Source organism: Massilia hydrophila, assembly GCF_020208145.1.
Taxonomy (GTDB): Bacteria; Pseudomonadota; Gammaproteobacteria; order Burkholderiales; family Burkholderiaceae_D; genus Telluria; species Telluria hydrophila.
On the sequence record NZ_JAHYBX010000001.1, the window covers coordinates 1,245,109 to 1,360,451 of the forward strand.

At 66.8% G+C, this 115,343-nt stretch carries 92 protein-coding genes and 3 riboswitches (2 of these 95 only partly in view); of the genes, 58 read left to right on the forward strand and 34 right to left on the reverse strand.

The features are described from left to right. The 3 genes from gcvP to gcvT all read right to left on the reverse strand — a co-directional run. Positions 1-624, reverse strand: partial view of an aminomethyl-transferring glycine dehydrogenase gene (gcvP, locus tag LE190_RS05725; protein WP_225237771.1) — the beginning only. It extends 2,256 nt beyond the left edge of the window; 624 of the gene's 2,880 nt are visible here — the first part of the coding sequence; it begins with the start codon at positions 622-624; its stop codon lies off the left edge, out of view. Positions 625-726: 102 nt separating this feature from the next. After that, positions 727-1,107 carry a glycine cleavage system protein GcvH gene (gene gcvH / locus LE190_RS05730; protein WP_225237772.1) on the reverse strand — a complete coding sequence of 127 codons (381 nt, stop codon included), beginning with the start codon at positions 1,105-1,107 and terminating at the stop codon, positions 727-729. Positions 1,108-1,165: 58 nt separating this feature from the next. Then, positions 1,166-2,284, reverse strand: a complete 1,119-nt coding sequence (gene gcvT / locus LE190_RS05735; RefSeq protein WP_225237773.1) for a glycine cleavage system aminomethyltransferase GcvT — start codon at positions 2,282-2,284, stop codon at positions 1,166-1,168. Between the two features lie 46 nt (positions 2,285-2,330). Further along, positions 2,331-2,430, reverse strand: a riboswitch (glycine riboswitch). Positions 2,431-2,449: 19 nt separating this feature from the next. Further along, a riboswitch (glycine riboswitch) is annotated at positions 2,450-2,535 on the reverse strand. Positions 2,536-2,694: 159 nt separating this feature from the next. Between gcvT and LE190_RS05740 the strand changes: the two genes are divergently transcribed. Beyond that, positions 2,695-3,255 (forward strand): ATP-dependent Clp protease proteolytic subunit, encoded by a 561-nt coding sequence (locus LE190_RS05740; protein ID WP_225237774.1) that lies wholly within the window; start codon positions 2,695-2,697, stop codon positions 3,253-3,255. An 88-nt stretch (positions 3,256-3,343) separates the two neighbouring features. Here the strand turns inward: LE190_RS05740 and LE190_RS05745 are convergent, their stop codons facing one another. Further along, positions 3,344-3,541, reverse strand: a complete 198-nt coding sequence (locus tag LE190_RS05745; protein ID WP_225237775.1) for a hypothetical protein — start codon at positions 3,539-3,541, stop codon at positions 3,344-3,346. Positions 3,542-3,834: 293 nt separating this feature from the next. On the opposite strand from LE190_RS05745, the gene LE190_RS05750 reads away from it, so the two are divergent. From LE190_RS05750 to LE190_RS05780, 7 genes are all read left to right on the forward strand, one after another. Continuing rightward, positions 3,835-6,198 (forward strand): DUF1631 family protein, encoded by a 2,364-nt coding sequence (locus tag LE190_RS05750; RefSeq protein ID WP_225237776.1) that lies wholly within the window; start codon positions 3,835-3,837, stop codon positions 6,196-6,198. Between the two features lie 97 nt (positions 6,199-6,295). After that, complete coding sequence (gene smc / locus LE190_RS05755) at positions 6,296-9,820, forward strand: chromosome segregation protein SMC (protein ID WP_225237777.1); 3,525 nt, start codon at positions 6,296-6,298, stop codon at positions 9,818-9,820. Continuing rightward, positions 9,817-10,986 (forward strand): cell division protein ZipA C-terminal FtsZ-binding domain-containing protein, encoded by a 1,170-nt coding sequence (locus tag LE190_RS05760; RefSeq protein WP_225237778.1) that lies wholly within the window; start codon positions 9,817-9,819, stop codon positions 10,984-10,986. Before smc ends, LE190_RS05760 begins: the two co-directional genes overlap by 4 nt. 9 nt (positions 10,987-10,995) lie before the next feature. Continuing rightward, positions 10,996-13,368, forward strand: a complete 2,373-nt coding sequence (gene ligA / locus LE190_RS05765) for an NAD-dependent DNA ligase LigA (RefSeq protein ID WP_501039612.1) — start codon at positions 10,996-10,998, stop codon at positions 13,366-13,368. 13 nt (positions 13,369-13,381) lie between these two features. After that, on the forward strand, positions 13,382-14,269 hold the full coding sequence (gene galU / locus LE190_RS05770) for a UTP--glucose-1-phosphate uridylyltransferase GalU (RefSeq protein WP_225237779.1): 888 nt from the start codon (positions 13,382-13,384) through the stop codon (positions 14,267-14,269). Further along, positions 14,266-14,802, forward strand: coding sequence for a peptide deformylase (def, locus tag LE190_RS05775; protein WP_225237780.1), 537 nt, complete (start codon positions 14,266-14,268; stop codon positions 14,800-14,802). Before galU ends, def begins: the two co-directional genes overlap by 4 nt. Then, on the forward strand, positions 14,802-15,296 hold the full coding sequence (locus LE190_RS05780) for a hypothetical protein (protein WP_225237781.1): 495 nt from the start codon (positions 14,802-14,804) through the stop codon (positions 15,294-15,296). The genes def and LE190_RS05780 overlap by 1 nt, the downstream gene beginning before the upstream one ends. A 6-nt stretch (positions 15,297-15,302) precedes the next feature. On the opposite strand, the gene LE190_RS05785 is transcribed toward LE190_RS05780, so the two are convergent. Beyond that, complete coding sequence (locus LE190_RS05785; protein ID WP_225237782.1) at positions 15,303-17,075, reverse strand: DUF885 domain-containing protein; 1,773 nt, start codon at positions 17,073-17,075, stop codon at positions 15,303-15,305. Positions 17,076-17,379: 304 nt separating this feature from the next. Here LE190_RS05785 and LE190_RS05790 point away from each other — a divergent pair, with 304 nt between their 5' ends. From LE190_RS05790 to LE190_RS05800, 3 genes are read left to right on the forward strand one after another with little or no spacing between them, the layout of a single operon-like run. Next, a complete protein-coding gene (locus LE190_RS05790) occupies positions 17,380-17,688 on the forward strand; it encodes a hypothetical protein (RefSeq protein ID WP_225237783.1) in 309 nt (102 codons plus the stop codon). Continuing rightward, a complete protein-coding gene (locus tag LE190_RS05795; RefSeq protein ID WP_225237784.1) occupies positions 17,689-19,158 on the forward strand; it encodes an ATPase domain-containing protein in 1,470 nt (489 codons plus the stop codon). An 8-nt stretch (positions 19,159-19,166) separates the two neighbouring features. After that, on the forward strand, positions 19,167-20,516 hold the full coding sequence (locus LE190_RS05800; RefSeq protein WP_225237785.1) for a hybrid sensor histidine kinase/response regulator: 1,350 nt from the start codon (positions 19,167-19,169) through the stop codon (positions 20,514-20,516). On the opposite strand, the gene LE190_RS05805 is transcribed toward LE190_RS05800, so the two are convergent. Both LE190_RS05805 and LE190_RS05810 read right to left on the reverse strand, forming a co-directional pair. Then, the gene (locus LE190_RS05805) at positions 20,513-21,733 is read right to left on the reverse strand and encodes a pyridoxal phosphate-dependent aminotransferase (protein WP_225237786.1); all 1,221 of its coding nucleotides are present in this window, start codon (positions 21,731-21,733) and stop codon (positions 20,513-20,515) included. The genes LE190_RS05800 and LE190_RS05805 overlap by 4 nt on opposite strands. 163 nt (positions 21,734-21,896) lie before the next feature. Continuing rightward, complete coding sequence (locus LE190_RS05810; protein ID WP_225237787.1) at positions 21,897-23,411, reverse strand: peptide MFS transporter; 1,515 nt, start codon at positions 23,409-23,411, stop codon at positions 21,897-21,899. Positions 23,412-23,590: 179 nt separating this feature from the next. Here LE190_RS05810 and LE190_RS05815 point away from each other — a divergent pair, with 179 nt between their 5' ends. Beyond that, positions 23,591-24,580 carry an amidohydrolase family protein gene (locus LE190_RS05815; RefSeq protein WP_225237788.1) on the forward strand — a complete coding sequence of 330 codons (990 nt, stop codon included), beginning with the start codon at positions 23,591-23,593 and terminating at the stop codon, positions 24,578-24,580. A 175-nt stretch (positions 24,581-24,755) separates the two neighbouring features. Then, positions 24,756-27,152, forward strand: coding sequence for a glycoside hydrolase family 31 protein (locus LE190_RS05820; protein WP_225237789.1), 2,397 nt, complete (start codon positions 24,756-24,758; stop codon positions 27,150-27,152). Positions 27,153-27,167: 15 nt separating this feature from the next. Here the strand turns inward: LE190_RS05820 and LE190_RS05825 are convergent, their stop codons facing one another. Then, the gene (locus LE190_RS05825) at positions 27,168-27,791 is read right to left on the reverse strand and encodes a LysE family translocator (RefSeq protein WP_225238063.1); all 624 of its coding nucleotides are present in this window, start codon (positions 27,789-27,791) and stop codon (positions 27,168-27,170) included. Between the two features lie 70 nt (positions 27,792-27,861). Continuing rightward, on the reverse strand, positions 27,862-28,665 hold the full coding sequence (gene xth / locus LE190_RS05830) for an exodeoxyribonuclease III (RefSeq protein WP_225237790.1): 804 nt from the start codon (positions 28,663-28,665) through the stop codon (positions 27,862-27,864). Positions 28,666-28,832: 167 nt separating this feature from the next. Here xth and LE190_RS05835 point away from each other — a divergent pair, with 167 nt between their 5' ends. Genes LE190_RS05835 through LE190_RS05850 form a run of 4 tightly spaced genes read left to right on the forward strand, consistent with a single transcriptional unit; the run spans position 28,833 to position 31,866 of the window. Beyond that, entirely contained in the window at positions 28,833-29,663 is an 831-nt protein-coding gene (locus LE190_RS05835) for an ABC transporter substrate-binding protein (protein ID WP_225237791.1), read from the forward strand. Between the two features lie 26 nt (positions 29,664-29,689). Next, a complete protein-coding gene (locus LE190_RS05840; protein WP_225237792.1) occupies positions 29,690-30,385 on the forward strand; it encodes an amino acid ABC transporter permease in 696 nt (231 codons plus the stop codon). A gap of 19 nt (positions 30,386-30,404) precedes the next feature. Beyond that, complete coding sequence (locus LE190_RS05845; RefSeq protein ID WP_225238064.1) at positions 30,405-31,097, forward strand: amino acid ABC transporter permease; 693 nt, start codon at positions 30,405-30,407, stop codon at positions 31,095-31,097. A 28-nt stretch (positions 31,098-31,125) separates the two neighbouring features. Next, positions 31,126-31,866, forward strand: coding sequence for an amino acid ABC transporter ATP-binding protein (locus LE190_RS05850; protein ID WP_225237793.1), 741 nt, complete (start codon positions 31,126-31,128; stop codon positions 31,864-31,866). Here the strand turns inward: LE190_RS05850 and LE190_RS05855 are convergent. Beyond that, positions 31,863-32,429, reverse strand: a complete 567-nt coding sequence (locus tag LE190_RS05855; protein ID WP_225237794.1) for a DUF488 domain-containing protein — start codon at positions 32,427-32,429, stop codon at positions 31,863-31,865. The genes LE190_RS05850 and LE190_RS05855 overlap by 4 nt on opposite strands. 244 nt (positions 32,430-32,673) lie before the next feature. Then, positions 32,674-32,761, forward strand: a riboswitch (cyclic di-GMP riboswitch). Between the two features lie 80 nt (positions 32,762-32,841). On the opposite strand from LE190_RS05855, the gene LE190_RS05860 reads away from it, so the two are divergent. Beyond that, positions 32,842-34,623, forward strand: coding sequence for a S8 family serine peptidase (locus tag LE190_RS05860; protein ID WP_225237795.1), 1,782 nt, complete (start codon positions 32,842-32,844; stop codon positions 34,621-34,623). Between the two features lie 61 nt (positions 34,624-34,684). On the opposite strand, the gene LE190_RS05865 is transcribed toward LE190_RS05860, so the two are convergent. From LE190_RS05865 to map, 4 genes are all read right to left on the reverse strand, one after another. After that, entirely contained in the window at positions 34,685-35,431 is a 747-nt protein-coding gene (locus LE190_RS05865) for a PEP-CTERM sorting domain-containing protein (RefSeq protein WP_225237796.1), read from the reverse strand. Positions 35,432-35,698: 267 nt separating this feature from the next. Continuing rightward, the gene (locus LE190_RS05870; RefSeq protein ID WP_225237797.1) at positions 35,699-36,445 is read right to left on the reverse strand and encodes a pseudouridine synthase; all 747 of its coding nucleotides are present in this window, start codon (positions 36,443-36,445) and stop codon (positions 35,699-35,701) included. 7 nt (positions 36,446-36,452) lie between these two features. Continuing rightward, positions 36,453-39,035 (reverse strand): [protein-PII] uridylyltransferase, encoded by a 2,583-nt coding sequence (locus LE190_RS05875; protein WP_225237798.1) that lies wholly within the window; start codon positions 39,033-39,035, stop codon positions 36,453-36,455. A 5-nt stretch (positions 39,036-39,040) separates the two neighbouring features. Beyond that, positions 39,041-39,877, reverse strand: coding sequence for a type I methionyl aminopeptidase (gene map / locus LE190_RS05880; RefSeq protein ID WP_225237799.1), 837 nt, complete (start codon positions 39,875-39,877; stop codon positions 39,041-39,043). 352 nt (positions 39,878-40,229) lie between these two features. Between map and rpsB the strand changes: the two genes are divergently transcribed. The 17 genes from rpsB to LE190_RS05965 all read left to right on the forward strand — a co-directional run bounded on the left by rpsB (position 40,230) and on the right by LE190_RS05965 (position 57,064). Then, a complete protein-coding gene (gene rpsB, locus LE190_RS05885; RefSeq protein ID WP_036207002.1) occupies positions 40,230-40,979 on the forward strand; it encodes a 30S ribosomal protein S2 in 750 nt (249 codons plus the stop codon). Between the two features lie 153 nt (positions 40,980-41,132). Then, positions 41,133-42,038, forward strand: a complete 906-nt coding sequence (tsf, locus tag LE190_RS05890) for a translation elongation factor Ts (RefSeq protein WP_224947617.1) — start codon at positions 41,133-41,135, stop codon at positions 42,036-42,038. Between the two features lie 165 nt (positions 42,039-42,203). After that, positions 42,204-42,920: a UMP kinase gene (gene pyrH / locus LE190_RS05895; protein ID WP_027865306.1), complete on the forward strand. Its 717-nt coding sequence runs from the start codon at positions 42,204-42,206 to the stop codon at positions 42,918-42,920. A 35-nt stretch (positions 42,921-42,955) separates the two neighbouring features. Further along, the gene (gene frr, locus LE190_RS05900; protein WP_225237800.1) at positions 42,956-43,516 is read left to right on the forward strand and encodes a ribosome recycling factor; all 561 of its coding nucleotides are present in this window, start codon (positions 42,956-42,958) and stop codon (positions 43,514-43,516) included. 133 nt (positions 43,517-43,649) lie between these two features. Continuing rightward, entirely contained in the window at positions 43,650-44,405 is a 756-nt protein-coding gene (gene uppS / locus LE190_RS05905; protein ID WP_225237801.1) for a polyprenyl diphosphate synthase, read from the forward strand. 31 nt (positions 44,406-44,436) lie between these two features. Continuing rightward, positions 44,437-45,267 carry a phosphatidate cytidylyltransferase gene (locus LE190_RS05910; RefSeq protein WP_225237802.1) on the forward strand — a complete coding sequence of 277 codons (831 nt, stop codon included), beginning with the start codon at positions 44,437-44,439 and terminating at the stop codon, positions 45,265-45,267. A 21-nt stretch (positions 45,268-45,288) separates the two neighbouring features. Further along, entirely contained in the window at positions 45,289-46,464 is a 1,176-nt protein-coding gene (gene ispC, locus LE190_RS05915) for a 1-deoxy-D-xylulose-5-phosphate reductoisomerase (RefSeq protein ID WP_225237803.1), read from the forward strand. Between the two features lie 3 nt (positions 46,465-46,467). Continuing rightward, positions 46,468-47,808, forward strand: coding sequence for an RIP metalloprotease RseP (gene rseP, locus LE190_RS05920; RefSeq protein WP_225237804.1), 1,341 nt, complete (start codon positions 46,468-46,470; stop codon positions 47,806-47,808). Positions 47,809-47,899: 91 nt separating this feature from the next. After that, entirely contained in the window at positions 47,900-50,236 is a 2,337-nt protein-coding gene (gene bamA / locus LE190_RS05925) for an outer membrane protein assembly factor BamA (RefSeq protein WP_225237805.1), read from the forward strand. A gap of 56 nt (positions 50,237-50,292) precedes the next feature. Continuing rightward, entirely contained in the window at positions 50,293-50,817 is a 525-nt protein-coding gene (locus LE190_RS05930; RefSeq protein ID WP_307734678.1) for an OmpH/Skp family outer membrane protein, read from the forward strand. Positions 50,818-50,860: 43 nt separating this feature from the next. Beyond that, positions 50,861-51,910 carry a UDP-3-O-(3-hydroxymyristoyl)glucosamine N-acyltransferase gene (lpxD, locus tag LE190_RS05935; protein ID WP_225237807.1) on the forward strand — a complete coding sequence of 350 codons (1,050 nt, stop codon included), beginning with the start codon at positions 50,861-50,863 and terminating at the stop codon, positions 51,908-51,910. Next, positions 51,907-52,404, forward strand: coding sequence for a 3-hydroxyacyl-ACP dehydratase FabZ (fabZ, locus tag LE190_RS05940; protein WP_225237808.1), 498 nt, complete (start codon positions 51,907-51,909; stop codon positions 52,402-52,404). The genes lpxD and fabZ overlap by 4 nt, the downstream gene beginning before the upstream one ends. 1 nt (position 52,405) lies before the next feature. Next, positions 52,406-53,194, forward strand: a complete 789-nt coding sequence (gene lpxA / locus LE190_RS05945; protein WP_225237809.1) for an acyl-ACP--UDP-N-acetylglucosamine O-acyltransferase — start codon at positions 52,406-52,408, stop codon at positions 53,192-53,194. Positions 53,195-53,210: 16 nt separating this feature from the next. After that, complete coding sequence (gene lpxB, locus LE190_RS05950) at positions 53,211-54,353, forward strand: lipid-A-disaccharide synthase (RefSeq protein ID WP_225237810.1); 1,143 nt, start codon at positions 53,211-53,213, stop codon at positions 54,351-54,353. After that, positions 54,350-55,006 (forward strand): ribonuclease HII, encoded by a 657-nt coding sequence (gene rnhB / locus LE190_RS05955; protein ID WP_225237811.1) that lies wholly within the window; start codon positions 54,350-54,352, stop codon positions 55,004-55,006. Before lpxB ends, rnhB begins: the two co-directional genes overlap by 4 nt. 10 nt (positions 55,007-55,016) lie before the next feature. Continuing rightward, positions 55,017-55,802: a TrmH family RNA methyltransferase gene (locus LE190_RS05960; RefSeq protein WP_225237812.1), complete on the forward strand. Its 786-nt coding sequence runs from the start codon at positions 55,017-55,019 to the stop codon at positions 55,800-55,802. Positions 55,803-55,867: 65 nt separating this feature from the next. Continuing rightward, positions 55,868-57,064, forward strand: a complete 1,197-nt coding sequence (locus LE190_RS05965; protein WP_225237813.1) for an EAL domain-containing response regulator — start codon at positions 55,868-55,870, stop codon at positions 57,062-57,064. Between the two features lie 161 nt (positions 57,065-57,225). Here LE190_RS05965 and ppsR read toward each other — a convergent pair whose 3' ends face one another. Further along, positions 57,226-58,074, reverse strand: coding sequence for a posphoenolpyruvate synthetase regulatory kinase/phosphorylase PpsR (ppsR, locus tag LE190_RS05970; RefSeq protein ID WP_225237814.1), 849 nt, complete (start codon positions 58,072-58,074; stop codon positions 57,226-57,228). A 177-nt stretch (positions 58,075-58,251) separates the two neighbouring features. On the opposite strand from ppsR, the gene ppsA reads away from it, so the two are divergent. The 4 genes from ppsA to LE190_RS05990 all read left to right on the forward strand — a co-directional run bounded on the left by ppsA (position 58,252) and on the right by LE190_RS05990 (position 64,217). After that, entirely contained in the window at positions 58,252-60,702 is a 2,451-nt protein-coding gene (ppsA, locus tag LE190_RS05975; protein WP_225237815.1) for a phosphoenolpyruvate synthase, read from the forward strand. Positions 60,703-60,884: 182 nt separating this feature from the next. After that, positions 60,885-62,243: an MBL fold metallo-hydrolase RNA specificity domain-containing protein gene (locus LE190_RS05980; protein WP_225237816.1), complete on the forward strand. Its 1,359-nt coding sequence runs from the start codon at positions 60,885-60,887 to the stop codon at positions 62,241-62,243. A 69-nt stretch (positions 62,244-62,312) separates the two neighbouring features. Further along, entirely contained in the window at positions 62,313-63,065 is a 753-nt protein-coding gene (locus LE190_RS05985) for an SDR family NAD(P)-dependent oxidoreductase (RefSeq protein WP_225237817.1), read from the forward strand. Positions 63,066-63,098: 33 nt separating this feature from the next. Next, the gene (locus tag LE190_RS05990; RefSeq protein ID WP_225237818.1) at positions 63,099-64,217 is read left to right on the forward strand and encodes a 6-phosphofructokinase; all 1,119 of its coding nucleotides are present in this window, start codon (positions 63,099-63,101) and stop codon (positions 64,215-64,217) included. A gap of 11 nt (positions 64,218-64,228) precedes the next feature. Here the strand turns inward: LE190_RS05990 and LE190_RS05995 are convergent, their stop codons facing one another. From LE190_RS05995 to LE190_RS06010, 4 genes are all read right to left on the reverse strand, one after another. After that, positions 64,229-65,845: a L,D-transpeptidase family protein gene (locus LE190_RS05995; protein WP_225237819.1), complete on the reverse strand. Its 1,617-nt coding sequence runs from the start codon at positions 65,843-65,845 to the stop codon at positions 64,229-64,231. A gap of 101 nt (positions 65,846-65,946) precedes the next feature. Beyond that, complete coding sequence (locus LE190_RS06000; protein ID WP_225237820.1) at positions 65,947-67,596, reverse strand: GGDEF domain-containing protein; 1,650 nt, start codon at positions 67,594-67,596, stop codon at positions 65,947-65,949. Continuing rightward, a complete protein-coding gene (locus LE190_RS06005; protein ID WP_307734679.1) occupies positions 67,580-70,234 on the reverse strand; it encodes a putative bifunctional diguanylate cyclase/phosphodiesterase in 2,655 nt (884 codons plus the stop codon). Before LE190_RS06005 ends, LE190_RS06000 begins: the two co-directional genes overlap by 17 nt. A 102-nt stretch (positions 70,235-70,336) precedes the next feature. After that, positions 70,337-70,630: a hypothetical protein gene (locus tag LE190_RS06010; RefSeq protein WP_225237822.1), complete on the reverse strand. Its 294-nt coding sequence runs from the start codon at positions 70,628-70,630 to the stop codon at positions 70,337-70,339. Between the two features lie 341 nt (positions 70,631-70,971). On the opposite strand from LE190_RS06010, the gene LE190_RS06015 reads away from it, so the two are divergent. The 5 genes from LE190_RS06015 (at position 70,972) to LE190_RS06035 (ending at position 75,233) form a co-directional block, all read left to right on the forward strand. Next, entirely contained in the window at positions 70,972-71,394 is a 423-nt protein-coding gene (locus LE190_RS06015) for an NfeD family protein (protein WP_225237823.1), read from the forward strand. 39 nt (positions 71,395-71,433) lie between these two features. Beyond that, the gene (locus LE190_RS06020; protein ID WP_225237824.1) at positions 71,434-72,369 is read left to right on the forward strand and encodes an SPFH domain-containing protein; all 936 of its coding nucleotides are present in this window, start codon (positions 71,434-71,436) and stop codon (positions 72,367-72,369) included. 8 nt (positions 72,370-72,377) lie between these two features. Then, positions 72,378-73,193, forward strand: a complete 816-nt coding sequence (locus LE190_RS06025) for an SDR family oxidoreductase (protein ID WP_225238065.1) — start codon at positions 72,378-72,380, stop codon at positions 73,191-73,193. A 75-nt stretch (positions 73,194-73,268) separates the two neighbouring features. Beyond that, positions 73,269-73,934 (forward strand): signal peptidase I, encoded by a 666-nt coding sequence (gene lepB, locus LE190_RS06030; protein WP_225237825.1) that lies wholly within the window; start codon positions 73,269-73,271, stop codon positions 73,932-73,934. A 117-nt stretch (positions 73,935-74,051) separates the two neighbouring features. Beyond that, a complete protein-coding gene (locus LE190_RS06035; protein ID WP_225237826.1) occupies positions 74,052-75,233 on the forward strand; it encodes a multidrug effflux MFS transporter in 1,182 nt (393 codons plus the stop codon). 9 nt (positions 75,234-75,242) lie between these two features. Here LE190_RS06035 and smpB read toward each other — a convergent pair whose 3' ends face one another. Further along, a complete protein-coding gene (gene smpB / locus LE190_RS06040) occupies positions 75,243-75,692 on the reverse strand; it encodes an SsrA-binding protein SmpB (RefSeq protein WP_225237827.1) in 450 nt (149 codons plus the stop codon). 118 nt (positions 75,693-75,810) lie between these two features. On the opposite strand from smpB, the gene LE190_RS06045 reads away from it, so the two are divergent. The 3 genes from LE190_RS06045 to LE190_RS06055 all read left to right on the forward strand — a co-directional run bounded on the left by LE190_RS06045 (position 75,811) and on the right by LE190_RS06055 (position 77,877). Further along, the gene (locus LE190_RS06045) at positions 75,811-76,242 is read left to right on the forward strand and encodes a type II toxin-antitoxin system RatA family toxin (protein WP_225237828.1); all 432 of its coding nucleotides are present in this window, start codon (positions 75,811-75,813) and stop codon (positions 76,240-76,242) included. Between the two features lie 13 nt (positions 76,243-76,255). After that, positions 76,256-76,555, forward strand: a complete 300-nt coding sequence (locus LE190_RS06050) for an RnfH family protein (protein ID WP_229516872.1) — start codon at positions 76,256-76,258, stop codon at positions 76,553-76,555. Between the two features lie 131 nt (positions 76,556-76,686). After that, the gene (locus LE190_RS06055) at positions 76,687-77,877 is read left to right on the forward strand and encodes a GGDEF domain-containing protein (protein WP_225237830.1); all 1,191 of its coding nucleotides are present in this window, start codon (positions 76,687-76,689) and stop codon (positions 77,875-77,877) included. Positions 77,878-77,883: 6 nt separating this feature from the next. Here the strand turns inward: LE190_RS06055 and LE190_RS06060 are convergent, their stop codons facing one another. Continuing rightward, complete coding sequence (locus LE190_RS06060; protein WP_225237831.1) at positions 77,884-78,375, reverse strand: DUF4124 domain-containing protein; 492 nt, start codon at positions 78,373-78,375, stop codon at positions 77,884-77,886. Positions 78,376-78,542: 167 nt separating this feature from the next. Between LE190_RS06060 and guaB the strand changes: the two genes are divergently transcribed. Together guaB and guaA are read left to right on the forward strand one after the other, a co-directional pair. Further along, positions 78,543-80,003 (forward strand): IMP dehydrogenase, encoded by a 1,461-nt coding sequence (guaB, locus tag LE190_RS06065; RefSeq protein ID WP_225237832.1) that lies wholly within the window; start codon positions 78,543-78,545, stop codon positions 80,001-80,003. Positions 80,004-80,075: 72 nt separating this feature from the next. Then, complete coding sequence (gene guaA, locus LE190_RS06070) at positions 80,076-81,686, forward strand: glutamine-hydrolyzing GMP synthase (protein ID WP_225237833.1); 1,611 nt, start codon at positions 80,076-80,078, stop codon at positions 81,684-81,686. A 66-nt stretch (positions 81,687-81,752) separates the two neighbouring features. Here guaA and LE190_RS06075 read toward each other — a convergent pair whose 3' ends face one another. The 7 genes from LE190_RS06075 to LE190_RS06105 all read right to left on the reverse strand — a co-directional run bounded on the left by LE190_RS06075 (position 81,753) and on the right by LE190_RS06105 (position 91,676). Beyond that, on the reverse strand, positions 81,753-82,505 hold the full coding sequence (locus LE190_RS06075; protein ID WP_225237834.1) for an MBL fold metallo-hydrolase: 753 nt from the start codon (positions 82,503-82,505) through the stop codon (positions 81,753-81,755). Positions 82,506-82,519: 14 nt separating this feature from the next. Next, positions 82,520-83,314, reverse strand: a complete 795-nt coding sequence (locus LE190_RS06080) for a sulfite exporter TauE/SafE family protein (RefSeq protein WP_225237835.1) — start codon at positions 83,312-83,314, stop codon at positions 82,520-82,522. Positions 83,315-83,320: 6 nt separating this feature from the next. After that, positions 83,321-86,203 carry an insulinase family protein gene (locus LE190_RS06085; RefSeq protein ID WP_225237836.1) on the reverse strand — a complete coding sequence of 961 codons (2,883 nt, stop codon included), beginning with the start codon at positions 86,201-86,203 and terminating at the stop codon, positions 83,321-83,323. A 53-nt stretch (positions 86,204-86,256) separates the two neighbouring features. Then, a complete protein-coding gene (locus LE190_RS06090; protein ID WP_225237837.1) occupies positions 86,257-87,126 on the reverse strand; it encodes a hypothetical protein in 870 nt (289 codons plus the stop codon). A 2-nt stretch (positions 87,127-87,128) separates the two neighbouring features. Then, complete coding sequence (gene trxA / locus LE190_RS06095) at positions 87,129-87,458, reverse strand: thioredoxin (protein ID WP_225237838.1); 330 nt, start codon at positions 87,456-87,458, stop codon at positions 87,129-87,131. Positions 87,459-87,547: 89 nt separating this feature from the next. After that, a complete protein-coding gene (locus tag LE190_RS06100) occupies positions 87,548-89,275 on the reverse strand; it encodes an ABC transporter ATP-binding protein/permease (protein ID WP_225237839.1) in 1,728 nt (575 codons plus the stop codon). 25 nt (positions 89,276-89,300) lie between these two features. Next, positions 89,301-91,676 (reverse strand): TonB-dependent siderophore receptor, encoded by a 2,376-nt coding sequence (locus LE190_RS06105; protein ID WP_225237840.1) that lies wholly within the window; start codon positions 91,674-91,676, stop codon positions 89,301-89,303. 167 nt (positions 91,677-91,843) lie between these two features. On the opposite strand from LE190_RS06105, the gene LE190_RS06110 reads away from it, so the two are divergent. After that, on the forward strand, positions 91,844-93,322 hold the full coding sequence (locus LE190_RS06110; protein ID WP_225237841.1) for an aminotransferase-like domain-containing protein: 1,479 nt from the start codon (positions 91,844-91,846) through the stop codon (positions 93,320-93,322). 19 nt (positions 93,323-93,341) lie between these two features. On the opposite strand, the gene LE190_RS06115 is transcribed toward LE190_RS06110, so the two are convergent. Both LE190_RS06115 and LE190_RS06120 read right to left on the reverse strand, forming a co-directional pair. After that, the gene (locus LE190_RS06115) at positions 93,342-94,604 is read right to left on the reverse strand and encodes an MFS transporter (RefSeq protein ID WP_225237842.1); all 1,263 of its coding nucleotides are present in this window, start codon (positions 94,602-94,604) and stop codon (positions 93,342-93,344) included. Next, a complete protein-coding gene (locus LE190_RS06120) occupies positions 94,601-96,613 on the reverse strand; it encodes a M3 family metallopeptidase (RefSeq protein ID WP_225237843.1) in 2,013 nt (670 codons plus the stop codon). Before LE190_RS06120 ends, LE190_RS06115 begins: the two co-directional genes overlap by 4 nt. Before the next feature lie 237 nt (positions 96,614-96,850). Here LE190_RS06120 and LE190_RS06125 point away from each other — a divergent pair, with 237 nt between their 5' ends. The 5 genes from LE190_RS06125 to LE190_RS06145 all read left to right on the forward strand — a co-directional run bounded on the left by LE190_RS06125 (position 96,851) and on the right by LE190_RS06145 (position 106,851). After that, on the forward strand, positions 96,851-98,368 hold the full coding sequence (locus tag LE190_RS06125) for a leucyl aminopeptidase (RefSeq protein WP_225237844.1): 1,518 nt from the start codon (positions 96,851-96,853) through the stop codon (positions 98,366-98,368). A gap of 26 nt (positions 98,369-98,394) precedes the next feature. After that, positions 98,395-99,372: a thioredoxin-disulfide reductase gene (trxB, locus tag LE190_RS06130; protein ID WP_225237845.1), complete on the forward strand. Its 978-nt coding sequence runs from the start codon at positions 98,395-98,397 to the stop codon at positions 99,370-99,372. A 48-nt stretch (positions 99,373-99,420) separates the two neighbouring features. Beyond that, entirely contained in the window at positions 99,421-101,379 is a 1,959-nt protein-coding gene (locus tag LE190_RS06135) for an aminotransferase class V-fold PLP-dependent enzyme (protein WP_225237846.1), read from the forward strand. A 1,416-nt stretch (positions 101,380-102,795) separates the two neighbouring features. Further along, positions 102,796-105,606, forward strand: a complete 2,811-nt coding sequence (locus LE190_RS06140) for a PAS domain S-box protein (protein WP_225237847.1) — start codon at positions 102,796-102,798, stop codon at positions 105,604-105,606. A 183-nt stretch (positions 105,607-105,789) separates the two neighbouring features. Continuing rightward, positions 105,790-106,851, forward strand: a complete 1,062-nt coding sequence (locus tag LE190_RS06145) for a hypothetical protein (protein ID WP_225237848.1) — start codon at positions 105,790-105,792, stop codon at positions 106,849-106,851. Positions 106,852-106,855: 4 nt separating this feature from the next. Here the strand turns inward: LE190_RS06145 and sbcB are convergent, their stop codons facing one another. From sbcB to LE190_RS06160, 3 genes are all read right to left on the reverse strand, one after another. Further along, positions 106,856-108,457, reverse strand: coding sequence for an exodeoxyribonuclease I (gene sbcB / locus LE190_RS06150; protein ID WP_225237849.1), 1,602 nt, complete (start codon positions 108,455-108,457; stop codon positions 106,856-106,858). Positions 108,458-108,628: 171 nt separating this feature from the next. After that, entirely contained in the window at positions 108,629-108,823 is a 195-nt protein-coding gene (locus LE190_RS06155) for a TMEM175 family protein (RefSeq protein ID WP_225238066.1), read from the reverse strand. Between the two features lie 15 nt (positions 108,824-108,838). After that, on the reverse strand, positions 108,839-110,038 hold the full coding sequence (locus LE190_RS06160; protein WP_225237850.1) for an MFS transporter: 1,200 nt from the start codon (positions 110,036-110,038) through the stop codon (positions 108,839-108,841). A 151-nt stretch (positions 110,039-110,189) separates the two neighbouring features. On the opposite strand from LE190_RS06160, the gene LE190_RS06165 reads away from it, so the two are divergent. From LE190_RS06165 to LE190_RS06175, 3 genes are all read left to right on the forward strand, one after another. Then, complete coding sequence (locus tag LE190_RS06165) at positions 110,190-111,125, forward strand: LysR family transcriptional regulator (protein ID WP_225237851.1); 936 nt, start codon at positions 110,190-110,192, stop codon at positions 111,123-111,125. Positions 111,126-111,453: 328 nt separating this feature from the next. Further along, a complete protein-coding gene (locus LE190_RS06170) occupies positions 111,454-113,661 on the forward strand; it encodes an NADP-dependent malic enzyme (RefSeq protein ID WP_225237852.1) in 2,208 nt (735 codons plus the stop codon). 54 nt (positions 113,662-113,715) lie between these two features. After that, complete coding sequence (locus tag LE190_RS06175; protein ID WP_225237853.1) at positions 113,716-114,819, forward strand: D-alanine--D-alanine ligase family protein; 1,104 nt, start codon at positions 113,716-113,718, stop codon at positions 114,817-114,819. Here the strand turns inward: LE190_RS06175 and LE190_RS06180 are convergent. Continuing rightward, positions 114,816-115,343, reverse strand: partial view of a LysR substrate-binding domain-containing protein gene (locus LE190_RS06180; protein WP_225237854.1) — the 3' portion only. It continues 324 nt past the right edge of the window; only the last 528 of its 852 coding nucleotides appear in the window; the start codon falls outside the window, past its right edge — the gene reads right to left on this strand; it ends in the stop codon at positions 114,816-114,818. The two genes, LE190_RS06175 and LE190_RS06180, sit on opposite strands and share 4 nt — an antisense overlap.

A 115,343-nucleotide genomic window follows, 5' to 3' on the forward strand; every position in this document is an offset into this window, starting at 1 on the left:
CTCGCCGGCGGCGATCACGCGCACTTCGACGCCGATCGGCTCGGCGCGGGTGCGCACCACTTCCAGGGTCTGGGGCAGCACGTCGTCGGCCACGTAGAACACCTTCGAGGCCGACTTGCCGACGCGCTGCAGCAGGGTCATGGCCTCGGCGGCGGCGGTGCCTTCGTCCAGCATCGACGAGTTGGCGATGCCCATGCCGGTGAGGTCGGTGATCATCTGCTGGAAGTTCAGGATCGCTTCCAGGCGGCCCTGCGAGATCTCCGGCTGGTACGGGGTGTAGGCGGTGTACCAGGCCGGGTTCTCGAAGATGTTGCGCAGGATGACCTTCGGGGTGTGGGTGCCGTAGTAGCCCTGGCCGATCATCGACTTCATGACCTTGTTCTTCGACGCCAGCGCTTTCAGGGTCGCCAGCGCGTCCTCTTCGCTGCGCGGTTCGACGAACGGACCGAGGTCCATCGTGTCCTGGCGGCGGATGTTCGCGGGCACGACCGCGTCGATCAGGGCGGCGCGCGTGGCGTAGCCCAGGGTCGACAGCATGGCTGCCTGTTCGGATTCGGACGGGCCGATGTGGCGCGGGATGAAGGAGTCGCGCGCTTCGAGTTGAGTGAGGCTGGAGCGGGTCATGGTCAGTTCAGGAGAAGATCGGGGAGGGGAGCATGCGCCAGATCGGGGCGCAACCGCGAGACAACCGGTGCGCCCGCAGGCGCACCGTGATGCATTGCCGGCTTAGTTGCCAGTCGTTTTGCCGTACGCGTCCGCGTCCAGCAGCTTGTCGACCGCGCCGGCGTCGCTTGGTGCCAGCTTGAACAGCCAGGCGCCGTAGGCGTCGCTGTTGATCGAGTCCGGGGAGTCGGCCACCGACTGGTTGACGGCGGTGACGGTGCCCGACACCGGGGCATAGATGTCGCTGGCGGCCTTGACCGACTCGACCACGGCGGCGTCGTCGCCGGCGGTGAATTCCTTGCCGACCTGCGGCAGTTCGACGAACACGATGTCGCCCAGCGCGTCCTGCGCGTATTCGGTGATGCCGACGGTCAGGCTGCCGTCAGCCTCGCGGCGCACCCACTCGTGGGACTCGGTGTATTTCAGGTCGGTTGGAATGTTCATGGTAAGGCTCCAGTGTGGTGAGGCGGATAGTATAAACGGTTGTTCTGGTTATTCTGTTTCAGCTCGCGAGGACTTTGCCGTTGCGCACGAACGGCAGTTTCACCACGGAGGCTGCCAGCTTCTTGTCGCGGATCTCGACGTGGACGGTGTCGCCGACGGCCACGTCCAGCGGCACGCGCGCCAGCGCGATCGCCTGCTGCATGCTGGGGCTGAAGGTGCCGCTGGTGATTTCGCCGCTGTTGCCGGATGCGGCAATGACCTTCTGGTGGGCGCGCAGGATGCCGCCTTTCTCGCGCAGGATCAGGCCGACGAAGTTGGCCTGCTGGCCCTTGGCCTGCAGCGCGCTCTTGCCGATGAAGTCGCGTTCCGAGACCAGGTCGACGGTCCAGCCCATGCCGGCGTCGAGCGGATTGACGCTCTCGTCCATGTCCTGGCCGTACAGGTTCATGCCGGCTTCCAGGCGCAGGGTGTCGCGCGCCCCCAGGCCGGCCGGCTTGATGCCGGCGGCGGCGAAGGCGTTCCACAGCGCCTCGACCTGCGATGCCGGGACGCCGACCTCGAAACCGTCTTCCCCGGTGTAGCCGGTGCGGGCCACCATCACTTCGCCGAACGGAGTGTCGGGCACGATCACGACGTTGAAGGGCTTCAGGGGTTCGGTAGCGGCCTGGGTGCCCGGCAGCACCTGCCAGACCTTGGCGCGGGCGTTCGGGCCCTGCACCGCGATCAGGGCGATCGGATCATTGCCGTCACGGCGCTGGGTGATGCCGACCCCGGCGCCGCTGGCTTCGTTCTGCTGCGTCATCCAGGCCACGTCCTTCTCGGCGGTACCGGCGTTGACGACCAGGCGGAACCAGTCTTCGCTGAAATAATAGACGATCAGGTCGTCGATCACGCCGCCGTCCGGATTCAGCATGGCCGAATACAGGGCCTTGCCCGGTACCTGCAGCTTGTCGACGTTGTTGGCCAGCAGGCCGCGCAGGAAAGCGCGCACGTTGGCGCCCTTCAGGTCCACCACGCACATGTGCGAGACGTCGAACATGCCGGCGTCGTTGCGCACGGCGTTGTGCTCCTCGATCTGGGAGCCGTAGTTGACCGGCATGTCCCAGCCGCCGAAGTCGACCATCTTGGCTCCCAGGGAGCGGTGTGCGGAATTGAGCGGGGTCGCTTTGAGCGTCATGGAATCCTCGGGCAGTGAATTGGGGGCGCGCACCCGCGCGGGTGCCTGTATCCCCTCTGTCCTTGGTACCTGAGAGATAGCGGCATGCGCCGCCTGCCCCTTCGGTGGGCCCCGTGTGTGCGGGGCCGCTCTCCAGAGTGTGAGCGGGCCGCGCCTTGCGCTGCCGCCCCCTGACCAGTCCTTTTGCCTGAGAGTTTGTGGGTAGTGCCCCTTCGGCGGCAGGCATGCCTGCGCTCTCCCGGTCAAGACTGCGGAGAATATGCCAGCCTCCGCCTGGTGTCAACCAGATACGCTCGCGGCGGCAGGGAAAAGCCCGCAATTTATTGCCGCGCACTATTGGGCCGGCGTCGGCAAGGATGGCTGGCAGGTTTTGCTACACTTGTCGGACACACTTTGCAGTGGGAAAAACTATGAGCGAAGACAAAGACCAGCAGGTCAAGGAGGCGTGGTTCACGCTGTCGGGCGACGTCAACAGCGATATGGTGCACCGCATGTTCGAAGCGGTCGCCATCATGACCGAAGATGGCATCGAGACCGCCCATGTGCTGGTGCAGTCGAACGGCGGCTATGTCAGCGATGGCCTGTGCCTGTACAACTTCCTCGCGAACTCGCCGATCAAGTTCATCATGTACAACGGCGGTGCGGTGGCCTCGATCGCGGTGACCCTGTTCCTGGCGGGCAGCGAGCGCTATTGCAGCGAGACGGCGCGCTTCATGGTGCACAAGTCGCATGCCACGGCTTCGCCCGGCTCCCGTCCGGACGCCCTGAACATCATTGTCGAGGGCCTGCGCGCGGACGACGCCCGCACCGAATCGATCCTGCGCAAGAGCATCGAACTGACGCCGGAACAGTGGGCCATCCACCAGTACTCCGACCTGCACCTGAACTCGCGCGATGCCAAGATCGCCGGCCTGGTCAACGAGGTCCGCGACTTCCGCCCGCCCAAGGGCGCGGTACTGCGCAATATCTGAGCCGGGCTCGCTTCGAGCGGCGCAAAAAAGCCCACCGCAAGCGGTGGGCTTCGACTGGACGATGAACGGCGCCGGGAATGCCGGGCGCTCAGCGGTTCTTGTCGTTCTTGTGGCTCTGGCGGCCAGCCTCGGCATGCTGCTCCGGCGTGCCGCCACGGGTACCGCCGCCGCCACCGGAGCGCGAGCCCGAGCCGGAGCCCGACTGCTTGCTGCCGCCCTGGCGGCCTGCTTCGGCATGCTGCTGCGAGCTGCCGCCCTGTTTCGACTTACCTTGATTCGAGGCCATGGTATTTCCTTTCAGAGTGGATTGTTTCCTACTTGCCGAGCTGCGTATCGTTAGCGCAGCATTTCCGGTCGACCCATCATGCTGCTCGTGTTGCTGAATCGGTATCGGACCACGGCGTGATCCAGTGTAGGATAGCCACCGACATACTCAAGGAATATTTCGGGCCTGGCAGGGTGGATGTGTCCGCCCGCCCCGGTCCGGCGCTGGATCAAGCCGGATCGGCAACTTTGCTATTGCCATATGGCAATAATGTGGCACAATAGAGCGATCGATCTTCCCTACCGTCCAAGGCCGTGAACACTGCCCAGACTCCTGCCGTCCGCAAGGCCGCCGCCACCCAGCAGGCGACGCTGGAGGCGCTCGTCGCGCTGGCGATGCAGCACGTCGGCGATGGCCTGATGGAGACGGTCAGGCGCATGAGCGCGGCCCTGCTGGACATGACCGACGCCACGCTGGCCCCGCAGGAGGCAGCGCACCGCATCCGCTCCGGCAACCTGCTGCGTGACAATGCCTACGCCTTTGTGCACCTGGCCTCGACCGGGATCGAGCTCGCCCTGCGCCGCGAAATCGCGCTGCTTGCGCCCGGACCCAGGCCGGCGCAAGCAGCGCCGCAGGCCCTGAGCCTGGTGCCAATGGAGGAAATCGACAGCCAGCTGGCCTTCGCGGCGATCAGCCGGCCCTTCGATCTCCAGCAGTCCGAGCGCCTGGCCGGCCTGGGCGTGCGGCTTGGCCTGCTGCTCGGACGCGAGCTGGTGCGTGCTGGTCAGAATCCCTTCCGCCCCGACGTGTTCCTGCGCGCCCTGCGCGAAGCCTGGCAGGAATTCGAGCCCGACCCGCACGCGCACGCGCTGGTGCTGCCGCTGCTGCGGCCCGGCATCGTGTTCGAGCTAGGGCCGATGCTCGACGCCCTCGGGGAGCGGCTCAAGCCCGTCCGTGGCCGCGACGGCGAAGCGCGTTTTGCCAAGACCGATGACAGCGCGGCCGCGCGCGCGGCCCGCGCACGGCGCGACGCCGCCGTCTCGCGCCAGCTGCGCCAGCTGTTCGGCGCCGACGATGGCAGCCATGGGGGAGCGGGCGATGAACTTGCCATCCCCCTGATTCCCGACTTGCCACAGGGTAGCGGCGGCTGGCGCCCGAGCGCGGCGCCCGGCTTCGCCGGCACGCTGCAGGCGCCCATCCAGCCGGCGGCACCTGCCCACACGGTGGGTGCTGGCGCCGGGCCCGTGCCCGGACAAGCGGGACACCGCCCGGCCTCGGCGCGCGCTCCGGCTTCGGCCACGGCTTCGGACGCAGCGCCCTTCGGACATCCGGATGCCACCTCGGCCGCCGCGCGCTCCGTCCCGCTGGCCGAGGCCCTCGAGTCCCTGGCGGCAGACTTGCCCGCCGCCCAGGGCACTGGCGCATCCACCGCGCACGAGGTGTTCTACCTGCCGCGCTTGAAGCAGAGCCTGCCACAGGGCAGCCTGTCGCGCGGCGACGAGACCACGCTCGACCTGCTGTCACGGATTTTCGAGGCGGTGCTGCTGGACGACGGCATCCCGCAGGAGACGCGCGAGCTGATCGCCTTCCTGCAGGTGCCGGTGCTGCGCGCGGCGCTCAAGGACCGCAGTTTCTTCTTCGAAGAGACGCACCCGGCGCGGCGCATGCTCGACCTGCTGTCCCAGGCCGGCTGGGGCCAGGGCGCCAGCCCGGAAGACCCCCTCTACCACGCCATGCGGCGCGGCGTCGACAAGGTGCGCGGGGCCGCCCGCCCAGGGGACAGCGTGCAGGCCTTCGCCGCGGCCGTGGCCGAGCTGGAAGCGGGCATCGCCGAGCGCGAGCAGGCCGAGCAGGCTGCCATCGCCGGGCCGATCGCGCGCGCCACGCGCCAGGAAAAGGCCGCGGCCGCGGCCCGCTCGGCGCACAAGGCGGTCGCGCTACGACTGGCCCTGGCCGGCGAGCAGGTAGTGGCCCTGGTGAGCAGCTTCCTGGAACAGCGCTGGACCCCGGTCCTGACCCTGGCCTACACCATCGAGGATGGCAAGCCGGGCGCGGTCGACAACGCCACTCGTGCCATGGACGACCTGATCTGGAGCGTGAAGCCGAAAGCCACCCAGGAACAGCGCCAGGCCCTCATCAAGCGCCTGCCGGCGCTGCTGGCCGCCCTCAACCGGTGGCTGGATGCGGTCAAGTGGCAGGACGCCGAGCGCCTCCAGTTCTTTGCCGAACTGGCCGAGTACCACGCCTCGATCGTGCGCGCGCCGCTCGAGGTCTCGCCCGAGCGCCAGCTGGAACTGGCGGTCGAGGCCGCCCAGCAGGACGCGCTGCGCCGCATCGCGCTGGAGCAGGCCGGCGTGGCCGACGAGGACGCGGCGCGTGACCCGGTGGCGGCCCAGCTGGCAGCGCTCGAGCGTGGCATGCGCTTCGAGCTGCAGGGCGAGACCGGCGTGCGCAAGCTGCGCCTGGCCTGGGTCAGTCCGCTGCGCACGCTGTTCATTTTCGCCGGCAGCAGCCGCCAGGAAGCCTTTTCGCTGCCCGCCGAGCGCCTGCTGGACGCCTTCCGCAGCGGCAGCATCCGGGTGCTGGCGCCGGAGGGCGTGGTCGGCCGCGTGCTGACCCAGGCGGTGGGCGAGGCCGCGATGAACGATCCCTCGCACGGCCTGGCGCGCGCCGGCTGAGATCCCCGCGCGGCGGGTCGGCGCATTCTTGGCCGAAATGCAAGCAACAGATGGTATGATGGGGCCTTTGACGATTCCCTAGCCCAGCCGAAGCAACGTGCGCCTTTCATCCATTAAATTGTCGGGATTCAAGTCTTTCGTCGATCCCACCAATTTCCAGGTGCCCGGCCAACTGGTCGGCGTGGTCGGCCCGAATGGTTGCGGCAAGTCGAACATCATCGATGCCGTGCGCTGGGTGCTGGGCGAATCCAAGGCCTCCGAACTGCGCGGCGAGTCGATGCAGGACGTGATCTTCAATGGCTCGACGCTGCGCAAGCCGGCCGGGCGCGCCTCGGTCGAGCTGGTATTCGACAACAGCCTGGGCAAGGCGGCAGGGCAGTGGGGCCAGTTCGCCGAGATCGCCGTCAAGCGCACCCTCACGCGCGACGGCACTTCCACCTATTACATCAACGGCCAGCCAGTGCGCCGGCGCGACATCCAGGACATCTTCCTCGGTACCGGCCTCGGACCGCGCGCCTACGCCATCATCGGCCAGGGCATGATCGCGCGCATCATCGAGTCGCGCCCGGAAGAGCTGCGCGTGTTCCTCGAAGAGGCCGCCGGCGTGTCCAAGTACAAGGAGCGCCGCCGCGAGACCGAGAACCGGCTGTCGGACACGCGCGAGAACCTGCTGCGCGTGGAAGATATCCTGCGCGAGCTGAATGCCAACCTGGAAAAGCTCGAAGCCCAGGCCGCGGTGGCGACCCGCTTCCACGCTCTGCAGGCCGAGCAGGAAGAAAAGCAGAAGCTGCTCTGGCTGCTGCGCAAGAACGAGGCGCAGGCCGAGCAGCTGCGCTACTTCCGCGAAGTCGAGGAAGCCCAGACCGCGCTCGAAGCGCAGACCGCCAAGCTGCGCAACGTGGAGCTGGAACTCGAGCAGATGCGCCAGTCGCACTTCGCGACCGGCGACCGGCTGCATGCGGCCCAGGGCGCGCTGTACCAGACCAATGCCGAAATCGGCAGCCTGGAAGCGCAGATCAAGTTCGTGGTCGAGTCGCGCACGCGCCTGCAGAACCAGCTCGGCACGCTCACGGCCCAGCGCGACACCTGGCTGGCCCAGCGTGCCGACTACGAGGAGCAGCTGGCCGAGGCCGAGTTCACGCTGGAAGAACTCGGTGCGCGCGCCGAGGGCGCCCAGATCGCCGTCGAAGCCCAGGCCGAGCGGGTGCCCGAACTGGAAGCCGCCTGGCGCCTGGCCCAGGAACGCTCCAACGAAGCGCGCGCCCGGATCATGGGCGTGCAGCAGCGCATCGAACTGGCCAGCGCCCACCAGCGCAATGCCGCCGGCATCCTGAGCGGCCTGGCGGCGCGGCGCGAACGCCTGCAGCACGAGCGCAACAGCCTGAACCTGCCCGACAGCGCCACCCTCGACGAACTGCGCATGCAGGCCGAGGAAAAGCAGCTCGCGCTGGAAGAGCAGGGCATGCTGCTGGAAGAAGCCACGGCGCGCCAGGAAGCGGTGGAACAGGAGCGCCGCGAGGCCCACGCCCAGGTGCAGCACGAATCCGCGGCCAGCGCGCGGCTGGAAGCGCACCTGGCGGCGCTGCGCCAGGTGCAGGAGCGTGTGCAAACCCAGGGCAAGGTCCAGCCCTGGCTCGACAAGCATGAACTGGCGGGCCTGCCGCGCCTGTGGCAGAAGCTCGACATCGAAGCGGGCTGGGAGACCGCGCTGGAAGCCGTGCTGCGCGAGCGCGCGGGCGCGCTCGAACTGTCGAACCTCGACTGGGCCAAGGCCTTCGTCGGCGACGCGCCGCCGGCGCGCCTGGCGATGTATGCGCCCGCACCCGCTGCGCCCGCCCAGGCGGAGACCGCTGGCCTGAAGCCCTTCGCCAGCCTGCTGCGCCTGAACGACCCGGGCCTGCGCGGCGTGCTGAACGACTGGCTGCACGGGGTCTACGTGGCCGAGGATGCCCAGGGAGCCTTTGCCGATCGCGCGCGGCTGCCGCAGGGCGGCGCGTTCGTGACGCGCCAGGGCCACCTGGTGACCCGGTCGAGCGTGCGCTTCCACGCCCCCGATGCGGAGCAGGACGGCATGCTGGCGCGCCAACACGATATCGACAACACGGCCAGGCAGCTGCGCGCCCAGGCCCTGCTGCTGGACGACGCGAAGAGCCGCGCCACCCGCGCCGATGCCGCGCAGGGTGAACTGGCCAGGCGCGTGCAGGATGCGCGCCAGCGCGTCGCCGGCCTGCAGCGCGAAGTGCATGCGCTGCAGATCGAGGTGCTCAAGCAGAGCGAGATCGAGGCCCGTTTCAACCAGCGCAGCGGCCAGATCGCGGCCGACCTGACCGAGATCGCGGCCCAGGAAGCCGAGCAGCGCCAGGCCGCTCACGAGGCGGAACAGGAGTTCGAGCAGCTCGACATGGAACTGGCCGAACTGCAGGGCAGCCACGAGGATGGCCAGGGCGCCTTCCTGGAAAAGGAAGGGATGCTGGCCGAGGCGCGCCAGAAGCTGCGCGACCTGGAACGCGGCGCCCAGGAAGCGCAGTTCGCCGAGCGCGCCCAGCGCAGCCGGATCGAGGAACTGCGGCGCAACATCGCCACCGCCGCCAGCCAGGCCGACCAGGTTGCGGCCAGCCTCGGCGCGGGGCGCCTGGAACTGGAAGCGCTGGAAGCCGGCACCGCCCACGAGGGCCTGCAGGACTTGCTGGAGCGCCGCAGCACGCAGGAGCGCGCGCTGGCCGACGCGCGCCATGAACTCGACCAGATCACCCAGCAGCTGCGCCAGTTCGAGGAGCTGCGCATGGGGAACGAGCGCAGCCTGCAGCCACAGCGCGACCGTATCACCGAACTGCAGCTGAAGGAGCAGGCCGCGCGCCTGAACCAGGAACAGTTTGCCGAGGCGCTGGCCGCCACCGGCGCGATGGAATCCGAACTGCGCGACAAGCTCACGCCCGACATGAAGCCGCAGGCCCTGCAGGCCGAGGTGACGCGCCTGGGCAATGCCATCGCCGGGCTCGGTGCGGTCAACCTGGCTGCCGTCGATGAACTGGCGCAGGCGGCCGAACGCAAGGGTTACCTCGATGCGCAGAACAACGACCTGCAGGAAGCGATCGCCACGCTGGAAGACGCGATCCACCGCATCGACCGTGAGACGCGCGACCTGCTGCAGGACACCTTCGACCAGGTCAACACCCATTTCTCGGAGCTGTTCCCGATCCTGTTCGGCGGCGGGAACGCGAAGCTGGTGATGACCGGCGACGAAATCCTCGACGCCGGGGTGCAGGTGATGGCCCAGCCGCCGGGCAAGAAGAACGCCACCATCCACCTGCTGTCGGGCGGAGAAAAGGCACTGACGGCGACCGCGCTGGTGTTCTCGATGTTCCGCCTGAACCCGGCCCCCTTCTGCCTGCTGGACGAGGTCGACGCGCCGCTGGACGACGCGAACACCGAGCGCTTCTGCCGCATGGTCAAGCGCATGTCGGACCATACCCAATTCCTCTTCATCTCGCACAACAAGATCGCGATGGAGATGGCCAATCAACTGATCGGTGTGACGATGCAGGAGCAGGGCGTATCGCGCATCGTGGCGGTGGACATGGAGTCCGCCGCGCATTTCGCTACTGAGGCACAAGCAGCATGACTGATTTCCAGATGAGCCTGATCGTGGGCGCCGGCGTGTTCGTCGCCGGTGTCTTCTCGTACAACAAATGGCAGGAATACAAGGCCCGCAAGAGCGTCGAGCGCGCCTTCGCCTCCGACCACGACGACGTGCTGATGCGCAGCGAGGATGCGCCGGCCGAACCCGACCTGGGCGAGGGCAGCCCGGTCCTGCGCCAGGAGCCGGTGCTCGACCTCGATGCGCCCACGGCGGACGCCACGGCGGGCGGGGCGGCCGCGGGCGCTGCGCCGCGCGAGGCGGCGGCTCCGGCACCGGTGGCCGGTGCGGCGCGCGCGCCCACCAGTATCGCCTCGCTGCCGGGCGCCCGTCCCGACATGCCGCCGGCCGAAGTGGCCGAGAGCCTGGTCGATCCGCTGATCGACTGCATCATCCCGCTCAACTTCGAGGGCGCGCTGCGCGGCGACCGTATCCTGCCGGCGCTGCAGAAGCTGCGCCGGGTCGGCAACAAGCCGATCCACTACATCGGCTTCGCGGTCAACGGCGACTGGGAACCGATCGTGCACGGCGGCGTGTACACCAAGCTGCAGGCCGGCGTGCAGCTCGCTACCCGTACCACGGCCCTGAACGAGATCGAATATTCGGAACTGGTGACGCGCCTGCGCAGCGTGGCCGACGAGATCGGCGCCGAAGCCGAGGTGCCGGACATGATCGACGTGATGAGCGAGGCGCGCACCCTGCACCGATTCGTGGCCGGACATGACGCGCAGCTGGGCGTGAACCTGGCCGCCAACGGCGCCCCGTGGGCGATCTCGACCCTGATCGGCGCGCTGGAAAACCAGGGCTTCGACGTGCGCCCGGACGGCCGCTTCTCGATGCCCGACGGGGCAGGGGGCGTGCTGTTCACGCTCAGCACCAACGTCACGCTGGGCGCCGATACCACCGCGCGCCTGACCCTGCTGCTCGACGTGCCCTGCGTGGCCCCCGAGCGCGACGGCTTCGGCGCCATGGTCAAGTGCGCGCACGCGCTCACCCAGCGCCTGGACGCGACCGTGGTCGACGACTTCGACCAGCCGCTGTCGGACGCAGCGCTGGACGAGATCAAGGGCCAGGTGGCCGAGTTCTACCAGGAGATGGAAGCGGCCGACATCCCGGCCGGATCGACCCGCGCGCTGCGCCTGTTCGTCTGAGGCCGGAAAGTGACTGTCCCGCACGACGTCCAGCAGCGCATGGCCTGGCTGGTCGAGGAGCTCAACCGCCACATCTACAACTACCACGTGCTGGACGCGCCGACGATTCCGGACGCCGAGTACGACCGCCTGTTCCGTGAACTCCAGGCGCTGGAAAGCGCCTGGCCGCAAGCGGTGAAGAACGATTCGCCCACCTCGCGCGTGGGCGCCGCGCCGATCCCCGAGTTCAAGGGCGTGACGCACGCGCTGCCGATGCTCTCGCTGAACAACGGCTTCGCCGACGAGGACGTGGAAAACTTCGACCGCCGCGTGCGCGAGGGCCTGGAAGCGCGCCAGGTTGCGTACTCGGCCGAGCTGAAGTTCGACGGCCTGGCGATCAGCCTGCGCTACGAGAACGGCGTGTTCGTGCAGGCCGCCACCCGTGGCGACGGCTATACCGGCGAGGACGTGACGGCGAACATCCGCACGGTGCGCGTGATTCCGCTGCGCCTGCATGGCGCCAGGGTGCCGTCCGTGCTCGAAGTGCGCGGCGAAGTGCTGATGTTCAAGGACGACTTCGCGCGCCTGAACGCGCGCCAGCGCGAGGCCGGCCAGAAGGAATTCGCGAACCCGCGCAACGCGGCCGCCGGCAGCCTGCGCCAGCTCGACGCGCGCATCACGGCCCAGCGCAAGCTGCGCTTCTTTGCCTATGGCATCGGGGTGCTGGAAGGCGCCACGGCGCCGGACACCCATTCCGGTGTGCTGGACTGGTTCGAACGCCTCGGCCTGCCGGTATCGAAGGAGCGCGCCGTGGTGACTGGCTGCGAAGGCCTGCTCGGCTACTACCGCAGCATCGGGGAGAAGCGCAGCGCGCTGCCCTACGAGATCGACGGCGTGGTGTACAAGGTGGACCGCGTGGCCGACCAGGCGCTGCTTGGCTTCGTCTCGCGCGCGCCGCGCTTCGCGCTGGCCCACAAGTTCCCGGCCGAGGAAGCGCTGACCACGGTGGCGGCGATCGACGTGCAGGTGGGCCGTACCGGCGCCATCACGCCGGTGGCGCGCCTGCAGCCGGTGTCCGTGGGCGGGGTCACGGTCACCAACGCCACCCTGCACAACGAAGACGAAGTGCTGCGCAAGGATGTGCGGGTGGGCGATACGGTGGTCGTGCGCCGCGCCGGCGACGTGATTCCCGAAGTGTTGTCGGTGGTGCTGGAGCGCCGCCCGGCGCCGGAGCCGCCGCGCTACCGGCTGCCCCAGACCTGCCCGGTATGCGGCTCGCATGTGGTGCGCGAAGAGGGCGAGGCGGTGGCGCGCTGTTCCGGCGGGCTGAGCTGCGCGGCCCAGCGCAAGGAAGCGATCCGGCATTTTGCTGGCCGGCGCATGATGGACATCGAAGGCCTGGGCGACCGCTACATCGACAGCCTGGTCGAGTGCGACCTGATCCACGGCGTGGCCGACCTGTACCGCCTCACGCTCGAGGACCTGCTGGCCATGAAGCGCCTGGCGGACGAGCGCGACGCCGCCACCAACGAACTGGCCAACCCTGCCAATCCCGTGCTCAAGCCTGGTGCCAGGCCGGGAAAGGTAGCCACCAAGTGGGCCGAAAACCTGCTGGCGGCGATCGCGGCCAGCCGGCATCCGCCGCTCGAGCGCCTGCTGTTCGCGCTCGGCATCCGCCACGTGGGCGAGTCCACCGCCAAGACCCTGGCCGACTGGCTGGGCCGCTTCGAGCTGGTGCGGCGCGCCCCGAGCGCGCTGCTGCGCGTGCTGCCCGACATCGGCGGCACCGTGGCCGATGCCATCGCCGACTTCTTCGCCGAGGAACGGAACCAGCGCGCGATCGATGCGCTGCTGGCGGCCGGCGTGGCGCCGCAGGGCGAGCACGCGCCACGCGCCGGGCTGCGCGAAAAACTGGACGAAGCGAACCTGCTGGCGGCGCTCGGCATTCCCAAGCTGACCGAGCCGCGTGCGCGCCAGCTGCTGGGCGCCGGCCAGAGCCTGGCGTCGCTGGCCCACCTGAACGTATTCGGTGTGTTCGGCCTGCCGGCCGGCGTCGCTGGCGCGCTGGAGGAATGGATGCAGCAGCCCGGCAACCGGGAGGAGGTGGCGGCGCTGGCCGCATTGCGCGCCGAGCTGCTGGACCAGCTGCCGGAGGACGCGGCACCGGTCCAGGGACCGCTGAGCGGCAAGACCTTCGTGCTGACCGGGACCCTGCCGACCATGAGCCGCGACGCCGCGGGCGCGCTGATCGAAGCGGCCGGCGGCAAGGTGTCCGGCTCGGTCTCGAAAAAAACCTCCTACGTGGTGGCGGGCGCGGAAGCGGGCAGCAAGCTGGCCAAGGCCGAGGAGCTGGGCGTCACCGTGCTCGACGAAACGGGCCTGCTCGCCCTGTTAGGACAATGAACTGGAAAACCGTATGACACTCATTCGCAAAGCCGTCTTCCCCGTTGCCGGCCTCGGCAGCCGCTTCCTGCCTGCCACCAAGGCGCAGCCCAAGGAAATGCTGCCGATCGTGGACAAGCCCCTGATCCAGTATGCCGTCGAGGAAGCGGTGGCGGCCGGCATCACCGAGCTGGTCTTCATCACGGGCCGCAACAAGCGTGCCATCGAAGACCATTTCGACAAGGCCTACGAACTCGAAGCCGAGCTGGAAGCGCACGGCAAGCAGGCCCTGCTCGACGTGGTGCGCGGCGTGATCCCGAAGAACGTCAACTGCATCTACATCCGCCAGCCGGCCGCGCTAGGCCTCGGCCACGCCGTGCTGTGCGCGCGTCCCGTGATCGGCAACGAGCCCTTCGCGGTGCTGCTGGCGGACGACTTCATGGATACCGATGCGGGCACCAAACCGGTCCTGGCGCAGATGACCGAGCTGTATGCCTATGAGCGTTCGAGCATCCTGGCGGTGCAGGACGTGCCGCGCGAGCACACCCGCCAGTACGGCGTGGTCAGCGCCTCGCGCTACCGTGAGGGGCTGGAGCTGGTCTCGGGCATCGTCGAGAAACCGGCGCCCGAGGTGGCGCCGTCGACGCTGGCCGTGGTCGGGCGCTACGTGCTGTCCGGCTCGATCTTCGATCACCTGGAAAACCTCGGCACCGGCGCCGGCGGCGAGATCCAGCTGACCGACGGCATCGCCTCGCTGATGCGCGCCGAGCGCGTGCTGGCCTACCGCTATGCCGGCCGGCGCTACGACTGCGGCTCCAAGCTGGGCTACCTGCAGGCGACCCTGGCCATGGGCTTGAAGCACCCGGAAACGGCCGAGGGGCTGCGCGCCAGCCTCGACGAACTGCTGGCGGCGGCGCCATGAGCGTGCGCGAGATCCTGCGCATGGGCGACCCGCGCCTGCTGCGGGTGGCCGAGCCGGTGCGCGCCTTCGATACGCCCGAGCTGCACGCCCTGGTGCAGGACATGTTCGACACCATGCACGCGGCCAACGGCGCCGGGCTGGCGGCGCCGCAGATCGGTGTCAACCTGCAGCTCGTGATCTACGGTTTCGCCAGGAACGGCCGCTATCCGGATGCGCCGCCGGTGCCCGAGACGGTCCTGATCAACCCGGTGCTCACGCCGCTGTCGGACGACATGGAAGAGGGCTTCGAGGGCTGCCTGTCGGTGCCCGGGCTGCGCGGCAGCGTGCCGCGCTACACCATGCTGCACTACGAGGGCGCCGACCAGTACGGCCGGCCGGTGGTGCGCGACGCCGACGGCTTCCATGCGCGCGTGGTGCAGCACGAGGTGGACCACCTGCACGGCATCCTGTATCCGATGCGCATCCGCGATTTTTCCCGCTTCGGTTTCACCGAAGTGATGTTCCCCGATCTCGACCCGAAAGCCGACGACTGATGCGCCTTTCCCCCATTGCGCTGCTGCTGGCCTGCTGCGCGCCGCTGGTCCAGGCCCAGACCCAGGACGGCGGGCTGTTCACGAAGATCGAGGCCGCCCCGGCCAGCGAACTCTGGCTCGACAGCGGCTTCGCCACCGCCCATTTCGACAGCGACAAGGACCTGAACGGCGCCAACAAGGGCCTGGGCGCGGAATACCGCTTCAGCGGCACCATGGCGGCCACCGCCGGCCGCTTCCACAACAGCGACCGGCGCTGGTCGAACTATGCAGGCCTGATCTGGCAGCCCTACGCGCTGGGACCGGTGCGCCTGGGTCTGGCGCTGGCGGCCTTCGACGGCTATCCGAACATGCGCAACGGCGGCTGGTTCCCGGCGGCGATCCCGACCCTTACCTACGAGTACGGGCGGGTCGGCCTGAACCTTGGCATCATTCCGAGCTACCGCGACCGCCTGTACGGCGGCATCTCGTTCCAGCTGAAGTTCAGGCTGCGCTGAGCACGTTCACGGCGCCGCCGGATACGGACTCGGTCCACCGTCCGCGATGAAGGCGTCGATCCGCTGCTGCAGTACCGGCAGCGGCACCGACCCCAGCTGCAGCACGGTGTCGTGGAAGTGGCGGATGTCGAATCTCGGGCCCAGTGCCTGTTCCGCGCGCGCACGCGCTTCCTGGATCGCCATCTGCCCCAGGTAGTAGGACAGGGCCTGGCCCGGCCAGGAAATATAACGGTCCACTTCCGTTTCCACCTCGTGCCTGGCGAGCGCCGTGTTCTCCATCAGGTAGGCCTGCGCCTGCTCGCGGGTCCAGCCCTTGGCGTGGATGCCGGTGTCGACCACCAGGCGCGCTGCGCGCCAGGCCTGGTAGCTGAGCATGCCGAAGTGCTCGTAGGGCGTCTCGTAGATGCCCATCTCCACGCCCAGGCGCTCGGCATACAGGGCCCAGCCTTCGCCGAAGGCCGAGATGTAGGCGCGGCGGAAGGGCGGCACGCCCTTCTGTTCCTGTGCCACCGGCATCTGGAAGGCATGTCCCGGGGCCGATTCGTGGAGCGTCAATGCCGGCAGGCTGTACAGGGGACGCGCGGGCAGGTTGTAGGTGTTGACCCAATAGGCGCCGGGTCCGCCGCGGCCGGCCGTATAGAAGGGCGCCTGGTCGTCCGCCACCGGCAGGATCGCGAAGCGGCGCCGCGGCAGGTAGCCGAAGTACTGGCCGGCCTTGGCGTCGAACTTCTTCGCGGTCCAGGCCGCGTGCATCAGCAGTTCCTTCGGCGTCTTGGCGTAGAACTGCGGGTCGGTGCGCAGGAACTGCAGGAAGGCCGGCAGCTCGCCCTTGAATCCCGCCTGCGCCATGGTCGCGTGCATCTCGGCGCGGATCTTCGCCATTTCGGCCAGGCCGATGGCATGGATCTGTTCGGCGCTCAAGCGGGTGGTCGTGTATTCGAGGATCTTCGACTGGTAATAGGCTTTACCGCCGGGCATGCTCTGGGCGGCCAGGCTGGTGCGCGCCCGCGGCAGGTATTCGTTGCGGAAGAAGGCCAGCACCCTCGCGTAGGCCGGCTGCACCGCCTCGCGGATCAGGGTCGCCGCGCGCGCCTTCAGGGCATCCTGTTCGGCCGCCGGCAGCGAGGACGGCATGTTCCTGAATGGCGTGAAGAACACCGTGTCCTCGGGCTGGCGGGCCTCGGCCACCGACACCAGCGCGACGTCGCGCCCGGCCAGCGTCACCCGCGGCGGCGTGAAACCGCGCGCCAGGCCCGCGCGCATGTTCGCGGTCTGCTGGGCGAAGTGATCGGGCAGCGCTTCCAGCAGGCGCAGGTAGTTGCGGTAGTCGTCCAGGCTGCGCAGCGGGCGCCGCGCGGCGTAGCTGGCGTCGGTCCAGAATGCGCTGTCGGCGTTGACCGGCTGCTCGTATTCGCGGAAGCGCTGGGCATCGAGCAGGGCGGCGACCTGGGCGTGGTAGACGGCATAGTTGAGCCGCTCGGCGGGCGACAGGGCGTCCGGCTGGAGCGCATCGAGTTCGGCCAGGATGCCTTCCCAGTAGGCGCGCCGCGCCTCCTGGGCCGCCGCGTCGACCCGCGCCAGCGCGGGGCTGACGCCGCCATCGTTCGGCTCGCGCGCAAGGCGCTGGGCGAGGCGCCACTGCCACTCCTTCGTATGGATCGCCTGGAAACGAAGATCGGCAGCGGACGCGTCCGCACCGGCAGCCGCGGCCGGCTCCAGCGCAATGCAAAACAGGATGCACACCGCCGGCAGGGCGGAAACCAGCTTCTTGATGTTCATGGTAACCCGACGTTGATGAGCGCAAAGGCTCGGCGATATGTATCTTAGCGGGAATATTTGTATGGCGCCGCAAAAGAGATGGGAAGAAAATTGCAAACGAGTCAGCGTGCCAGGGCCCCCAAGCTATAATGTGGCCTGTACGGTCGACCCTGTCGATGCCCCGTGTCGGGACATCGGCCACGCACATTGGCATGAATTGTTCCTCAATACAACCACGATGACTAGCAATGGCATGCCGGCACAGCTTACCGCTAGCTCCGCCTGGCTCTCGCCATGGCGGCGTATCGCGCAGCATTTGTGCCCCTTGATCGGCGAAAGCGGCTTTTGCGCCTTGTTCGGCCGTGCCTGCCATGTGGTGGGCCCCGAGCATGCATGGATGATCCCGCCGCAGCCTTGCCGCTCGCCCGAGCAGCTCTTTACCGCGCTGCAGGAGCGCCTGGCCTCGGTAGACGCCGCGCGCGCGACCGCAGCCAATGAGGTCTTGCTGAGCACCTTCACCCAATTGCTTGCCACGCTGATCGGGGAGGGGCTGACCGAGCGCCTGCTCGCCTCGGCAACGACCGCTGCGGAATGTGCCGCAGGCCGGCAGACGCATGCACAGGAGCAGAAATAGATGAGCGACAAAGTAAGCTTGGGGAAATTGAAAACTGGTGTACCCGGGCTCGATATCCTGCTGGGTGGCGGCCTGAACGAGTTTTCGTTCAACCTGATCACCGGTTCTCCGGGCTGCGGCAAGACGACCATGGCGCACCAGATCATGTTTGCGCTTGCCAGTGAGCAGCGGCGCGCGCTGTTCTTCACCGTGCTGGGCGAGCCGCCGCTGAAGATGCTGCGCTACCAGCAGCAGTATTGCTTCTTCGACATGGACAAGGTCGGCAGCGTGATCCGCTACGTGAACCTGGCGGGTGACCTGCGCGCCGGCGACTTCAACGGCGTGCTCGAGCGCATCACGCGGGAAGTCGAGGACTTCGCGCCGGGCCTGGTGTTTGTCGATTCCTTCCGTTCCGTGATCCAGACCGCGCGCAACGGCAACGAGGGCATGAGCGACCTGCAGCACTTCGTGCAGGAACTCGGCACCCGCATGACCAGCTGGATGGCGACCACCTTCCTGATCGGCGAATACCAGCACGACGACACCGAAACCAATCCGATCATGACGGTGGCCGACGGCATGATCGCGCTGAGCCAGCAGGCCGAACGCGATGCCAGCGTGCGCAAGATCCGCATCGTCAAGATGCGCGGCCAGGCCCACATGAGCGGTGCGCACAGCTTCCGCATCACCGATGACGGCCTGCGTGTCTACCCGCGCCTGCTGCCGCCGCTGGCTGCGGACCGGTTGCCGGGCACGGCGGTCGATGCCAATCCGCGCCGCATCCCGACCGGCACCCCCGGCCTGGACGAACTGCTGCACGGCGGCCTGCCGCAAGGCCATTCGCTGCTCGTCATCGGCCCGACCGGTTCCGGCAAGACCATCCTCGGCACCCGCTTCCTGCAAGTCGGCGTCACGTGTGGCGAGACGGGGGTGCTGATGTGCTTTGAAAAAGGCACCTCGCGCCTGCGCAACGCCGAACTGGCGGCCATGGTCCAGTCCGGGCAGGTCAGCGTGGTCGAGAGCCGCCTGGTGGACCTGACCCTCGAGGAACTGGAAGACGAGCTGATGCAGGCTATTGCGCGCAGCGGCGCCAGCCGGGTGGTCATCGATTCGCTGTCGGAACTGTCGCTCTACCTGGCGCCCGAGAGCAGGCGCGACCTGCGCGACGGCGTGTTCCGCCTGCTTTGCAGCCTGGCCAAGCGCGGGGTGTCGGCCATGGTCACCATCGGCCTTGACGAACACGTGTCCAACATGAACTACACCCGTCCCGACATGGCGTATATCACGGATGCCATGGTTGGCATGCGCTACGCCGAGGTCGATGGCCAGGTGCGCAGGTACATGGCAGTGGTCAAGGTGCGTGGCAGCAGCCATAGCCATGACGTGCGCGAATACCGGATCACGGAGGACGGACTCGAGATCGATCCCATTGCGGCGCCCGTCAACGGGGTGCTGTTCGGATCCGCCTACCGCGCCAGTCCGGACGAGTGAGGGCGGGCATGGGAACGTTTGACGACGCGCACGGCGGATCCGGCCAACGTTCCCAGGCAGACGGGGAGGCGCTGCAGGCGCGCATCGCCGCGCTCGAGGCCGAGCTGTCGCATGCGCGCATCCTGGCGCGCGAACGCGAACGGCTGGAACTCCAGGTCGAGCAGCTGCGCGAGGCCAACGAGCACCTGGTGATGGCGACCGTCAGCGCGCAATCGCTGCGCGACCTGGCCGAAGCGACCAACCGCCGCCAGACCGAATTCCTCGCCATGCTGGCGCACGAGCTGCGCAATCCGCTGGCGCCGCTCAGCATGTCCGCCAGCCTGCTTGGCAGCCTGGGCGGGGGCTCGCCCCAGCTGACCCAGGTGGCGGGCGTGGTGCGGCGCCAGGTCGACCACATGGCGCGCCTGCTGGACGACCTGCTCGATGCCGCGCGCATCAGCAGCGGCAAGATTACCCTCGCCCTGCGCCCGCTTGTGCTGGCCGAGGTGCTCGACCAGGCGCTCGAAACGGTCGCGCCACGCATCCGCGAGCGTGGCCAGCGCCTGGAGCTGGAACTGCCCGACGAGTCGCTCGCCATCGACGGCGATCCGGTGCGCCTGACCCAGGTATTCGCCAACCTGCTCGGCAACGCCTCCAAGTACACGGGCGATGGCGGCCGCATCGCGCTGCGTGCCTGGCGCGAGGAGGAGCAGGCGGCCGTCCGGCTGAGCGACGACGGCGCCGGCATCGCCCTCGACATGCTGCCGCAGATCTTCGACCTGTTCATCCAGGGGCCGCGTTCGCTGGCCCGCTCCGAGGGCGGCCTCGGAATCGGACTGAACGTGGTGCGCAACCTGGTCGGCATGCACGGCGGAACGGTGGTCGCCGAAAGCGAAGGGGAGGGGCGCGGCAGCAGCTTCACGGTGCGCCTGCCGTTGCGGCGCGGCGCGCCGCCTGCGCTTGAGATCAGCGATGCGCCGGAGGCGGCGCCGCGCGCCTGCCGCATCCTCCTGATCGAGGACAACCGCGACGCCTGCGATACCTTGCGCATCCTGCTCGAACTGGCCGGGCACGAGGTGACGGTCGCCTACGATGGACATGCGGGACTGGCGGCGGCGCAGGCGCAGCCGGTCGAGGTCCTGATCTGCGATATCGGCTTGCCCGGCCTGGACGGCATGGAGGTCATCGGGCGCCTGCGCGCCGGCCTTGCCTGCAGCACGCCGTTCGCGATCGCGCTGTCCGGCTACGGGCAGGGCGAGGACCGGGAACGCGCGCTGGCGGCCGGTTTCGACCAGTACCTGGTCAAGCCGGCGGCGCCGGATGCCCTGCTGGCGCTGGTGGCGGGCAGTACGGACCGCTGGCCCGCGACATCGCGCTAGCCGAGGAAACGTTCCAGGCGCGCCAGCGCCTCTTCGATCCGTTCCAGCCGTGTGGCGTAGGAAAAGCGCACATGCCGCTGCGGCGCCGCCACGCCGAAGTCGTCACCCGGCACGATCGCCACGCCCGCCTCGCGCAGCAGCGACCAGGCGAAGGCACTGCTGTCGCCGCAGTGCGGATGCGCGACCGATGCGATGTCGGCATACACGTAGAAGGCGCCGTCGGGCATCACCGGGACCGTGAAGCCGAGCGCGCGCAGGGCCGGCACCAGCAGGTCGCGGCGGCGCTGGAAGGCCAGCCGGCGTTCCTCGTAGATGGCAAGCGCCTCGGGTGTGAAACAGGCCAGCGCGGCTTGCTGGGCGATGGTGGGCGCGCAGATGAACAGGTTCTGCGCCAGTTTCTCGAACACCGGCACCAGCGCCTGCGGCACCACCAGCCAGCCGAGGCGCCAGCCAGTCATGCTGAAGTATTTCGAGAAGCTGTTGACGGTGATCGCGTCGGGGTCGAGCGCCAGTGCGCTCAGCGGCTTGTGGTCGTAGCTCAGGCCCTGGTAGATCTCGTCGATGATGGCAAAGCCGCCACGGGCGCGCACCGCGGCCAGCATCGCGCGCAGCTGCTGCGGCGTCATCGAGGTGCCGGTCGGGTTCGAGGGAGAAGCGACCAGCACGCCGCGCGTGCGCGGGCCCCAGTGCGCTTCCACGTGGGCGGCGCCGAGCTGGTAGCGGTCGTCGCTCGACGCCGGCACCAGCACCGGCGTGCCGCCGAAGCTCGCGACGAAATGCCGGTTGCAGGGGTAGCAGGGATCGGGCATCAGGACTTCGTCGCCCTCGTCCACCAGCGCCGCGCAGGCCAGCAGCAGGCCGGCCGAGGCCCCGGCGGTGACCACGATGCGGCCCGGATCGATGTCCAGCCCATGGACCGCGGCGTAGTGGCCGGAGATCGCCTCGCGCAGCTCGCGCAGGCCGAGCGAGTCGGTGTATTGGGTAGCGCCGGCCTGGATCGCCCGCATGGCGGCATGGGCGACGATCTCGGGCGCGCCGAAATCCGGCTCGCCCACGCTCATGCTGATGACGTCGGTGCCGCTGCGTTTCATGTCGCCTGCGGCCTTCACCATTTCCATGACGCGGAAAGGTTCGATGGCGTGCACGCGCTGCGCGAGCTGGAGGGCGCGCAGCGAACGGGGATCGATCGGGGGATCGGTCGGGGAGGTGGTAGGCATGCTGGAATCCGTCAATCTGGTCCGCCATGATACCGTAGGGTGGGCGGATTTTCCGCCCACGCGTTCAGGCCCGGCTTGGATCGGCCGGCGCGCTTGCTCGGCCCCTGAGCATCACCGCGTGGGCAGGAGACCTGCCCACCCTACGGTGCGAGCTGCCGCCACCTTACTGATGTGCGTGGTGGGTCGCCGTCAGGCGCCGCATCAGCGGCAGTGCGGCCAGCGCGATCAGGGTGCAGGCGATCGCCGCCAGCCCCAGCTTGTTGAACAGGCTGGTGTACACCGGCAGGGTCTGCAGCGGATCGCTCATCCCTTCCGGCACCGCGGCCAGGTTGGCCACCACGCCGCCCAGGTATTGCGAGATGCCGACCGCGACGAAATAGGCGCCCATCATGAAGCCGCCCATGCGCGCCGGCACGTAGCGCGCGATCATCGCCAGGCCCAGGCCACTGACCAGCAGTTCGCCCAGCGAGTACAGGCCGTAGCCGGCGATCATGATCCAGGACGAGGTCAGGCCGCCCACCGCGAAGCTGCCGGCCACGCCATAGGTGAAGAAGCCGGCCGCCACCACCGCGAAGCCGAGCGCGAACTTGGCGGCGATCGAGATGTCCTTGCCGCTGCTGCCGGCGCGGGTGTAGATCCAGGCCAGCACCGGGCTCAGGACCATGATCCAGATCGCGTTCAGGGCCTGGAACTGGGCCGGCGACCAGGTCCAGAGGTGGGCGCCGAACAGGGAGAACTCGAGGTCGACGTTACGCAGGGCGAACAGCGACAGCGAGGTCGACATCTGCTGGTAGAAGATGAAGAAGAACACCGTCTGCAAGGTCAATACCAGGGCTGCGATCAGGCCCGCGCGCTCGCTCGGCTGGCTGGTGCGGATCAGGTGGGCAAAGATGCCGAGCACCACGATGCCGGCCACGTAGACGAAGGCGCGCGCCAGGCCCTGGTCCTCCAGGATGACGGCCGAACCGGCCACCGCCAGCACACCGCCGGCCAGCACGGCCAGCAGGCGGCCCATCTTCAGCGGCTCGGCGTCCGGCGGCGAACCGATGTGGCCGATGGTCTTGCGCAGCAGGCCGACCGTCAGCAGCCCGACGAACAGGCCGACGCTGCACACGGCGAAGGCCACGTGCCAGCCGAGTTCGCCGCCGTAGCTGGCGTTGACGTAGTCCTTGATGGCGGGCGTGGCCAGCATCGAGAAGGTCGAGCCGACGTTGACCGCCATGTAGTAGATGGTGAAGGCGCTGTCGATCTTGGAATCGTCGCCCTCGTAGATCTTGCGCACCAGGTTGGCGGTGTTCGGCTTGAACAGGCCGTTGCCGACCACGATCACGCCCAGCGCCGAGAAGGTCATCCAGGTATTGGTGGTAGGGATCGACATCAGGCCGTAGCCGAGGGTCAGGATCAGGGCGCCCAGGATCATGCAGCGTCGGGTGCCGAGCACCTTGTCGCCGATCCAGCCGCCGATCGCCGGCGCCACGTAGATCAGTGCGGCCGCCGCGCCCCACACCAGGTTGGCGCGGCTGTCCGCGAAGCCGAGGCGCTGCACCATGAAATACACGATCAGGGCCTGCATGCCGTAATAGCCGAAGCGTTCCCACAGTTCGATCAGCGCCACCGTCATGAACGAGCGGGTCTGGCTCACGGGATGGGCCGCCAGTGGCGGAATATCGTTCTTCATCTGTCTCCTTGTCGATGCTGGTGTGGCGCCTGGGCCGGCGGCCTGGAACGTGCGCAGGGGGCGATGCTACGCCAGGCGCATGGAACATGCAATCTTGACAGGCGTTCGTGCCGGTGCGATAACATGTCGCTTTGGCCGTTCGCATGCGCCCGGCCAGCCATTACCTGCGAGGTGTATGTATGAGGCATCTATCCGTTTTGCTCACGGCCACCCTGGCGCTGCTGCCGGGCGTCGGCGCCGCCGCCACGGTCGCCGGCCAGGCTGGCGCATCCGCAGCGGCCGTGCAGGCGCGGGCGGGCGCCGCGATGCCGCTGGCCGATCACCACCAGTACGTGTACAGCCCGGCCGCGGCGGCCTTCATGTCGACCACCGGCGCGCTGCACCCGGTCTCGGCGCGCGACCTCATCCCGCAGCTCGACGCGGCCGGCATCGGGCGCGCCGCGGTGCTGTCGGTGGCCTATGTGTACGGCCAGGCCGAGTACGCCCAGGATGCCGAGTACCGCCGCGTGCGCGCCGAGAACGACTGGGCGGCGCGCCAGGCAGCGGAATATCCGGAACGCCTGGTTGCACTGTGCAGCGTCGATCCGCTCAAGGACTATGCGCTGGCCGAGCTGGCGCGCTGCGCCGCCAGTGCGGAGTTCGGGCGCGCGATCCGGCTGCAGCCGGCCGCGGGCGGCGTCCAGCTGGACGATCCCGAGCAGATCGAGCGCCTGCGCCGGGTGTTCCGCTCGGCCAACGCGCGCGGCATCGCGATCGTGCTGCAGCTGTCCGAGACCGGCACGCGCGAGGCGCGCCTGCTGATCGAGCAGCTGCTGCCGCATGCGCCCGACGTGCCGGTGCAGGTGGCATATGCGGGCGAACGCGAGGCCGGGCCGCAGCTGGCCGCGCTGGCGGTGCTGGCCGATGCCGCCGCCCGCCAGGATCCGCGCGTGCGCCACGTCTGGATCGATGTCAGTGCCTTTGCCCGTCCCGGCCTGTCGCCGGCCGACGCGCGGCGCCTGGTGCGGCGCCTGCGCCAGGTCGGCATGGAGCGCGTGCTGGTGGGGTCCGACGCCGCGATTGGCAGCGCCGCCCGTCCGCGCGACGCCTGGGCCGCCTTCCGCCGCCTGCCCCTGAGCGAGGCCGAGACGGCGCGCGTCGCCAACAACGTGATGCCGTATCTGCGCTGAGTCGCGCTGGAAGTCTGACTACAGGGGTGGCAAGAAGCGCACCCTGTCGTCTACTACCGGGAATGCGCGTACCGGCGCGCTCGGTCCGGCTCGATGTAATTAAATTACATTGGCACTTTTTCATCCGGCCGAATTCTGTCATGCTCACGCTTGTCCGCAACTCCATCCGAGACCCATGACGAACATCACGACCGCGCGGCTGCTTCTTGGCCTGCTCTGCAGCCCGCTTGCCTTCGCCCAGAACGCAGGACGCGAACTACACTCCTATACCCGCCACCAGGACACCCTGGAACTGCGCACGGGCGACGGGCGCTACCTGATCAAGCCGTATTCGGCACAGGTGGTCGAGACCACCTTCATCCCGAACGGCGAGCAATACGACCCGGCCTCGCACGCGGTGGTGCTCGCGCCGGTGGATGTGGGCGCCACGCTCACGGCCGGCGAGCGCCAGATCAGCTTTGCCACGCCGGGCCTGTCGGTCGTGGTCGAGCGCAAGCCCTTCCGCATCAGCTACCTGTACAAGGGCAAGCCGCTGGTGGCGGAGAAGGGCGGCTATGCGCGGGTCGACAAGCTCGAGAGTATTGAATTCGCGCTCGACGGGGACGAGGCCCTGTACGGCGCCGGCGCGCGCGCGGCCGGCATGAACCGGCGCGGCCAGCGCTTCCAGCTGTATAACCGGGCCGACTACGGCTACGGCAAGCGCTCGATGCTGCTGAACACCACGATGCCGCTCGCGCTGTCCTCGAAAAAATATGCGCTGCACTTCGATAATCCGCAGGCCGGCTGGCTCGACTTCGACAGCCGCCGCGACGGCACCCTGCGCTACGAGGCGATCGGCGGACGCAAGACCTACCAGGTGGTGGCCGGCGACAGCTGGGCCGATGTCATGGCCAACTACACGGCCCTGACCGGGCGCCAGCCGCTGCCGCCGCGCTGGGCCTTCGGCAACTTCGCCAGCCGCTTCGGCTACAAGACGGAACAGGAAACGCGCGCCGTGGTCGAGCGCTTCGCGCAGGAGAAGATCCCGCTGGACGCGGTCGTGCTCGACCTGTTCTGGTTCGGCAAGGAGGTCAAGGGTACGATGGGCAACCTGGCCTGGGACCGCGACAGCTTCCCGAACGCCGAGCGGATGATGGCCGACTTCCGCAAGCGGGGCGTGAAGACGGTATTGATCACCGAGCCCTTCGTGTTGACCACCTCGCAGCGCTGGCAGGAAGCGGTGCGGCGCCAGGCCCTGGCCACCGACGGCGCCGGCAAGCCGGCCACCTACGATTTCTACTTCGGGAACACCGGCCTGGTGGACCTGTACCGCCCCGAGGGCCGGGACTGGTTCTGGAACATCTACAAGGAGCTGAAGGCGGGCGGCGTGGCCGGCTGGTGGGGCGACCTGGGCGAGCCCGAAGTGCATCCGTCCTGGGTGCAGCACGGTCCGGATGGCGCCAAGCGCGGTGCCGACCAGGTGCACAACATCTACGGCCACGACTGGGCGCGCCTGATCGCCGAGGGCTACCGCAAGGACTTTCCGGACGAGCGCCCCTTCATCCTGATGCGGGCCGGCTATTCCGGTTCGCAGCGCTTCGGCATGATCCCGTGGTCGGGCGACGTCGGCCGCAGCTGGGGCGGACTGCAGTCGCAAGTCGAGATCGCGCTCCAGATGGGCATGCAGGGCCTGGCCTACATGCATTCGGACCTGGGCGGCTTCGCCGGCCCGATGCTGGACGACGAACTGTACGTGCGCTGGCTGCAGTATGGCGTGTTCCAGCCGATCTTCCGCCCGCATGCGCAGTCCGATGTGGCGCCGGAGCCGGTGTTCCGGTCCGAGCGCGCCAAGGTGCTGGCGCGCGAGGCGGTGTGGCTGCGCTACGCGATGCTGCCGTATAACTACACGCTTGCCTTCGACAACAGCCAGACCGGCATGCCCCTGATGCGTCCCATCCTGTTCGAGGAGGACGAGGCCACCGCCATGGCCACCACCTACCTGTGGGGACGCGACTTCCTGGTCTCGCCCGTGGTGGAGCCCGGCGCGACACGCCAGGAAGTGCACTTCCCGGTGAAGGACAGCGTCTGGTTCGACTTCCATACGGGCGCGCAGCACCGCGGCGGCATCACGGAAGTGGTCAAGCCGGTGGACGCGCACATTCCGGTGTACGTGCGGGCCGGCGCCTTCGTGCCGATGGCGAAGGTGGTGCAGAGCACGCGCGACTATTCGGCGCGCCAGATCGACCTGCACTATTACCACCACCCAAGCGTGGCGGCGGGAGAGGGCCGGATGTACGACGACGACGGCGAGACCGCCGACGCCTACGCGAAAGGACGCTACGAGATCGTACGCTTCGCCAGCCGCCATGCCGCCGGCAGGCTCGAGATCTCGCTGCACACCGAGACCGGCAAGGCCCAGTCGCCCCAGGAGCGCGGTTTCGCGCTGAAGGTGCACAACGTCGCGGCCCGGCCGCGCGCGGTGACGGTCGACGGGCGGGCCGTGCGCTTCAGCTGGAACGGCAGGCAGGGCATGCTCGAAGTGGCGCTCGCGCCGCGCAGGCAGCCGTCTGCGCAGGTGGTCGTCACGCTATAAGGGAATGCGTGCGGGTCAGCGCGCCACCATCAGGCGCAGGCCCAGCCCGACGAAGATCGCGCCCGCGATCCGGTCCAGCCACAGGCCGGCGCGCGGCGTGCGGTTCAGCCACTGGCCGACTGCGCCCGAGAAGTAGCCGAGCAGCCCGAACAGCAGGGCGGCCTGCAGCGTGAACACCCCTCCGAGCCAGGCGATCTGCCAGTTGGCGTCGCCGCGCGCGGGGACCACGAACTGCGGCAGGAAGGACAGGAAGAACAGCACCACCTTCGGATTGATCGCGTTTGCCAGCAGGCCCTTGAAGAACAGGCGGCGCGCCGGTTCGTCCGGCACGTCCAGCGCGGTGCGCGCGCCGCCATGGCTGCGCAGGGCCTGCACGCCCATCCAGACCAGGTACAGGCCGCCCACGATCTTGAGCGCCGTGAAGGCGGTGGGCGAGGCCGCGACCAGGGCGCTCACGCCGATCACGGCCAGCAGCGTGTGGTTCAGGCAGCCGAGGGCGCAGCCAAGGCCGAAGGCGATGCCGCGCACCCGGCCCTTGGCGATGCCGACTCCCAGCACCATCATGTTGTCGGGTCCGGGCGAAAGGGTGATCAGGATGGCGGCGGTGAGGAAGCCGAGGAACTGTTCAGGACTGAGCATGGGCGCGCTGGCAGGGTTGGCGGAAACGACCGCCATGGTAGCGCAAAGCGCACGCCCGGCACACTGGAGCTCAGCGTGGATGCTTCGGCTGGACGATGGCGCCGGGGTCGATTTCGATCCAGGTCGGGGCATGGTCGCTCGGCTTTTCCTTGGCGCGCTGGAAGCGGTCGACGCCGGCGCCGCGCAGGGCCGGGGCGACGGCAGGGCTGAGCAGCAGGTGATCGATGCGGATGCCGGCATCGCGCCCGAACGCGTTGCGGAAGTAATCCCAGAAGGTGTACACGACCTGGTCCGGATACATGCTGCGCAGGGCATCGAGCCAGCCCTGCGACATCAGGCGCTCGAACGCGGCGCGGGTCTCCGGCCGGAACAGGGCGTCGTCCACCCAGCGCTCCGGCTTGTAGGCGTCGAGGCCGGTCGGGATCACATTGAAGTCGCCGCACAGTACCACCGGCGCCCCGGTCTCGATCAGCGCCGCGCCGCGCGCGATCAGGCGCTCCATCCACGCGAGCTTGTAGTCGAACTTCGGCCCCGGCGCCGGGTTCCCGTTGGGCAGGTAGAGGCCGCACACGAGCAGGCCCTGGTAGACCGCCTCGATGTAGCGGCTCTGTTCGTCCGCCGGGTCGCCCGGCAGGCCGCGCTGCAGTTCCTGGGCCGGACCGTCGCGCGTAAGGATGGCGACCCCGTTCCAGCTTTTCTGGCCGTGCCAGATCGCGTGGTAGCCCGCCTCGCGGATCGCGCTTTCCGGGAATTTTTCCTGCGGCGCCTTGAGCTCCTGCAGGCAGACCACGTCGGGCTTGCGCTGTTCGAGGTAGTCGAGCAGCGCGTCGAGGCGGGCGCCGATGCCATTCACGTTGTAGGTAACGACGAGCATGCTTTCTCCGGTCAAGGCTGTATCCTGGCGCGTACTCTAGCATGGGTGCGGGCACGGACCTGTCCTTATAGTCGAATCGGTATGTTCTTATGGCGAATGATTCGTTCGCGCGCGCAGGATGAAGGCCTATACTCGCCCAGATTACGGTTTTGTAGTCTGGAGCAAGCATGTTTACCCGTCGTCACCTCATCCTGGGCGCACTCGCCCTGTCCACCAGCCTGGCCGCGGGCGCCGCCCAGGCCGACCAGCTGGCCGATATCAAGAAGAAGGGCACGATGGTCTTCGGCGTCCTCGGCACCGACGAGCCGAACAGTTTCATCGATCCGAAGTCGCGCCAGCTGGTCGGCTATGAAATCGACATCGCCACCGCGGTGGCCCGCAAGATCGGCGTCAAGCCGGTGTTCAAGCAGATGTCGGTATCGAGCCGCATCCCCGAGCTGCAGGGGGGCCACGTCGATGCGCTGGCCGCCACGCTCACCCACAACAGGGAGCGCGAATCCCAGGTCGACTTCGCGCTGACCCACTTCGTCACTGGTTCCAAGGTCATGGTGCGCGCCGGCAGCGGCATCACCGCGCTGCCCCAGCTGGCTGGCAAGAAGGTCGTCACCGTGCGCGGCGGCACCCAGGAAACGAATATCCGCGCCGCCGTCCCGGGCGTCGAGGTGGTGACCTTCGAGAACACCCAGCAGGCCTTCCAGGCCATGCGCCAGGGAAAGGGCGTCGCCTACGTCAACGACGAATCCTCGCTGCTGGCCGACTACGGCAAGCTGGGTCCGGCCGCGAAGGGCTTCACCATCCTGCCGACCTCGATCGGCAAGGAATCGATCGCGCTCGGCCTGCGCAAGGGCGAGAAGGGCCTGAAGGCGGTGGTCGACCAGACCCTGCGCGAACTCGAGGCCAGCGGCGCGGCCGCGCAGCTGTTCAACAAGTGGTACGGCCCGGGCACCCGCGCCAACATCGCCAAGCGCGACTTCACCATCAGCACCGACAAGATCTGATCCACCGCCCCCCATCGAGCAGCGCCTTGCCCGTCTTCGATCCCGGCATCCTGCAGTCCGGCCAGTACCACGACTGGCTGGTGCAGGGCCTCGTGCTGTCGCTCCAGCTGACCGCCGCCAGCTTCGTCCTGGCGCTGCCGCTGGGCGCGGTGCTGGCCCTGATGCGCAGTGCCCAGGCTGCGCCGCTGCGCGCGGCTGGCGCGAGCGTGGTCGAGGCGGTCCGCAACGTGCCGCTGCTGGCCCACCTGCTGTTCTGGTACTTCGCCTTTCCGGAACTGCTGCCGGAGGCCGCACGGGAATTCCTGTACGCGCACAATCCCGAAGCCGTGTGCGCCGTGATCGCGCTGTCGCTGTACAGCGGGGTGCACATGGCGGAGGACATCCGCAGCGGCATCCGCGCCGTGCCGCCGTCGCAGCTGGAGGCGGCGCGTTCGCTCGGGCTGGGGCGCCTGGCCACGGTGCGCCTGGTGCTGCTGCCCCAGGCCCTGCGCGCCGCGGTCCCGCCGCTGCTGTCGCAGACCGTCAACCTGTGGAAGGACACCAGCGTGGCCACCGTGATCGGCGCCGCCGAGATGATGTACCAGGCCGCGCGCGTGGAAACCGCAAGCTTTCGCAGCGCCGAGGCGTTCACGTTCGCGACCCTGGCTTACCTCACGGTGTCGCTGCTGATCTCGCTGGCCGCCCACCTGTACCAGCGGCGCTACCCGGTGCGTCCGGCATGAGGACGCTCCGATGAGCGCCATGATCGAACTGGTCGATACCTACTGGCTGTACTTCCTGGTCGGCCAGTATCCGGACGGGCCGCTCGGCGGCCTGGCCCTGACGGTGCTGCTCTCGCTCGGTGCGCTGCTGCTGGCCATGCCTTTCGGCCTGCTGCTGGGCGTGGCGCGCGTCAGCGCGCGCCGCGCCATCCGCTGGCCGGTCGCGGCCCTGGTGCATCTGGTGCGCGCGCTGCCCTTGCTGCTGGTGGTGTTCTGGGTCTACTTCTTCCTGCCGGCCGTGACCGGTGTGAAGACGGGGCAGGCCACGACGATGCTGATGGTGCTGGTGCTGTTCGACGGCGTGTACCTGGCCGAGATCGTGGCGGCGGGCATGCGCGCGCTGCCCAAAGGCCAGCTGGAAGCGGCCCGCACGCTCGGCCTCGGCTACGGACAGGCGCTGCTGCTGGTGGTGCTGCCCCAGACCCTGCGCCGGGGCCTGCCCTCGATCGTCAGCCAGCTGGTCTCGACCATCAAGGCCACCTCGCTCGGCTACATCATCGGCCTGTCCGAAGTGTCCTTCATCGCCACCCAGATCAACACCCTGGTGTTCACCCAGGCGGTCGAGGTCTACCTGGTCCTGGCACTGAGCTATTTTGTCCTCTGTTTCGGCCTGTCGCGCCTGGCCTTCCTGCTCGAGCGCCGCCTGCAGCGCGGCGCCGCGCAGGTGCATTGACACTCATTATTCAGCGAGAAAGCGGAGCATGATCGAACTCGACAAAGTCAACAAGTGGTATGGCGCCGGCGCCAGCCGCTACCACGCGCTGGTCGATGTCAGCGAGCGCATCGCGAAGAATGAGGTGGTGGTGGTCTGCGGCCCGTCCGGCTCGGGCAAGTCGACCCTGATCCGCACCCTCAACCGGCTCGAGGAAATCGATGGCGGCCGCATTGCCATCGATGGGCGCGACATCCATGGCAAGGGCGTGAACGTGGACGTGCTGCGCGCCGGGATCGGTTTCGTGTTCCAGCACTTCAACCTGTTCCCGCACCTGACCGTGCTGCAGAACTGCACGCTGGCGCCGGTGAGCCTGAAGCGTGCCACTGCCCGCGAAGCCGAAGCCACCGCCATGGCGCTCTTGGGGCAGGTTGGCCTGGCCCACAAGCGCGATGCCTATCCCTCCGCGTTGTCGGGCGGCCAGCAGCAACGGGTGGCGATCGCGCGTGCGCTGGCGATGCGCCCGCCCGTCATGCTGTTCGACGAACCCACCAGTGCGCTTGATCCGGAAATGGTGGGCGAAGTGCTGGGCGTGATGCGCGGCCTGGCACGGCAAGGCATGACCATGGTCTGCGTCACCCACGAAATGGGCTTCGCGCGCGAGGTGGCGGACCGCATCCTCTTCATGAGCGAAGGGCGCATCCTCGAGCGCGCCACGCCGGAGGAATTCTTCACCCATCCACAGCACCCGCGCGCGCGCCAGTTCCTGTCCGACCGCCGCCGCGGCTAGCCGTCCGGTTCGGCCGGCGTTGCCGCCACCGCGCCTGCCGCCGCCTCTTGCGGCGGGTAGAGGATACGCGTGCCGCTGGCCACGGCGAAAGGCGTCAGCACGTGCGGCCGGGTCTTGCCACGGCCGATGATGTGCTCCACCGGCACCCCGCGCACGATGAGCGCATCGGCCACCAGCGAACGGTGGCAGCGCCAGGGTACGGCTTCGGCGCACATCAGCGCGCAGCGCGCGCCATCATCCATGCTGGCCAGCTGGTCGACCTGTTCCTGGAATGCCTCGGTCTGCATGTGGTCGGCGTAGCCGCGGAAGGACGCGTTGCGCCAGGCGCCGTTCGGACTGTCCTTGCGCGCCTTGCGCAGTCCGCCCAGGACGGAAAGGTAGTCGTAGCCGATGCCGGCCTGGCCGAGCGCGGCGGATAGCGCTTCCTGCCCGAACTGCGGATTGTGGCGCGACTTCGGTACGGTACGGATGTCGATTACCGTCGCGATCGCATGTTCCCGCAACAGGTCCAGGAATTCGTCGATCGGACGGTTCGAGTGGCCGATCGTGTAGATGGTTTGCATGGGTCGCCGACGGTCGTTCACGAAGTGACATTCTCGCCCATCGCCAGCCCGGCGGGCGCCGGATTGCCATGGTCAATGTAACCAGAAGTAGATCCCGAAAGGGAAGCTTGTCTAAAATACAGCAACCCTGATCAGGATGACAAGCAGTGTTCATGCGGGTTCTCCGCGCATCGTGTCCATACGCAACACGATTGATTGAAACCGGTTGTCACGTGGAAATTCACCCGATATACTCGGGTCAGCTTCTGAACAAAGGCAAACTCCGCGAAAGCGGAGGACGCAAAGTCAACGGTCTAACGGGCTTCGTTCCCAACGACGGCAGGACTGCCAGAATCAATGCTTGCCGGCGCGGCATCCGCGCCGCCTGCGATTGCTGTGCTCGCCTGCCGTGTCAACACAGGATACACAAGGCATGCACACTTTCCCTTTCGCCCTCCCCAGGACGGCCATCGCTCTCGCAGCAGCCACCCTTTCCTTCGCCAGTGCCGCAGCCCACGCCGCGCCTCCGGGTGACTTCGTGCGCGGCCGCGTCATCGTCGAAGCCCGCGCCGGCCTGTCCGATGCCGACCTCGACAAGGTCGTCAAGGAACATGGCGCCAAGGGCAAGCGCATTGGCCAGAGCCGCCTGCACGTGGTGCAGCTGCCGCCGGGCCTGTCGGAAGAAGCGGCGGTCGCCAAGCTGTCGCGCCGCCCGGAATTCAAGTTCGCGGAACTCGACCGCGAGGTGACGGTGGCGCTCGCGGTCAATGACCCCTATATCGGCAGCGCCTGGCACCTGAACAAGATCGGCGCCCCGGCCGCCTGGGACAGCGGCCAGGGCGCGGGCGTGACCATCGCCGTGCTCGACACCGGCGTGAACGTGGCCCACCCCGACCTGAAGGACCGCATGGTCCCCGGCTACAACGCCTATAACAACAACACCGACGTCAGCGACCTGTGCGGCCATGGCACGGCAGTGGCGGGCGCTGCTGCCGCCAGCACGAATAACGCCCTGGGCGTGGCCGGCGTGGCCGGCGCGGCCAAGATCATGCCGATTCGCATCGCCTACAAGGACTCGACCGGCAGCTGCAGGGCCTCGTTCAGCACCATCGCCACCGGCATCACCTACGCGGCCGACCATGGCGCCCGCATCGCCAACGTCAGCTTCGTCGGCATCGCCGGCAGCTCGGCAGTGAAGAGCGCGTCGCGCTACATGAAGAGCAAGGGCGGCCTGGTGTTCATCTCGGCCGGCAACAACAACATCGACGAGAACGTGACGCCGGATGACGCCTTCATCATCGTGTCGTCCACCGACAGCTACGACAAGAAGTCCAGCTTCTCGAGCTGGGGCAGCTTCGTGTCGCTGGCGGCGCCGGGTTCGGGCATCTGGAGCACCACCAGTTCGCTCGGCTACTCGGCCTGGAACGGCACGTCCTTCGCCAGCCCGGTCGGCGCCGGCGTCGCTGCCCTGATGATGGCCGCCCGTCCGGACCTGGATTCGACGCGCATCGAATCGCTGCTGTTCTCGACCTCGGTCGACCTTGGTACCGCGGGCCGCGACAAGGTGTTCGGCTACGGCCGCGTGAATGCTTCCGCTGCCGTGAGCGCGGCGCGCGCCTATGCGGCCGTGGCCGATACCACGGTGCCGAGCGTGTCGATTGCCGCGCCGCTGGCAAGCAGTTCGGTATCGGGCCTGGTGCCGGTCAACGTCAACGCCAGCGACAACGTGGGCGTGGCGCGCGTCGACCTCAAGGTCAACGGCACCGTGGTCAGCACCGACAACGTCGCGCCGTACAGCTTCAGCTGGAATTCGGCCGGGGTGGCGAATGGCATGAACAGCCTGGTGGCGGTGGCCTATGACGCTGCCGGCAATAGCCGCAGCTCCACGGCGGTCTCGGTGAACGTGGCCAACAGCACGGTTTCGGTGGCCAGCGATACGACCGCCCCGGCTGTCAAGATCAGCAATCCGGTCGGCGGCGGCAGCGTCAGCGGCACCGTGTCGGTGAGCGCGAGCGCGTCGGACAACGCGGGCGCGGCAGGCATCAGCACCAGCCTGGCGATCGATGGCGTGACCAAGGCCAGCGGCAAGGGCGGTTCGCTTGCCTATAGCTGGAACACCAGGAAGATCAGCAAGGGCACGCACAGCATCCGCTTCAGCGCGCGCGATGCAGCCGGCAACACGGCGACCCAGACCATCAGTGTGACCGTGCGCTAATGGTAAAAGGGCAGGATCCCGTGTGAGCGGGATGCCTGCCCCTGTTGTCGCAGCGCCGGGTTTATGCGCGACGGCGGCGGCGTGCCAGCATGCCGGCCAGGCCCGCGCCCATCAGGGCCAGGATGCCAGGTTCCGGTACCGGATTGCCGCCAGGACCACCATCGCCATCGCGGTCGAAGGCGCCCACGTACATGGTTTCCCCGCCAGCCTCGGTGCTGCCGGCAGCAAATTGCATGCCGCCATCCAACACGCAGTCAGCCAGGGTGGTGCAATGCGCTGCCGCGATGGCAGCCTGAGCATCATCGAGGATGAAGCGGTGGATTCCCGAGTTGCCCACGCCGTTGTCGTTGGTGAGAAGGACAGGGTCGCCTTCATAGAAGAAGTACAGCCGCTCGTTGGTGCCCGTGTTTAGCAGGCTGAAGTAGATGTCGGTCAAGGTGGCGTCGCCGCTCGGACCTTCGTTGAGGTTGACGACCAGGCCAAGTTCCCCGGCGCTGGTCAGCCCTTCGATGTCGCTCAGGCGCCAAGCATTGTTGCCCGCGTTGCCGGCGGTGTTGTCGCCGCCCGCAAGGCCGGACTCGGCTGGGCAGGTTTCTGCGGGGGTGCCAGGAGCGCCGGCAGTGTAATACACGCAGCCCGACTGGGGGTTGTTGGCGCGGTTATCTTGGATGGTGACCACGGTGCTCACGTTGCCAAGGCCGGTGCCGGTCTGGTTGGTTCCCGTCACACGGATGAGTTCCGCCGACGCAGGCAGGGCCGCTCCCAACAAGGCTGCAGTTGCAGCCACTTTCAGGATAGTTGCTTTCATATTTCTCTCCGAACAGTCACTTCGATATGGATGGCACGTATGCGTAGTGCATCAGGAGAGTGAGCAAGTTCCGGGCCAGCGTAAATACTTTGAGCGAAATCAAAGGTCTGTAGGAATCAACGCTGGCGCGACCGAGAATGTGTAAAGAAAACTGACAAGCTATCTCGCTGTATTATTGTTGGTTTCAGGATTGCAATCATGCGCGACGGCGCTGCAATTACCGTATCCGGCCTTCTGTTCCGAGCAACAGGCGCGCAAGAGCGGGCCTTAAAACTGCTCGTCGGGAAGCAAGTAGCGCCACTGCCCCGGCGGAAGGTCACCCAGCTTGACGCGCCCGATCCGTACCCGTTTCAGGCCGATGACTTTCAGTCCCACCATTTCGCACATCCGGCGGATCTGGCGCTTGCGGCCTTCGCGCAGCGTAAAGCTGAGCTGGTCGTCATTCTGCCAGCGCACCTTGGCCGGCAACAGGGGCTTGCCATCCATCCACAAGCCGTGGTTGAGCTTTCTCAGGTCGGCCTCGGGCAGGCTGCCCGGCCTGGTGTACTGCACCCGCACCAGGTATTCCTTGTCGATCGACGAGTTCTCGCCGATCAGCTGCTTGGCGATGCGTCCGTCCTGGGTCAGTACCAGCAGGCCCACCGAGTCGATGTCGAGGCGGCCGGCCGGCACCAGGCTGCGCAGCTGGGTCGGGTGGAACTGTTCGGGAGACGGGTCGTCCGCCCAGCGGTTTTCCGGCTTGACCAGGGTCACGGCCGGCTTGTAGCCATCCTCGGCCTGGCCGCTGACGTAGCCGACCGGCTTGTTGACCAGCACCGTGACGCGCTTGGACTGCTCGGCAGCCGCCTGGCGCTCGACCGTGATCTTCTGGTGCGGCAGCACCTTGCTGCCGAGTTCGGAGACCACCTTGCCATCTACCCGGACCCAGCCTTTGGCGATCCAGTCATCGGCTTCGCGGCGCGAGGACAGCCCGAGTTCGGACATGCGTTTGGAGAGGCGGACAGGTTCGGTCATCGGCAATTCAGAAAGTAGGTGAGATCTTGAGCGCATCCAGCAGCTCGGTCTCGAGCTGGACCTGGGTGCGCGGGTTGTTCAGGGTGGCGCCGTCGACCAGGAACACGTCCTCGACGCGCTCGCCCAGCGTCATGATCTTGGCGGTGTGCACGTTCACCCGGTAGCGCGCCAGAACGCTGGCGATCGCGTACAGCAGGCCGGGACGGTCGTTGGCCGCCACCGACAGCACGTGGAACTGGCCGCGCTCGTCCGGGCGCAGGTCCACCGTGGGCGTGACCGGGAAGGTGCGCGACAGGCGCGACAGGCGGGCCCGGGTGGGTGGCGGCAGCGTCTCGCTGGATTCCAGCAGCGCGCACAGTTCGTGTTCGATCAGGCTGATGATGTCGCGGTAGCTGCCGGCGAAACTGGCCTCGGTGACGAGGAAGGAGTCGAGTGCGTAGCCGTGGCGCGTGGTATGGATCTTGGCATCCAGGATGCTGAAATTCTTGCGCTCGAAGTAGCTGCAGATGCGCGCGAACAGGTCGGGCTGGTCGCGCACGTACACCGCCACCTGCAGGCCTTCGCCGATCGGTGCCAGGCGCGCCTTGACCACCGGGCGCGGGCTGTCGGCCTTGCCGTGCAGGGCGCGCGTCTGCCAGGCGATGTCGGAGGCGTCGTGGCGCAGGAAGTAGGCGACGTCGAGCTGCTGCCACAGGGCTTCGTGGGCGTCGGCCGGCAGGCCGTACAGGCGCAGGGTGGCCAGCGCCTCGCGCTGGCGCGCGCGCAGTTCGCGGTCGGCGCTGTGCGGTTCGCCGCCCAGCACGCGCAGCGTGATCCGGTACAGGTCTTCCAGCAGCTTGGCCTTCCAGGCGTTCCACACCTTGGGGCTGGTGCCGCGGATGTCGGCCACGGTGAGCAGGTAGAGGGCGCTCAGGTGGCGCTCGTCCTTGACCAGGCTGGCGAAGGCCTGGATCACGTCCGGGTCGGACAGGTCCTGCTTCTGCGCCACCGTCGACATGCTCAGGTGCTGTTCGACCAGGAACACCACCAGTTCGGTGTCCTCGGCGGACAAGCCATGATTGCGGCAGAAGTCGGCCGCATCGTGCTTGCCGAGTTCGGAATGGTCGCCGCCGCGGCCCTTGGCGATGTCGTGGAACAGGGCGGCCACGTAGAGCAGCCAGCGGTCGCGGAAGTTCGCGATCAGCTGGCTGCAGAACGGGTATTCGTGCGCGTGCTCGGGCATCGTGAAGCGGCGCAGGTTGCGCACCACCATCATGATGTGCTGGTCCACCGTGTACACGTGGAACAGGTCGTGCTGCATCTGGCCAATGATGCTGCGGAAAGCCGGCAGGTAGCGGCCCAGGATGCCCATGTCGTTCATGCGCCGCAGCGCGTGCACCAGGCCGCTCGGGGCCTGCAGCACGCGCAGGAATTGCGCCTTGTTGTGCGGGTCGGCGCGGAAGGCGTCGTCGATGCAGTTGCGTGCGTGCCAGAGCGCGCGCATGGTGCGCGCCGTCATGCCCTTCAGGTCGGGGCGCTCGGTCATCGCCACGAAGACGCCGAGCACGGCCTCCGGATGGCGCTCGAAGGTGTCGGGCTGGGCGATGTCGATGAAGCCGTTGACTTCGTTGAAATGGGCATTCACCGGCACCGGCGCGGCCGGGTGCGGGAACAGCTGGGCCTCGATGTTCTGCAACATGATGGTGTTGAGCTGGGTGACGGTCTTGGCCGCCCAGTAGTAGCGCTGCATCAGCAGTTCGCTGGCGCGCCGTCCTTTCGCGTTCTCCAGGCCGAAGGTCTTGGCAATCGGGGTCTGGACGTCGAACACCAGCCGGTCCTCGCGGCGCCGGGTCTGCAGGTGCAGGCGCACCCGGATGTCCTTGAACGCGTATTCCTTTTCCATCAGCTGGCGCGCCTCGGCGCGGGTGATCAGCTTGGCGCGCGCCATCTGGCTCCAGGACTCGGCCAGGCCGGCCGCCTTGGCCACCCACATGATCACCTGCAGGTCGCGCAGCGCGCCCGGGCTTTCCTTGACGTTGGGCTCGAGGGCGAAGGCGGTGTACTCGTACTTGGCGTGGCGTAGCCGCATCTCGGCGGTCTTGGCCTGGAAAAACGCTTGCGGATCGAGGGCCTCGCGGTGGCGCCGGCGCAATTGCTCGAACAGCCCGGCAGCGCCCGCCACCAGGCGCGCTTCCAGCAGGCTGGTCTGCACCGTGATGTCGGCGCGCGACTCGACCAGGCATTCGTCCACGGTGCGGATGCTGTGGCCCACCTCCAGGCCCAGGTCCCAGAACAGCTGCACCAGGGCTTCCAGGCGCGCCTGGGTAAGGGCATCGGCCGGCTGGCCGAGCAGGACCAGCAGGTCGACGTCGGAGTAGGGGAAGAGTTCGCCGCGCCCGTAGCCGCCCACGCCCACCAGGGCCGTATTCGGCGGCAGGCCGGCCGCGTTCCAGGCATCGGTCAGCACCCCGTCCACGCAGGTGCGCAGGCCGCGCAGCAGCTTTTCGGGCTTGCCGTCGTGGTGGAAGGCCTCGATCAGGGCCTCGCGCTCGGCCTTCAGGCGCGGGCGCAATGCGCTGCGCGCGCTGTCGAGGAGCGCAGGCTGGCCCATGGCGTTCAGGCGGCGATGGCGGCCTGCTGGTTCAGCAGCGGCAGCACGATCGCTGGCGGCGGCGGGCTGCCGGCCGACATGGTCAGAACCTCGACCCCGGTCTCGGTGACCAGGACCGTATGCTCCCACTGGGCCGACAGGCTGCGGTCCTTGGTCTTGATGGTCCAGCCGTCCGGCATTTCGCGGATCTCGCGGCGCCCGGCGTTGATCATCGGCTCGATGGTGAAGATCATGCCCGGCACCAGTTCCTCGCCGGTGCCCGGGCGTCCATAGTGCAGCACCTGCGGCTCCTCGTGGAACACGCGGCCGACGCCGTGGCCGCAGAACTCGCGCACCACGCTGTAGCCGTGCTTCTCGGCATGCTGCTGGATCGCGTGGCCGATGTCGCCCAGGCGGTTGCCCGGCTTGACCTGGGCGATGCCCAGCCACATGCATTCGAAGGTGACCTCGGACAGGCGGCGCGCCAGGATCGAGGGTTCGCCGACCAGGAACATGCGGCTGTTGTCGCCGTGAAAACCTTCCTTGGTGATCGGGGTGATGTCGATGTTCAGCGCGTCGCCGCTCTTGAGCACCCGCGCGCCCGGGATGCCGTGGCAGATGACGTCGTTCAGCGAGGCGCACAGCGAACCGGGGAAGGGCGGATAGCCGGGCGGGGCGTAGTTCAGCGTGGCCGGCACCGTGCCCTGCACCTGGACCATGTACTCGTGCGCCAGGCGGTCGAGTTCCCCGGTGGTGACGCCGGGCTTGATGAAGGGCGTGATGTAGTCGAGCACTTCGGAGCCGAGGCGGCAGGCGACGCGCATGCCTTCGATTTCTTCCGGGGTCTTGGGGATGGAGGCCATGTTCTGTTCCTGCGAATGTAAGTTATTGCGCCATTATAAGTGATGGAGGCTTGCCGTAGGGTGGGCGGCTTGTGGGTTGGTCCACCGGACTAACCCACCCCACGCGGTGATAGATAGCAGCAAGATCATCCGGCACGGGAGCGGAGCCTGTAACGATCACCGCGTGGGCGGGAGACCCGCCCACCCTACAGAACCCTTGAAACATAGTTCAAATCCCGCTAGAATCTCGGGTTGCTCGTATTCGTATCGAGCAATGTTGTAAAAATCACTTTTAATGAAATCGCGAACGCCGCCGCCAAAGGGTGCCTGATCGGTGACTGGCTGCGTTCAAGACCCAACCCTGGAGAATTACATGTCCGTTACTATGCGCGAAATGCTGGAAGCCGGTATCCACTTCGGCCACCAGACCCGTTTCTGGAACCCGAAGATGGCACCGTTCATCTTTGGTCATCGCAACAAGATCCACATCATCAACCTGGAAAAGACCATGGCGATGTACCAGGATGCGATGAAGACCATCAAGCAGATCTCGGCCAACCGCGGCACCATCCTGATGGTCGGCACCAAGCGCCAGGCCCGCGACATCATCGCCGCCGAAGCGCAGCGCGCCGGCGTGCCTTACGTCGACCAGCGCTGGCTGGGCGGCATGCTGACCAACTTCAAGACCATCAAGACCTCGATCAAGCGCCTGAAGGACATGGAAGCCCTGGTCGAGTCGGGTGAAGTCGAGAAGCTGTCGAAGAAAGAAGCGCTGATGTTCTCGCGCGAAATGGTCAAGCTGCAGAAGTCGATCGGCGGCATCAAGGAGCTGGGCGGCGTGCCGGACGCGATCTTCGTCGTCGACGTCGGCTACCACAAGGGCGCCATCACCGAAGCCGGCAAGCTGGGCATCCCGGTCATCGGCGTGGTCGATACCAACCACTCGCCGGAAGGCGTCACCCACGTGATCCCGGGTAACGACGACTCGTCGAAGGCAATCACCCTGTACGCACGCGGCGTCGCCGATGCGATCCTGGAAGGCCGCGCCAACGCCACCAACGAAGTCGTCGAGATGGTCAAGGCCGCTGGCGACGACTTCGTCGAAGTGTCCGAGCAGGCATAATGCAGGGCAGGTGAGACCTGCCTGAGTAGCGAAGGGGCGCCGAGCCATAGCACGAGCGCCCCTTTTTTTAAGCACGACGCTTAGCAATAAATTATCGTCCGGATGTCCGTGGGACATGCGGGCCTCTACATCAAATATTTGGGAGAATTCAACATGGCAGCTATTACCGCAGCGATGGTTGGTGAACTGCGCGCGAAGACCGACGCGCCGATGATGGAATGCAAGAAGGCACTGACCGAAGCCGAAGGCGACATGGCACGTGCCGAAGAGATCCTGCGCGTCAAGCTGGGCGGCAAGGCATCGAAGGCCGCATCGCGCATCACCGCCGAAGGCGTGGTCGCCGCCTACATCGCCGGCAACGTCGGCGCGCTGGTGGAAATCAACAGCGAAACCGATTTCGTTGCCAAGAACGACGACTTCCTGGCCATGGCCAACCTGGCAGCCAAGCTGGTCGCTGAAAACAACCCGGCCGACGTCGCCGCCCTGGCAGCCCTGCCGCACGACGGCAAGACCTTCGACGACGTGCGTACGGCACTGATCGGCAAAATCGGCGAGAATATGACCGTTCGCCGCTTCCAGCGCTTCGAAACCACCGCCAAGCTGGCTTCCTACCTGCACGGCGCCCGCATCGGTGTCATGGTCGAGTTCGAGGGCGACGACCAGGTCGGCAAGGACGTGGCGATGCACATCGCTGCCATGAAGCCGGTCTCCCTGTCGGCAGAGCAGGTGCCTGCTGAACTGATCGAGAAAGAGCGTTCGGTTGCTCAGCTGAAAGCCCAGGAAGACGCCGACAAGGCCGTCGCCGAAGGCAAGCAGCCGCAGTCGGCCGAGATCGTCGCCAAGCGTATCGACGGTTCGGTGCAGAAGTACCTGAAGGAAGTGTCGCTGCTGAACCAGGCATTCGTGAAGAACGACAAGCAGTCGATCGAGCAGATGCTGAAGGCCTCGAACGCCAGCGTGAAGGCATTCACGATGTACGTCGTCGGCGAAGGCATCGAGAAGAAGGTGGACGACTTCGCAGCAGAAGTCGCAGCCCAGATGGCTGCCAACAAGCAGTAATCAAACAAAGCGGGCCGTAAGGCCCGTTTTTGTAGGGTGCTGCCGCATGCGTCGGTAGGTGCGCGCGGCAGTCCCGGACAGCCATCTGTCGTTGCAGATGAGAGCGCCGGCAGGTCGCCAGCGCTCGGACCCGAATTCGAAACACAACTTAGGAGCCGCTTCATCATGACAAAACCAGCCTACCAACGAGTCCTCCTCAAACTGTCTGGCGAAGCGCTGATGGGTGACGACCAGTTCGGCATCAACCGCGCCACCATCGACCGCATGGTTGCCGACGTGGCGGAAGTGGCGAAGCTGGGCGTGCAGGTGGCGGTCGTGATCGGCGGCGGCAACATCTTCCGCGGCGTCGCCCCGGGCGCCCAGGGCATGGACCGCGCCACCGCCGACTACATGGGCATGCTCGCCACCGTCATGAACGCCCTGGCCCTGGCCGATTCGATGCGCCACGTGGGCATCACCGCGCGCGTGATGTCGGCCATCAGCATCGAGCAGGTGGTCGAGCCCTACGTGCGCCCGAAGGCCCTGCAGTACCTGGAAGAGGGCAAGGTCGTCGTGTTCGCCGCCGGCACCGGCAACCCCTTCTTCACCACCGATACCGCCGCCGCCCTGCGCGGCGCCGAGATCTCGGCCGAGATCGTGCTCAAGGCCACCAAGGTCGACGGCGTCTACACCGCCGATCCGAAGAAGGACCCGAGCGCCACCCGCTACAATTCGATCTCCTTCGACGAAGCGATCGCCAAGAACCTGCAGGTGATGGACGCCACCGCGTTCGCGCTGTGCCGTGACCAGAAGCTGCCGATCAAGGTGTTTTCCATCGTCAAGCCCGGCGCCATGAAAGCCGTGATCATGGGCGAAGACGAAGGTACACTGGTACACGTTTGAATTTTGTTTTAAAAAACCAAGAATAGGAGTGCAGCATGTCCCTCGCTGACGTCAAAAAGAATGCCCAGGACCGCATGGCCAAGTCCATCGAGACCCTGCGGGCCAACCTGGCCAAGGTCCGTACCGGCCGCGCCCACGCCGGCATCCTCGATTCCGTGATGGTCGAGTACTACGGTTCGCCGGTGCCGCTGTCGCAGGTCGCCAACCTGACCCTGATCGACGCCCGCACCATCGGCGTGGCGCCTTTCGAAAAGAAGATGGCAAACACCATCGAAAAGGCGATCCGCGACTCCGACCTGGGCCTGAACCCGTCGTCGCAGGGCGACACCATCCGCGTGCCGACCCCGCCGCTGACCGAAGAGCGCCGCAAGGAAATGGTCAAGCTGACCAAGTCGGAAGGCGAGGACGCCAAGATCGCCGTGCGTAACATCCGCCGCGACGCCAACGAGGCCGTCAAGAAGATGGTCAAGGACAAGACCGCGTCGGAAGACGACGAGCGCCGCTCGAGCGACGAGATCCAGAAGCTGACCGACAAGTTCGTCGCCGAGATCGACAAGCTGCTGGCCGAAAAAGAAAAAGACATCATGACCGTGTAAGATCCGGCGCGGGGTGCATGTGCCCCGCCCACGCGGACCGGTCCCGGCATGCCTGCCGCGGCCGGTCCGACTCCCTTTAAGACCGGCTGCCGTCGCATCCGCCGCCGATGCGACGGCAGCCCTGCTGGAAACAATGATGTTCAAAAGTTCGACCACTGCCATACCCGAAGCGCTTCGCGTGCCGCGCCATATCGCCATCATCATGGATGGCAATGGGCGCTGGGCCACCAAGCGCCTGCTGCCGCGCGTGGCTGGCCACGTCAAGGGCGTGGAAGCGGTGCGCGGCGTCGTCGAGGCCTGCGTGGAACGCGGCGTCGAATACCTGACGCTGTTCGCCTTTTCGTCGGAAAACTGGCGCCGTCCGGCCGAGGAAGTCTCGCTGCTGATGCGCCTGTTCGTCACCGCCCTCGAGCGCGAAGTGGCGAAGATGCATGCCAATAACATCCGCCTCAAGGTCGTGGGCGACCTGAGCCGCTTCGACCCCAAGCTGCAGGAAATGATCGTCGCCGCCGAGCGCCGCACGGCCAACAATACCCGCCTCACGGTCAGCGTGTGCGCCAACTACGGCGGCCGTTGGGATATCATGCAGGCAACAAGCAAGATGGTGGCGGCCAACCCGGGCGTCAGCGAGTTCACCGAGGAGATGCTGGCGCCGCACCTGGCGATGGCCTATGCCCCCGAGCCCGACCTGTTCATCCGTACCGGGGGCGAGGAGCGCATTTCGAACTTCCTGCTGTGGCAGCTGGCTTACTCGGAACTGTACTTCACCAGGACCTTCTGGCCCGATTTTTCCAAGGCCGCGCTGGACGAGGCGATCGTCTCCTTCCAGCAGCGCGAACGGCGTTTCGGCCAGACCGGCGACCAGGTGGCGCACCAGGCCAAGGCTTGAGCACCGACCGACAGACCAAACCAGACGACGCATGCTGAAAACCCGGATCCTCACCGCGCTCGCACTGCTGGCAGTCCTGCTGCCGGTCCTGTACTTCAACAACTACTGGGCGTTCGCGGTGGTCGCGTCCTGCTTCTTCGGCGCCGCGATCTGGGAAACCTTCCGGCTGTTCAATCCGGAGACCGGCAAGGCGGCACTGATCGCCGCCTTCTGGACCGCGGCCTTCGTGTACGCCTTCTTCATCGCACCCGGCACCGATCCGAGCTTCTGGTTCGCCATCAGCGTACTGCTCTGGACGCTGCGTTTCGCCCCTGCGCTCAAGCTCGGCCTGCCGCCCTTGAACAGCACGGCCAACACCTTCCTCAGCCTGGTCTATGCGATCGCCGTGGTCGGCTGCTTTGCCGCCATCGTCACGCTGTATGCCTATTCTCCGCTGTACCTGCTGTCGGTGATGGCCATTGTCTGGGCTGCCGACATCTTCGCCTACTTCTCGGGCAAGGCCTTCGGCAAGCGCAAGCTGGCGCCTTCGATTTCCCCGGGCAAGTCCTGGGAAGGCGCGATCGGCGGCGGCATCGCCGTGCTGGTGCTGGCCACCCTCAGCATCGTGCTGGGCGGCGAAGCCATGGCCCAGACCTTCGCCGCGCGCGTGCAGGCCAGCCTCGGCTGGGCCGCGCTGTACGCGGTGCTCATCCTCGTGGTCGCGGCCAGCGTGGTCGGCGACCTGTTCGAATCCCAGCTCAAGCGCCGCGCCGGCTTCAAGGACAGCAGCCAGATGCTGCCCGGCCACGGCGGGGTGCTCGACCGTGTCGACGCGCTCGTCCCGGTCCTGCCACTGGCGGCCCTGATCGGCGCCTGGCTCTAGAAGGATCCTGAAGGAATCATCATGCAACGCATTACCATCCTGGGCGCCACCGGTTCGATCGGCGCCTCGACGCTCGACGTGCTCGCGCGCCATCCGGACCGTTATACGGTCCATGCCCTGAGCGCCCACGGCCGCGTCGAGGAACTGGCCGAAGCCTGCCGCCGCGTCAGGCCGGCGCGCGCGGTGGTCGGCAGTCCGGAAGCGGCGGCGCGCCTGGCGCAACTGCTCGACGGGCTCGCCATCCAGGTCGACCATGGCGAAGCCGCCCTGTGCGAGATTGCTGCCAGCCCCGATACCGATACCGTGATGGCCGCCATCGTCGGCGCCGCCGGCCTGGCGCCCACGCTGGCAGCGGCGCGCGCCGGCAAGAAGGTCCTGCTGGCGAACAAGGAAGCCCTGGTGATGTCGGGCCAGCTGTTCATGGACGCGGTACGCGAGCACCAGGCGACCCTGCTGCCGATCGACAGCGAACACAATGCGATCTTCCAGTCGCTGCCGGCCGGCTATGGACGCAACCCGCAGGCGGCCGGCGTGGCCAGGATCCTGCTCACCGCCTCCGGCGGTCCTTTCCTGCAGCGCGCCGTCGAGACCCTGGAAGCGGTCACGCCGGACGAGGCCTGCAAGCACCCGAACTGGGTCATGGGACGCAAGATCTCGGTCGACTCGGCCACCATGATGAACAAGGGCCTGGAAGTGATCGAGGCCCACTGGCTGTTCGGCGCCCCGCCCGAACTGATCGAGGTGGTGATCCATCCGCAGAGCGTGATCCACTCGATGGTGTCGTACACCGACGGTTCGGTGCTGGCCCAGCTGGGCAACCCGGACATGCGTACCCCGATCGCGCACGCGCTGGCCTATCCGGAGCGGATCGACTCGGGCGTGTCCCAGCTCGACCTCACCAGCATGGGCGCGCTGCAGTTCTACAAGCCCGATTTCGAGCGCTTCCCCTGCCTGGCCCTGGCCTTCGATGCCCTGCGCGCGGGCGGCACCGCACCGAGCCTCCTGAACGCCGCCAACGAGGTGGCGGTGCAGGCCTTCCTCGAGCGCGAGATTGGTTTCCGCGACATCGACCGCGTGATCGCGGGGGTGATGGACGCGGTGCCGCACGGCCCGGCCTCCTCGATCGGGGCAGTGCTGGAGCAGGACGCGCGCGCCCGCGCCGCGGCGCGCGGCGCGATCGGCCGCCTGCGCGGATAAGCCATGGGACTGCTGTATACCGTGCTGGCCTTCGCGCTGGCCCTCGGTCCCCTGATCGTCCTGCACGAACTGGGCCACTACCTGGTGGCGCGCGCCTGCGGCGTGAAGGTGCTGCGCTTCTCGATCGGCATGGGACGCGTGGTCTGGTCGCGCCGCTTCGGCCGTGACGGAACCGAATGGGCCATATCGGCGCTGCCGCTGGGCGGCTACGTCAAGATGCTCGACAGCCGCGATCCGGAAACGGCGCCGAAGGACGAATCCGAGCTGCACCGCGAGTTCACGCGCCAGAGCGTGTGGCGCCGCATCGCCATCGTCGGCGCCGGCCCGCTCGCCAACTTCCTGGTCGCGATCGCCCTGCTGGCCGTGCTTTTCATGCACGGCGTCGAGGAACCGGCCGCGCGCCTGCGCGCCGCGCCCCAGGGCTCGGCGGCGCAGCTGGCCGGCGTGCGCGGCGGCGACACGGTGGTGGCGGTGAACGGCAATCCGGTCCAGTCCTGGTCCGAGTTGCGCTGGCAGATCGTGCATGCGGCGGTCGACAAGGAGGCGGCGCGCCTCGAGCTGCGTGCCCAGGGCGGCGGCAGTTATGCGGCGGTGATCCCGGCCGAGCGCATTGCGGCGCTCGACGTCGAAGGCGACGTCGCCAAGGCCCTCGGCCTGGACCTGTGGCGCGCGCGTGCGCGCATCGAGCGGGTGCTGCCGGGTGGGGCAGGGGAGCGCGCCGGCCTGCGCCCGGGCGACCTGGTGCTGCGCGCCGATGGCCGTGCGGTCGAGGATGGCCAGGCCTTCAGCGAAGCGATGCACACGTCCGCCGGACGCAGCGTGCAGCTGGAAGTCGAGCGCGCCGGACGGGTCGTGGCACTGGCCGTGACCCCCGAACGCGACCAGGCCAGCGGGCGCGGCATGGCAAAAGTGCTGCTGGCGCAGCCGGTCGAGATGGTGACGGTACGATCCGGCCCGTTCGAGGCGCTGGCCAAGGGCCTGGAGCGCACCTGGGACACCAGCGCGCTGACGATCAAGATGATCGGCAAGATGATCACCGGCGAGGCGTCATGGAAGAATGTCACCGGTCCGATCACGATTGCCGACTACGCGGGACAGACGGCGCGCGTGGGCCTGGCTACCTATTTGCAGTTCATTGCATTTATTAGTATTAGCTTAGGAGTCATGAATTTGTTACCAATTCCGGTTCTGGATGGTGGGCATTTACTGTATTATTCGCTGGAAGTTTTGACCGGGCGCCCCCTGCCTGCGCGCGTTGGAGAGCTGGCGCAGCGCTTCGGGGTCGGCCTGCTGTTCATGCTGATGGCGCTCGCCGTCTTCAATGACCTGGTTCGCTTGCTCTGAGCGCTTGCCCAAGCAGGGCGCGCAGCAAGCCGGAACGCCAGCTAAAAACAATATGCAACGATGTCCAATGACTGACCCACAGATCCAGCCAATGAATTCACAAACGAACCGTTTCGCCCTGCCGTTCATCCGCCGCAGCATGATTGGCGCAGCCGTCCTGGCTCTGTGCGCCGGCAATGCGCTTGCCGTCAACCCGTTCGTGGTGAAGGACATCCGGGTCGAAGGCATCCAGCGGACGGAAGCGGGCACCGTGTTCAGCTACCTGCCGGTGCGCGTGGGCGAGACCTTCGACGACGCCAAGGCCACCACCGCGATCAAGGCCCTGTTCGCGACCGGCTTCTTCAAGGACATCCGCCTGGAAGAGGAAAACGGCGTGCTGGTGGTGCTGGTCGAGGAGCGTCCCGCGATCTCCTCGGTGGACTTCACCGGCACCAAGGAATTCGAGAAGGACATGCTGGTCAAGGCCCTGCGCGAGATCGGCGTGGGCGAGACCCGCATCTTCGACAAGGCGGCGGTGGACCGCGCCGAGCAGGAGCTCAAGCGCCAGTACCTGTCGCACGGCCTGTACGGCGTGAAGATCACCACCACCGTCACCCCGATCGAGCGTAACCGCGTGACGGTCATGTTCAACGTCGACGAAGGCGACATCGCCAAGATCCGCCAGATCTCGTTCGTGGGCAACAAGGCCTTCTCCGACAAGCAGCTGCTCGAACTGCTGCAGCTGTCGAAGTCGGGCTGGCTCACCTGGTACTCGAAGGCCGACCAGTATTCCAAGCAGAAGCTGACCGGCGACCTGGAGACCATCAAGTCCTGGTACCTGAACCACGGCTACCTGGAAGCCAATGTCGAATCGACCCAGGTCTCGATCACGCCGGACAAGCGCGACATCTACCTGACCATCAACATCACCGAGGGCGAGCAGTACACCGTCTCGAGCGTCAAGCTGGAAGGCGAGATGTTCGGCCGCGAGGAAGAGCTGCGCAGCCTGATCCTGCTCCAGCCGGGCAAGACCTATTCGGGCGAGGCCCAGGAAGCGACCAACAAGCTGATCGCCAACCGCCTCGGCACCTTCGGCTACGCCTTCGCCAACGTCACCGCCAACCCGGAAATCAACCGCGAGAAGCGCGAAGCCGCGTTCACCTTCTTCATCGACCCGGGCAAGCGCGCCTACGTGCGCCACATGAACATCTCGGGCAATACCGTGACGCGCGACGAGGTCATTCGCCGCGAGTTCCGCCAGTTCGAAAGCTCGTGGTACGACGCCAACCGCGTCAAGCTGTCGCGCGACCGTGTCGACCGCCTCGGCTACTTCAAGGACGTCAAGATCGACACCCCGGAGGCCCCTGGCGGCACCGACCAGGTCGACGTCAACATGGTGGTGGAAGAAAAGCCGACCGGTAACTTCATGATCGGCGGCGCCTTCTCGCAGTCGGAGAAGTTCACCTTCACCGCGTCGATCTCGCAGGCCAACTTCGCCGGCAGCGGCAACACGGTCGCGCTGGAGCTCAACACCAGCAAGTACAACCGCACGATCGCGTTCTCGCACACCAATCCGTACTTCACCGACGACGGCATCTCGCGCTCGTTCCAGCTGTTCCTGCGCACCATGAACCCGCCGGCGGTCAACCAGGGCCTGTACACGGTGCGCCAGACCGGCGGCACCCTGAACTTCGGCGTGCCTTTCTCGGAATCCGACACCGTCTACTTCGGCGCCGGCCTGGAACGCACGCAGATCGAGACCGACTTCACGTCGCCGCAGCTGTACAAGAGCTTCGTGGCGAACAACGGCGGCCCGGCGGACGGTATCGGCAAGGCGGACACCTTCGCGATCCCGCTGACCGCTGCCTGGGGCCGCGACACCCGTGACAGCGCCGTGACCCCGACCCGCGGCCGCTACCAGCGCGCCAACCTGGAAATCGATGCGCTGGGCGATTCGAAGTACTACCGCCTGGTGTACGAACACCAGTGGTGGCGTCCGCTCACGCGCTGGATGACGCTGGCGCTGCGCGGCGAATTCGACTACGGCAAGGGCATCGGCGGCAGCGCCTACCCGGTCTTCAAGAACTTCTACGCCGGCGGCATCGGTTCGGTGCGCGGCTACGAGAGCTCGACCCTGGGCGTGGTCGATCCGACCTACTACGACGCCATCGGCGGCTCCAAGCGCGTGATCGCCAACGCCGAACTGCAGTTCCCGTTCCCGGGCAGCGGCACCGACCGCAGCCTGCGCTGGTTCACCTTCGTGGACGGCGGCCAGGTCTACCAGGAGAATGAGAAGATCCGTCTCGACCGGATGCGCTATTCGGCGGGTATCGGCCTGTCGTGGATTTCGCCGGTCGGTCCGCTCAAGTTGAGTTATGCTAAGCCTTTGAACGCCCTGCCGGGCGACCGCCTGGAGCGCTTCCAGTTCCAGATGGGTACCGGCTTCTGACGGCGAGAACGGGGCCGCGCGCGCGGCCCACCTGATTGCGGAGAGAGATGTTGAAAATGCTGATAGCCACCTTGCCCGGCGTACTGCCACGGGCGCTGCTGCTGGCCGCGCTGTGCGCGGCGCCGCTGGCACAGGCGCAGGCCCAGACGGGGTCGGGCCGGATCGGCTTCGTGGCCACCGAGCGCCTGATGACCGAATCGAAGATGGCGAAAACGGCCGACGCGCGCATCCAGGCCGAGTTCTCCAAGCGCCAGAAGGTGGTCGAGGAAACCGTCACCAGGCTCAAGCAGATGTCGGAGAAGTTCGATGGCGAGGCGGCCGGCCTGAGCGACGTCGAGCGCACCCGCCGCGCGCGCGAGCTGCTGAACATGGACAAGGACGTGCAGCGCATGCAGCGCGAGTTCCAGGAAGACCTCATGCAGCGCAAGAACGAAGAGCGCGCCGCGATCGCGACGCGTGCCTACAAGATCATCGAGCAGGTTGCCGAACAGGAGAAGCTGGACGCCGTGCTGGCGGAGGCCGCATGGTCAAGCCCGCGCATCGACATCACGGACAAGATCCTGAAGCTGCTCGACAAGTAACGCGTAAAGAAGCACCACATTGACTGACACCCTACATTCCAACATGGGCATTCGACTCGGGGACCTGGTCGAGCGCTTCGGCGGACAGCTGGTGGGCGACCCTGCGATCACCGTCGCGGCCATCGCGCCGCTCGACAGCGCGGGACCAGCGCACATCAGCTTCCTCAGCAACAGCAAGCTGCGCGCCCTGGCCGCGCAAAGCGGCGCCGCGGCGCTGATCCTGTCGCCACTGGACGACCCGACCGTCAGCGCCACCTACGAAGGTGCGCGCATCCTGACCACCAACCCGTACGCCTACTTCGCCCGCGCCGCGCAATATTTCGTTTCGCTTGCCGAGACCCCGCCCGCGCCCGGTATTCACCCGAGCGCGGTGGTGTCGCCGCAGGCGGTGGTCGATCCGACCGCACACGTGGGGCCCCTGGTGACGATCGAGGCGGGCGCCGTGGTCGGCGCGCATGCCGTGATCGACGCCGGCTGCTACATCGGGCCTGAAGCGCGCATTGGGGCCGGCACCCGCCTGTTCGCCAACGTGACTTTCCACGCGCGCTGCAGTATCGGCGCGCGCGGCATCATCCATTCCGGCGCCGTGATCGGCACCGACGGTTTCGGCTTCGCGGTCGAGGGCGGCAAGTACATCAAGATCCCGCAGACCGGCGCGGTGGTGATCGGCGACGACGTCGACATCGGCGCGAATACCTGCATCGACCGCGGCGCGCTGGCCGATACCGTGATCGAGGACGGCGTCAAGCTCGACAACCAGATCCAGATCGGCCACAACTGCCAGATCGGCGCCCACACCGCGATGGCGGGCTGCGTCGGCGTGGCCGGCAGCGCCAAGATCGGCAAGGGCTGCACCTTCGGTGGCGCCGCCATGGTGCTGGGCCACCTGGAGATCGCGGACAACGTCCATATCTCCTCGGGCAGCATGGTGTCGCGCTCGGTGCTGGAACCGGGCCAGTACACCGGCTTCTACCCGCTGGCCAAGAACGCCGAGTGGGAACGCAGCGCCGCCATCGTGCGCAACCTGGCCTCGATGCGCGAGAAGATCCGCACGCTTGAAAAAACAATCAAAACACTGACAGAACAAAAATGAATACCGACGTCCAGAGCAGCGCCAAGACCACCCTCGACATCAACGCGATCAAGGAATACCTGCCGCACCGCTATCCGCTGCTGCTAGTGGACCGCGTGCTCGACGTCGAAGTCGGCAAGCGCATCACCGCGATCAAGAACGTTACCGTCAACGAGGAATTCTTCAACGGGCACTTCCCGCACAAGCCGGTGATGCCGGGCGTCCTGATGATCGAGGCGATGGCGCAGACCGCCGCGATCCTGTCCTTCATGACCATGAACGTCAAGCCGGACGAGAACTCGGTGGTGTACTTCGTGGGCATCGACAATGCGCGCTTCAAGCGTCCGGTGGAACCGGGCGACCAGCTCAAGATGGACGTCGAGATCCTGCGCGTCTCGCGCGGCATCTGGAAATACAAGGCCGTGGCCAGCGTGGACGGCAAGGTCGCGGTCGAGGGTGAACTGATGTGCACCATCCGCGCCAACGACGCTGCCGCCACCCCCGCGGGGCAGTAAGATGAACAGGATTCACCCGAGCGCGATCGTCGACCCGAAGGCGGAGCTGGACAGCTCGGTCGAGGTCGGCCCGTATTCGATCATCGGCCCCGATGTGCGCATCGGCGCCGGCACCGTGGTCGGCCCGCACGTGGTCATCGAGGGCCACACGACGGTCGGCAGGGATAACAAGTTCTTCCAGTTCTGCTCGATCGGCGCCGCGCCCCAGGACAAGAAATGGCAGGGCGAGCCGACCCGCCTGGAGATCGGCGACGGCAACACGATCCGCGAGTTCGTCACCATGAACCTGGGCACGGCCCAGGACGAAGGCGTGACCCGCCTGGGCGACGATAACTGGATCTCGGCCTATGTGCACCTGGCGCACGACTGCCAGGTGGGCAGCCATACGATCTTCTCGAACAACGCGCAGCTTGCCGGCCATGTGCATGTGGGCGACCACGCGATCCTGTCCGGCTATGCCGGCGTGCACCAGTTCTGCAAGATCGGCGCCCATGCCTTCATCGGCATGTACACCAGCCTGACCCAGGACGTGCCGCCCTTCGTGCTGGTCTCAGGCAACCCGGCCGGCCAGCGCGGCATCAATATCGAAGGCTTGAAGCGGCGCGGCTTCACGCGCGAGCGCATCGACGGCATCCGCGCCGCCTACAAGCTGCTGTACCGCTCCGGCCTGACGCTCGAGGAAGCCAAGGCCGCGCTGCTGGAGCAGGAAAGCCAGCACGCGGGCGCGGCGCAAGACATCCGCGCCATGCGCGAGTTCCTGGGCCTGGCAAGCCGTGGCATCGTCCGCTGAGTTCACGGCCCGCGGCATGTCACTTGCGATGGTGGCAGGCGAGGTGTCCGGCGACATGCTGGCCGCGCGCCTGATGGCCGGACTGCGTCCGCACCTGCCGGACGTGCGCTTCCATGGCATCGGCGGCCCGCGCATGATCGAGCAGGGCATGCAATCCGACGTTCCGATCGAGACGCTTACCGTGCGCGGCCTGTTCGAGATCATTCCCCGCTACCGCGAGATCAAGGGCATCCAGAACCGCCTGCGCGACCGCTTGCTCGCGGAGCGTCCGGCGGCCTTCATCGGCGCCGACTACCCGGGCTTCAACCTGGGCCTGGAAGAGCAGCTGCGCGCCGGCGGCATTCCCACCGTGCATTTCGTGAGCCCGCAGATCTGGGCCTGGCGCGGCGGGCGTATCAAGAAGATCAAGCGTGCCGTGTCGCACATGCTGGTGATCTTTCCTTTCGAAGAAGCGATCTACCGTGCGGCCGGGGTGCCGGTGACCTATATCGGGCACCCGCTGGCCGAAATGATCCCGCTGGCGCCGGACGTGGCGGCGGCGCGCGCGGCGCTCGGCATCGCCCCCGGCGCGCGCGTGGTCACCCTGATGCCGGGCAGCCGCATGGGCGAGCTGAAATACCTGGCTGAGCCGTTTGTCGCGGCCGCGCGCCTGCTGGCGCAGCGCGATCCCGGCCTGACCTTCATCGCGCCGATGGCGGGCGAGCGCCAGCGCGCCTACTACACCGAGATCGTGCACAAGGCCGGCCTGGGCGAGGTGCCGGTGCGCCTGGTAGACGGCGGATCGCACGCAGCGATCGCGGCCGCCGACGCGGTGCTGGTGGCCTCCGGCACCGCAACGCTCGAGGTGGCGCTGTTCAAGAAGCCGATGGTGATCGCCTACAAGGTCATGCGCGCGTCGTGGGAAATCATGCGCCACATGGGCTACCAGCCCTGGATCGGGCTGCCGAACATCCTGGCGCGCGAATTCCTCGTGCCGGAGTATCTTCAGCATGCCGCCACGCCGCAGGCGCTGGCCGATGCCGTCTGGCGCCAGCTGGACGACCCGGCCGGGAAGGAAGCGCTGGCGCGCCGCTTCCTCGACATGCACCACAGCCTGCTGCGCAATAGCGCCGAGGCGAGCGCGGACGCCGTGCTGCGCGTGATTGGAAAACGCAAATGAGCAAGACTGCCAGAAAACCGAAGGTGAATTTCTATCCGGGCCTGCCGCCGCGGCTGCGCCCCTTCACCGACGCCGACATCGTGTGCGGCGTGGACGAAGCCGGCCGCGGCCCGCTGGCCGGGCCGGTATTCGCCGCCGCCGTGATTCTCGATCCGAAGCGCCCGATCGAGGGCCTGCGCGACTCCAAGAAGCTGAGCGAGGCGCGGCGCGACGCGCTGGCGCCGCAGATCAGGGAATGCGCGCTGGCCTGGGCCATCGCCGAGTGCTCCTGCGAAGAAATCGACTCGCTGAACATCCTGCATGCGACCATGCTGGCCATGCGGCGCGCGGTGGAGGCGCTGTCCACGCTGCCGACCATCGCCCTGATCGACGGCAACCGCTGCCCGCCGATGGAGATCAAGGCCCACGCGGTGGTCGAGGGCGACGACAAGGTGCACGCGATCTCGGCGGCCTCGATCCTGGCCAAGACCGCGCGCGACGCCGCGCTGGTGCGCCTGCATGCCGCGTACCCGCAGTACTGCTTCGACCAGCACAAGGGCTATGGGACGGCGCTGCACCTGGAGCGCCTGCGCCTGCATGGACCGTCGCCGGTGCACCGCCGCTCGTTCGGGCCGGTGCGTGAGCTGCTGCAGGCCGACCTGTTTGCCGCATGAAGGCCGCCGCATGAAATCGATCACTTCGCGCGACAACGCGTTCTATAAAGAACTCAAGGCGCTCGCCACCAGTTCGCAGGCGCGCAGGAAGAGCGGTCTGAGCCTGCTTGACGGCGTGCACCTGTGCCAGAGCTGGCTCGAGCTGCGCGGCGCGCCCGTCCACTGCGTGGTGTCGGAAGCGGCGCTCGCCAATCCGGAAGTGGCGGCGATCGCGGCCGGCGCCGAAGCGGCGGGCGCCCCGGCCAGCGTGCTGCCCGACGCGCTGTTCGGCGCCATCAGCCAGGTGGAGCATGGCGTGCATGTGGTGTTCCTGGTGGCCTCGCCGGTGCCCGACAAGGCGCCGGGCCTGGTCGAATCGAGCGTGCTGCTCGACGGCGTGCAGGACCCGGGCAACGTCGGCTCGATCCTGCGCAGCGCCGCGGCGAGCGGCATCCGCCAGGTGTACTGCAGCCCGGGCACGGCCTTCTGCTGGTCACCCAAGGTGCTGCGCGCGGCAATGGGCGCCCATTTCGTGCTCGACATCTTCGAGAACATCGAGCTGGCGCCGCTGGTGCGCTCAGCGGGCATTCCGGTTCTCGCCACCAGCGGCTATGCCGCCGAACGGCTGTACGCGCTCGACCTGCGGCGCCCCGTGGCCTGGGTGCTCGGACATGAAGGGCAGGGCGTGTCGCAGGAGCTGCTGGCGCTGGCCACGCACCGCGTCGCGGTGCCGCATGCGGGCAAGGTGGAGTCGCTCAACGTGGCCGCCTGCGCCGCCGTGTGCTTCTTCGAGCAGCTGCGGCAGCTGCAGGCATAGACGCGCACTCGGCCTTCGGGTTAAGCTGGCGCGAGCTCGCGTCGAGATGCTGAAATGGAGTAGAGATGGACATCGCGCATTTGCACTTCCTGGTGGCGGAAGCCGACACGGCCCAGCGCCGGTCGCTGGTGGAGCTGCTCGGCCAGATGGGCGCGAGCCGCGTCACCGACGTCCCGGACGGGCACCTGGCGCTGCAGCGCCTCGAAGGCGGCTTCGCGCCGCGCATCGATGTCGCGATCGTCGACCTGGCCCTGCCGGGAATGGATGGCCTGGAACTGATGCGCCACCTCGGCACCCAGCGCATCGACGTGCGCCTGATCGTCACCGGCGCCCAGCCGGCCGGGCTGCTGTTCTCGGTGGAGACGCTGGCCCAGGCCTACGGCATCGACCTGCTGGGCACGATCGGCAAGCCGGTGACGGCGGCGAAGATCAAGCCGCTGCTGGACAACTACACGCCGCTGGCGCGCAGTCCGGAGCGTCCGGCCGGGCCGCGTTCGACCTTCCAGGAAATCGGCATCGGCCTGCAGAAGCGCCAGTTCGAACCCTTCTTCCAGCCCAAGATCGAACTGGCCACCGGCCAGGTGAAGGGCCTGGAAGCCTTCGCGCGCTGGCGCCATCCGGAACACGGGGTGCTGGGCCCGGCCTCCTTTATCGACGCGCTGGAGCAGAACAACCGGGTCGATTTCCTCGACTGGAGCATGATCGAGATGTCGGCCGAACGCTGCCGCTGGTTCCAGGACCAGGGCATCCCGGTGCCGATCTCGATCAACCTCGCGCCCGAGACGCTGGCGCATCCGGCCTTCATCCGCCAGATCACGGCCTGCATCGGGCGCCACCGCATCCTGCCCGAATACCTGACCTTCGAGATGCCGGAATCCTCGGTGCTCAACAGCGACCCGGCCTTCATCGAGCGCCTGGTGCGCTTGCGGATGATGGGCTTCGGCCTGGCGATCGACGACTACGGCACCGGGCGCTCGAACCTGCAGCTGCTGGCGCGCATTCCGTTCAGCGAACTGAAGATCGACCGCAGCTTCGTCGATGGCGCCTCCAAGCGCCGTCCGCTGGGCACGGTGCTGCGCTCCTGCCTCGGCCTGGCGCACAGCCTGGACCGCATGTCGGTCGCGGTCGGGGTGGAGACGCGCCAGGACTGGGACTTCCTGCAAAACCTCGGCTGCACCTACGCCCAGGGCTATCACATCGCCAACCCGATGGAGGCGGCCGCCTTCCCCGGCTGGCTCGAAGACTGGCGGCATTTCTTCTAGTTGGGGTCAGAGTCGGATTGTTTGACAACTTTCGGAAGTTGCCTTGAAATTGGACTCTGACCCCGCCGGGTTTCCTTTCTTCGCTGCGTCGGATAATTGGGGTCGGAGTCGAATTAATCGGAAATCTTGATAAGTTTCCCGATAATTCGACTCTGACCCCATTAATATTCCCGACGGTCAGGCTTGATTTCCTGGAGGATGGTGGTGGCGATTTCTTCGATCGACTTGGTGGTCGAGGACAGCCAGCGGATCCCTTCGCGCCGCATCATTGCTTCCGCTTCGTTCACTTCATAGCGGCAATTTTCGATCGAGGCGTACTTGCTGCCGGCGCGGCGTTCGTTCCGGATCTGCGACAGGCGCTCGGGCGTGATGGTCAGGCCGAACAGCTTGGCCTTGAAGGGCGGCAGCGAGGAGGGCAGACGGCCGCGCTCGAAGTCGTCCGGGATCAAGGGATAGTTGGCCGCCTTCAGCCCGTACTGCATGGCCAGGTACAGGCTGGTCGGGGTCTTGCCCGAGCGCGACACGCCGACCAGGATCACATCCGCCTCGGCCAGGTTCTTGTGCGATTGCCCGTCGTCGTGGGCCAGCGAGAAGTTGATCGCCTCGATGCGGTTCTTGTACTCCTCGGTGTCGACCGCATTGTGGATGCGCCCGATCGTATGGGTGGACTTCACGCCCAGTTCCAGCTCGAGCGGCGCGACGAAGGTCTGGAACAGGTCCATGTGCATGCCGCGCGCGGCCCGGATGATGCTGGACAGGTCGTGCTTGACCAGCGTCGAGAACACGATCGGCCGCTGGCCGTCGCGCTCGAAGCTGTCGTTGATGCGGCGCGCCGCTTCGTGCGCCTTCTCGATCGAGTCGATGAAGGGCAGGCGGATCTGGCGAAAGCGCATCTCGAACTGGCTCAGCACCGCGTGCCCGAAGGTCTCCGCCGTGATGCCGGTGCCGTCCGAGACGAAGAAGACGGTGCGCAAGGGAGGGGTGGTCGGAACGGTCGTTTCTGCGGTCATGGTATCCAATGCTGGGCTCGCGTGACAAAGTTGCAGCGGTCTTGCGGGCTCACGGGGTAGAATGCTGGGCAACGGATCTGCATTGTGCGGCACGACGGCCAGAATAACAAGAAGACCCCGTCCGGTTCTGCATGGTGAGCTGTAAAGGTTTCTATCATCAAGTAAGGGTGTTTTACCATGACTAACCTGTCTGTAGCAGCATTGAAGGAGCCAGAGCAACAAGCGTCACGCGTCTACGTCGCCTCGTTCGAGAACCTGCGCATGACCGACGTCGAGTCGGTCGGCGGCAAGAACGCGTCGCTGGGCGAGATGATCTCGCAGCTGGCCGGCGCCGGCGTGCGGGTGCCGGGCGGCTTTGCCACCACGGCCGACGCCTTCCGCGACTTCCTCGAATACAGCGCCGACGGCGGCCAAGGGGGAGCAAATTCGCTGGCCCAGCGCATCGCCACCCGCCTCGAGGGCCTGGACGTGGACGACGTGCGCTCGCTGGCCGCGGCCGGCGCCGAGATCCGCCAGTGGATCGTCGATACGCCGTTCCAGCCGCGCCTGGAGCAGGAAATCCGCGCCTTCTACGAGCGCCTGGTGGCCGACTCCGATACCGAAGTCTCGTTCGCCGTGCGTTCCTCGGCCACCGCCGAAGACCTGCCCGACGCCTCGTTCGCGGGCCAGCAGGAAACCTTCCTGAACGTGGTCGGCATCGACAACGTGCTGGAAGCCATGAAGCACGTCTTCGCCTCGCTCTACAACGACCGCGCGATCTCCTACCGCGTACACAAAGGCTTTACCCACGCCGAAGTGGCGCTGTCGGCCGGCGTGCAGCGCATGGTGCGTTCCGACACCGGCGCGGCCGGCGTGATGTTTACCATCGATACCGAATCGGGCTTCAAGGACGTGGTCTTCGTCACCTCGAGCTACGGCCTGGGCGAGACGGTGGTGCAGGGCGCCGTCAACCCGGACGAGTTCTACGTCCACAAGCCGATGCTGGCACAGGGCAAGCTGCCGGTCATCCGCCGCAACATCGGCTCCAAGCTGATCAAGATGGAGTTCACCAACGAGGCCAAGGCCGGCCGCTCGGTGCGCACCGTCGACGTGCCGATCGAGATGCGCAACCGCTATTCGCTGAGCGACGCCGAAGTGGTCGAGCTGGCCAAGTACGCCGTCATCATCGAGAATCACTATGGCCGCCCGATGGACATCGAGTGGGGCAAGGACGGCCGCGACGGCAAGCTCTACATCCTGCAGGCGCGTCCGGAAACCGTGAAGTCGCAGCAGAAGGCCACCGACGCCCAGCAACGCTTCAGCCTGAAGGGCACCGGCACCGTATTGACCTCGGGCCGCGCCATCGGCCAGAAGATCGGCGCCGGTCCGGTGCGCGTGATCCACGATCCGAGCGAGATGGAACGCGTGCAGCCGGGCGACGTGCTGGTGGCCGACATGACCGACCCGAACTGGGAACCGGTCATGAAGCGCGCCTCGGCGATTGTCACCAACCGCGGCGGGCGTACCTGCCACGCGGCGATCATCGCGCGCGAGCTGGGTGTGCCGGCCGTGGTTGGCTGCGGCGACGCGACCGATACCCTGAAGGACGGCACCTTCGTCACGGTTTCCTGCGCCGAGGGCGACGAGGGCAAGATCTATGACGGCCTGCTGGAAACCGAAGTCACCGAAGTGGCGCGCGGCGAACTGCCGCCGATCCCGACCAAGATCATGCTCAATGTCGGCAACCCGCAGCTAGCCTTCGACTTCCAGTCGGTGCCGAACGGCGGCGTCGGGCTGGCGCGCCTCGAGTTCATCATCAACAACAACATCGGCGTGCACCCGAAGGCCATCCTCGAGTACCCGAACATCGACAACGACCTGAAGAAGGCGGTGGAATCGGTGGCACGCGGGCATGCCTCGCCGCGCGCCTTCTACGTGGACAAGCTGGCCGAGGGCGTGGCCACCATCGCCGCGGCCTTCTGGCCCAAGCCGGTAATCGTGCGCCTGTCCGACTTCAAGTCGAACGAGTACAAGAAGCTGATCGGCGGCTCGCGCTACGAGCCGGACGAAGAGAACCCGATGCTGGGCTTCCGCGGTGCCGCGCGCTACCTGGCCGAGGACTTCGCCGAGAGCTTCGAGATGGAATGCATGGCCATGAAGCGCGTGCGCGAAGACATGGGCCTGACCAACGTCGAGCTGATGATCCCCTTCGTGCGCACCCTGGGCCAGGCGGAAAAGGTCATCGAGCTGCTGGCCAAGTACGGCCTGAAGCGCGGTGAAAATGGCCTGCGCGTCATCATGATGTGCGAAGTGCCCTCCAACGCGATCCTGGCCGAGCAGTTCCTGCAGTACTTCGACGGCTTCTCGATCGGCTCGAACGACCTGACCCAGCTGACCCTGGGCCTGGACCGCGACTCCGGCATGGAGCTGCTGGCCAAGGACTTCGACGAGCGCGACCCGGCCGTGAAAGCCATGCTGAGCCTTGCCATCAAGGCTTGCCGCGCCCAGGGCAAGTACATCGGCATCTGCGGCCAGGGGCCGTCCGACAATCCCGACTTCGCCGAGTGGTTGGTGGACGAGGGCATCGAGTCGATGTCGCTCAACCCCGACTCGGTGATCGAGACCTGGCAGAAACTGGCAGCGCGCTAGCAGCGTTCCGGGGCCAGGCCCTGACACGAAAGCCCGCCGTCGCGAGACGGCGGGCTTTTTTTGTGCCCGCTTCATTCTGCCCTGAGAGAATTGATGTAAGTCAAAGATTTGCAAGCGCATGCCCGCTTACACTCGTTCACGCGCGCTGGTTTTGATCCTGCGCATCACGAAAAGGTGCAAGCATGCGGATACAGTTTCTTGGCGGTACAGGGACGGTGACGGGATCGAAATACCTGCTCACCACGGAACACGCCAGGATCCTGGTCGACTGCGGGCTGTTCCAGGGCTACAAGCAGCTCCGCCTGCGCAACTGGGCCGGCCTGCCCTTCGATCCCGCCGGCCTCGATGCGGTCGTGCTGACCCATGCCCACCTCGACCACAGCGGCTACCTGCCGCTGCTGGTCAAGTCCGGCTTCAGGGGAAAGATCCTGTGCAGCGAGGCGACCTACGACCTATGCAAGATCCTGTTGCCGGATAGCGGACACCTGCAGGAGGAAGACGCTGCCGCCGCCAACCGCCACGGCTACAGCGAGCACCGGCTGGCCATGCCGCTGTACACCGAGGAGGACGCGCGCGTGGCGCTGCGCCAGTTCGTGACCGTCGGCTTCGACCGGCGCGTCGAGGTGGCGCCGGGACTGGGCGCGGTATTCAGCCGCGCCGGCCATATCCTGGGCGCGGCCATCGTCGCGCTCGACGACGGTCACCGCCGCATCACCTTTTCGGGCGACCTCGGACGCGCCAACGATCCGGTCATGGTGGCGCCGGCGCCGCTGGCGCCGACCGACTACCTGGTGGTCGAATCCACCTATGGCAACCGGGTGCACGATACAGCCGATCCGCTGCTGGCGATGGCGAGCGTGATCCGCGACACGGCCGCGCGCGGGGGCGTCGTGGTCATTCCCGCGTTCGCGGTGGGGCGCGCCCAGGGGCTGATGTACGCGATGTACCAGATGAAGGCCAGCGGCGCCATCCCGGCCTACCTGCCGGTGTTCCTCGACAGCCCGATGGCGCGCGACGCCACGGCCATCTACGGCAAGCACCGGGCCGACCATCGCCTCGACCCGGCGGCCTGCCAGGCCATGTGCCAAGCCGCCACCATCATCAACACTGTCGAGGAATCGAAGCAGCTCGACGCCAGGAATGCGCCGAAGGTGATCATCTCGGCCAGCGGCATGGCGACCGGCGGACGGGTGCTGCACCACCTGAAAGCCTTCGCCGGAGACCCCCGCAACACCATCCTGTTCGCCGGCTTCCAGGCCGGCGGCACGCGCGGCGCGGCGCTGATCGACGGCGCCGACGAGATCCGCATCCATGGCCAGCAGGTGAGGGTGCGCGCACAGGTGGCCCATGTCGACAACCTGTCGGCGCACGCGGACAGCAACGAACTGATGGGCTGGATGTCGGCGCTGGGCCGGGCGCCGCGCCGCACCTTCATCACCCACGGCGAGCCGGCCGCCTCGGAAGCCCTGCGCGCCAGGATCAAGCATGAGCTGGGATGGGACTGCCTGGTGCCCGAGCACCTGCAGACGGTTGCCCTGTGAAGCCAGGCACCGTGGGCGCTGCCTGCCTTCCCGGACCGCTACACACGAACGTTCAGACACGGAGGTGACATGAAATATGCATTCAAGGGCAAGGCGGTACTGGTCAGTGGCGCCGCATCGGGCATCGGCGAGGCGAGCGCCAGGCTGCTCGCGGCCAACGGATTGCCGGTACTGGTGTCCGACCTGCAGGCCGAACCGCTGGCACGCCTGGTGGCGGCGATCGAGGCCGAGGGCGGGCGCGCGCTCGCCCATGTTGGCGACGTGGCCGATCCGGCCGCTGCCGCCGCCGCCGTGCGCGCCGCCGAGCAGGCTTTCGGCGGCCTGTCGTATGCGGTCAACAACGCCGGCATTGGCGGACGCCTGCTGCCGGCCGGCGACCTGCCGGCAGAGGACTGGCAGCGCGTCATCGACATCAACCTCGGCGGCGTGGCCCACGCGCTGCGGGTCCAGATTCCGGCCATCCTCGCCGCCGGGGGCGGCGCGATCGTCAACATGTCCTCGATCCTCGGCCTGGTGGGCAACCCGATGGCGCCGGCCTACGTAGCGGCCAAGCATGGCGTGACCGGCCTGACCCGGTCGGCGGCGCTGGCCTATGCCGCCCAGGGCATCCGGATCAACTCCCTGCACCCGGGCTACGTCGAAACGCCGATCCTGGGCGCGCTCGAGGCCGGACAGCGCGCCGCCCTGGCCGGCCTGCATCCGCTGGGGCGCATCGGCCGCCCCGAAGAGATCGCGCACGCGGTCGCCTTCCTGCTGTCGGACGCGGCCAGCTTCATTACCGGGGCCGCGCTGGCCGCGGATGGCGGATATACCGCACAATGAACCCCGCACGCACGTTTTTAACGGAGCCATCGGATGGATAGCAAGCCCCGCATCGCCATCGTCACCGGTGGCGGCGACGCCCCTGGCCTGAACGCCGTGATCCGCGCCGTCGTGCTCGCCTCGGCGCGGCTGGGCTGGGAATGCTACGGCATCCGCGACGGCTTCAACGGGCTGCTGGCGCCGCACACCTGCATCGGCGAGCCGGTGCTGCGGCTACTGCCGGAGGCGGTACATGGCATCGGCCATCTTGGCGGCACCATGCTTGGCAGCACCAACCGCGGCAACCCGCTGCGCTATCCGGTTGCGGCCGAAGGTGGTGGCGTGTGCGAACAGGACCGCAGCGACGAGCTGCTTGCCCTGTTCCGGCAGCGTGGCCTCACGGCCCTGGTGATGGTGGGCGGCGACAGTTCGATGGAGATCGCGGCCTGCCTGCACCGCAAGGGACTGCCGGTGGTGGGCGTGCCCAAGACCATCGACAACGACCTGGACGGCACCATCCAGACCTTCGGCTTCGATACCGCGGTCGGCTTTGCCACCGAGTGCATCGACCGCCTGCACACCACCGCCGACAGCCAGCATCGCGTGATGGTGGTCGAGGTCATGGGACGCTACGCCGGCTGGATCGCGCTGCATGCCGGCATGGCCGGCGGCGCCCATGTGATCCTGCTGCCGGAGATTCCTTTCGACATCGCTGCCGTGGCCGGCGCCATCGCCGCGCGCGAGGCCGCCGGGCATGGCCACACCATCGTCGTGGTGGCCGAGGGCGCGCAGCCCAGCGGCGCGCAACGCGTGCTGCTGGCGGACGCCGCGGCCGGGCATGCCGAGCGCCTGGGCGGCATTGGCGCGCGCCTGGAAGTGGCGCTGGCCCGTGCCAGCGGCAAGGACTGCCGCAGCGTCGTGCTGGGCCACCTGCTGCGCGGCGGCAGTCCGTCCGCCTTCGACCGCGTGGTGGCGGCGCGCTTCGGCGCGGCCGCCGTGCGCGCACTGGCCGCGGGGGAGTCGGGCGTGATGGTGGCGCTGGGTGCGCCGGACATCGGCACGGTGCCGCTGGAGCAGGTGGCGGGGCACAGCAGGCGGGTGCCGGTCGATGGCGAGACGGTGCGCGCCGCGCGCGAGCTGGGGATCTGCTTCGGCGACGCTGGCGCCGCCTGAACCGGAGGCGCCTAGCGCAGGCCGAGCGCCTCCAGCAGCGCAGGATCCTGGCGGTAGATGTCCTGCGCGAACAGGGCCAGGCCGTGGCGGTCGACCAGCGCCGTGGCATAGAACAGCACCACCGGTACCGGCCGCGGCAGCGTCACCGTGCGCATCGGGCCGGGCTGCATCGCCTGGGCCACGGCGGCTTCGTCCCAGCGGCGCGCGTCGGCCAGCACGAACTGCGCCAGCGCGGCCGGATGCGCGACCCGGATGCATCCGTGGCTCAGGTCGCGGCGGCTGCGCGCGAACAGCTCCTTCGACGACGTCGAGTGCAGGTAGATGTTCATCGGATTAGGCATCGCGAACTTGACTTCGCCCAGCACGTTGCGCGGGCCCGGCCGCTGCCGCACCCGGACCGCGCCGCTGCGCAGGCCCGCGAGCGCGTCCGGCAGCGCCAGTTCCCGTACCTTGCCGTCGGCCCCGACCAGCTCCATGTCGTTCTGGCGCAGGTAGGCCGGGTTCCCGGCCAGCTTCGGAACGATCTCGCCAGCCTGGATGCTGGGCGGCACGTTCCAGTAGGGGTTGAATTCGAGGTAGCGCATCTTGCCGATGAACAGCGGGGTCGGAGTGCGCGCGGCGGTACCGACGATCACCGGCATTTCCAGTACCGGTGCGCCGGGCGCGGCGTCCGGATCGAAGGCCCACAGGCGATAGGTAGGCACGTTGACGGCGATGACCCTGCCACGCGGCAGCGGCGGCAGCCAGCGCAGGCGTTCCAGGGTCAGCGCCAGCTGCGCCGCGCGCCGTGCCGGCGGCACCGCCAGCGCGGCCAGGGTGGCCGGCCCCGGTACGCCGTCCTGCGCCAAGCCATGGCGCGCCTGGAAGCGGCGCACCGCGCCGGCCAGGGCGGCGCCGTCAGCGTCCGTGCAGGGCGCGCCGGTTGCCCCATCCAGGTCGCCCAGCAGGCGCAGGCGCGCGCACAGCAGGCCGGCCCCTGCGTAGGCCTCGCCGGGCCGGAGCGCGGTGCCGGGCGGCGGCAGGGCCGCCCAGTCCGGCGCAGCCGCGGACAGCGCGCGGTAGTGGGCCAGCATCTCCCTGGTGCGCCCGTACAGGGCGATGGCGGGGGCGGCCGATTCGACCGCCCCGTCCAGGTTGCCCTCGGCCAGCGCCTGGCGCAGCTGCGCGACGGGATCGAAGGCGCCGACGGCGAGGCCGCCGGGACGGTAGCGCGAAGGCGCACGTCCGTAGTGCAGCTCGCCCAGGTAGCGCAGCATGGCGGTGCTGATGTCGCGGTCGAGCGCGGCCAGGGCGACAGGGTCCCGGGTCGTGTCGAGCCGGTGCGCCAGCCCCTCCAGGCCGTAGGGAGCCGGGTCGAGGCCATGCTCATCGGCCTTGCCCAGCAGGCGCAAGGCAAGGCGCGCCCGTTGCGGTCCGTCTGCCAGCCAGAGCAGCGCAGGACCGGTCGCATACAGGCGCGCGCTGAGCTGGCGTGCATCGATGGCGGCGTCCGCGCCGGCGCGCGTATCGGGCACTGGCGCCGGTGGCTGCACGGCGCCAGCCGCGCATGCGTGGATCACGGACAACAGGATGGCGCCAGCCCAGAGGCGGGCGCGGGAGGTCTTGCGGGCGTGCTGCTTGACGATCATGGTTGCCGGAATATCTGGTAGGGAGGCCGCGGCGCGGGCCCGGTCTCGATGGCCAAACCATACGGGCCTTCCATATCGAGCGTCATTGACCCAGATCAAAATTACCAGGATCGGAGGCGTGCGCCGATGGCCTTCCCGGCGCTGTCCGCGCCGCGCCGATCGTCGCAATCGACGCGGTTCCGTCCATTCGCCTTGGCCGCATACAGGGCGCCGTCGGCCCGGTCGAGGAGGGTGTTCGCGGCATCCGGGCATTGCGCCGGCGCGATGCAGGCGACGCCGATACTGAGTGAAAGCAGCCCGCCAGGCGCGGCGCGGTGGGCCAGGCCGCGGCGCTGCAGGTCGGCGCGGATCGTCTCGGCGACCACGGCGGCGCCCGCCAGGTCAGTGGCGGGCAGGAGGACTACGAACTCTTCGCCGCCGAAGCGGCCGGCTACATCGCGCGGCCGGCAGGCGCCGCGCTGGACGGTCCGCGCCACCTCGATCAAGGTGGCGTCACCGGCCAGGTGGCCGTAACTGTCGTTGTATTTCTTGAAATGGTCGACGTCGATCATCAAGGCGGCGAGCATGCCGCCATCGCGCCGCGCCTGAGCGATCTCGCGCTCGAGCGCGGCCTCGACATAGCGCCGGTTGAACAGGCCGGTGAGAGGATCGTTTTGCGACTGCGTCAGCAAGGACGCATTCAGGCTTTCGAGCGTCGTCTTGGCCGTGATCAGCTCCTGCTCCAGCCCGTCGCGCTCGTGCATCTGGCGTACCAGGTAGACTCCCATGGCGCCCAGGCAGGCCGCCAGCGCGAACAGTGCCGTGCCAGCCGCCAGCACCGACTCGCGCCATGGGGCCAGCACATGATCCTTCGACCGCGCAACGGCTAGCAGGACCGGGTAGTCGCCGGCCTGGCCCACCGCATGGATCAGGTCCTGGCGGCGTGACGAGGTCTCGACCAGCCCGCCTTCCGGCAGGCTGGCGGCCAGTTCGGAAAACAGGGGCGTGGCGCCCAGCCTGGCGCCGATGTCGCTTCGGCTGAAGGGAATCGCCAGCAGCTGGGTACCGTCCTTCAGCGCCAGGATGAGCTTTCCGCCGGGTCGCAGCGCGATCTTTTCGTAGATCCGGCGGAAGAAATCGACCTTGATGGTTGCCAGCACGACGCCAGAGAAGCGCCCATCCGCATCCTGCAGCCGGCGCGAGACCGGAATGACCCAGGCCCCGCTGGTACGGCCGATGATGGGGGCGCCGATGTGCACGCCGCGGTCGGGGAAGTCACGGTGGTGCTGGAAGTAGGCGCGGTCGGCGTTGTTGCGTCCGTTATAGGAACGGCCGGCCGAGTTGACGATCCATTTGCCTGCGCGATCGTAAATGAACAAGCCCTGCATGGCGGGCAGTTCGGCCAGGTGATCCATCATCAGCGCATACAGGGCGTCCTTGTCCGACGCCGCCAACCCATCCTGCTCGACCCGGTTCACCATGCCGACCAGGACGGTATCGACCATCTTGAATGCGGAACTGGCCTGGTCGGCCAGGGCATGCGTGAGATTGACCGTCGAGATTTCGGCGCCCGACAGCTGCAGGCGGCGCAACTGCCAGCTGTTCCAGCCGTAGGTGACCAGCAAGGCCAGGACCGCGACGGCCAGGATGCCGAACGCACCGGCCCGGATGTTGCGGCGCCTGGTGGCCAGCTGCGAGCCGAGCAGGCCGCTGCCGCCTGCGGGCGCGTCGGATGCGCCCGGCGTGCTGCCCGCCTCAGCGCTTCCATGCATCGAGCAGCTCCTTCAGGGCGGCGGCAAAGGCCTGGCTGGCTGCCTGGCAAGGCCGTGTCGCCGCTAGTGCGCCGGTGGACGCGCCCCCGGGTCCGTCACCGGCCGCGCCCGCGCATGCGCCCAGCTGCGCCAGGAAGGCGTCGCGACAGGCCAGGGCGCTGGAGAGCGCCTGCCGGCAGCGCTCGGGTTTGGCGCTGTTCAGGTCCAGCCATTCGTTGAAGGTCTGGATGCCGTTCGGGATCCCGGCCCGGCAGCACCGCTGCTCATCGCCGGCAGCCGTCAGCCCGGCATGCCAGGCGCGCTGCTCGACCAATGCTTTCAGCAGCAGCGTGTCGTCGCGGTCGAGCGGGACGCAGCTCGCCACCGAGGGCGGCAGGCGCCAGCTGGCCAGCCACGGCGCCACCGCCGGCGCGGGCATCGGGCGTGCAATGCCGTAGCCCTGCGCCAGCATGCATCCGAGCTGGACCAGCATGACGGCGTGTTCTTCCGTTTCGACGCCCTCGGCCACCACTTCGCGCTTGAAGGCCGCGGCCATGCCGAGCACGCCTTCGAGAATGGCCAGGTCGTCGGGATCCTGCAGCATGTCGCGCACGAAGCCCTGGTCGATCTTGATGCGCCGGGCCGGCAGCTGCTTCAGGTAGCGCAGCGACGAGTAACCCGTGCCGAAGTCGTCCAGGGCAAAACCGATCCCGATCTCGGCGCATTGCCGGATCAGGTTGGACACATGCCCCATGTCGTCCAGCGCGCTGCTCTCCAGCACTTCGAGCTTGATGCGGCGCGGGCTCACCCGCGGATGGGCGGCGAGCAGCCCGCGCACGTGCTGGACCAGATCCTTGCGGCGCAGCTGGGCGCCGCTCATGTTGACGCTGATCGCGATGTCCAGGCCGTCGTCGAGCCAGCGCTCGTGCTGGCGGAAGGCTTCGGCCAGGATCCAGTTCTCCAGGACCAGCATGAGCGGATGGCCCTCGAGGGTCGGCAGGAAGCTGCCCGGGGCCAGGCAGCCGCGCGTCGGGTGGTTCCAGCGCACCAGCGCTTCCACCGAATTGAGCTGGCCGGTCTTCAGGTGCACGATCGGCTGGTAGTGCAGGGTGAATTCCTGGCCGGCGATGGCGCGCTCGAGCGCGTCGATTTCCTCGGCGCGTTCGATCATCACGCGGTAGCCCTGGGTATCGAAGGTGAAGAAGCGGTTCTTGCCTCCCATCTTGGCGTCGAACATGGCCTGGTCCGCCTGCCGGATCAACTGGTCGGCATCGACATCCTCGCTTTGCGGATAGAAGGCCAGGCCGGCGCTGGCGCTCACGCACACGGGCGCGCCGCCGAGGTTCACCGGCTCGGCGATCGCGCGCAGGAGGCGCGCCACCATGGGCTGGCATGCCGCCAGCGAATCGACGCCGTCGAACACGGCGACGAACTCGTCGCCGCCGAGGCGGCAGACGGTATCGCGGTCGCGCACCACCTCCTGGATCCGGCGCGCCAGGGTGACCAGCAGCTCGTCGCCGCATTCGTGGCCGTGGAGTTCGTTGATCCTCTTGAAGTCGTCCAGGTCGAGCGAGGCGACGCCGACGCCGGCGCCGGCGCCGTTTCTGCGCGCCCGCCCCATGGCCTGCTGCAGGCGGTCGGCCAGCAGCCGGCGGTTGGCCAGGCCGGTGAGCGGATCGTAGTGCGCGATGTGCTCGAGATGCTCGGCCTGCCGCTTCTGGCGCGTGATGTCGGCGAACACCCCGACATGGTGCGACAGCTGTCCGTCCTCGTCGCGGATGGCGGTGATGGTGAGACGCTCGACGTAGAGCTCACCGGACTTGCGGCGGTTCCAGACTTCGCCGCTCCAGCTGCCAGCCTGCGCGATCCGTCGCCACATGTCGGCATAGAACTCCTTGCCCTGCCGGCCCGAACTGAGCAGGCTTGGATTCTTGCCGAGCACCTCGGCGCGCGCGTAGCCGGTGATCGCTTCGAAGGCCTGGTTGACGTCGACGATACGGCCATCGGCCGAGGTCACCACGATGCCTTCGCCCGCGCTGGCGAACACGCCCGCCGCGAGCCGACCCTGCTCGCACGCGCGTTTGCGCTCGGTGACATCGAACAGGGTCCCGACCGTCCCCGTGACGACGCCATGGACGTCACGCCGGGCGCGCGCAAACACGTCGACCCAGCGCACCTGTCCGTCGGCGCGCAGATAACGGACTTCATGGCGGCAGCAGTCGCGCTGCCCGAGCAGGAGCTGGTCCAGCTGGTCCTGCTCTGTTGCCCGGTCGTCGGGGTGGACATAGGCGAGACAGGAATCACCGAGCGCCGTGGCCACGCTACAGCTGGTGAGTGCTTCCCAGGCACGGTTCAGGAAAGTCCAGCGGCCCGCGCGGTCGGTCTGGAACACGACCTGCCTGAGTTCATCCAGAATGGATGTGGCGTTGCTTTCCTGTGTGAGCGCGCTATCGGGGGCAGGGTGTGCGGCAAGAAGAGCGCAGTCGTGGCGCAAGAACGTATCGAGAGGCATGCAGGGTGTTCGCACGGGCGGGCGGTTCCAATGGCGCGACGCACGCCGCTGGATTCGCCGTTGGCGCGGGGAGTGAACGGATGAAAGGCGCCATGCTATTCGGAAGTTGACGCAAAGAAATTGATGCAGATCAAGAAATAGGGACATTCGACACGATTCAGCTCCGCCGTCGGAACGATGGCCAAGCCATGGCGCCGCGGCGTTGTCCCTGGCAAGGCCCCGCGTCCGCCGGCGCGGGGCAGCACCCGTTCAGGAGTGTTTGGAGGCCTTCACGTGGCCCCTGGCATGCTGCGCCTTTGCCACCGCGTCTTTCTTACACGCGGACTTTTCCGCGCCCTTCATGGTATTGCAGTTGGCGAGCGCGGTTTTCTCATCGGCCCTGATCTGCTGCTTATCGGCCTTGACCTCGGCCTTGCTCGGCGCGCTCGCGTGGGCGGCGGCCAGGGGGTGCGTGCTGGCGGGTGCGGGGGCCTGGGGCGCCGCGAATGCGGCGGTCGAAGCCATCAGCAGCACGGCGCCGGCCAGCTTGAATGTCGATTTCATGATGATCTCCTGTCGTCAATCTGGTTCGAGCAAGTCGCTCCCGCACTCAACGCGTGCCGCGTGGCGCAGTTGACGGCCGGCGCCGGAGCCGGCACCCGTTTAAGCATCGCATAAGTGACGCCGCTGCCGGGTCGGTCGCGGTGTTTTCCTGCGCGCTTCATGCGGCTGCGATAAACGTCGGCCGGGAGCTTCCAATCCTGCCCAGGCCTGCTACACTGGTACTGACAACTTCCTGGCAGAAAGCACGCAATCGGCACGCATACGCACATCGTTGAACCCTCGCCGCCTGTCGCAGGTCGCGGGGGTTTTTTACTTGTTTGAACCACTCGAGGAGAGAGCAGATGACTGACTGGATGGGCTGGCTGGTGGCCGCGGGCGTCCTCGTGATTGCCGAACTGTTCACCGGCACGTTTTACCTGTTGATGATTGCGATCGGCCTCGGTGCCGGTGCGCTGGCCGCGCTGACAGGCGCAAGCGGCCCGGTCCAGACCCTGGCCGCCGCCGCGGTTGGCCTGGCCGCGACCGCCGTCCTGCACCGCAGCCGCTTCGGCAAGCCGGCCAGGTCCGCACCGACCCGCGACCGCAACGTCAACCTCGACATCGGCCAGCGCGTCGCGGTGCCGGCGTGGCAGGATGGCCGTGCCCGCGTGATGTACCGTGGTGCCTTGTGGGACGTCGAGCTGGGGCCGGGTGCGCAGGCCGAAGCGGGCGACTACCGCATCGTCGAGGTGCTCGGCAACCGCCTGATCGTCGCCAATTCATAAGATCAGCTAATACTTGGAACTCATCTATAAGGGATGCTCATGGAACTCTCCTTCGGCACTGTGGCACTGGTCATCTTCATCATCGCGCTGGTATTCATCTTCAAGACCATCAACGTGGTGCCGCAGCAGCACGCCTGGGTGGTCGAGCGTCTCGGCAAGTTCCACGCCGTGCTGGCGCCCGGCCTGAACATCGTGGTGCCTTTCATCGACCGCATCGCCTACAAGCATAGCCTGAAGGAGATCCCGCTCGACGTGCCGCCCCAGGTCTGCATCACGCGCGACAATACCCAGCTGCAGGTGGACGGCATCCTGTACTACCAGGTGACCGACGCCATGCGCGCCTCGTACGGCTCGTCGAACTATGTGCAGGCCATCACCCAGCTGGCCCAGACCACGCTGCGTTCGGTGATCGGCAAGATGGAGCTCGACAAGACCTTCGAAGAGCGCGACCACATCAACACCACCATCGTCAACGCGATCGACGAGTCGGCCGCCAACTGGGGCGTGAAGGTGCTGCGCTACGAGATCAAGGACTTGACCCCGCCGGCCGAGATCCTGCATGCGATGCAGCGCCAGATCACCGCCGAGCGCGAAAAGCGCGCCCTGATCGCCGCCTCCGAAGGCCGGCGCCAGGAACAGATCAACATCGCCAGCGGCGAGCGCGAAGCCTCGATTGCGCGTTCCGAAGGCGAGCGCCAGGCCGCGATCAACCGCGCCCAGGGCGAGGCGAGCGCCATCGTCGCCCTGGCCGACGCCAGCGCCGCCGCGCTGCGCCAGGTCGGTGCCGCGATCCGCGAGCCGGGCGGCATGGATGCGGTCAACCTGCGCGTGGCCGAGCACTACGTGGACGCCTTCGGCAAGCTGGCCAAGACCAACAATTCGCTGATCGTTCCGGCCAACATGGGCGACATGTCGAGCGTGATCGCCAGCGCGATGCAGATCGTGAAGTCGCAGAAGTCCGACCTGCTGCCATGACGCCGTCCATGCGCGTGATCGTGATCACCGGCGCCTCGGACGGCATCGGCGCCGAGATGGCGCGCCAGCTGGCGGCGAACGAGGGTGCCGGCGTGGCGCTGGTGCTGGCCGCGCGCAACGCCGCCGGCCTCCAGGCCGTGGCCGGCGCCTGCGCGGCGCTGGGCGCGCAGACGCTCACGGTACCGACCGACGTCGGCGTGCAGATCCAGTGCCGGCGCCTGGTGGTCAGCGCCGTCGAGCGCTTCGGCCGCATCGACGTGCTGGTCAACAATGCGGGCCGCTCGGCCCACGCCCTGTTCGAGGAAGTCGAGGACCTGTCCTGGTACGAGGAGCTGATGCGGGTGAACCTGTGGGGCGCGATCTGGTGCACCCAGGCCGCGCTGCCGGCATTGAAGGCCTCGCGCGGCAGCATCGTGGCCGTGTCCTCGCTGGCCGGGCTGGTCGGGGTGCCGGGACGCACCGCCTACAGCGCCACCAAGTTCGCGATGGCCGGCTTCTTCGAGGCGCTGCGGGCTGAGCTGAAAGGCGATGGCGTGAGCGTGACCACCGCCTACCCAGGCGTGGTGGCGACGCGCATCCGCCACCGCGGCTTCAATGCGCACGGCGGGGAGCTGGGCGCGAGTTCGCTGAAGGCAGAGGGCGCGATGAGCGTGGAGGAATGCGCGCGCCTGGTCATCGCCGGCATGAACAAGCGCAAGCGCGAGGTCGTGATGACGGCCAAGGGCCGCATCGGGCGCTTCCTCAAGCTGGTCGCGCCCGGCCTGGTCGAGGACATGGCGCTGGCCGCCCTCGAGCACGACGCCAGGCCGCCACGGCGTAATTAAGCATCGCCAAAGCCTGGCGCCGCACGGGCGGCGTATAAGGTACTGGTCGATCACCAACCAGAGGAGACTGGCCAGATGAAAGCGTTCGTTCGTGCAAACAAGGGCTTCCTGCTGTTCCTGATGCTGTTCGGCGTCTTTCGCACCGCGGTGGCGGACTGGAACCCGATTCCCTCCGCCTCGATGCGTCCCAACCTGCTGGAAGGGGACGTGGTCTTCGTCAACCGCCTGGCCTATAACATCAAGCTACCGCTGACCGACGTGGTACTGGCGCGCACCGGCGAACCGCGGCGCGGCGACGTCGTGACCTTCGCCTCGCCGCTGGACGGCACGCGCCTGATCAAGCGCGTGCTGGCGCTGCCCGGCGACCGGGTCGAGATGCGCAACGAGCACCTGGTGATCAACGGTGTCGAATCGCAGTATGCGCTGGAGGAACTGGTGCGCGAATCCGGCCCCGAGGGCCCGACCCAGGCGCTGCGCCTGACCGAGGCCGTGGACGGACGCAGCCACCGCATCCAGGTACTGCCGCAGCGCCTGGTGGCGCGCGACTTCGGCCCGGTGACCGTGCCCCGCGACGCCTACCTGATGCTGGGCGATAACCGCGACAACAGCGCCGACTCGCGCTACATCGGCTTCGTGCCGCGCCACCTCCTGATCGGACGCGCCGAGCGCATCCTGGTGTCGGCCGACTACCAGGGCAACTGGATGCCGCGCACCGAGCGCTTCGGGTTGTCGCTGCGCTGATCCCGCTCCGGCCTCCAGCGCCGGAGGGAGTGCCGGAAAGTTTGCCGGAAAACCAGTACAATTGCGTCCCCCCGGACGCCTGCCCAGCAGTGCCCGACCATTTCACAAGGCACTGCCATGCACCGACTCCTCACCACCATCCTCGCCTGCCTCGGCATGATCGGGGCCCTCGCGATCGACACCTACCTGCCGTCGATGCCGGCGATCGGGAACGAATTCGCGGTAGGGCCCTTGGCGGTGCAGCAGACCCTCAGCGTGTTCCTGTTCACCTTCGCGCTGATGATGCTGTTCTACGGGACCCTGTCGGATTCCTTCGGACGGCGCCCGGTGATCCTGGCCGCGCTCTCGATGTACACCCTGTCCTCGATCGGCGCCGCGCTCGCGCCCACCTTCGGCTGGCTGCTGTTCTTCCGCGCGCTGCAGGGCCTGTCGGCCGGCGCCGGTTCGGTGATCGGCCAGGCCATCGTGCAGGACCGCTTCGCCGGCGCCCAGGCGCAGAAGATGATGTCGCACATCATGATGGTGTTCGGCCTGGCGCCCGCCATCGCGCCCGTGCTGGGCGGCTGGCTGCACGTGAGCTTCGGCTGGCGCTCGACCTTCGTGTTCCTGGCCCTGTTCGGGGCCGCCATGATCGTGCTGGTGACGCGCCTGCTGCCGGAAAGCCTGCCGCGCGAGAAGCGCCAGGCCTTCCACCCGGCGCCGATCGCGCGCAACTACCTGATGGTGCTGCGCAACCCGCAGTTCGTGATGCTGTCGCTGTCGCTCGGCCTGGTGTTCGGCGGCCTGTCGCTGTACATCGGCTCGGCCGCCAACTTCGTGATGGAGATCCTGGGCCTGCCGGAGACCGCCTTCGCCTGGATGTTCATCCCCCTTATCGGCGGCATGGTGATCGGTTCGGCCTGGGGCGGCAAGCGCGCCGCCAAGGCGCCGCCCGGCCGCCTGCTGTGGATCGGCTACGGCGTGATGGCCGCGGCCTCGGTGCTGAACGTCGGCTATAACGCGCTGTTCCCGGCCAGCGTGCCTTGGGCCGTGCTGCCGCTGGCCGTGTTCACCTTTGGCCTGGCGGTTGCCATGCCCGGCATCCAGCTGTCGGCGATGGGACTGTTCCCGCACAACCGCGGACTGGCCGCCTCGATGGTCGGCTTCATCCAGATGATGTCCTTCGCGCTCGTCTCCGGCCTGGTGGCGCCGCTGCTGTTCGGCAGCGCCTTCAAGCTCGCGCTGGGCGCCGGCATCGGCTGCGTGCTGAGCTTCCTGATGTGGCGCCTGAGCCTGCGCTTCGCCCGGCCGGCGCCCTGACCGGCCCGGTCAGCGGCGGTGCTGCTTCATTGCCGAGGCGACCTCGCGCTTGGCATCGCGGTCCTTCTCGGTGGCGCGCTTGTCGTGCTGCTTCTTGCCCTTGGCCAGGCCGATCTCGCATTTCACGCGCCCGCCCTTGAAGTGCAGGTTGAGCGGCACCAGCGTATAGCCGGAACGCTCGACCTTGCCGACCAGCTTGTCCAGCTCGTTACGGTGCAGCAGCAGCTTGCGCGTGCGCAGCGCCTCCGGGTGACTGAAGCTGGACGCGGTCGTCAGCGCGCTGATGTGGGCGCCGAACAGGAACAGTTCGCCGTTGCGCACGACCACATAGGCTTCCTTGATCTGGACCTTGCCTTCGCGGATGGCCTTGACTTCCCAACCCTCGAGCACCATGCCCGCTTCGTAGCGGTCCTCGATGAAGTAGTCAAAAAAAGCTTTTTTATTGTCAACGATACTCATGAAATAGCGAAAATCCGCGTCTCGGTTAAACTATTGCTGTGGCGCTTATGCAAACACGGATGTGATGCCGCATGGCGCAAAATGCAACTCGTCCAACATCATAACAAACGGTTGACCAATGGCAGTAGTGCACAAATCAGTTTTTCTCGGCTATAGCACCGAGCAAATGTTCGACCTCGTCGCCAAGGTCGAGGACTATCCGAAGTTTCTCCCCTGGTGCGGCGGCGTGAAAGTGATCGAGCGTAGCGAGGACAAGCTGGTCGCCAGCCTGCAGATCAATTTCCATGGCGTGAAGCAGAGCTTTACCACCTCCAACCACAACAACCGTCCCACCCAGATGAAGATGCACCTGGTGGACGGTCCGTTCAAGATGCTGGAGGGTACCTGGAACTTCAAGGCCCTGCGCGCCGACGCCTGCAAGATCGACTTCGAGCTGCACTATGAGTTCTCCAGCATCATCCTGGAGCAGCTGATCGGCCCGGTGTTCGGCATGATCGCCAACACCATGGTCGATTCCTTCAGCAAGCGCGCCGAGGCCGTCTATGGCTGAGACGGCGCCGGACATGCTCGGGGTGACTGTGTGCTACGCCACCAGCAAGGAAGAGTTCCTGCGCCCCCTGCGGGTCGCGCCCGGCACCACGATCGGCCAGGCCATCGAGATGAGCGGCGTGCTGGAAGCCTATCCGGACATTAACCTGACGACCCAGCCGGTCGGCATCTACGCAAAAAAGAAGACCCTGGACACCGTGCTGCGCGAGCGTGACCGCATCGAGATCTACCGGCCCCTGGTGGCCGATCCGAAAGAGTCGCGCCGCAAGCGTGCGGCCAAGCGGGAGAGCGCACCGGACCGGACGGGCGGCTAGGAGACGGGTGTGGCGCAGGCAAGAAGCGTCCGTAAAAGAATGCAACACGGCAGCATTTCTTGTTATGATGCACTGTTTTGGGTGGCACACGCGCTCCCGCCACCGCCTCCATTCTCCGCCGCCGTCTTTCCATGCTGAGTACCCTGAGTCTGCTGTTGGTGACCACCGCCATGTCGGTGGTCATGCTGCTGGTCCTGAGTTCGCTCGCGGACAGCAAGCTGGCCGGCATCCGCGAATGGGGGCAGGCGAACGCGGTGGCGATTCCGGCGCTGCTGCTGTTCGCCGCGCGCGGCATCCTGCCGGACCTGCTCACCATCGAACTGGCCAACGCCGTCTTTCTCGGCACCAGCACCCTGATGTATGTCGGATTCCGGCGCCACCTGGGCCAGCCGGTACCCTGGCGCATGCTGGCGGCAGGCGCAGCTGCGGCGTGGAGCGGCGTCGTGGTGTTCCACCTCGGCCATGAATCGATGCCGCTGCGGATCGCGTCGGTGTCGGCCTACCACAGCGCGCTTTGTTTCGGGATCTTCGCTAGCGTGCCCGCGGCGCGGGAAGCGCGCCTGCGCTACGCCTACCGCTTCACCCGGACCGCCGCGCTGCTGCTGGGCGTAGGCCATGTGTGCCGCGGCCTCTACTATGCGCTGGACGCCTACCGGCCGGTGCTGCTGCCCCCGGACACGGCGAATCTGATGTTCTTCGCGATCGGCACCCTGGCCCTGCCAGCCCTGACGCTGGGTGCGGTAATGATGGCGAATGCCCGCGTGATTGCCGACACCAGCTACGCCGCCGACCACGACTACCTGACCGGCGCGCCGTCGCGGCGCGCCTTCTTCACCCTGGCCGAACGCGAGCTGGCCAGGGCCCGGCGCAAGTCAAGCGGCCTGGGCCTGCTTCTGGTCGATGCCGACCACTTCAAGCGCATCAACGACACCTACGGCCATGGGGTCGGCGACCAGGTGCTGTGCGACCTGGTGGCGCGCACCCAGGGGGTGATCCGCGAAGTCGACTATTGCGCCCGCCTCGGCGGCGAAGAATTCGCCGTGCTGCTGCCGGACGCCGATGCCGCATCCGCGCTGGCCGTGGCCGAGCGCCTGCGCGCCGCGCTCGACCGGCCGGCGCGCGACGCCGCCAGTCCGCAAGGCGTGGCCTATACGGTGAGCATCGGCCTGGCCATGCTCGAAGGGGGAGAAAGCATCGGCGAACTCATGCAGCGGGCCGACCGCGCCCTGTACGGGGCCAAGACGGCCGGGCGCAACCGCGTGGTGTGCGCCCCAATCCAGGGCGCGCCTGGCGTGCCGGGCGTGCCGCTGCCGGGCGGCTGAGGCACGTCAGGGGCACTGGGCCAGCATCCGCCTGGCGCGCGCCAGTTCCTCGGCGCGTTCCTGGTCCGTGACGAAGCGCCGTTCTCCGTTCGCATCCACCTTCGCAACGCGGATGCCCGACTCCGCCTGGGCCTGTACCTCGCGTGCGCGCTCGCAGTTCTCCAGCAGGGCGCGCTGGCGCGCGGCCTCCTCGGCCCGTTTCTTTTCCTGCTCTTCGCGCTGCCTTGCGCGCTGCACATAGTCCGCTTCGCGCTCGGCCAGCGTCGGCGCCGGCTTGGCATGCGCGGGTGCGGCGGCGGAGGTGGGCGCCGGTCCCGGCGCAGGGCGCGCGGGCATTTTCAGGATGCGCTGCGGCGGCGTCGAGGGTGGTGGTGGCTGGTCGGAAAAATGGCGCGTGCCCTTGGCATCGATCCAGGAATACTGGGCCTGGGCACCGCCGGCGCCCAGCAGCAGGGCGCACAGGAGCGCCAGGCGGCGGGAAGGGAAGGGAGTTTGCATAAGCTGTCCTGGGGTAACAGGTTGATTTCGCCATGCTTCGCTCCGGCTGTCAATCAATGCGGGTAGCGCCGATATGTTCTCCGATACTTGCGCCGATATTTGGCCAGGGCTGCGACAGGCGTTTCCAGTTTCTGTATAATTCACTTTTGCGCCTATAGGAAAATGCTATGCGTCTACTCCAAAAAGCACTCACGTTCGATGACGTGCTGCTCGTCCCGGCCTACTCCAATGTTCTTCCGGCCGAAACTTCCCTTCGCACCAAACTGACCAGGAATATCACGCTGAATATCCCGCTGCTGTCGGCCGCGATGGATACCGTGACCGAAGCACGCCTGGCGATCGCGATGGCTCAGGAGGGCGGCATCGGCATCATCCACAAGAACCTGAGGCCGGCCGACCAGGCCAGGGAAGTGGCGCGCGTCAAGCGTTTCGAGGCCGGCGTGCTGCGCGACCCGATCACGATTCCTCCGACCATGAAGATCCGCGAAGTGCTGGCGCTGTCGCAACAGCACGGCATCAGCGGCTTCCCGGTGGTCGAGGGCAAGCAGGTGGTCGGCATCATCACCAACCGCGACCTGCGCTTCGAGGAAGACCTGGACGCGGAAGCCCGCGCCAAGATGACCCCGCGTGAAAAGCTCGTCTACGTCAACGAAGACGCCGACACCGAGGAAGCCAAGCGGCTGATGAACAAGCACCGCCTCGAGCGTGTGCTGGTCGTCAACGAGGACTTCGAGCTGCGCGGCCTGATCACCGTGAAGGACATCCAGAAGTCGCACGAGCACCCGCTGGCGTCCAAGGATTCGCAGGGCAAGCTGCTGGTCGGCGCCGCGGTCGGCGTCGGCGCGCGCGACGAGGAACGCATCGAGCTGCTGGTCGCGGCCGGCGTGGACGTGCTGGTGGTGGACACCGCCCACGGCCATTCGCAGGGCATCCTCGACCGTGTGAAATGGATCAAGGAACGCTACCCGCACGTGGACGTCATCGGCGGCAACATCGCCACCGCCGCCGCCGCGCGCGCCCTCGTCGAACACGGCGCGGACGCGGTCAAGGTCGGCATCGGCCCTGGCTCGATCTGCACCACCCGCATCGTGGCCGGCGTGGGCGTGCCCCAGATCACCGCGATCTCGAACGTGGCCAAGGCGCTGGAAGGCACGGGCGTGCCCTGCATCGCCGACGGCGGCATCCGCTTCTCGGGCGACATCTCGAAGGCGCTGGCGGCGGGCGCGCATACCGTCATGATGGGCAGCATGTTCGCCGGCACCGACGAAGCGCCGGGCGAAACCATCCTGTACCAGGGCCGCAGCTACAAATCCTACCGCGGCATGGGCAGCCTGGGTGCGATGGCCGAGGGCTCGGCTGACCGCTATTTCCAGGAAGCGTCGAGCAAGGCCGACAAGTTCGTCCCGGAAGGCATCGAGGGCCGCGTCGCCTACAAAGGCAGCGTGCTGGCGATCATCTTCCAGCTGACCGGCGGCATCCGCCAGTCGATGGGCTACTGCGGTTGCTCGACCATCGAGGAACTGCGCGAGAAGGCCGAGTTCGTCGAGATCACGTCCGCCGGCATGCGCGAATCGCACGTGCACGACGTGCAGATCACCAAGGAAGCGCCGAACTACCGTTCGGAATAAACCGTCCATGAAACGCGGCCCGAGGGCCGCGTTTTCGCATTACCCGATTCATTTTCTATCCTTGCCCTCTCCATGCATTCGAAAATCCTCATCCTCGATTTCGGTTCCCAGGTCACCCAGCTGATCGCCCGCCGCGTGCGCGACGCCGGCGTGTTCTCCGAAGTCTTCCCCTACGATGTCAGCGACGAGTTCATCCGCAACTACGGTGCCGCCGGCGTGATCCTGTCGGGCAGCCACAACTCCACGCTGGAGGGCGATTCCCCGCGCGCCCCGCAGGCCGTGTTCGAGCTCGGCGTGCCGGTGCTGGGCATCTGCTACGGCATGCAGACCATGGCCGCCCAGCTCGGCGGCAAGGTCGAGAACGGCAAGGTGCGTGAATTCGGCTATGCCGAGGTGCGCGCCCGCGGCCATACGGCCCTGCTGAACGGCATCAACGATTTCGTCACCGGTGAAGGCCACGGCATGCTGCGCGTGTGGATGAGCCACGGCGACAAGGTACTGGACATGCCGCCGGGCTTCAAGCTGATGGGCTCCACCGACAGCTGCCCGATCGCCGCCATGGCCGACGAGGAGCGCCGCTTCTACGCGCTGCAGTTCCACCCGGAAGTGACCCACACCAGCCAGGGCGAAGCCATCATCGGCCGCTTCGTGCACGAGATCTGCGGCTGCAAGTCGGACTGGAACATGCCGGACTACATCGGCGAAGCCGTGCAGAAGATCCGCGAGCAGGTCGGCACCGATGAAGTCATCCTCGGCCTGTCGGGCGGCGTCGACTCGAGCGTGGCCGCGGCCCTGATCCACCGCGCCATCGGCGACCAGCTGACCTGCGTGTTCGTCGACCACGGCCTGCTGCGCAAGGACGAGGGCAAGATGGTGATGGACATGTTCTCGAAAAACCTCGGCGTGAAGGTGCTGCGCATCGACGCCGAAGACCAGTTTATGGGTCACCTGGCCGGCGTCACCGACCCCGAACAGAAGCGCAAGATCATCGGCCGCGAATTCGTCGAGGTGTTCCAGGTCGAGGCAGGCAAGCTGACCAATGCCAAATGGCTGGCGCAGGGCACGATCTACCCGGACGTGATCGAATCGGCCGGCAAAGGTAAAAAAGGCCAGACCATCAAGAGCCACCACAACGTGGGCGGCCTGCCGGAAACCCTGAACCTGAAACTGCTCGAGCCGCTGCGCGAGCTGTTCAAGGACGAGGTGCGCAAACTCGGCGTGGCTCTGGGCCTGCCGCACGACATGGTCTACCGCCATCCGTTCCCTGGCCCGGGCCTGGGCGTGCGCATTCTCGGCGAGGTCAAGAAGGAATACGCTGATCTGCTGCGCGAAGCGGATGCGATCTTCATCGAAGAGCTGCGCAATACGCCGTTCGAGCTGCCGGCGGTGGCGGGCATCGATCCGGGCAAGGCGCCGACGAACTGGTACGAGGCGACCAGCCAGGCGTTTGCCGTGTTCCTGCCGGTCAAATCCGTGGGCGTGATGGGCGACGGCCGTACCTACGAGTACGTGGTGGCGCTGCGCGCGGTGCAGACCCTGGACTTCATGACGGCGCAGTGGGCACATTTGCCTCACTCGTTGCTGGGCAAGGTGTCGAACCGCATCATCAACGAGGTGCGTGGGCTGAATCGTGTTGTGTACGATATTTCGGGGAAGCCGCCTGCGACGATCGAATGGGAGTGATGGGAGTATCTAAGCAATTGATTTTGAAGTGAAAAATGAAGAGCCGTTGATCATTCGTATGAATAATCAACGGCTTTTATATTTTCTTTTGGGCAGGTTTGGCGCTTCGTTCATTCCGCCGCCGGAACCGTCTTGGGGGAGGCCGAGCGCACGATTGGCGGGCACGGCCACGTCAATGAGTTTCGGTTTGGGCAAGTCGAGCTTGTCCATCAGCTCGGCGAAGCCAGCGCAGTCGCGCCCGACCAGCCGCTTGTTGTGCCGCCTTTCCCAGCCGATGCTGGACACGCTGCGGCCCTGGTAGTCATGGCCCGGCCAGACCCGGGTCGCGTCCGGCAGCGCGAACAGCTTGCCGGTGATGCTGTGATAGAGGGTGCGGGCGTCGCCACCCTGGAAGTCGGTGCGGCCGCAGCCATCGATGAGCAGGGTGTCGCCGGTGAAGACATTTTCCCGCCACAGGAAACTCATGCTGCCGGCGGTATGGCCGGGCGTGTGCAGGGCGTGGATCGTTTCGCCGGCGCCGAAGGACAGCATGGCCCCGTCTTCGAGCTGCACCTCCGCAGCCTCGATCCCGCAGCCACGCGGCGCGGCGGCCCTGGCGCCGGTGCGCATGCGCAGGGCGCCAGCCGAGGTCACATGGTCGGCATGGGCGTGGGTCTCGAGAACGTAGGTCAGCCGCAGCCCGAGACGTTCGAGCAGCGCGAGGTCGCGTTCCAGATGCCGGGCGACGGGGTCGATGATGACGGCTTCGTGCCCGTCTGGCGCAACCAGGAGGTAGGTAAAAGTCGATGATTCGGTATCGAACAGCTGGATCGGGTACATGGGTTTCTCAAGATTCAGGTGTGTAGCAGCGCGCCGGCCAGCATGGCCGCTGCGGTGAGCGCCGCCAGGGCGGCGAAGGCCTTGTGGATGCTCGCTTCGGACAGCCGCCCGCCAAGGATGCGCCCGGCAAGCATGCCCGCCAGGGTGCCGGCGCAGAAAGGCAGCGCCAGCTGCCAGGCCAGGGCGCCGCTGGCGATGCCGGCCGCCACGCCGCTCAGCGACACCATGGCGACCACTGCCAGCGAGGTCGCGACGACCGAGGCCATCGGGAGATCGGTGGCGCGGAGCAGCGCCGGAACCACCACGAAGCCACCGCCCACGCCCAGCAGCCCGGACAGCAGGCCGGCAAGGCCTCCGGACGCGGACAGCAGGCGCGCGCAGCGCGAGGTCCAGCGCAGGCGCCCGGTGGCCGGATCGCGCCGGCATGCCGGCTGGCGGATGGCCGCGGACTGCCGGCCAGCCCCGCGCCGCCAGCTGTTGCGCGCCACGTGCAGCAGGACGAGTGCGAACAGGACAGCCAGCCAGTGCTTGCCGACGCGCTGCGCGGTCCACAGGCCCAGCGGGGCAAGCAGGATGCCGCTGCCCGCGATGAGCAGCGCCGCCCGGTAGCGCACGATTCCGTCACGCAGGCCGAGCACCGCGTTGCCGGCGGCGCCGATGCCGACCGCCACCAGGGCGACCGGGCCGGCCTCGACCATGCTCATGCCGGCGCCAAGCACCAGCAAGGGCACCGCCAGCACGCCTCCGCCGGCGCCCGTCAGCGCGAGGATCAGTCCGACCGTCAGGCCGAGCAGCGCAGTGGCGATCATGCTGCCTCAGGTCGCTGCCTGGTCCGCAGCGGCAACGGCGAGCAGGTCGACCACCCCGAGGCCTGCCAGGTCCTGGCCCGTATTGCCGACGAAGGCTGCACGGTTCGGCGTGCGCAGGCGCAGCCAGCGATGCACCGCAGCCTTGATCCCTTCTGCCGTGCAGTTCAGTACCCCGCTGCGGAAGCGGGCGCGGTCGGCGGGGGCGATGCCGCGGCGCTGCAGGTTCAGGGAGAGCAGCACGGCGTCGAACGGCGACGCGGGACGGTCCAGGCCCTTGATGACGGAGATGATGGCCTGCTCGACCTGTTCGTCCGGGAAGTCCGTGGCCGCCAGGCCCTCGATGGCGGCCGCGAAGTCGGCATACGTGCCCGCCATGCGCGGATCGCGGAAGGACTTCATCGCGAAGATGGCGGCACCAGGAACATAGCCGGCGCCGCCGCCGTAGGCGCCGCCTTTCTCGCGGATGGCCGTATGCAGGAACTGGTGGGTGAGCAGTTCGGCGGCCACCGCCAGCGCCGGCGCGTCCGGGTGGCGCTCGTCGGGCACGGACCACGCGATGTGGCAGTGATTCACCTGGCCCGGCACATGCAGGGCGCAGTCCTTGCGCACGCCGGCCACAGCCGTGGCTCCCCGGTCGGCGGGGCCTGCGGTGAACGCGTTCGCGGACGGCGGCGCGATGCGCTCCGCGAGCGCCTGGGCGTCGGCGCCGCTGCCGGCGCAGACGACAGTGGCCGGGCAGGCGGTCACCAGGGCGTGGATACGCGCCAGGTGGCGGGCAATCCATGCCACCCCTTCGTCGCTGGCGGCGCGGGCCTGGAGGCCGGTGACGAAGGGCAGGTAGCCGATGCCGGCCGTGGCGTTCTCGAAATAGCGCAGGGGGGAGCCGGGCGCGCCCGCAGCCAGGTTCGCATAGTGGTCGCCCATCTGGGCCAGGTTCTTGATCCGGTGTTGCGCCATCTGCGTGCACAGGAAGGCGATACGCGGGAACTCGTCGAAACGCGGGCTGCCGACATACGCCCGGATTACATCGGCGATTCCTTCCTGCTCCTCGCGCAGGCCGCTCGCCTGGAAGCTCAGGGCCAGCCGAAGCGCGCCGTCGTTCAATGCCGGAGACAGCTGCAGGCCGAAGGCGGGTGCGGCCTGCTGGCGCCAGGCGTCGGCCTGGTCGTAACTGCGCTCGCCGACGCCCAGGTCCCTGCGCAGGTCGACGTACAGCTGCAGCCAGGGCCAATCCTGCTCGTCAAGTGCCGTGACATCGTATTGCACGCGCGCGTAGGAAATTCCGTTGGAGGCGATCGAGACGGCGTGGCAGCCGGTTTGTGGGGCGAGCTGCGGCAGGGGGCGTGGCTGGGGGGAGACATCGCGCGGCGTGATGCGCGGCAGGACCGACGTATCCGTCGGCTGGCCTTGCAGCGCCAGCAGTGCGGCGTTGTCCGCTTCGATGCGGCTGCGGTCGGCTGCGCTCAGGCCGGCCTGCTCGCGCGCCAGGCGCGCCGCTTCCGCCGCGTCGCGTTTCGCGAAATATTCCGGATCGGGGACGACGGTGGCCGTCAGGCGCGCCGGCGACTCGAGCAGTCCACGCACCAGGCCCTCGAAGAAGCCCGGCTCGGCGATCCGCTGTTCCAGTTGGCCGAGCGCGCGTTCGCTGTCGAAGGAATCCTTCACGTCGCCGCCGCGCATCGCCACCGGCACCGCAGTCAGCATGCGCATCAGGACATTCGGCATCTGGCCGCTTGCCGTGTTGCGCTGCTGGTAGCGGATGTCGCGCAGCGCCGCGCGCAGGACGGCTTCCGGCACCCCGCGCTGCGCGGCTTGCTCGAGCGCGCCCCGGATGCGGATCTGGGCATCGGCCACCTGGTGCTGCTCCAGCCCTTCCATGCCGAGGTGGAAGGCGAGCTGGCGTGCGCTGTCGTCGATGCCGTTCATGCGCGAAGGACGGCCATAGCCGGCCGATTCCATGGCCTTGCGCAGCGGCGCGGAGGCATCGCCGAGCAGGCCGGCTTCCAGCAGGCGGGCCTGCTGGAACACGCTGCTGTCGGCCGACTCGCCGAGGATCCAGGCGAACTGGATGCCGAATCCGTCGTCGCGTCCCGCCTGCGCCGGGACCTTGATGACCGCCTGGCGCGGCGCTTCCAGCGCAGCGAGCTGCGGCATCTTCAGGGGCGCGCTGCCGGTCAGCCGCGACAGCACGCGCTCGGCGATGCGTTGCTGGATCTCCCGGGCCGGCACCGGGCCGGCGGTCATGAACACCGCCTGGGACGGATGGTAGTGACTGGCGTGGAATTCCTTGAGCGCGGCATGGGTGAGGTCGGGAATGTCCAGCGGGTCGCCGCCGGAGACGGCTTCATACGTGGTTCCCTGGAACAGGTTGGCCAGCAAGCCGTGGTACAGGGCCCGGCCCGGATCGGCGAAGGCGCCTTTCATTTCGTTGAACACGACCCCCTGGTAGCCCAGCTTGCCGCCGTCGAGCACGTGGCGCCAGCCTTCCTGCCGGAAGTTCAGGTAATCGAGCTTGGGGAAGAAAGTGGCGTCCAGGTAGACGTCGAGCAGGTTGAAATAGTCGCGGGCGTCGGTGCTGACGAAGGGATAGACCGTGCGGTCGGCATAGGTCATCGCGTTCATGAAGGTGGCCGTCGAGCGCCGCATCATGGAAAAGAAGGGGTCGCGCACCGGGTAGCGCTCGGAACCCGACAGGGCCAGGTGCTCGAGGATGTGGGCGCGGCCGTCGCTGTTGTCGGGCACGGTGGGAAATGCGACCAGGAAGGCCAGGTCGGCCTCGTCGTTCGCCAGGTGGATGTGGCGCGCGCCGGTCGAGGGGTCGCGGTATTCCTCCAGGGTGGCCTGGAGCGAGGGGATGGCGTGGGTGCGCAGCAGTTCGAATGGGCTCATGGTCGTTCCGGAAAACGGCACGGCGGCAGGGAAGCCGCCGGCGGAGGGATGGTTCAGGCGGCCTTCAGGAGGTCGATCAGCAGGTCGGCAGCGTAAGGATAGGCATCCTTGTGCGCATCGCGATCGACCTGGTTCTTTACGCGGATCATGCGGGCATCGTCCGGATAATGCTCCTCCAGGAAGTCGAAGACGGTCTTGGTCTTCTGCAGCTCGGGATTGTCCTTGATGTAAGTGTCGAACATCTCCTGCAGGTGAGCGCGCAGGGTCGGCTCGTAGTCACTGCGCCAGCCCGCATCGATCGATGCGATCAAGGTGCGCGCCTCGACCCAGGTGCGCAGCGTGTCGTAGACCACGACGGGGGAGCTGGCCGGATTCCACGCTGCTGTCTCGACGCATTTCAGCAGGGCGAGTGCCTGTTCGTCGTCCGCTTTGAGCTCGTCCGTGGCGGCCGTGGCGGCGCGCCGTGCCGCACGCCACTGCGGGGCAGGGACCTGCTCGCCGGCCGCCACGCGCCGGTGCAGCTGCTCCACCTCGGCCAGCGCCTGCGCCGCCGTCCCGGCCGGTGCGCTCAGGCGCGTCTGCAGGTCGGCGAGAAGCTGGAGGATGAAGCGGCTGCCGACCGGTTCCAGGTCGGCGCCCGGGTGGATCGCCTGGAGCAGACGGGCGCCCAGGGCGGCTGCGCTTTCCGGCGAGCCGCTGCCTTCGGCCAGCTTGTCGGCCACAAGGGCCAGCCATTGCGGCAGGCCGAGTTCGGTTTCCCAGCAGGCCGGGTCAGGGTTTTCGAGCAGGCAGCCGACCAGGCTTCCCTGCTCGCCGGACCAGCGGAAAGCGCCCGGCACGAGGCGCTTGGCCTCGGCATGGGCGGCCAGGCGGCCGACCAGTGCGGATTTGGCTTCGGTACTGCCATTGAATGCGGTTCCCATGCTCACGCCTCCAGGTGCTGGTCGACCAGGGCCGCGAGGCGGGTCTTCGAGGTCAGGCCGAGCACGCGCTCGCGCTCGACGCCGTCGACGAACAGCAGGAGGCTGGGCAGGCCGCGCACCTTGCATTGCTCGGAGACCGCGCGGTTTTCGTCGGAGTTGACCTTGACCACGCGGATTTCCGGGTATTCGTCGGCCAGGCCGTCGAGGATCGGTGCCAGCGCGCGGCAGGGGCCGCACCATTCGGCCCAGAAATCGACCAGTACGACGCCGGGTGCTTGCAGGACGTCCGCCTCGAAGGAGGCGTCGGTCGCCTTGATGATGTTCTTGCTCATGTGTTTTCTCTTATTAAAGGTAGTGAGGCCAACCAGAGCAGGATAGCTGCTCCGGCCGCCCAGAATCAGTACGGATCACCCCTATTCTGTCAGGCACTCTGCGTGAGCGCCTCAGTACAGTTTTCGGTGTGCGGGCGGATCTCGAGCACGCGGTCGTGGAAGCGGGCCAGTTCGGCGCGGTGGGCGACGCTGATGATGGTCGCCGTAGGCAATGCTTCAGTCAGCGCCGTGTACAGACGGGTCTCCAGAGCCGGGTCGAGCGCGCTGGTGGCTTCGTCCAGGAACACGAAGTCGGGAGCGTGCAGCAATACGCGTGCGAAGGCCACCCGCTGCTGTTCGCCACCGGACAGCTGCTGCTGCCAGTTGTCGAAGGCGTACAGATCCGGAATGCGGTGGTCGAGCCCACAGTAGGCCAGCACCTGCCTGCAGTGCGCATCGTCGAAGGCGTCCTGGGAATGCGGGTAGCACATCGCCTGCTTGAAGGGGCCACTGGGCAGGTAGCTGCGCTGCGGCACGAACATCAGCCTGGCGCCCTCGGGAACGGCCACGCTGCCGGCACCATGAGGCCACAGGCCGGCCAGCACGCGCAGGAGCGTACTCTTGCCCGCACCCGATGGGCCGCGCACCATCCAACGCTCGCCCGGTGCGAAGCGCAGTGGCCCGACTTCGGTCAGGATGCGCTGCAGCGGATCGCGCACCGTCAACGTCCCGGTCGTCAGAGCGGAAGACGGCTTGTGCGCCAGCGCGAAGCCGCTCCGGCGTTGCTGGGCCTTGTGGATCGCCCACTGCAGGTCGCGCACGCGGTTGGCATTCGCGAGCCAGCTGGCGTAGCCCTGGTAGGCCTGGGCGAAGAAGTTCAGGGAGTTGCTCAACATGCCGTAAGCGCCGGCGACCCGGGTGATGCCGCCCATCGTGAGCTCGCCGGCCAAGTAGCGCGGCAACGCCGCCAGGATGGGCAAGCCCGTGAACACTTGGCCATAGACGGATTGGGTCATCAGGATCTTGGCCTGGCGCCCGATCAGCGATACCGTATTGAAACGGATCTTGGCGAACAGCCTCGTCAGCCTGGAGCGCTCGGCCTCGGCGCCGCCATAGAAGGCAATCTGCTCGGCATTCTCGCGCACCTGCATGGCGGCGAAGCGGTAGTCGGCCTCGACGCCCTGGCGCTCCATGTTCAGGCCGATCATGCGCTTGCCGACCCAGTGCACCAGCGCCAGCAGCGTGAAGTTGTAGGCGAAGGCGATGAACACCATGTAGCCGGGGATGGCGAAGCCGACGCCGCCGGCATTGAAGCGCAGGATGCCCGACAGTCCCCACAGCAGGGCCGAGTAGGTCACCACGTTGACGATCACGCTCAGGAAGTTGAGCGAGAGCGTGAGCGTCTGGTCCGTGAACATCCTGACGTCTTCGGCGATCCGCTGGTCGGCATTGGACAGTACGCCTTCGCGCTCGATATCGTAGAACGCATGGGCGCCGAGCCACTCGCGCTGCAGCTTCTCGGTCAGCCAGGTGCGCCAGCGCAGGTCGATCAGGCCTTGCAGCGCCGTGTTCACGACCGTCGTCACGGCAGCGATGAGGCCCGCGACGACGGTCAGTGCCATGACCGGCCAGATGCGCTCCCATTTCATGCTGATCAGGGCGTCCGTTACCTCGCCCGACAGCTTGTTGGCCCAGATATGGAGCGAGGCCGAGCCGAACATGATGGACAGCACGACTGCCAGCATCAGGTAGGCTTGCCAGCTCCGTGATTCGCGCCAGAAACTGAAAACCAGGGTGCGAAGCCTGGGCCTGGGAGGATCCTGCACATGTTCACGCATACGTTCTTTCGTCTAGCAGAGGCTGTTACTTGAAACTGCGCTTCACCGTCAGCATGAACGCGCGGCCCGCATTGACCGGGATGAAGCTGTTGCTGACCGTGGTCGAGTACAAGGTCCGGTCGAACAGGTTCGTGATCCCGAAGGTGAGCGCCCAGGGGTCGCTGCTGTAGCGCAGGCTGGTGTCGACCTGGGCCTGGCCGGGAAGGTGGAACTGTACGCGCGGGTCCCGCGATCCGAGTGAGCGGCTGCTGGCGCTGACGCCTAGGCCGGCGCTGAAACCTTTCAGCGCAGCGGACTGGAAGTCGTACAGCGCCCACAGGCTCATCTTGTGCTTGGGCCGCCCCGCGAACACGGCGGTACTGCTGCCGACGTCCTCGATCCTGGTGTAGGTGTAATTGAACACCGCCTCCAGGCCAGGGGCAAGGCGTCCTTGGGCGTCGATTTCGGCGCCCCGCGTGCGTTGGGCGTCGCGCACGTTGTAGCAGTTACCGGGCTGGAAGTAGACGAGGCTGTTCGATTGCTGCATCGAGAACAGGCTGGTCGTCAGTGCGAAGCGGCTGTCGAGCAGGTCGAACTTCGCGCCGACTTCACGGTTGCGGGTCTCGTTCGGCGGCACGACGCCGCCGCCGCATTGCAGGAAGTTCTGCGGATCGAAGCCTTGCGCATAGCTGGCGTACAGGGCGGTCTGGTCGGTAAGCTGGTACACGATGCCGGCGCCGGGCGTAGTCGAATAGGTGATCTCGGCAGGCGCGCTGTATACGAATTTGTCCGGGTAGAAGGTGTATGCCGAGTCTTTCACCGTATAGCGGTTACGCCGCCAGTTCAGCAGCAGGTTCCATTTCTCGTAAGAGATCAGGTCCTGGATGTAGGCTGCTTTCTGGTTCTGCCCGTCGCGTCCATCAACCACGAGAGAGGTGGCCCCTTGCCGCAAGTCCTGGAAGACATAGGGCGTCGCCGCATAGACGGGGACACTCAGATCGGGCCCTGATAGTTGGGTCTGGGAAAAGTCGAGGTCGGTATGGTTGTAGCCGATGGAGAGCTTGTGCCGCACCGGGCCGGTGCGCAAGCCCAGGCGCAGATAGTGGTCTCCGCTCGTCGTCGAGTCGTTCCGGAAGCTTCGCGATCCGTAAAAGGTCATGTCGGCCCGCGGCGCATTCGGCGCCGCTCCCGCCGCATAGCTGAAGCCGTTTGGCGAGAGCGCGTGAACATCGAAATTGTCGCGCGCATGCTGGAGGCGGCTGACCAGGACGGCATTCTCGGTGAGCTGTTGTTCCAACTGGTAGTGCACGCGACGGTTACGGAAATCGAAGCCGTCCGCCGGATGGCCCAGCACGCGCTCGGGAGGGGGCAGGATGCTGCCGTCGCGCAGCGCGAAGGTGTAGCGCATGAGCGGAGTATGGCCCTTGGTGTACTCGGCGCCGAGGGTGAAGTCGGTACGGCGGTCTTTCCAGCGGAAGGCCTGCATGAACGACCGGTGTTCGCGGCCATCGAAACCGGCGTCGCTGTCTTCTGCATCGGAAACGCTGGCGATCGTCCGGTAGGTGAGGCGCTTGTCCTCGCTGAGCGGGCCCGACAGGTCCAATGCCACCGTCTTGTCCTGGCGGCTGCCATATTGCAGGGTCAGGTCGCGAATCGGCTCCGCCTGTGGCTTCTTGACCACGATATTCACCCCGCCTCCGATCGAGTCGCCGCCCGACAGGATCGCTTGCGGTCCTTTCAGCACTTCGATCCGCTCCACAGTATAAACACTGCGCGTGGTGGCATGCGGGTCGCTGACGCCGTTCGAGGTCGACGAAGCGGTGAAGCCGCGGATCTCGAAGTTGGCGATGCCCTGTGGGTTCTGGTTGAAGGATACACCGCTGACGTTGCGCAAGGCCTCGGTCACATCGGTGACCTGCTGGGTTTCCAGTACCTTGCCGGTGATCAGCGTGATAGAACCGGGGGTGAGGTGGAGGCTGCTCCCGCTGCGCGTCGCCGTGTCGGAGCGACTGGCCTTGAAACTGGTTTCCGCTTCGTCGCGTTTCGCCGTGACCACCACTTGCCGCGCAGTGACCGAGAGGACGCCGGCGCCATCCTCGTTCATGATGTAGCCGGTGCCGGACAGGGCCTGCGCCACGGCTGCGCCGGCGCTCAAGTTGCCCCGCACGGCACCGGCCTGGGCCGCCGCCAGCGCCGCACGGTCAAATGCGATTCTCTGGCCGCTGGTCTGCTGGATCGCATCCAGGGTCTGCACCAGCGGGCCAGGCTTCAGTTCGTACAGGTGGACCGGTACGGAAGTGCCTGCGGACGCCGTCTCCTGAGCGCACGCAGTCGAAACCGTCCCGCTCAGTGCGAATACACTGGCCAGGGCGGCAGGGAGCAGCAACATACGGGGGGCGAAACTCGAATCCTTGCGAAACATGGTAGACGCCTTCTGATTTTGTGGTTGGTGCTAGGTAATATAGATAATAAATTTCTGTCATACTAGCGTCATATCGATACAGTCATGCCGGATATTTACCGGTCTGTACTTGTTGATTCATCAGTACGGAATTAACGCCAGCCACCTTTTCAGAGCAGGAGCGCCGCATGCCCCGGGGACGTCCGAGCCACCATCCCGTTATCACATTGAACAAGCAGGCACTCGATCAGGTGGCGAGCCCGCATGATCGCCTGTCCCTGGTCGACCGCATCTTCGACATGGTGGTCGCCCAGATCCGCGCCGGCAAGCTGGCGGCGGGGCAGCGCCTGCATTCGGTGCGGCAACTGTCCGACGCCTGTGAAGTCAGCCGCGACACCGTCGCGCGCGCCTACGACAAGCTGGTGGCGCACGGCCACCTGGAGTCGCGGCCCGGATCGGGCTTCTTCGTCAAGCTCAAGGGACGTCCCGCGCGGGGCGTCACCGAAAGTGCGAGCTCGCAGCCCTTGCCCGAGTGGTGGCGCTTCCGCCTGGTGCAGCCTGCCGTCGGCCTGGAGAGCGGCACCGGGCTGGGTTCCCTGCCGCCGGAGTGGCTGGACGAGGAGGGGCTGGGCAAGGCATTGCGTGCGGTGGCGCGTGCCAGTGTACGCAACCTGATCGGCTACAACGATGTGCAGGGCTATCTGCCGCTGCGCCAGCAGCTGCAGGCCAAGCTGCGCGACGTCCAGATCGACGCGCCGGTGTCGCGCATCATGGTGACCTCGGGTGCGACCCACGCCATCCAGCTGATCGTCCAGTCGATGCTGCGCACGGTCGGCGAGCCTGTCCTGGTCGAAGATCCGGGACCCTTCCTATTGCGCGACCGCCTGATGGCTTCCGGCCTGGAGCTGCTTACCGTTCCGCGCGACGCCGACGGCCCCAACCTGGAAGCGCTGCGCGCATACTGCATCCAGCATCGTCCGCGCTTCTTCTTCTGCAGCTCAGTGCTGCACAGCCCGACATCGGGCCATATTTCTCCCCACAAGGCCTTCCAGATCCTCCGCCTTGCCGAGGAATTCGACCTCACGATCGTGGAAGACGACAGCTACTCCGACCTCCTGCCGCCCGCGGACGCCACCGCGGTCACGCGCATGGCCAGCCTTGATCAGCTGAACCGCGTCATCTACGTCGGCAGCTTTTCGAAGACCATCGCGCCCGGCATGCGCGTTGGGTATGTCTGCGCCAACGCCAAGGTCATCGAGTGGCTGCAGGTTTACCGGACCGTCGGCGACATCGCGGGAACCTCGGTGAACGAGCGCGTGGTCTACCAGTTGCTCTCGCAGGGAGGCTACCGGCACCATTGCGCCCAGCTGCGCAGCCGGCTCGACGAATGCCGCCAGCCCGTCATCGATCAGCTGGGAGCAATGGGCTGTACCTTCGAGCAGCGGCCGAACGCCGGCATGTACGTCTGGGCGACGCTGCCCGGGCAGGTGAACGCCATGGCCCTCGCGGATGCCTTGTTCAAGGACGGGCATCTGATGGCGCCGGGCGAACTGTTTTCGCGCACGAACGGATACGAGTCCAAGATGCGTTTCAATGTCAGCCGCACCCAGGGCAGTCCGGCACTGCCCGCGATGGGGCGCCTGCTGGAAGCGCGCAGGAAGGCCTGAGCCGGACGGCGCGGATCGCCTAGCGCATGCCCGCGATGGGCGATCTGCGCAGCAGCCAGACCAGCAGGACACTGATTCCCCCGACGCCCAGCAAGGTGGGCCGCATGCCGAGCAGCTCGGCACAGAACCCGGCCGCCAGCGCGCCGACCGGAGACAGGGCCACGGTCATGAAGCGCATGGTGGCAGTCACGCGGCCGAGGAAATGGCTGGGTGTGATGTTCTGGCGCAGCGCCAGGTAGGGAATGAACATCAGCATCAGGCCGTAGTCGCGCAGCATCAGGAGCAGGGCATAGGCGAAGGCGCTGGCGCCGGCGCTGCCGCCGAGCCGCGCGGGAAGGAAGGCCGTCAGCAGGAAGCACGCCGCGGTCGCGCCGAAGCCGGCCAGCATCGTCGCGCCGGTGCCGTAGCGCCGGGTCAGGCGCGTGGCGGTCAGGGCGCTGGCCAGGATGCCCGCGCCGCCCGCCGCCTCCACCAGGCCCAGCATCCCGGGCGACAGGCCCAGGGTGCGCGTGGAAAACACGATGCTCAGCGCCGCATACCCGCTGAACAGCAGGTTCCAGGTCCCGATGCCCCAGGCAAGCGGAAACAGGACGGGGTGGCGCCAGATAAACACCAGCCCCTTGCGCATTTCGCGCACCGGATGGCGCTTGCTGGCCGCGGGACGCGGGTCGGGAAAGCGGATCGTGCGCATGACCGTGATCGACATCGCCAGCCCGGCCGTCGTGACCAGGATGGCAAACGGGGCGGTGAGCAGCTGGATCAGGGGGCCGGCCAAGCCTGGCCCGAGCAGGCGCGCGACCGAATCCGTGCTGGCGAAGCGCGCCTGGGCCGCCAGCACCCCGTCGCGGCCGACGATATTCGTCAGCAGCACCTGCTCGGCGCTTCCGCCGAGCACGAAGCCGAAGCCGATCGTGAAGGCGACGGCATACAGCCAGGGCATCGAAAGCTGGCCCATCCAGTAAGCCGCCGGTACGCTCAGTAGAGCGATCATCGAGCTCAGCTTGCAGCCCAGGAGGGCGGGGCGCTTGCGGTTGCGGTCCAGCCATACCCCGGCGGGCAGGCCGAACAGGACGAAGGGCAGCGACTGCATCGCCACCAGGATGCCCATCTGGGCCGGCGTCGCGCCCAGCAGCAGGGCGGCGCAGAGCGGCATCGCCATGCCGCTGATCTGGGTGGAGAAGTTGTTCAGGGCGCCGCTCAGCCAGTAGCGGCGGAAGTCCGGATTCTTGAGCAGCGGGTCGGTGCCGACCCAGCGCCCGACGTTCAGCAGCAATGGTGTCATCGAGTAGGGACGGCGCGCTGGCGCAGCAGGGCGTCCTGGCTGGCGGCGCGGCCGCGGAAGGCTTGAAAACTGTCGGCGGCGGGACGGCTGCCGCCCACTTCCAGCACCGTTTCGCGGAACCGGTCCCAGCTTGGCTGGTGCAGGATGCCGGCTTCCTCGAACACGCTCCAGGCGTCCGTGGACAGGACTTCGGCCCACAGGTAGCTGTAGTAGCCGGCCGCGTAGCCGCCGGCGAAGATGTGAGTGAACCCGTTGGCGAAGCGGTTGTAGGCCGGCACCGGCATCGGTGCGACCTCGCTGCGGATGCTTTCCAGCAGGGCGAGGATGTCGTTTTCGGCGCCCGGAACCGCATGCAGGCGCATGTCGAACAGCGCCATCTCGATCTGGCGCAGCAGCGCCACGCCACCCATGAAGTTCTTCGCCGCCAGCATCCTGTCGAACAGGGCGCGCGGCAGCTTGCTGCCGTCGTCGGCATGTCCGCTCAAGGGCTCGAGTACGTCCCATTCCCAGGCCAGATTCTCCATGAGCTGGCTCGGCAGCTCGATGGCGTCCCACTCGACGCCGGAAAATCCGGACACCCCCAGCTCCTCGGCGGTCGACAGCAGGAAATGCAGCTTGTGGCCGAATTCATGGAACAGGGTCACCAGGTTGTCATGGCCGAGCAAGGCCTGTCCGCGTTCGTCCGGCGGTGCGAAGTTGCATACAACGCAGGCGAGCGCGGTGCGCAGGCGCTCATCGCTGCGCCAGCGCGGCTGCAGGCCGTTCACCCATGCGCCGCTGCGCTTGCCCGGACGCGCATACAGGTCAAGATAGAACACGCCCAGTTCCTGCCCCTCGCGCCACACGCGGTAGGCGTGGACGCTGTCATGCCCGACGGGCAGCTCGGTGCGTTCGATACGGATACCGAACAGGCCCTGTACCAGCCGCAGCAAACCATCCAGCACCCGGCCGACGCTGAAGTAGCGCTTGAGCTCGTCCTCGCTGAAGGCATAGCGGTCCTGGCGCAGGCGCTCGCTCACGAAACTCAGATCCCATGCCTCCAGCGTGGCGAGCCGGAGCTCGCCGCGGGCGAAGCTGCGCAGCTGCTCCATTTCGCGGGCAGCGGCCGGCTGCGCCGCCTTGGCCAGGTCCTGCAGGAAGCCGATGACCTGTTCCGGGTCCTGCGCCATTTTCGGCGCCAGGGAGACATGGGCGTGGCTGTCCATGCCCAGCAGGCGGGCGCGTTCCTGGCGCAGCGCGATCAATTCCTTCATCAGCGGCAGGTTGTCGAGTTCCGGTGGACCGAACTCGCTGGCACGCGTGGTGAACGCGTGGTACAGCTTTTCGCGCAGCGCCCGGTTCGACGCGTGGCGCATGACCGGGGCGTAGACCGCCTGCTGCAGCCCCAGCTTGCAGCCCTCGCGGCCTTCCGCCCGGGCTGCGGTGCGCGCCGCATCGAAGACATCGGCGGGAACGCCGTCCATCTCGCTCTCGTGGACGTAGCAGGCGTAGCGGTCGGTGGCGTCGAGCAGGTTGGTGGCGAAACGCTGGGACAGCACGGCGCAGCGATCCTGGATGGCGGCGAAGCGCTGCTTGTCCGCGCCCTGCAGCTCGACCCCGGACAGTTGCGCAGCCTGCAGCGCCAGCGCGAGCGCCCTGCGGCGCGGCGGCGACAGATCGGCACCGGCCGCGATGGCGCGCCGCTTCCAGTACAGGTCCTGGTCCGCGCCCAGCGCGGTGTAGAAGGCCGTGACCTGCGGCAGGCAGGCCTGGTAGCTCTTGCGCAGGGCGGGGGTATCGGCCACGGCCTGCAGCTGCGCCACCACGCTCCAGGCGACATTCAGCGCTTCCAGCTGCGGATCGAGCGCTGCCGACAGCGCCTCGTAGCATGCCGGAACGGCCGCGCCGGCCGCGCGCGCGCGCGCAGCCTGGGCGCGGGCGATCAGGGACTGGATGGCCGCTTCGATCGAAGCGGGATCGATGGCAGGAAAGTCGGGAGGGCTGTCGAGAGCGGGGAGGGGATGGGTCATGGAATGCCTGGATGGAAAAAACGGCATGGTAAAGCGGATTCTTCTTTGCGATCGGTACGGAAACCGAGGTTTTCGGGCCACTGTATCGAGTGCCGCTGCCAGACGGATCGCAGGGAATGCGCACGCAAAACCGTACTGCCGATTCGAGCCGCACAGGCCGACGGAATTGTGTGCTGGCGTACGGCCAGCGACAGGCCGCAACGCACTAGCATGCGGGCTTCACCTATGGAGGCATCATTGAACATCACACTGAACCCGGCCTGTGGTCCGGAGCGGGAACAAGCATTGGCGCGGGCCGAGGCGGACTGCATCGTGGTCGGTATCCATGAAGGCGGCGTCCTGACGGCGCAGGCCCGGGCCCTGGACGCTGCGGGCGCCGTCCGCCACGCCCTCGCGTCGGGCGACATCAGCGGCAAGCCCGGCACCACGCTCATGCTGCGCCAGCCTGCCGGCACGGCGGCGCAGCGCGTGCTTCTCGTCGGTCTCGGCAATGGCCCGGCGCTCACCGAGGCAGCGTTCAAGCAGGGCGTGCGCGAAGCGCTGGCCTGCCTGTCGCGCATCGGTGCACACGATGCGATCCTGGCCTTGCCCCTGGAGCAGGTCGAAGGCCGTGACATCCACTGGGTCGTGCGCCACCTCGCGCAAGCCGCGCACGACCAGGCCTACCGGCCCGACAGCCTGAAGAGCGAGAAGGAAGCGCGGCCGGCCGGCGTGCGCGAACTGGTATTGCCGGTGGCGCCGCTGGACGCCCTCATGCGGACGCTGGCCCAGGCGCAGGCGATGGCGCGGGGGAGCGTGTACGCACGCGAACTGGGGGACCTGCCCCCGAATATCTGCACTCCCGCCTATCTGGCCGAGTGCGCCGGCAAGCTCGCCCGCGAGTTCGGTTTCGGGCTGGACGTCCTGGGTCCGGTGGAGATGGCGGAGCTGAAGATGCGCAGCTATCTCGCCGTCGCCTCCGGCAGCGCCCAGCCGCCCGCGATGGCCGTGCTGCAGCACCGTGGCGGGAACAGTGGCGATGCGCCCATCGTCCTGGTCGGCAAGGGCCTGACCTTCGACTCGGGCGGCATCTCGATCAAGCCCGGCGCATCGATGGATGAAATGAAGTACGACATGTGCGGCGCTGCGGCGGTGCTGGGCGTGTTCCGCGCCATCGGCGAACTGAAGCTGCCGCTGAACGTCGTCGGCATCGTCGCCGCCTGCGAGAACATGCCCTCCGGGAGCGCGGTCAGGCCGGGCGACATCCTGAGCTCGATGAGCGGCCTGAGCATCGAAGTGCTGAACACCGACGCCGAGGGGCGCCTGGTGCTGTGCGACGCGCTGAGCTATGCCGCGCGCTTCGAGCCGCGGGTGCTGATCGACATCGCGACCCTGACCGGGGCCTGCGTCGTGGCCCTGGGGCAGCACAACAGCGGCCTGTTTACCCGCATGGACGAGGCCCACGACGCGCTGGCCGCCGAGCTGCTGGAGGCGGGCCGCGCTACCGGCGACCATGCCTGGCGCATGCCGCTGGACGAGGCCTATGGCGAGCAGCTCAAGTCCAACTTCGCCGATCTCGCCAACATCGGCAGCCCGGGCGGCGGCGCCGTCACGGCGGCTGCCTTCCTCGAACGCTTCACCCGAGGCCAGCTCTGGGCCCACCTGGACATTGCCGGGACCGCCTGGCGCACCGGCAAGGAAAAAGGCGCGACCGGCCGCCCGGTTCCCCTGCTGATGCACTATCTCTGCAAGCGCGCCGCCTTGCAGTTCGCATGAACCAGGCAAGAGAAAGAGGCAAGACGATGGGAAATACGACGAAACATGCCCGGCTGCTGATCCTGGGCTCCGGCCCGGCCGGCTACAGCGCCGCGGTGTACGCCGCGCGCGCCAACCTGCAACCCGTGCTGGTCACCGGCATGGAGACCGGCGGGCAGCTGATGACCACCACCGACGTCGAGAACTGGCCGGGGGATCCGCTCGGCGTGCAGGGGCCCGAGCTGATGCAACGCATGCAGCAGCACGCGCTGCGCTTCGGCACCGAGATCGTGGTGGACCACATCCATACCGCGAAACTCGATGAGACGCCTTACCGCCTGATCGGCGAATCCGGCACCTATACCTGCGATGCACTGGTCATCGCCACCGGCGCCTCGGCCCAGTATCTGGGCCTGCCGTCCGAGCAGGCCTACCTGGGACGCGGCGTGTCGGCATGCGCCACCTGCGACGGCTTCTTCTACCGTGGCCAGGACGTGGCCGTCATCGGCGGAGGCAACACGGCGGTCGAGGAAGCGCTCTACCTGAGCCAGATCGCGCGCCTGGTGACGCTGGTCCACCGCCGCGACAGCTTCCGTGCCGAGCCGATCCTGGTCGACCGCCTGCATGCCAAGGTTGCGGAAGGCAAGGTGCGGTTGGTGCTCGACAGCCAGTTGCACGAGGTCCACGGCGACGAGGCGGGCGTCACCGGCGTCAGCTTGCGCTCGCATGCCGGCGAACTAACGCCGCTGCAGGTGCGGGGCGTGTTCGTGGCGATCGGACACAAGCCGCAGACCGCGCTGTTCGCGGGCCAGCTGGAGATGGTGGCGGGCTACCTGAAGACCCGTTCCGGCAGCGAAGGCATGGCCACCATGACCTCGAAGCCGGGGGTGTTCGCCGCGGGCGACGTGCAGGATTCGGTCTACCGCCAGGCGATCACCAGTGCGGCTTCCGGTTGCATGGCCGCGCTCGACGCCCAGCGCTTTCTCGAAACCTTCGCACCTTGCCCCGAGCTGCTGGCCGGATGAGCGTCCCGGTGCGCCTGGCCCGGTCTTTTCACAAGCTTTCCAATTCCGATGAATACTGATCTTTACTTTGATAGCAATGCAACGACGCCCGTCCTACCGGCGGCCGCGGATGCCCTCATGGACGCCCTGAACACGAACTTCGGCAATCCCAGCAGCTCGCATTCGGTCGGGCTGCGGGCGAGGGCGGTGCTCGACGATGTGCGCAGCCGGGCCAGCCGGTTGCTGGGCGTCGGCGATGGCAAGCTGATGTTCAACAGCGGCGCGACCGAAGGCATCCAGACCGCCGTGTTGTCGGCGCTGTGTTCGATCAGGGAGAAGCGCGAACACGGGCTTCCGGCAGAGAGCCTGCTGCTATACGGCGCCACCGAGCACAAGGCGGTGCCCGAAAGCCTGGCCCATTGGAACCGGGTGCTTGGCTTGGACCTTGAACTGCGCAGCATCCCGGTCGACCAGCATGGCAGGCACGATCTCGCGGCACTGGCCCGCATGGCGCCAGACGCGGCCCTGGTCTGTACGATGGCCGCCAATAATGAGACCGGCGTGATCTCGGATATCAAGGGCATCGGCGCAGTACTCGAGCACAGCCCGGCACTGTGGCTGGTGGACTGCGTTCAGGCATTGGGCAAGCTGCCGGTCGACCTGGCGCGGACCCGGATCGACTACGCGCCGTTCTCCGGGCACAAGCTGTACGCGCCGAAGGGTACGGGCATGCTGTATGTGCGCGCGGGAGCACCCTATACGCCCTTGATGATGGGAGGCGGGCAGGAGGACGGCTTGCGTTCCGGCACCGAGAACCTGCCCGGCATCGCCGCGCTCGGGGCCGTCCTGGCCGAGCTGGAAAACGGGACGGCCTTCCGCACCCGCGCCGAGCTAACCGAAATGCGCAATATGGTGGTGGCTGCACTGTCGTACAGCTTGCCTGGCATCGCGTTTAATACGCCCTTCGACAAATCGCTGTCCACGACCGTGAACTTTTCCGTTCCCGGGCTGGCCAGCGGGCAAGTGCTGGACGTGTTCGATGCGGCGGGCATCCATGTCTCCGCCGGCAGCGCCTGTTCCGCAGCGAAAGGCCTGGGGTCCTATGTTCTCCAGTCGATGGGGCTGCCTGAATGGCAATGCGAGAACGCTGTGCGCCTGTCGCTCGGGCCGGCGACGGAATTCGATACGATCAATGCCGTATGCAAGCGGATCATTCATGCCGGAGCAGCACTGCGGGAGTGTGGTCTGGTGGCCGGCACATCTAGCGAGCGTCTAGATGGCATCAAGCTCGTGAGCGCTGGAGACACGCATTGCTGGCTTCTGCTCGACTCCGACACCGGAGCAGCAGTGGTGATCGATCCTCGGGCCGAGTCGCATGCCCAGGTCGAGGCCATCCTGAAGCGTCATCAGCATACGCTCGTGGCGGAACTGTCGACTACCGATGCGGACAGCTGGCCTTTCGATGGCGACACCGTGGTACTGGGCCAGTGGCAGGTCAAGCGGCTCCTTGTCGGGATTGCAGCTATTTGCTACCTCGTTGAAGGCAGGGATAAGCAAACCACGCTGGCCTTCACCGGCAGCCTCCGCGTACCGGACCTGAAAGGTATTCTTCCTGATCATGTCGTGGTGTGCGGTCAAGACGGCGAAATCGAGGCGATGTCAATCGCTGCGCCTGTACCGGTGAGCCATGGCGCTACAGAGATGCACCTTGACGCCCGCGGGCTGCGGCAGCTGATGCGCGAATATCCCGGTACGATGCTGGTGGACGTGCGTGAGTCATGCGAGCATCGCGCTTCAGACCGTGAGGGCTTGATGGGCCAAGCCATTAACCTGCCCTTATCGCAACTGGTGAATGCGCTGCCGTCCTGGCTGACGCAAGAGGATCCGCCGCCAATCGTTTTCGTCTGCCGGAGTGGTCGCCGCAGCGATCGCGCGGCGCGCTGCCTGCGCAGACTTGGTTACGGAGAGGCCTACCATGTTGCGGGTGGACTGGCTATGGAGGGACAGGACCTTCATTCGCGAACTTGAAATGCACGCTACTTCCTCGACCGTTTTGCGTCCGGCCAGCAGCTCACGCGCAAGAACGGTGCGTGCCCCTCCGCTAGGCTCACGTATTCTAGTGGCTGGAACACGGAGCCGTCAGAGATCCGCTGAGTCGCCAGCGCGGTTGTCAAGGGCAGCGCCATCAGCACGAATAAACGCGGGGCCGTCAGATCCCTATATCGCCGTTTGGTGTCTGGCAGCAGGCGTAGGGAACACGCAAGTTAGGCATCAAGCATCTAGACAGGGTCCAAAGTTGCTAGCACGCTGCGGCGCTAGTACTGCTAGGGGGTGTGGCGCCCGTTTGACAGAGGGCCAGGCCATACTTGAGCAAGTTATCGCAATCGGTGCCATGCGAGTTTATGCTCAGGTCGAGCACAGGGAAAGCTCGACCATTGGCGCCAATATATATACCCTGTATGGCCAACGGCTTTCCAGCAGGTTCGGGCGCTCGGCTGCCCGTATGCGCGTGTTATCGACTTCAGACGCGCGTCAAGATCTATCCGACATTATAGGAGTAATGTCTTGCCTCAACTGTCAAATCAATAGCTGAGTGGCACGAGACCAAAGTCGAGCCAGCTCCGACGCATGGTATCGACCATGGTATCGATAAAACTCGACGTAGCAAGACGCACGTAAATTCAATCGCTTAGCTCAGCCATTGATCATCGAGTGGGAGTAAGCGGAGTCTTTAATTAACTAGCTTTGAAGTGAAAACCGACGGGCCGTTGATCATTCATACGAATGATCAACGGCTTTTCTGTTTTTTCGGACGGGCATGTCCATGCAGTGCTAGGCGAAAGATGCAATGGTATTCAATACGGCACCGAATTTGGAACGCTAGCGCCAAAGTATGCGGATACCAGGATGCTACTCGCGATTAATCATGGTATCGGCTGATGCCACGGTTTTTGTCTCAATGCGAAAAGCGAAAAGCGCCCAATAAACAGCCGGTAACGGAGATCGCATCGAACGCTCGGAAGCGCTCTTGAGGACTCCACCCAGCAGGCAGCATAGCGCACGGTCCACCGTAAGGCAGATGGTTACGGCACAACCGTCTCTCGAACCATTGGTTGCGGCTTTGGATAAACATGGCTCCATGCTAGTCAAGGCGCGCCTTCTTTGTCCCACGGCATCGAATGACGATCCAAGGTCCTCGGAGCACGCGTTGTTAACGCAAAATATAGAAGGTGAGCTGAATTGCATCTAATCGTTTCATTCACGCAACAAAGACGTGGCTTCTTCAGAGCAAGAATTTGATTTGTCAGCAGCAGTCGCAAGGCCTGTATCGCACCGTGATATCCTGCCGCGCTGCCATATTTTCTCTAGAGAATCATGTTTTCGATACTGCGTCGCTCGCGTATATCGCTTGCGCCTTCGCTTGCCGTCCTGGTTGGACTGGCAATGTTGGTTCTGACCCTGCTGACGCTCCAGCTCGTCATTGACACCCTGACGCGGCAAGTCGAGGTCGACATCAGCCGCGATCTTGCAGAGCTTGCCTTTCAGACGACCGACAAGCTCGACCGTGGTATGTACGAGCGCTACCGAGAGGTCAAGCTGATGGCCGAGCGCTATGAAATCACCAATGCCCACGTGCCTGTCGACGCCAAGCGCAAGGTGTTGGAAGACATGCAGATAACCCATCCCTATTACGCATGGATCGGCCTGACCGATAACCGCGGTATCGTCAGGATATCGACCAAGCAGCTCCTCGAAGGCAAGGACGTCTCGGCCCGTCCATGGTTTTCCGCCGCCTATGAAGGCGTTCATCTCCACGACGTGCACGAGGCGGTGCTGCTGGCTAAGCTACTACCGAATCCCGGCGGCGAACCAAAACGCTTCTTCGATATCGCGTTTCCCTTTCGTAATCCGGAAGGCATCGTGATGGGTATTTTTGGTACCCACCTGAGCTGGCAATGGGCGGCCGACGTCCAGCGCTCCGTCCTGCGGCCGCTGGCGCAACGCAAGGGTGTCGACACCCTCATCCTGAGCAGGGAAGGCATCGTGCTGCTCGGCCCGGAAGCCTATGCCGGCAAGCCGCTTGCACTGGAAAGCTTCGAGATAGCCAGGAATCGGAAGAATGGCTCCCTTGTCGAAACCTGGCCCGACGGCAAGCGCTACCTCGTGGGCTACAGCCAGAGCAGCGGCCACGACAGTTATCCCGGACTGGGTTGGGTCGTACTGGTCCGCCAACCTCTCGACCAGGCCTTCATGCCGGTCGAGGAACTGCGCAGCAAGATATTGTGGACCGGGGTCGGCGCTGCCGTCGTGGTGTCATTGCTGGTATGGATGTTCTCCAGGACGATCGTGAGGCCCTTGGGAACGATTACCCGGCATGCGGATGCCTTGCGCGCCGGTATGGTCCGTGAAATCCCGCCGATACGCAGCCGCCTGACTGAAGTGCAAATTTTGCAACACGCCTTAAATGCGCTGCTTGCGAAGCTGCTCTCGAATGAGCAAGACTTGCGTGACCTGAATGCAACCCTCGAAAGGCGCGTGACGCAGCGCACGGTAGAGCTTGCCAATGCGGCGGATGAGCTGCGCAAAGGTGAGCAGCGTGTCAGGGCGATCATCGATACCGCTCTGGATGCCTTTGTCGGTGTCGATGCCGCGGGACGAATCAGCGATTGGAACCCGCGTGCGGAAGAGATTTTTGGCTGGCGCCGTGAAGAAGTCCTGGGAATGACCGTGAGCGAAACCATCATTCCGTCCCGATTCCAGCAGGCGCATGAAGCCGGCATGAAGCGCTTTTCCGTGTCGGGCAGCTCCGGCGTCATTGGCCGGCGGCTGCACCTGTTCGCATTGCGGCGCGACGGCACCGAATTTCCTGTCGAGATGACCATTGGCCTGATCAACGCCGGCGAGACGCACTTCTTCGGAACCTTTATCCAGGATATCTCGGAGAGAAAACGGATCGAAGACGCGCTCGCACGCGAGCGCGAGCTGCTCAAGGCCGTGATGCAGTCGATCGACGTAGGCGTCGTGGTGTGTTCCGGGTCGGGGGAGGTCCTCATGCTGAACCGTGCGGCGAAGGCGATCCACGCCCGGCGCGACGCTCCCCACAGCCCGGAAGACTGGGCCGGCCACTACAGCCTGTTTCTGGCCGACGGCAGCACACCCATGCCTCCAGGAGATTTGCCATTGGTGAAAGTCCTGAACGGTGACGTGGTCGACAATGCCGAACTGGTAGTCAGGCCGCCTGGCCATGAAGCGCGCCACCTGCTCGCGAGTGGCAGGCCCTTGCACGCCACGGATGGGGCCAGCATCGGTGCGGTGATCGCTTTCAAAGACGTTACCGCCATGAAAGAGTCCGCGCGGCGCCTGGAAGCCAGCGAGCGCAAGCTGCGGACGATCACCGACAACCTTCCCGTCCTGATCGGCTATATCGACAAGGATGGGCGCTATCTGTTTGCCAACGCGACCTATGAAGACTGGTTCGGCCTGAGCTCTGCCGACATCGTCGGTAAGACCGTCCGGGAAGTCATGGGCGAAGAGTTCGATGTTCACCACCAGGGTGTCATGCAGCGCAATGCCATGGGCGAGACCGTCAGCTTCGAGATGAAGATACCCGGGGCAACAGGCATCCGGATCGTCGAGGTCACGCGTATTCCGGACCATGTCGAGGGAAGCTACAGAGGAGTGTACGTGCTCGGGGCCGACGTTTCAGCCGCCAGGTTGCACGAAGAAGAGCTGAGCAGGCTGGCGCGTATCGACACGCTGACCGGCTTGCCGAACCGGCGGGCCTATCAGGAGCGCCTGGAAGCTGCCTTGCAGCGGGCGCGCAGAAGCGGGCAGGGAGTCGCCCTGATGTTCCTGGACGTCGACCATTTCAAGCAGGTCAACGACACGCTCGGCCACGCCGCGGGCGATACCGTACTCCAGGAATTCGCCCGGCGCGTCAAGGGCGCGGTACGGGTGACAGACACGGTCTGCCGGCTGGCGGGAGACGAATTTACTGTCATCCTCGAGGGTCTGAAATCGTCTGACGAGGCTGTGCTTGTCGGGGACAAGATCGTCAAGGCATTCGCCCGGCCGTTTGACATGGGCAAGACGCAGCGCAGGGTATCGACCAGTATCGGTATCGCTTTCGCTAGTGCTTTTCCAGTCGCGATCTCGGCATTGGAAGAAACAGCGGATCGGGCCCTCTATGGGGCCAAACGCGAGGGGCGCGGCCGTCACGCGCTGCTGACCCTGTGCTTGAGTGTCGGCTCTTGACCACCCTGGCATTACTCGAACGGTTGCGCACGCTCGACAAAGGCCGCCATTCTGGCCGGACTGCAGGTGCATACCGCAGCCATCCTGCCAAAGTGCAGTCCGGCAACTAGTCATCGTCGACGACGCGGTGCGTCCAGATCATGTATCGTCAACACAGATCAACGACACTGTCGACCACTGGCGATGACACCCAAACCAGGCCCGAAGCTCGACGCCACGCCTCAGCTTGGACTTCCGTTTGTCCAGCAAGGGCCCGCGCACGACCTGACTTACTACATCGGTATCTGTACCGTGTTCGCCGGCTACCACAAGCGCTGGCCGACGGCCCAGGCGACCAGGGAAGAGTTCCGCGCCGCACGCATACCAGGCTACGATGGCCGACGGCTCGCGCGCGAGGTCCGCTTCCCCGGTCCCGCACTCGCGCAAGATCCTTCCTACCAGGCATTGCAGGAGCGCTGCCGCGCCGAGGGCATCGATGACGGTGTCGGCCTGGCGATGCTCGATCCGCGCCATCGCAGCGTGCTGCAGGACAAGGACATCGCCGAGTTGTTCGAATCGCTCGCGCTGGCCGGCGACGCCGAAGCGGGCTGCGTGCGCTACGCAACGGGCACAGCTCTCCATGCGCCGGATGAACTGACGCTGCATTGCGGTGAGGCCATCCGCATGCGCGCGGTGGAAGCAGCGAGGCTCGATGCCCTCGACCCCAGGGTGTTACGGCAAATGTTTTCGATTCGCGTCCATGCGAACGATGCGTTGAAGCAGTTTATCGACCGCGTAGGACTGGCGTACCGTTCGAGCGATGGGCTGCTGGCCGATCACTACTGCCTCGAGGCCAGCGACGACGGGCGGCTGTCCATCCGGTATCAGATGGTGGAGGGAAGCCGATACGCAGGAAGGTTCGACGTCGCGCGGCAAACGGCGCGGCTGGCGGCCATGCTGGCGGCGCGGCCCGATCTCGCCAGGGCGGACGGCCGCAAGGACGCGGCGCGGGAGCGAAACGCGGCAGTGGCCGCGCCCCGCGTCGGATGCGACGAAGAACTGCTGCGTCAGCTGCGCACGCTCACGCTCGACGGCTCCAGCCTGATGCTGCCGATCCAGGCGCTGAGCCGGCTATCCGACATCATGCTCAGCGTGCAGGAGGCCGGCGGCGTGTACCGGCCGCGTCAGCAGCGATTCGACTTTCCGGACAACACCGCGGCCGCCGACGTGCTCGGGCATTTGCTGGCCCGTTACGAAGGCGCTTAGCCTGTCAGGCGCGACGCGCAATGGCGCGACGTCGCGGCGACATGGCAGCGTCGCCGGCGCCGCCAAACATGTCCGGCTGCACCGGGAGCGGAGAAACCGTTGCCAGTGCCGGTGCCGGGTCGGGCTGCGGCTGCGCAACGGTCTCGTAAGGGTCGATTTCCGCGGCGATGCCGTTCGCGTGGGCCAGCACGTCGTCCAGTAGCTGCAGGTCTCCCGGGTCGGTGAGATCGCTCGACGCCATCAGGGCACGCCGGTAGCGCACAACGTCTTCCCGCACCATGGCCACCGTGCGGCTGCCGTCAGTGCCCCTGACCAGCTTGTCGAAGCGATGTTCCTCCCATTTGTCGCGCTCCCTTGGCGACAGCGCGTCCGGAAAGTGACGCGCCTTGTAGCGCAACCACAGCGTGGTGAGCCGGGAATCGTCAAACTCCGGCCGGGCGGCGCGGAGCTCGCGTGGATCGAGAGTGCGAAGCTGGTCCAGCGTGCGGCGGTCGGTACCGCCCAGCAAGCCCGCATACAGCGCCACCTCGGCATCGGCCTCGCCGTCCAGGCTGTCACGGGCGAAGACCACCTGCAACAGCCTGTCTACGCTCACCGCCTGCAGCACGCGCGCCATCGTGGCGGCGTTTTCCATCGCCGCATCGACATCCAGCCCGAGATCAGCCGCCCGCTGGCCTGATACGACGTCGAGGTTCGCGAACACCGCGGGCGACTGGTTCGCGGCAATGCTGTCCAGCGGCAGGCGCCGGAAGCCCTCCGGCCGGTCCTTGACCCGCGTAAACAGGCGCTTGCGGGCGGTCTCCGCGTCCATATCGAGCAGCTCGCGCGGGTCGTGCGCCAGATCCCATGCGATGACTTCGTTGCGATTGGTGGGATGTGCAGCGAGGGGAAGCATGATGCGCACGCCCGCCGTCGCGGCAGCGCCGTAGCCGACATGGATGAATGGCTGACGCCGCTCCAGGTCCATCTCCTGCATCGCCAGGTTCTTGTTGCGCATTGCCAGGCAGTGCGCGTACAGGCGAGGCTGGCGTTCCATGACAAGGCGGGCCAGCGCGATCGTGGCGTACACGTCGGACAGCGCATCGTGCGCCGACTCATGCAGCAGCTGGTTTGCGCTACTTAAGCGGTCCAGGGCGAACGAGACCCTGCCATCGTCTTCGCGCGGCCATTCCATCGTGTCCGGCCGTAGTGCGTAGGTGGCGCGCACCACCATCATCACGTCCCACCGGCTGCAATCGTTTTTCCATTCGCGCTCGTACGGGTCCATCAGGTTGCGCCACAGCATAAAGCGTGTGACCTCATCGTCGAACGCGACCGAGTTGTAGCCGGCGCCGATCGTGCCGGGAGTGCCGAGTTCACGATACACGTCGCGCACGAACTGCAGCTCCGGCAGGCCCGCTTCGGCGCATGTCTGCGGTGTGATCCCGGTTGCCAGAGAGGCGCCCGGATCGAACAGATGGTCGGGCACCGGCTTGCAGTACAGCGTCGTGGACCTGCCGACGATGTCCAGGTTCATGTCGGTACGTACGCACGCAAACTGGGTCGGACGTTCGCGGGCGGGAACGAGGCCCGTGGTCTCGTAGTCAAAAAACAGCATCGAATTCATACAAGGCTTGCAGACCAGGCGCTCAATATTGCTATATAGGTGCGAGGCCCATGATTTCAAGTTGCTGTGTTGCCCAGCGGATGCCGTACGCGGCCATCGGGATTCATCCTGCCCCGCACAACATTGGCAAGGCTAGCCCAGGAAAAGGGCGACCCCAGCAGGATGACGCGGTTACGCCGCTGGCGGGACCGGCGCCGACGGGTTCTCGCCGGCCCACGCAGTTACGTAGGGGATCAGCGACATCCAGAGCAGCAGGTGCAGGTTCGCCCACAGCGCGCCGCCCTCCACGCGCGTGAACCTGTCGAGGAGAGCATGGTGGTTGACCCACTGGCTCCTGACATACACATAGCTGAGCAGGTAGCGCAGCCGAGCTACGTTGCATCATTTTCTTATAGGACGCCCGGACGGCACCTGTGCATGGCAGCTCCGACGTTCGCCTGCCCATTCGCCCACCCAGGCCGCCAGTGCCACGGCCGGAAACGCCATCCCGGCCAGCAATGCCGCGTTCCAGCCCTGGTGGGCGAACACCCAGGTGCCCAGCGCCGAGCCGGTCGCGCCACCGGCGAAGAACAGGGCAAAGAAGATCCCGTTCAGGCGGCTGCGCACACTGTCGCCGAGCGCGAAGATGGCGCGCTGGCTCAGTACGAGGTTGGCTGCCACGCCCATGTCGAGGATGATCGATGCCAGCACCAGCGTGCCGAGGGCCAGCGCGCGTGAGCCGGGTACCACCATCGGCAGCGCGAAGCTGGCCACGCCAAGCAACAGGGCAGCCGCGGTGGCAACCAGGGTGTGGCCCCGGTCTGCCAGGCGCCCCGCCACCGGCGACGCCACCGCGCCCGCCATCCCGACCAGGGCAAACACGGCGATCTCCGTCTGCGACAAGCCGAAGGCCGGTCCGGCCAGCATCAGGGGAGTGACGGTCCAGAACAGGCTGAAGGATGCGAACATGCACGCATGGTAGGCGGCGCGCCGGCGCAGCACGGGCGTGCTCACGAGCAGCTGCCACATCGAAGCGATCACGCGGCCGTAGGGCAGGGGCGCACCAGGTTGTCGCTGCGGCAGGAAGGTCCGCAATGCGAACGCAAGGGCCGTGACCAGCACGGCAGCGCCGCCGTACACGGCATGCCAGCTGAAATGATCGGCAACCAGGCTGGCCGCCGGCCGCGCCAGCATGATCCCGAGCAGAAGGCCACTGACAACCTTGCCCACGTTCTGGCCGCGTGTCCGTTCGGCCGACAGGTGGGCGGCGAAGGGCACCAGCACTTGCGCGGCCACCGAACCGAGTCCGATACCCAGGGAGGTGGCCAGGAACAGCCAGGCACTGGTGCTGAAGGCAGCCGCAGCGAGCATCGCCGCTGTCGCCGCCAGCAAGACCAGGACCAGCTTGCGATTTTCCACCAGGTCGCCCAGCGGAACGATGAACAGCAGTCCCAGGGCGTAGCCGACCTGGGTCAGGGTGACGATCAGCCCGGCAGCGTCCGGCGACAGACCGGTTGCAGCGCTGATCGGTCCGATCAAGGTCTGGGCGTAATACAGGTTGGCGACAATGAGGCCGGTGGCGAGTGCCAACAGGCTGATCATACGGGGCGATATGTCTGCGCCCCTTGGTGTCTTCGTTGTCATCACAGCTCCCTATCAATGGTATGCCGCCATGGTAGAGACTTTATTTGTAAAGATAATCCCCTGTTTAACCTCCTATACAATTCACTTTATATGAACAATGGAGGGTGTCATGGATCGGCTCAAGGCAATGGCGACATTCGTGCGCATCGTCGAGGCGAACAGTTTTTCACGCGCTGCCGAGGCGCTGAACCTGCCTCGCGCATCCTTGACTGCAACGATGCAGAACCTGGAGGCCTATCTCGGCACCCAGCTTCTGCAGCGAACGACGCGCGCGCTGTCACTGACGACCGACGGCGCCGAGTTCTACCAGCACTGCCGGGAAATCCTGGCCGCAGTCGAAACGGCTGAAAGCCGCTTTCGCGGTACGGAAGGGACAGTGCAGGGACGCCTGCGGATCGAGTTGCCCGCTGCCCTGGGACGCCGGGTGGTCGTGCCTCACCTGGGCCAGTTCCACGCGAGCCATCCGGGCGTCGAACTGGTCGTCGGACTATCCGACCGGCTCGTCGACCTGACGCGCGAAGGCATCGATTGCGCGCTGCGCGTAGGGGACCTCGAAGACTCGTCCATGCTTGCGCGCACGGTCGGCAGCATGCGCTTCATCACCTGCGCCACGCCAGCTTACCTGGCGCAGCACGGCATGCCGCGCTCGATCGAAGAACTCGACCTCCATCGTGGTGTCGTCCATTTCTCGGGCCGCACCGGACGACCGTTCGACTGGGACTTCATGGTCGAGGGGCGGCAGGTGAAGCGCCATGTGCGCGGCGCCGTCGCTGTCAACGATGCCGACGCCTATGTGGCCTGCGGCTTGCAGGGCATCGGCATCATCCAGGCCGCGAGGTATATGGTGAGCGAACACCTGGCGTGCGGCGCGCTCGTCGAGGTGCTTGCGGCCTGCCCGAGCGCCTCGATGCCGATTTCCATGGTGTACCCGAAGGGGCGGCGCGCCCTGCCGAGACTGCGTGTGTTCGCGCAGTGGATGGAAGAACTATTCGCTGCAGAGCCTTTTCTGGCGCCGGAGACGGGTCGGGCAAAGCGAGACAACTGAAGGCTTGAGCCGTTGCGTTTCAATGGTGAGCCAGTGGTAAGCCCTCGATCGTTCGCTCGAATGCCCAACGGCTTTTCGATTCCTGGCGCGGCTCGCTGAAATGCCAGGTCGACCAGGATCCTTATCGCGCAGCAGGGCTGCGCACTCGCCGGCGGCTTGTCGCCAGAGAACCCGAGCGTCAAGGAACCAAGGGCGCCCCATGGCTTCAGCAGCGAACTGATAGACTTCCCTTGTCACTTCAACCAACGACTATTTTTGCCGGCGCCTTGCCAGTAGGGCAGTAGGGCTGCGCCGGAACGCTGCAAGGCCGTACACAAAGGAGACCGCATTGAGCACCGAAAGCAATCTGAACGAATCCCGCGACACCCAATTGCGCGCCGACGCCCTTGAATACCACCGCAGTCCGACCCGCGGCAAGATCGAGGTCGTCGCCACCAAGCCCTTGTCGAACCAGCGCGACCTGTCGCTGGCCTACTCGCCGGGCGTCGCCTATGCGTGCGAGGAGATCGCGGCCGACCCCGGCACCGCCGCGGACTATACCTCGCGCGGCAACCTGGTGGCGGTGATCAGCAACGGCACCGCCGTGCTGGGCCTGGGCAATATCGGCCCGCTGGCCTCGAAGCCGGTCATGGAAGGCAAGGGCTGCCTGTTCAAGAAATTTGCCGGCGTCGACGTATTCGATCTGGAACTGGCGGAGAACGATCCGGACAAGCTGGTCGATGCCATTGCGATGCTCGAGCCGACGGTGGGCGGCATCAACCTGGAAGACATCAAGGCGCCGGAGTGCTTCTATATCGAGAAGCAGCTGCGCGAGCGCATGAACATCCCGGTCTTCCACGACGACCAGCACGGCACCGCCATCATCTCCAGCGCCGCGCTGCTCAATGCCCTCAAGGTGGTCGGCAAGGACATCCGCGACATCAAGCTGGCGGCGTCCGGCGCCGGCGCCGCGGCGATCGCCTGCCTCGACATGATGGTCGTGCTGGGCGTGAAGCGCGAGAACATCTTCGTCACCGATTCCAAGGGCGTGATCTGGCAGGGCCGCGAAGCCAGCATGGAAGCCAACAAGGCGCGCTACGCGCAGGCAACCGAGGCCCGGACCCTGGCCGACATCGTGGCCGGCGCCGACGTGTTCCTGGGCTGCTCGACCGCCGGCGTGCTGACCGGCGACATGGTCAAGACCATGGCGCCGCAGCCGGTGATCCTGGCACTGGCGAATCCGGAACCGGAAATCCGCCCGGAAGTGGCCAAGGCCGCGCGCCCCGACTGCATCGTCGCCACCGGCCGTTCGGACTACCCGAACCAGGTCAACAACGTGCTGTGCTTCCCATACATCTTCCGCGGCGCGCTGGACTGCGGCGCCACCCGCATCACCGACGAGATGAAGCTGGCCTGCGTGACGGCGATCGCGGAACTGGCCGAAGCCGAAGCGAGCGATGTCGTGGCTTCCGCCTATGCCGGACAAGACCTGTCGTTCGGGCCCGACTACATCATCCCGAAACCCTTCGACCCGCGCCTGCTGGCTGCGATCGCACCGCGCGTGGCCGAGGCAGCCGCAGCCTCGGGTGTCGCCAGCCGCCCGATCGACGACATGGACGCCTACCGCGAACGCCTTGCCCAGATGATCTACCACACGGGCTTCTTCATGAAGCCGGTGTTCGCCAAGGCCAGGGCCACGCTGCGCAAGCTTGCCTATGCCGAAGGCGACGACCCGCGCGTGCTGCGGGCGGTGCAGACCGTCGTCGATGAAGGACTGGCCCACCCGGTGCTGATCGGCCAGGCCACGGCGATCGAGCGTGCGATGAAGGAAGCGGGACTGCGCCTCAAGCGCGACGTCGACTACACCCTGGTTGGCAGCGATGGCGACACCACCCTGCAAGGTGCGGCGCTGCTCAAGGCAGGGGAGGTCGACGCCCTGATCTGCGGCATGCGCGGCAGCTACGACAGCCACCTGGTCCACGTGCAGAACGAAATCGGCCTGGCGCCCGGGGCAGAGGTGATGGCGGCGATGAACGCGCTGGTGCTCGACAAGCTGACCCTGTTCATCACCGACACCTACGTGAACGACCAGCCGAGCGCCCAGGAGCTGGCGGCGATCGCGCGCCTGGCGGCCGCCGAACTGCGCCAGTTCGGCCTGGAGCCGAAGGTCGCCCTGCTGTCGCATTCCTCGCAGGGTTCGTCCGAGCGGCCCTCGGCGCGCCGCATGCGCGAGGCGCGCCGGCTGCTGGCGCAGAGCGCGCCCGAGCTGGCCGTGATCGGCGAGGTGCACGGCGACGCCGCGCTGTCGGAAGACATCCGCGCGCTCTACGATATCGAGCGGGAAGGGGGCTTTGGCGGCAGCGCCAACCTGCTGGTGATGCCTTCGCTCGACGCGGCCAACATCCTGTTCAACGTGCTCAAGGTCGCTGCCGGCAAGGGTGTCACGGTGGGGCCGATCCTGCTCGGCGCGGCCAAGCCGGTGCACATCCTCAGCCCGAGCGCGACGGTGCGCCGCATTGTCAACATGACGGCGCTGGCAGCTGCGGGCGTGCGCTGAGGGCAGGCAGGGCGTGGCGATGGACGCTTCGCCCTGGGATGGACGAGATGAAGCATGGGTGTATCGGTGATCGATAATGCGGCCGGCAAGCGCGTGGCTGTTCTCTACCAGGCCTTGCCGCCGCCTGTCATCGCAGGCGTGCGCAAGGCGCCCAAGCCGGGTGGCTACTCCGACAGCGGTGCGGATATCGCATTCAACCTGCGCCGCGCCGGTTTCCAGGTGCTGACGCCGAACTCCCGGCCAGACACCGGGGTGCCCCTCGACTGGGTATTCCCCGATACCGACGACGGCCTGCGCGCTGCGCGTGACGCGGGAGCAGACATACTCTGGGCCAATACCGTGCTGTTCACGGGCCATCCGATCGAGCCTTATCTCGCCGACGCGTGGATCGTGGGGCAAACTCCGGGGTGCCAGGAGGCCGTGGACGACAAGTTCGCGACCAATCGAATGCTACTTGCCGCCGGACTGCCCGTCGTGCCATCGGTCCTGGTGGCGAAGCGTGAAACGGCAGGCGCCGCCACGCTGGCGCAGCTGTCCTCCAGTTTTCTGGACCGACGCGGCCTCGCGTTTCCCCTCGTCGTCAAACCCGTGCGTGGACGGGGAAGCCAGGGCGTGTCGCGGGTCAGCGACCTCGATGCCTTGCAGAAGGCCGCAGCGTCGCTGCTGGAATCGGGCCAGTACGGCGACCAGCTCATGGTGGAAGCATTCCTCGACGGCGAGGAAGTCACGGTCACCGTACTTCCAGGCGCCCGGGTCGCGGGAGGGGATTGCCCGCGACCGCTGGCGCTTCCTCCGGTCCGGCGCTTTCACCATGATGACGGGATCGCTCCGTATAACGGGACAGTGGCCGTAACGAACAACAGCGCCGCGCTCACCGCCGGGGAATGCGCCCAGGCCCCGGTGCGGGCGGTCATGGACGCCTGCGTCGCCGCATTTGCTCGTACAGGCGCGCTGGCACCGGTAAGGATCGACTGCCGTGCCGATGCGAACGGGGTGTTCCAGATCTTCGACGTCAATGCAAAACCCAACATGACCGGGGCAGGCCGACTGGGGCGGGACGACCAGGACAACCTGTGCGCGATCGCAGCCCGGGCGGTCGGCTGGTCCTACACCGATCTCCTCGAGAACATGTTGAGCCACGCATGGATGAAGCGCTAGCGCTGGAGTTCGGACATGATCTTCTCTGCCAGGAAGTCGCACGGCGGCCGTTTCGACTTGCTGCTGCGCGCCAGGATCATTTCAAGCGGTTTGATTTCGGGCAGGCCCTGGGCCTGCCCCAGCAGGTTCAGGTGCGCAGGGACAGCGCAGCGCGCCAGTGGTGCGACCGCAAGCCCGGCCTCGACCATGCTGAGCAGTCCCATCAGGCTCGGGCTTTCGTAGGACGTCCGGTAAGGGATGTTCGCCCGCTCGAGGCTGCGGATGGCGTTCTCGCGCGCCACGCTGCCGGGCAGGAAGACGGCGATCGGCAAGGGCTGCTCGCGCCAGATGTCCTGCGCGGTGGGTGACGCGGCCCAGACCATCGGCTCGAATCGCACGAACTCGCCCGACAGCCCCTTGACGCGCGTCGCGCATGCCAGGTCGACCGCCCCATCCTTGACCAGCGGTGCCAGTGCGACGCTGGGCAGGCCGACCACCTGGATCTCCACTTTTGGGTAGGTGGCGGAAAACTTCTTGAGGATCGG

Excerpts from the sequence above, each read along its gene's own strand:
- gcvH (WP_225237772.1), bottom strand. The coding sequence starts at position 1,107 with ATGAACATTCCAACCGACCTGAAATACACCGAGTCCCACGAGTGGGTG.
- gcvT (WP_225237773.1), bottom strand. The coding sequence starts at position 2,284 with ATGACGCTCAAAGCGACCCCGCTCAATTCCGCACACCGCTCCCTGGGA.
- LE190_RS05740 (WP_225237774.1), top strand. The coding sequence starts at position 2,695 with ATGAGCGAAGACAAAGACCAGCAGGTCAAGGAGGCGTGGTTCACGCTG.
- LE190_RS05745 (WP_225237775.1), bottom strand. The coding sequence starts at position 3,541 with ATGGCCTCGAATCAAGGTAAGTCGAAACAGGGCGGCAGCTCGCAGCAG.
- LE190_RS05760 (WP_225237778.1), top strand. The coding sequence starts at position 9,817 with ATGACTGATTTCCAGATGAGCCTGATCGTGGGCGCCGGCGTGTTCGTC.
- galU (WP_225237779.1), top strand. The coding sequence starts at position 13,382 with ATGACACTCATTCGCAAAGCCGTCTTCCCCGTTGCCGGCCTCGGCAGC.
- def (WP_225237780.1), top strand. The coding sequence starts at position 14,266 with ATGAGCGTGCGCGAGATCCTGCGCATGGGCGACCCGCGCCTGCTGCGG.
- LE190_RS05780 (WP_225237781.1), top strand. The coding sequence starts at position 14,802 with ATGCGCCTTTCCCCCATTGCGCTGCTGCTGGCCTGCTGCGCGCCGCTG.
- LE190_RS05785 (WP_225237782.1), bottom strand. The coding sequence starts at position 17,075 with ATGAACATCAAGAAGCTGGTTTCCGCCCTGCCGGCGGTGTGCATCCTG.
- LE190_RS05795 (WP_225237784.1), top strand. The coding sequence starts at position 17,689 with ATGAGCGACAAAGTAAGCTTGGGGAAATTGAAAACTGGTGTACCCGGG.
- LE190_RS05800 (WP_225237785.1), top strand. The coding sequence starts at position 19,167 with ATGGGAACGTTTGACGACGCGCACGGCGGATCCGGCCAACGTTCCCAG.
- LE190_RS05805 (WP_225237786.1), bottom strand. The coding sequence starts at position 21,733 with ATGCCTACCACCTCCCCGACCGATCCCCCGATCGATCCCCGTTCGCTG.
- LE190_RS05810 (WP_225237787.1), bottom strand. The coding sequence starts at position 23,411 with ATGAAGAACGATATTCCGCCACTGGCGGCCCATCCCGTGAGCCAGACC.
- LE190_RS05815 (WP_225237788.1), top strand. The coding sequence starts at position 23,591 with ATGAGGCATCTATCCGTTTTGCTCACGGCCACCCTGGCGCTGCTGCCG.
- LE190_RS05820 (WP_225237789.1), top strand. The coding sequence starts at position 24,756 with ATGACGAACATCACGACCGCGCGGCTGCTTCTTGGCCTGCTCTGCAGC.
- LE190_RS05825 (WP_225238063.1), bottom strand. The coding sequence starts at position 27,791 with ATGCTCAGTCCTGAACAGTTCCTCGGCTTCCTCACCGCCGCCATCCTG.
- xth (WP_225237790.1), bottom strand. The coding sequence starts at position 28,665 with ATGCTCGTCGTTACCTACAACGTGAATGGCATCGGCGCCCGCCTCGAC.
- LE190_RS05835 (WP_225237791.1), top strand. The coding sequence starts at position 28,833 with ATGTTTACCCGTCGTCACCTCATCCTGGGCGCACTCGCCCTGTCCACC.
- LE190_RS05845 (WP_225238064.1), top strand. The coding sequence starts at position 30,405 with ATGATCGAACTGGTCGATACCTACTGGCTGTACTTCCTGGTCGGCCAG.
- LE190_RS05850 (WP_225237793.1), top strand. The coding sequence starts at position 31,126 with ATGATCGAACTCGACAAAGTCAACAAGTGGTATGGCGCCGGCGCCAGC.
- LE190_RS05855 (WP_225237794.1), bottom strand. The coding sequence starts at position 32,429 with ATGCAAACCATCTACACGATCGGCCACTCGAACCGTCCGATCGACGAA.
- LE190_RS05860 (WP_225237795.1), top strand. The coding sequence starts at position 32,842 with ATGCACACTTTCCCTTTCGCCCTCCCCAGGACGGCCATCGCTCTCGCA.
- LE190_RS05865 (WP_225237796.1), bottom strand. The coding sequence starts at position 35,431 with ATGAAAGCAACTATCCTGAAAGTGGCTGCAACTGCAGCCTTGTTGGGA.
- LE190_RS05870 (WP_225237797.1), bottom strand. The coding sequence starts at position 36,445 with ATGACCGAACCTGTCCGCCTCTCCAAACGCATGTCCGAACTCGGGCTG.
- LE190_RS05875 (WP_225237798.1), bottom strand. The coding sequence starts at position 39,035 with ATGGGCCAGCCTGCGCTCCTCGACAGCGCGCGCAGCGCATTGCGCCCG.
- map (WP_225237799.1), bottom strand. The coding sequence starts at position 39,877 with ATGGCCTCCATCCCCAAGACCCCGGAAGAAATCGAAGGCATGCGCGTC.
- rpsB (WP_036207002.1), top strand. The coding sequence starts at position 40,230 with ATGTCCGTTACTATGCGCGAAATGCTGGAAGCCGGTATCCACTTCGGC.
- tsf (WP_224947617.1), top strand. The coding sequence starts at position 41,133 with ATGGCAGCTATTACCGCAGCGATGGTTGGTGAACTGCGCGCGAAGACC.
- pyrH (WP_027865306.1), top strand. The coding sequence starts at position 42,204 with ATGACAAAACCAGCCTACCAACGAGTCCTCCTCAAACTGTCTGGCGAA.
- frr (WP_225237800.1), top strand. The coding sequence starts at position 42,956 with ATGTCCCTCGCTGACGTCAAAAAGAATGCCCAGGACCGCATGGCCAAG.
- uppS (WP_225237801.1), top strand. The coding sequence starts at position 43,650 with ATGATGTTCAAAAGTTCGACCACTGCCATACCCGAAGCGCTTCGCGTG.
- LE190_RS05910 (WP_225237802.1), top strand. The coding sequence starts at position 44,437 with ATGCTGAAAACCCGGATCCTCACCGCGCTCGCACTGCTGGCAGTCCTG.
- ispC (WP_225237803.1), top strand. The coding sequence starts at position 45,289 with ATGCAACGCATTACCATCCTGGGCGCCACCGGTTCGATCGGCGCCTCG.
- rseP (WP_225237804.1), top strand. The coding sequence starts at position 46,468 with ATGGGACTGCTGTATACCGTGCTGGCCTTCGCGCTGGCCCTCGGTCCC.
- bamA (WP_225237805.1), top strand. The coding sequence starts at position 47,900 with ATGAATTCACAAACGAACCGTTTCGCCCTGCCGTTCATCCGCCGCAGC.
- LE190_RS05930 (WP_307734678.1), top strand. The coding sequence starts at position 50,293 with ATGCTGATAGCCACCTTGCCCGGCGTACTGCCACGGGCGCTGCTGCTG.
- lpxD (WP_225237807.1), top strand. The coding sequence starts at position 50,861 with ATGGGCATTCGACTCGGGGACCTGGTCGAGCGCTTCGGCGGACAGCTG.
- fabZ (WP_225237808.1), top strand. The coding sequence starts at position 51,907 with ATGAATACCGACGTCCAGAGCAGCGCCAAGACCACCCTCGACATCAAC.
- lpxA (WP_225237809.1), top strand. The coding sequence starts at position 52,406 with ATGAACAGGATTCACCCGAGCGCGATCGTCGACCCGAAGGCGGAGCTG.
- lpxB (WP_225237810.1), top strand. The coding sequence starts at position 53,211 with ATGTCACTTGCGATGGTGGCAGGCGAGGTGTCCGGCGACATGCTGGCC.
- rnhB (WP_225237811.1), top strand. The coding sequence starts at position 54,350 with ATGAGCAAGACTGCCAGAAAACCGAAGGTGAATTTCTATCCGGGCCTG.
- LE190_RS05960 (WP_225237812.1), top strand. The coding sequence starts at position 55,017 with ATGAAATCGATCACTTCGCGCGACAACGCGTTCTATAAAGAACTCAAG.
- LE190_RS05965 (WP_225237813.1), top strand. The coding sequence starts at position 55,868 with ATGGACATCGCGCATTTGCACTTCCTGGTGGCGGAAGCCGACACGGCC.
- ppsR (WP_225237814.1), bottom strand. The coding sequence starts at position 58,074 with ATGACCGCAGAAACGACCGTTCCGACCACCCCTCCCTTGCGCACCGTC.
- ppsA (WP_225237815.1), top strand. The coding sequence starts at position 58,252 with ATGACTAACCTGTCTGTAGCAGCATTGAAGGAGCCAGAGCAACAAGCG.
- LE190_RS05980 (WP_225237816.1), top strand. The coding sequence starts at position 60,885 with ATGCGGATACAGTTTCTTGGCGGTACAGGGACGGTGACGGGATCGAAA.
- LE190_RS05985 (WP_225237817.1), top strand. The coding sequence starts at position 62,313 with ATGAAATATGCATTCAAGGGCAAGGCGGTACTGGTCAGTGGCGCCGCA.
- LE190_RS05990 (WP_225237818.1), top strand. The coding sequence starts at position 63,099 with ATGGATAGCAAGCCCCGCATCGCCATCGTCACCGGTGGCGGCGACGCC.
- LE190_RS05995 (WP_225237819.1), bottom strand. The coding sequence starts at position 65,845 with ATGATCGTCAAGCAGCACGCCCGCAAGACCTCCCGCGCCCGCCTCTGG.
- LE190_RS06000 (WP_225237820.1), bottom strand. The coding sequence starts at position 67,596 with ATGCATGGAAGCGCTGAGGCGGGCAGCACGCCGGGCGCATCCGACGCG.
- LE190_RS06005 (WP_307734679.1), bottom strand. The coding sequence starts at position 70,234 with ATGTCCCTATTTCTTGATCTGCATCAATTTCTTTGCGTCAACTTCCGA.
- LE190_RS06010 (WP_225237822.1), bottom strand. The coding sequence starts at position 70,630 with ATGAAATCGACATTCAAGCTGGCCGGCGCCGTGCTGCTGATGGCTTCG.
- LE190_RS06015 (WP_225237823.1), top strand. The coding sequence starts at position 70,972 with ATGACTGACTGGATGGGCTGGCTGGTGGCCGCGGGCGTCCTCGTGATT.
- LE190_RS06020 (WP_225237824.1), top strand. The coding sequence starts at position 71,434 with ATGGAACTCTCCTTCGGCACTGTGGCACTGGTCATCTTCATCATCGCG.
- LE190_RS06025 (WP_225238065.1), top strand. The coding sequence starts at position 72,378 with ATGCGCGTGATCGTGATCACCGGCGCCTCGGACGGCATCGGCGCCGAG.
- lepB (WP_225237825.1), top strand. The coding sequence starts at position 73,269 with ATGAAAGCGTTCGTTCGTGCAAACAAGGGCTTCCTGCTGTTCCTGATG.
- LE190_RS06035 (WP_225237826.1), top strand. The coding sequence starts at position 74,052 with ATGCACCGACTCCTCACCACCATCCTCGCCTGCCTCGGCATGATCGGG.
- smpB (WP_225237827.1), bottom strand. The coding sequence starts at position 75,692 with ATGAGTATCGTTGACAATAAAAAAGCTTTTTTTGACTACTTCATCGAG.
- LE190_RS06045 (WP_225237828.1), top strand. The coding sequence starts at position 75,811 with ATGGCAGTAGTGCACAAATCAGTTTTTCTCGGCTATAGCACCGAGCAA.
- LE190_RS06050 (WP_229516872.1), top strand. The coding sequence starts at position 76,256 with ATGCTCGGGGTGACTGTGTGCTACGCCACCAGCAAGGAAGAGTTCCTG.
- LE190_RS06055 (WP_225237830.1), top strand. The coding sequence starts at position 76,687 with ATGCTGAGTACCCTGAGTCTGCTGTTGGTGACCACCGCCATGTCGGTG.
- LE190_RS06060 (WP_225237831.1), bottom strand. The coding sequence starts at position 78,375 with ATGCAAACTCCCTTCCCTTCCCGCCGCCTGGCGCTCCTGTGCGCCCTG.
- guaB (WP_225237832.1), top strand. The coding sequence starts at position 78,543 with ATGCGTCTACTCCAAAAAGCACTCACGTTCGATGACGTGCTGCTCGTC.
- guaA (WP_225237833.1), top strand. The coding sequence starts at position 80,076 with ATGCATTCGAAAATCCTCATCCTCGATTTCGGTTCCCAGGTCACCCAG.
- LE190_RS06075 (WP_225237834.1), bottom strand. The coding sequence starts at position 82,505 with ATGTACCCGATCCAGCTGTTCGATACCGAATCATCGACTTTTACCTAC.
- LE190_RS06080 (WP_225237835.1), bottom strand. The coding sequence starts at position 83,314 with ATGATCGCCACTGCGCTGCTCGGCCTGACGGTCGGACTGATCCTCGCG.
- LE190_RS06085 (WP_225237836.1), bottom strand. The coding sequence starts at position 86,203 with ATGAGCCCATTCGAACTGCTGCGCACCCACGCCATCCCCTCGCTCCAG.
- LE190_RS06090 (WP_225237837.1), bottom strand. The coding sequence starts at position 87,126 with ATGGGAACCGCATTCAATGGCAGTACCGAAGCCAAATCCGCACTGGTC.
- trxA (WP_225237838.1), bottom strand. The coding sequence starts at position 87,458 with ATGAGCAAGAACATCATCAAGGCGACCGACGCCTCCTTCGAGGCGGAC.
- LE190_RS06100 (WP_225237839.1), bottom strand. The coding sequence starts at position 89,275 with ATGCGTGAACATGTGCAGGATCCTCCCAGGCCCAGGCTTCGCACCCTG.
- LE190_RS06105 (WP_225237840.1), bottom strand. The coding sequence starts at position 91,676 with ATGTTTCGCAAGGATTCGAGTTTCGCCCCCCGTATGTTGCTGCTCCCT.
- LE190_RS06110 (WP_225237841.1), top strand. The coding sequence starts at position 91,844 with ATGCCCCGGGGACGTCCGAGCCACCATCCCGTTATCACATTGAACAAG.
- LE190_RS06115 (WP_225237842.1), bottom strand. The coding sequence starts at position 94,604 with ATGACACCATTGCTGCTGAACGTCGGGCGCTGGGTCGGCACCGACCCG.
- LE190_RS06120 (WP_225237843.1), bottom strand. The coding sequence starts at position 96,613 with ATGACCCATCCCCTCCCCGCTCTCGACAGCCCTCCCGACTTTCCTGCC.
- trxB (WP_225237845.1), top strand. The coding sequence starts at position 98,395 with ATGGGAAATACGACGAAACATGCCCGGCTGCTGATCCTGGGCTCCGGC.
- LE190_RS06135 (WP_225237846.1), top strand. The coding sequence starts at position 99,421 with ATGAATACTGATCTTTACTTTGATAGCAATGCAACGACGCCCGTCCTA.
- LE190_RS06140 (WP_225237847.1), top strand. The coding sequence starts at position 102,796 with ATGTTGGTTCTGACCCTGCTGACGCTCCAGCTCGTCATTGACACCCTG.
- LE190_RS06145 (WP_225237848.1), top strand. The coding sequence starts at position 105,790 with ATGACACCCAAACCAGGCCCGAAGCTCGACGCCACGCCTCAGCTTGGA.
- sbcB (WP_225237849.1), bottom strand. The coding sequence starts at position 108,457 with ATGAATTCGATGCTGTTTTTTGACTACGAGACCACGGGCCTCGTTCCC.
- LE190_RS06160 (WP_225237850.1), bottom strand. The coding sequence starts at position 110,038 with ATGATCAGCCTGTTGGCACTCGCCACCGGCCTCATTGTCGCCAACCTG.
- LE190_RS06165 (WP_225237851.1), top strand. The coding sequence starts at position 110,190 with ATGGATCGGCTCAAGGCAATGGCGACATTCGTGCGCATCGTCGAGGCG.
- LE190_RS06175 (WP_225237853.1), top strand. The coding sequence starts at position 113,716 with ATGGGTGTATCGGTGATCGATAATGCGGCCGGCAAGCGCGTGGCTGTT.